Origin of the sequence: Streptomyces sp. NPDC002088 (assembly GCF_040296605.1) — a bacterium.
Taxonomy (GTDB): Bacteria; Actinomycetota; Actinomycetes; order Streptomycetales; family Streptomycetaceae; genus Streptomyces.
The window spans coordinates 1-115343 of record NZ_JBEOXO010000027.1 but is presented as its reverse complement, the minus strand read 5'-3'; the positions used below and the strand labels follow the sequence as shown (position 1 = coordinate 115343).

Genomic DNA, 115343 nt, shown 5'->3' with positions numbered 1-115343 from the left:
AGCAGTGTCATCTCGTAGGCGACCTGGCCGACGTCCGAGTCGGCGTCCGCGAGTACGGCGAGGCAGCTGCCGTCGCCGGCGGCCGTCACGAACAGGAAGGCGTCGTCGAGTTCGACGACCGTCTGGCGGACGTTGCCCGCTTCGAAGTGGCGGCCCACGCCTTTGGCGAGGCTGTGGAATCCCGAGGCGACGGCGGCGAGGTGCTCGCCGTCCTCGCGGGTCAGGTCGTTGGAAACCCCGGTGGCCAGGCCGTCGCCGGAGAGCACGACGGCCTTGCGGATGCTCGCGACGCGGTCCACCAGGTCGTCGAGGAGCCAGTTCAGCTCGCCCTTGCTGCTTGCGGTGTGGCCGGTCGGCTTCGGTGCGGTCATCGACCGTCCCCCTTTGTCGTTCCTTGTGGTGCTGTGCCGCTGTGGGCGTCGTCGCCCTCGGCGTTCTCCTCGCGGCCGCGTTGCCAGCCGCGCTGGAGCGAGGCCATGCGGTTGCGTACCTCGTCGGCGTCGCGCTCCGCGAGCTCCGTGCTTTCCTCGGCGCGCCGCACGGGACCCTGCTTCAACTGCGGAGCAAGGCTGGCCTGCCGTACGCGGCGGGGCAGCGGACCCGTGCCGGGGCCTGCCTCGTGAGGCGGGGTGCCGGGGGGCCGAGCCGTGTCGTCCGGGCCACTCGGCGGGACCGCGGGGCCCCGGCTGCGCCTGGGGAGTGCCAGGGCTTCCGGCGACTCGTCCTGGCCGAGGGTCTGAGGTGGTGCAGTGGAATCGGCGGGCTGGCCGGCCACGCCGGTCCCACGGCGCAGGGGCGTCGTCGCACCCCTGCGGCGGGTCGGCAGGGGCGCCGGGACATCCGTATCGGAGCGGCGCGGACCGGGGAGCGCGGAGGGCTCCTCGTCCGTCTCCTCGCGCCGGGAGCGCTGCTCGCTGACCGGGCGGCCGTGGGAGCTGACCAGCTTGGGCGTGCTCCGGCGGGGCAGCGGGACAGGAGCGCTCAGGTGCTCGGCGGGATCGCTACGGTCTCCGCCGTGTGGGCCGGGAAGCTGGTGATGTCGCTCGTCGCCGTGTCCGCCCGCCCCGTCCTCCATGGGGGCGACCGAGCGGCGCGGGCGGAACAGTCCGCCGCGTTCGCTGTCCTCACTGTCGAGCACGCCCGGGAAGTCGTCGAGGGCGTCGAGGTCGATGGGGGCCTCCAGTTCGACCGGCCCGTCCAGGAGCGAGGCGGGCAGGCCGGGAAGCTGCGCGGGCATCTGGGAGAGTGCGGTCCGTCGGCTCTCGGCAGGCGCCCCCTCCATCGGCGGCTGGGGCCGGTCGAGGCGGAAGCCGATGCCGTTGGTGTCCGGGACGTCGTCCGTCAGCAGGACGTCGGGGATGAACACGACGGCCGTGGTGCCGCCGTAGGGGGACGGCTGCAGGGAGACCCGGACGTTCTGCCGCTGGGCGAGCCGGCTGACGACGAACAGGCCGAGCCGGTCGGTGTCGGACAGCGCGAACTCCGGGGTCTCGGCGAGCCGGAGGTTGGCGTCCAGCAGCGCCTCGGCGGCCATGCCGAGACCGCGGTCGTGGATCTCCAGTGTGAAGCCGTTGGCGACCCGTTCGCCCAGGACCTGGACGGCGGTGTGTGGCGGCGAGAAGACCGTGGCGTTCTCGAGGAGCTCGGCGACGAGGTGGGTGAGGTCGGCGACCGCTGGGCCGGTGATGGCGGTGCGGGGCAGCCGGCGGACCTCGATGCGTTCGTAGTCCTCGACCTCGGCGACGGCGGCGCGCACGATGTCCATGAGCTGGATGGGCTTGCGCCACTGCCGCGAGGGGGCTGCTCCGGAGAGGATCACCAGGCCCTCGGCGTGGCGGCGCATGCGGGTCGTGAGGTGGTCGAGGCGGAACAGGTCGGCGAGTTCCTCGGTGTCGTCGGTCCGGCGTTCCATGGCGTCGAGCAGGGAGAGCTGCTTGTGCAGGAGCACCTGGCTGCGACGGGCGAGGTTGACGAAGACCTCGGAGACGCCGGCACGCAGCTCGGACTGTTTGACGGCGGCCTCGACAGCGGCGCGTTGCAGGGTGTTGAGCGCCTGGCCGACCTCACCGATCTCGTTCCTGTCGTACTCCAGGCGCGGCGCTTCGGTCTCCACGTCGACCTGTTCACCCGCGGACAGCCGGCGCATCACGCTGGGCAGGCGCACACCAGATGCCTCGTGGGCCTCCAGGCGCAGTTGACGCAGGTCGCGGATGAGCCTGCGGCCGACACGCACGGACAGGAAGAGCGAGAGCAGCAGTGCAATCAGGCCGAAGACACCCACGACGGCCGCCTGGACGATGACGCCGATCGCGACCGGGCGGACCCGGTCCTGGTAACGGTCGTTCGCCTGGTCGTCGAGGGTGCCGAGTTCGTCGAGGACGTTGCCCGCCGCGGTGTCCCAGTTCTTGGCGGTGACGCCGCTGGGCATGCTGTCCGCCGTGGCGGTGGTGACGGACTGCTCGGCCGTCCGCAGCGGGGCGGTGGTGGCGTTCTTCCAGAAGCGCTCGTAGCGGTCTCGCTCCGCGGTGGGCAGCTGCGCGAGGCTGATGTCGTACACAGCGTCCCTCTGGGCCTCGAGGTCGGAGACGTCGCGGATCTCGTCGCGCGTGACCCGGCCGACGACCAGGGCGGAGCCGAGCAGGGCGTCTTCCTGGGAGAGCAGTTCGCGGGCGCGGGCGACGTTGACGAGTGCCCGGTACTGCTTGTCCATTGTCACGCTGTCGACCACGTCCAGGGTGGCCAGCAGGGCATAGCAGGGGTCGATCACACGGTTGTAGAGGTCGAGGGCCTGGGCCCGGGTGACGGTGCCCTCCTCGACGGTGCGGCGGAGGGAGTCGATGCCGTCGAAGGCGTCCAGGACGGCGGTGACGGCCTCGGCGTCGTCCTGGTCCAGGACGTCACGGACGTCGGCGTTCCCGGCGTTGCCGCGGACCTCGGCGATGGCTCTGTCCGTCGCAGTCCGAGTTCGGTGGAGCGCGGAGAGAGAGTCGGAGGCGCGGGGGTCGGCGAGGTAGACGAGGGTCTGGCGGCGTTCCTGCTGAACGACGCGGACGGTGTCCTCGATGGGGTAGCCGATGTTCTCCACCACCGACGACACGTTGAACAGCCGGTTCGCCTCGCGACCGGTAAGTACCGTGGCGAAACCCCAGACGGCGGTCAGGGACACCAGCGGCACGAGAAGCAGCGCCACGATCTTCCGGCGGATCGACTTCCCGCGAAAGCGCATGGCCTCCCCCAGCTCGACCCCCGCGTGGAAGGGGGTACACATGTGCGTCAACAAACGGCGCGAGCCTACTACCGACCCACAGGTAACTCGAAGAGCCGTCCGGAACCTGAACCTCCGTACTGGCGAAGCGACATGGGGAGTTGTCCGGCCATTGCGGGAGATTGCCTCCCCGAAACCGACGGTGGCCCAGGAATGGGATCCGACCGGCCCGTAAGACCAGTTGGCCAGAATTCTTCGCTCGTTGGGAATCTTCGGGAGGCTTCGTTCGTCTTTCTCTATGGGAATTGGGGGCGGAATCGGCCACAGGAGCCGCATCCCGCACCTGGGCGGCGTAAAACAGCGCAAGCCGGGCAGCCACTGGGGAGTCGGGGTCTTCGGGCCGGGGCGAGGGGTCTGCTGGCGGTGGGGAGTGACACGGTGATGGGCACGGCTGAGCGGCACGACGCGCCTGAGGACGGCGCGGTGGTGCACAGGGTGGCGCAGCGGCACCCCGAGGCACCGGATCGCGACATTCCGGGGGACGGCCACGGGGCGGCGCACCGACGCGGCGTTCCAGCAGGCGTGAGTGCGGGGCCGGCCGCGCACGAGGGCACGGCACGATCAGGCGCGCCCGACGCGCCGAACTCGCCCGGCTCAGCACAGGACTTGATACAAGGCTCAGCACAAGATCTGATACAAGACCGGGCGCGGTACCGGCCGTTGTGGATCGAGGAGCCCGCCCGGCGACGCCGGATGCCCGATCCGGTGCGCACCGCGGCCGTGCGTGCGGTAATCATCATCGCCGTGACGCTGATCCAGGCGATGGTGGCGTTCCTGTGCACCATGGCCGGGTCCTGGCTGGCGTTCCCGATGGTTCTCAGCAGCGTGACCAGCACCGTGGTCGCCACGTGGGCCGTTCTCGATGTGTGGGTGACGCGCCAGGTCTGGAATCAGCGCAACGGCGTCGTGTCGGTTCCGAGCAGCACTGCCCGGTCACTGCGCCGCGAGCGCCGCCGGGCTCGGCGGCAGGCGCGGGCCACCGAGCGGGCGAACGAGCGAATACGCCGGGCCGGCGGCACGGGCACGGGACAGCTGTCACACTCCTGACAAGGCAATGTCGGACACCTGATCAGGCGAACCGGCCCGACGGGACGGAGCGCGTGATCAGGCCATCCGGACCGACGGGACGGGACGCGCCGAGACGGTATGACCAAGCAGGCCGGGCCGTTCCAGGGAGCGCTTCCTCGAGCATCCCCAACGCCCGAAGCGCGCTCCCCCTCGTCAGAGCGCGGCCGGCGCCCTCCGCCCCTGGCCCTTGCCCTGCCCCTGATCAGCCGACATCCCCCGGGCCTGTCCCCGCAGCAGTTCGCGGCGTGCGCGCATGAAGGGGCGTGGCCGGTCCACGGAGAGCACCGCGGTCGTACGGCCGTCCCGCTCATACAGTGCGAGGAAGCCGTCGTCGGCCGGTGAGCCGTCGGTGAGCGCGCCCTCGGCGATGCGGACGCTGTCGCCGTCCTGGCGCCGGCCGGCGAACTGGATGCGAGCGCCGTACTGGTCGGACCAGAAGTACGGCACCGACTGCACGGTCTCGACGGTCCGGCCGACGAGCAGGTTGGCCACGGCGGTGCGCGGCTGCTCCGTCGCGGAGGTCCAGTGCTCGACGCGGGTGCCGCCGATGCGGGCGACGTCGCCGACGGCGACCACCTGTGACAGCGCGGTCACACAGCCGTCGTCGCACAGGACACCGTTGTTCACGGCGAGCGTCGAGCCCGCCAGCCAACCGGTGTTGGGGGCGGCGCCGATGCCGACGATCACGACGTCGGCGGAGAGGGTGCGGCCGTCGGCGAGTTCCACTCCGGTGACGGCGACCGTGCCGCGCAGTCCCGCGACGCCGGTGCCCGTGACCAGTTCCACGCCGCCCCGGCGGTGCAGGGCGGCGCACACGGCGGCCATCTCGGCACCGAGTTGGGGCACAAGCGGGATCGGGGCGGCCTCGACGACTGTCACGCTGTGGCCGAGGGCGGCGCACGAGGACGCGGTCTCGGCGCCGATGAAGCCGCCACCGATCACGACGACCTGACGAGGGCCCCGGGCGAGTTCCTCGCGCAGGGCGCGGGCGTCGTCGAGGGTGCGAAGGGTGTGGACCCCGGCGAGGCCGTCGCCCGGCAGGCGGCGGGCGGAGGCGCCGGTGGCGATGACGACACCGTCGGTGGAGACGGTGCGGCCGTCGTCGAGCAGCACGGTACGGCCGCGGGCGTCGAGGCCCCGGGCGCGGATGCCGAGGACCCATTCGGCGTCGAGTGCGGCGATTTCCTCGCTGTCGGTGAGGGCGAGCTGGTCCTCGCTCGCGCGGCCGGTGAGGAAGTCCTTGGAGAGGGGAGGGCGGTCGTACGGGAGGTGGGGTTCGTCGCCGACGATGACAAGTCGTCCGTCGAAGCCCTGGGCACGCAGTTCCCGGGCGGCGTACAGGCCCGAGAGCGAGGCACCGACGACGGTCACGGTCCTCATGCGGCGCACCTCCGCCCGTCAGCGGCGAGGGCGTGGGCCGAAGGGATCGGCGCAGAGGAGGTTCGGGAGACGGGCACGGTGTTCACGCGGCGCTGCCCTCCTGCGCGACGAGGTGGACGTGGATGATGCCGTCGTCGACGGTGACGCGATGAGTGTGGACGGGACGACGGGCCGGCAGGCACGTCGGTTGTCCCGTGCGGAGATCGAATGAGGCGGCGTGCAGTGGGCATTCGACCAGGCAGCCCTCCAACCAGCCCTCGGAAAGGGAGGCGTCCTGGTGGGTGCAGGTGTCGTCGATGGCGTAGAGCTCGCCGTCGTCGGTGCGGAACACAGCGACGGGTGGGGTGGTCTCGACGCGGACGGACTCACCCTCGGGGAGGTCTTCAAGGCGGCAGACGGGAATCACGGGCCCCCCTCTCGGTCCCGGGACACTCGGTCCGGGACCTGCTCGGTCCAGGCAGTCAGGGAGCTCGGACCTTCTTCGGTCCGGGCGATGAAAGTGGAGCGGAGAAGCAGAAAGCAGAAGCGGTGCCGGCGACGCGGGAAGGAGTGACGGACCGTCATTGGTCCGGCTCGTCCGACCCCCTTCCGGGATCCGGACGCTTCGGTAACATGATGTTTCGTATGGCGCACGAACTCGCGCTATGCGCAACAGAATCCGGGCGGGGCGACCGTCGCGTCAAGGGTTTCCCGCAGATGCGGCCCAAACCGGGCTGTCAGGTGGTGAGAGTCGAGCTATGACCCGCACGCAGAAGCAGTCCGACCGCGGCGCGGAGAACGAGGCGAACCAGGAGCGGCCCACCGGCAGAGGCGCGGCGAGTGCCGTGCAGTCGGTGGACCGCGCCGTGAGCGTGCTGGAGATCCTCGCCCGGCACGGCGAGGCGGGCGTCACCGAGATCGCCGAGGAGCTGGACGTGCACAAGTCCACCGCGTTCCGGCTGCTCGGCGTTCTGGAGAACCGCGGCCTGGTGGCCCAGGCGAAGGACCGCGGGAAGTACTACCTGGGCGCCGGCGTACTACGCCTGGCGGGGGCGGCGGCAGTGCGGCTGGACATCTCCCAGGAGGGCGTCCCGGTGTGCCGGGAACTCGCCGACGAGCTGGGCGAGACGGTGAACATCGCCGTCCTGGACGACGACGCGGCCGTCAACATCATGCAGGCCCGCGGTACCGCGTCCGTGACGGCGCAGAACTGGCTCGGCAGACGCACCCCCCTGCACGCCACCTCCAGCGGAAAGGTGCTGCTGGCGCACATGCCGCCGACCCTGCGCGAGGGTCTGCTGGCGCGCCCCCTGCCGCGTTTCACCGAGCGCACGATCACCGGGGCGACGATGCTCCGCAACGAACTGGAGGCCGTCGTCCAGCAGGGCTATGGGATCACCATCGAGGAGCTCGAACTCGGCCTTACCGCCGCGGCCGCGCCGGTCCGGTCCCACGACGGCAAGGTGATCGCCGCGATCAGCGTCTCGGGGCCCGTGTACCGGCTGAACAGCGAACGACTGCCGGAGCTGGCGAAGCGGACGGTGGCGGCGGGGGCCGAGCTGTCCCGTCGCATGGGGTACGGCTTCTGACATAGGCCGAGTCGCGCCCGAAGCACAGCGCGGAGCCAGGGATCTCCTGGCCCCGCGCTGCTGTGTGTCCGGCAGGTTTCGTCGGCCCCGCTCGTTTTGCCAAGGGTTAACTCGCACCTCTTGACGGCCGCTTGATGGCGTTCTCACTATGTTCCTCATCGCGCAACCCATCGTGCATTGCGCAACAGCAGAGGAGCTTGGTCGTGCCATACGAGGTCCGTGCCGTAGTCGCTGTGAAGAAGGGTGCACCCGTCGAGGTGCAGACGATCGTCGTCCCCGACCCGGGGCCTGGAGAGGTCCTCGTCGACGTGCAGGCCTGCGGGGTCTGCCACACGGATCTGCACTACCGGGAGGGTGCGATCACGGACGACTTCCCGTTCCTGCTGGGCCATGAGGCGGCCGGCACGATCGAGGCGGTCGGCGAGGGCGTCACCGATCTCGCACCCGGCGACTACGTCGTGCTGGCCTGGCGTGCTCCCTGCGGTTCCTGTCGCTCGTGTCGCCGCGGTCGCCCCTGGTACTGCTTCGATTCCCGCAACGCCACCCAGCCGATGACGCTCCTGGACGGCACCCCGCTCTCCAACGCCCTCGGCATCGGTGCCTTCGCCGAGAAGACGCTGGTCGCCGCGGGCCAGGCGGTGAAGATCGACCCGGCCGCGCGCCCCGAGGCGGCCGGCCTCATCGGCTGCGGCGTCATGGCCGGTTACGGAGCCGCCGTCAACACCGGCAACGTCGGCCGCGGTGACACGGTCGCCGTCATCGGCTGCGGCGGCGTCGGCAACGCGGCCATCGCGGGCGCCTGCCTCAACGGCGCCATGAAGGTCATCGCCGTCGACATCGACGACAAGAAGCTCGACCAGGCGGAGAAGTTCGGCGCCACGCACACCGTCAACTCCCGGGGCACGGACCCGGTCGAAGCCGTACGAGCGCTCACCGACGGCTTCGGTGTGGACATCGCGATCGACGCCGTGGGCCGCCCGGAGACCTTCAAGCAGGCCTTCTACATGCGCGACCACGCGGGCCTGCTGGTCCAGGTCGGCGTCCCGTCCCCGGAGACGAAGGTCGAACTCCCGCTGATCGATGTGTTCTCGCGCGGCGGCGCGATCAAGTCCTCCTGGTACGGGGACTGTCTGCCGAGCCGCGACTTCCCGTTCCTCATCGACCAGTACCTGTACGGGCTGCTGGACCTCAACGCGTTCGTGACCGAGACGATCACCCTCGATCAGGTGGAGGAGGCGTTCGCCAAGATGCACCGCGGTGAGGTGCTGCGCTCGGTGGTGGTCCTGTGAGCCGTCGGGCACGCGTACAGCGCGTAGGGGCAGTTGTTCACTGCACGCCCCCGCCTTGAACGCGGTCTTCACCGGCGACACCCTCTTCCACGGCGGCCCGGGCGCCACTGGCCGCTCGTATTCGGACCGACCCACCATCGAGGCGTCCATCCGCAACCGGCTGCTCACGCTCCCCGGCGACACCACCGTCCACACCGGCCACGGCCAGGACACGACGATCGCCGCGGAACGGCCCTGCGTCCCCACCCCATAGCGGCCCCATCTCCCCCTTGAGTACCTCCCCAGCGCCTTCACCCCACCCCGGCAAGGAGGGGCATGTCCAGCACCCCCGAAAACCGCGCCCCAGCAACCCGCACCCCCGAAAGCCACGCCCACGAAAACCGCCCCCCGTCCCCGCGCGTGGTCGTCATCGGCGCCGGCATCGTCGGCTGCTCCCTCGCCGACGAGCTGACCGCCCGCGGCTGGACCGACGTCATCGTCCTCGAACAGGGCCCCCTCCCCGCCCCCGGAGGCTCCACCTCCCACGCGCCGGGTCTCGTCTTCCAGACCAGCCCGTCCAAGACGCTCGCGGAGTTCGCCAAGTACACCGTCGAGAAGTTCAGCGCCCTGGAAGTCGACGGCGTCTCCTGCTTCAACCAGGTCGGCGGCCTGGAACTGGCCACGACCCCCGAGCGCCTCGCCGAACTCCACCGCAGGGCCGGCTACGCCGCCGCCTGGGGCATCCGAGGCGAGGTCGTCAGCACCGCCCGCTGCAAGGAACTCTGGCCCCTCATCGACGAGTCGGTGGTCGTCGGCGGCTTCCACACCCCCGACGACGGCCTGGCCCGTGCGCTGCTCGCCTCCCGCGCCCAGATCGAACGGGCCACCGCCCGAGGCGCCCGCTTCCTCGACCGCCACACGGTCACCGGCATCGAGCAGGAGAACGGCAAGGTCACCGCCGTAGTCACCGACCAGGGCACCTTCCCGGCCGACCACGTGGTCTCCGCAGCCGGTTTCTGGGGCCCCGTGATCGGCCGCATGGCCGGTATCGACGTACCCCTGCAGCCGCTCGCACACCAGTACGCGAAGACAGCGAAGCTCCCCGACCTTGCCGACGCCATGGCCGAGGCCTCGAAGCCCATCCTCCGCTTCCAGGACCGGGACCTCTACTTCCGCGAGCACACCGACCGCATCGGCATCGGCTCGTACGCCCACAAACCCCTGCCCGTCGACCCGTTCGCGGTCCTGCCGTACGACGAGGCGCGGGCCCAGAACATGGACATGCCGTCCTCCTATCCCTTCACCACCGAGGACTGGGCCCCGAGCTGGGACGACTGCCGTCGGCTGATCCCGGCCCTGCGCGACACCGATATCGAGGAAGGCTTCAACGGAGTCTTCTCCTTCACCCCTGACGGCATGCCGGTCCTGGGCGAGTCGCGGCAGCTGCGCGGCTTCTGGCTGGCCGAGGCCGTCTGGGTGACCCACTCCGCCGGTGTGGCCAAGGCCGTCGCCGAGTGGATGGTCGACGGGCGCCCGTCCCTCGACCTGCACGAGTGCGACCTCACGCGTTTCGAGGAAGCGCAGCGCTCACCGTCGTATGTCCGTGAACGCGGCTCACAGCAGTTCGTGGAGGTGTACGACGTCCTCCATCCCCTCCAGCCGATGGAGCAGCCACGGCCCCTCCGCGTGAGCCCCTTCTACGCCCGCCAGCAACAGCTCGGCGCGTACTTCCTGGAGGGCGGCGGCTGGGAGCGCCCGCACTGGTACGAGGCGAACGCCCCGCTCGTCGACGCGCTCGGCCCGCTCCCCGAACGCGACGCCTGGTCCGCCCGCCACTGGTCCCCGATCGCGGCCGCCGAGGCCAGGGCGACGCGCGAAAAGGTCGCCCTGTACGACATGACCCCCCTGCGCCGCCTGGAAGTCACCGGCCCCGGAGCCCTCGGCTTCCTCAACCGCATGACCACCAACAACCTCCGCAAGAAGCCCGGCGCGGTCACCTACACCCTCCTCCTGGACGAGAAGGGCGGCGTCCGCTCCGACCTCACCGTGGCCCGCCTCGGCCCCGACCGCTTCCAGGTCGGCGCCAACTCCCCCACCGACCTCGACCGGCTGCTCCGGCACGCCCCCACGGACGTCCAGGTCCGGGACATCACCTCCGGCACCTGCTGCATCGGCGTCTGGGGCCCACTGGCCCGCGACCTCGTCCAGCCGTTGACCCGCGACGACTTCTCGCACGAGGGCTTCGGTTACTTCCGCGCGAAGGAGACGTACCTCGGGCACGTCCCGGTGACGGCGATGCGCCTGTCGTACGTCGGTGAGCTGGGCTGGGAGCTGTACACCAGCGCCGACCTGGGGCTCAGGCTCTGGGACACGCTCTGGGAGGCCGGTCAGGAGCACGGTGTGATCGCGGCCGGGCGCTCCGCCTTCAACTCCCTGCGCCTGGAGAAGGGTTACCGCTCCTGGGGCACCGACATGACCGACGAGCACAACCCGTTCGAGGCGGGCGTCGGCTTCGCGGTCCGCATGGACAAGGAGGACTTCGTCGGCAGGGCCGCCCTGGAAAGCGCCGGTGAGCCCACCCGTCGCCTCACTCCCCTCCTCCTCGACGACCCTGCCGCCGTGGTCCTCGGCAAGGAGCCCGTGTATGTCGACGGCGCCCCGGCCGGCTACGTGACCAGCGCCGGTCACGGCTACACCCTGGGCCGCTGCGTCGCGTACGCCTGGCTGCCGGTGCTGGCCACCGGCACGGGCGTGCACATCGAGTACTTCGGCGAGAAGGTTCCGGCCACCGTCGCCGACGAGCCGCTCTTCGACCCGAAGATGACCCGCATCCGCCGATAGGAGGCGCGCATGTCCCCCACGTATGACGTGATCGTGATCGGTCTCGGCGGCATGGGCAGCGCCGCCGCCCACCATCTGTCCGCGCGCGGCGTCCGCGTGCTCGGCCTGGAGAAGTTCGGCCCGGTCCACAACCGCGGCTCCAGCCATGGCGGTTCGCGGATCACCCGGCAGTCCTACTTCGAGGACCCGGCATACGTACCGCTGCTACTGCGCTCGTACGAGCTGTACGACGAGCTGGAGCGGGCGACGGGCCGGGAGATCGCCACTCTCTGCGGTGGCGTGATGGTCGGCCGGCCCGACTCGCGGACCGTCTCCGGTTCGCTGCTCTCCGCCCAGCAGTGGAACCTGCCCCACGAGATGCTGGACGCGAAGGAGATCCGCCGCCGCTTCCCGACACTGACGCCGAAGGACGACGAAGTGGCGCTCTTCGAGAAGAAGGCGGGGCTCGTCCGGCCCGAGAACACCGTCGCCGCCCACCTCCAGCTCGCCACCCGGCAGGGCGCCGACCTGCACTTCGAGGAGCCGATGACACGGTGGGAGCCGTACCGGGACGGCGTCCGGGTGCACACGGCCGAGAACACCTACACGGCGAGCCGGTTGGTGATCTGCCCGGGCGCGTGGGCGCCGCAGCTGCTCACCGACCTCGGGGTGCCGTTCACGATCGAGCGGCAGGTCATGTACTGGTTCCAGCCGGAGGGCGGCGTCGAGCGGTTCCTGCCCGAGAACCACCCGATCTACATCTGGGAGGCCGCGGACGGCGTCCAGGTGTACGGCTTCCCGTCCATCGACGGCCCCGACCTCGGCGCCAAGGTCGCGTTCTTCCGCAAGGGGCAGGTCACGACCCCGGAGACCATCGACCGGACGGTCCACGAGCACGAGATCCGGGCGATGGCCGACCACATGGCCGGCTGCATCCCGGACCTCCCCGGCGCCTTCCTCAAGGCCGCCACCTGCATGTACTCCAACACCCCGGACGAACACTTCGTCATCGCCCGCCATCCCGCGCACCCGGAGTCGGTCACCGTGGCCTGCGGATTCTCCGGGCACGGCTTCAAGTTCGTGCCCGTGGTCGGGGAGATCCTCGCCGACCTCGCACTGACCGGCACGACCGAGCACCCCATCGGTCTGTTCGACCCCGCCCGCCTCGCCGCCGCGCCCGCCTGAGGAGCACGCACGTGACGACGACCCCCGTCTCCCCCAGCCTGATCGCCACCCTCCCCGGGCACTACTACACCGACCCGGAGATCTTCCGGCAGGAGCAGGAACACCTCTTCGAGTCCATGTGGTTCTGCGCCGTCCGCAGCGCCGACCTGGCCAAACCGGGCGCCTTCCGCACCGTTCAGGTGGGCCGCGAGAACGTCATCATCACCCGTACCCGCACCGGTGAGCTGCGCGCCTTCCTCAACGTCTGCCGGCACCGCGGGGCCAGGCTGTGCACGGAGGAGTCCGGCGAGGTCCGCCGCACCCTCCAGTGTCCGTACCACGCGTGGACCTACGACCTCGACGGCAAGTTGGTCGCCGCGCCCAACCTGATCAAGATGCCGGACGTCGACCGCGTCGAGTACGGCCTGCTCAAGGTGGCCCTGCGCGAGTGGCTCGGCTACGCCTGGGTGTGCCTGGCCGCCGAACCGCCGTCCTTCGAGGAGACGGTGCTGCACGCGGCCGTCGAACGCCTCGGCGACGCGGCCGCGATCGACCACTACGGCACCGAGAACCTCGCGCTGGGAAAGCGCATCTCGTACGACGTGAAGGCGAACTGGAAGCTCATCGTCGAGAACTTCATGGAGTGCTACCACTGCGCGACGATCCACCCCGAACTCACCGACGTCCTGCCGGAGTTCGCGGACGGTTACGCCGCCCAGTACTACGTCGGCCACGGCGCCGAGTTCGGCGACGGGATCCGGGGCTTCACGGTCGACGGCAGCGAGGGCTTCGCCAAGCTGCCGGACGTCTCCGACGACCAGGACCGGCGCTACTACGCGATCACTGTGAAGCCGACGGTCTTCATCAACCTCGTGCCGGACCACGTCATACTGCACCGCATGTTCCCGCTCGCGGAGGACCGCACGGTCGTCGAGTGCGACTGGCTGTACGCGCCGGAGGTCGTCGCGTCGGGCGCCGACGTGTCGAAGTCGGTTGAGCTGTTCCACCGGGTGAACGCGCAGGACTTCGAAGCGTGCGAACGGACCCAGCCCGCCATGGCCTCGCGGGCGTACCGCAACGGTGGTGTGCTGGTGCCCAATGAGCATCACATCGGGATCTTCCACGAGTGGCTCATCGACAAGCTCGGAGGCAGCCATGCCGGACCTGTTCATTGACGGCGAGTGGCGGGGCGCGCTCGACGAGCGCACCCGCGAGATCCGCTGTCCCGCCGACGGTTCTCTGGTCGGGGTCGTGGACGAGGCGGGCGGCAAGGACACGGTGGAGGCGATCGCCGCCGCCCGCCGCGCCTTCGACACAGGCCCCTGGCCCCGCACATCCCCCGACGAGCGCGGTGCCCTGCTGCTGCGGGTCGCCGACCTCCTCGTGCGCGACAAGGCCGCGCTCGCCCGCGCCGAGTCCCTCGACACCGGCAAGCGGCTGGTGGAGAGCGAGTACGACATCGACGACATCGCGAACTGCTTCCACTACTTCGGGCGGCTGGTGGCAAGCGAGACCGGCCGGGTCATCGACACCGGCACGGAAGGCGTCGACAGCAGGGTCGTGTACGAGCCCGTCGGGGTCTGCGCGCTGATCACGCCCTGGAACTATCCGCTGCTCCAGACAGCCTGGAAGGTCGCCCCGGCGCTCGCGGCGGGCAACACCTTCGTACTGAAGCCGAGCGAGTTGACCCCGCACACCGCGATCCACCTCATGCGGCTCCTGAGCGAGGCCGGGCTGCCGCCAGGCGCGGGCAACCTCGTCCTGGGCGCCGGTCCGGAGGCGGGCGCTCCGCTCGGCGACCACCCCGACGTCGACCTGGTCTCCTTCACCGGCGGCCTGCAGACCGGGCGCCGGCTGATGGCGGCCGCCTCGGGGACGGTGAAGAAGGTCGCCCTCGAACTGGGCGGCAAGAACCCCAACATCGTCTTCGCGGACGCCGACTTCGACACGGCCGTCGACATGGCGCTGACCGCCGTGTTCCTGCACTCCGGGCAGGTCTGCTCGGCGGGGGCACGGCTGCTCGTCGAGGACACGCTGCACGACCGGTTCGTCGACGAGGTCGTACGGCGGGCCTCGGAGATCCGGCTCGGGGGACCGTTCGACGAACGGGCGCAGACCGGGCCGCTGATCTCCGCCGCGCACCGGTCGAAGGTCGAGGCCTACGTGGCCCAGGGACTGGCGGAGGGGGCCGTACTGCGGTGCGGTGGCGCGCGCCCGTCGGGGGACGGGTTCGAGGAGGGGTTCTACTACCTGCCCACCGTGCTGGACGAGTGCGCCGCCGGAATGTCCGTGGTCCAGGAGGAGTCCTTCGGCCCGGTCCTGACCGTCGAGCGCTTCACCGGCGAGGACCAGGCCGTCCGGCTCGCCAACGACACGATCTACGGACTCGCCGGCGCGGTCTGGACGAGCGACGAGGCGAAGGCGGCGCGCGTCGCGGGCCGGCTGCGGCTCGGCACGGTCTGGATCAACGACTACCACCCTTACGTCCCGCAGGCCGAGTGGGGCGGTTTCAAGCAGTCCGGCTTCGGGCGCGAACTCGGGCCCTCGGGGCTCGCCGAGTACCGCGAGACGAAGCACATCTGGCGCAACACCGCTCCCACGCCGCAGGGGTGGTTCGCATGACCCACCCGTAACAACCAGCTCATCACCACCGTGTACAACCCCCTCATTGATCCAGACACCCGCACGAGCCGCTCCATCCCTCCTCCCCAGGCCCACCAGGAGTCCGCTCATGACGACAACCGAGCAACCACCGTCCGGACAGCACGGCCACGACGACGCCGAACTCGCCGAGTTCGGCTACAAACCCGAACTCAAGCGCACGCTCGGCAACTTCCACACCTTCGCCGCCGGGATCAGCTACATCTCGATCCTGACCGGCACCTTCCAGCTGTTCTACTTCGGCTACGGCAGCGGCGGCCCCGCCTACTGGTGGTCGTGGCCGATGGTCTTCGTCGGCCAGTTCATGGTCGCCCTGTGCTTTGCGGAGCTGGCCGCCCGGTACCCCGTCGCGGGCTCGGTCTACAACTGGTCGAAGAAGATAGGCAATCCGCACCTGGGCTGGCTCGCCGGCTGGATGATGCTGATCGCGTCGATCGTGTCGATCTCGGCCGTGGCACTGGCGTACCAGCTGACGCTGCCGCAGATCTCCTCCGCCTTCCAGTTCGTGGGCGACGGCACCGGCAAGTACGACGTGGCGACGAACGCGGTCATCCTGGCGGCGGTGCTGATCCTGTTCACCACGCTGGTGAACGCCTTCGGCGTCAAGCTGATGGCGACCATCAACACGGCGGGCGTGTTCATCGAGCTGGTCGCCACGGTCGTACTGATCGTCCTGTTCGCGGTGCACATCACGCGCGGGCCGCAGGTGGTCATGGACACCCAGGGGACGGGGACCGGTTACTCGACCGGCTACCTCGGCGCCTTCCTGGTGGCCTCGCTGGCGTCCGCGTACGTCATGTACGGCTTCGACACGGCCGCCTCACTCGGCGAGGAGTCGCTCAACCCGTCCCGGAACGCGCCCCGCGCCATCATCCGCGCCATCGTCGCCTCCTTCATCCTCGGCGGTCTGGTGCTGCTGCTCGCGCTGATGAGCGTCTCCAGCCTGAAGGGCGACAAGCTGTCCACGGACGGCCTGCAGTACATCGTGCTGGACGTGCTCGGCCCGACGGCCGGCAAGGCGATGCTGTGGTGCGTGCTGATCGCGGTCACGGTGTGCGCCCTGGCCGTCCACACGGCGGCGATCCGGCTGGCGTTCGCGATGGCCCGGGACAACAACCTGCCCGCGTCCTCGCTGCTGGCCCGGGTCAGCCCGCGCTTCCGCACGCCGGTGCTCCCGGCCGTGATCATCGGGATCCTGGCGCTGGCGATCCTCGTGGTCAACATCCGCCAGCCGCAGATCTTCACCGTCGTCACCAGCATCGGCATCGTCATGATCTACCTCGCCTACCTCGGCGTCACCGGGCCGATGCTCGTGGCGCGGCTGCGCGGCAAGTGGCGGCCAGCGGGCGACGGCAAGTTCTCGCTGGGCCGCTGGGGGCTGCTGGTCAACATCATCGCAGTGGTGTGGGGCGGGGCGATGACCCTCAACCTGATCTGGCCGCGCGCCGCGGTCTACAACGCGGCCGCCCCCTTCCACTGGTACCTGAAGTGGGGCGCGGTCCTGTTCGTCGCGGTCATCGCGGGCGGCGGCTACGCCTACTACTGGTTCGTCCAGCGCCACCGCACCGGCGTGCTCGCCGAGCACCGGCTGGCGGACGCTCCCGCCCCGACCGCTCCCCTCGCCGCCCCGGCGGCCGACTGAAGGAGGTCAACCGCTCATGAACATCGATGAGTTCGACTATGTCGTGGTCGGCGGCGGCACCGCGGGCAATGTGGTGGCGGCCCGGCTCTCCGAGGATCCGTCGGTCACGGTGTGCGTCCTGGAGGCGGGCCCGAGCGACGTCGGCGACGAGGACGTCCTCAAGCTCGAACGCTGGATGGGGCTGCTGGAGTCCGGCTACGACTGGGACTACCCGGTCGAGCCGCAGGCCAGCGGCAACAGCTTCATGCGGCACGCGCGCGCGAAAGTGCTCGGCGGCTGTTCGTCCCACAATTCCTGTATCGCCTTCTGGGCCCCGGCCGAGGACCTCGACGACTGGGCGGCCAAGGGCTGTACGGGCTGGACCGCGGCCGACCTGTTCCCGCTGTACCGCCGGCTGGAGAACAACGACGCCCCCGGCGACCACCACGGCCGCACCGGACCGGTGAAGCTGCGCACGCTGAAGAGCGACGACCCCTGCGGAACCGCCCTGCTGGAGGCGTGCGCCCAGGCGGGTATTCCGACGGTCGGTTTCAACACGGGCACGACGGTGGTCCGCGGCGCCAACTGGTTCCAGATCAACTCCGACGAGAACAACATCCGCCAGTCGTCGTCCGTGGCGTACCTCCACCCGGTCCTGGGCAAGCGGCCCAACCTGGAGATACGTACGGGGGTGCGAGCCAAGAGGCTGGTGCTGGCGGGGCGGAGCTGCGTCGGTGCCGAATACCTGGACCCCGACCTGATCCACACCCGGACGGTACGGGCCAGGCGCGAGGTGATCGTGTCGTGCGGCGCGATCGACTCGCCCAAGCTGCTGATGCTGTCGGGCATCGGGCCGGCCGCACACCTGCGCGAGGCCGGCGTCGAGGTGGTCGTGGACTCGGCGGGCGTCGGCGAGAACCTCCAGGACCACCCCGAGGGCGTGATCATGTGGGAGGCCCGGCAGCCGATGACCACCACGTCCAGCCAGTGGTGGGAGGCGGGCATCTTCTACGACACCGAGCCGGGCCTGGACCGGCCGGACCTGATGTTCCACTACGGTTCCGTGCCGTTCGACATGAACACCGCCCGGCACGGCTATCCGACCTCTGAGAACGCGTTCTGCCTCACGCCCAACGTGACGCGCGCGAAGTCGCGGGGCACGGTCAGGCTCCGGACCCGGGACTACCGGGACAAGCCCAAGGTCGACCCGCGGTACTTCACGCACGAGCACGACGTACGGGTGATGACCTACGGGCTTCGTCTCGCCCGGCGGATCGCGGAGCAGTCCGCGCTGAGCGGCTGGGCGGGTGCCGAGCTGGCCCCCGGCCGGGACGTGCGGACCGACGACGAGCTGCTCGACTACATCCACAAGACCCACAACACCGTCTACCACCCGTCCTGCACCGTGAAGATGGGCGCTGACGACGACCCCTCGGCCCCGCTCGACGCGCGGCTGCGGGTCAAGGGGGTCGAGGGCCTCAGGGTCGCCGACGGGTCGGTGATGCCGGACCTCGTCACCGTCAATCCGTGCATCACCACGATGATGATCGGCGAGAAGTGCGCGGATCTGCTGAAGGAGGACGCGTAACGGCTATGCGGGCCGTTTGAACATCCGTGTCGCCGTGATCTCGCTGTGCACCGATTCACCGTCCCCGGCCGGGGCCTGCTGAGGCAGCCCCGGCCGGAGGTGTTCCTCCACGCTGATGTACTTCAGGCCCGCGCGCAGGTCGGCATCGTTGCGCAGTCGGATGACCAGCGGGAACTCGGCCAGCGCCGTCGTGTCGAACAGGCCGGTGGTGTAGAGGAGCTGGACGCCGAGCGCGTCGGACACCGCCCGCTGGAGCTCCAGCAGATAGGTGGCGTTGGCGCGCCCGATGGGGTTGTCGAGGAACAGCGTGCCCGCATGCCGGTGCTTGTCGCGGCCCCGGTCGTTGGAGCGCAGGGCGGCCATCGTGCAGTACAGGGCGATGGCGGCGGTGAGCAGCTGGCCGCCGGAGAACACGTCGCCCATCTGGCCGACGGGGACGCGCTCGGCGCGCAGTACGGCGTCGGGCTTGAGGATCTCGACGGCGACGCCCTTGGGCTGGAGGGCCGCGCCGACGCCTCGCAGCAGCAGGGACATGCCGTCACGGCGCAGGTCGGAGTTCTTCTTCACGGCGGCCCGGGTCGCCTCGTCGATGACCTCGCCGAGCCGTTCGGTGAGCGTGGCCTGGTCGGGCTCCTCGAAGCGGATGCGCAGGAACTCCTGCCCGGACCACTCGCCGAGCCCCTCGGGCAGGCGGGACAGCCGCTGGGCCGACCGCAGCGTGGCGAGGGCGGACTCCACAAGTCCCCTCAGCCGGTCGACGATCGAGTCCCGGTTCCGCTCCAGCTGCGCCAACTCGTCGGTGAGGACGCGCAGTCGGGGCGCGAACGCGTCCGCCCACTTCTGGGCGTGCTCGGGCAGCGCGGAGGCGGGCAGTTCGCGGATCTGCTGCCGGGCCGGGGTGCGGACCTGCTCGTAGCGTGTCGAGTTGGCGTGCCGGACGAGGATGTCGCTCGCCTCGCGTACGGAGGCCTCCGCGGCGGACAGGTCGGCGGCGCAGCCGCGCAGCGAACGGCGGGCCTCGGCGGCCGACTGGCGGGCCTCCTCCAGGCTGCCGGGGTACGGCTCGGGCTCCTCCTGCTCCTCCTCGGACGCGTGCTCGCGCAGCAGGTCGCGGAGCATCACGGCGGTCTCCTCGAAGCCGCCGACGGCGTCCTCGGCGGCCCGGTGCGCGTCCAGGAGTTCGGCGTGCGCCTCGCGGGCCTGGGCCAAAGCGTCCGTGCGGGAGGCGAGTTCCGCGGTGGCGGTACGCCGCAGGGCCTGCGCGTGCTCGGCGTCGCGCGGCTGGAGCTCCTCGGGCAGCTCGGTGTGCGCCTCGCCGTCCTCGGGGGCGTGCCGCTCGGCCTCGCCGCGCAGCCGCCCGAGCTGCTCACTCGCCTGGGACATACGGGTCTCCAGGAGCTGCACCAGCTCCTCGGCGCGCGCGGCGGCGGCCTGCCGGGACGGCCCGTCGGAGCCGTCCGGCGACTGGAGCAGCTGCTCCGCGCGCGTGCGGACCTTGTTGCTCAGCCGGTCGAGCTCGGCCCGGGCCGCGCTCTCGTCGCTCTCCGCGCGGGCCTGCTCGGCCCGCAGGTCGGCACCGACGCCGACCTTCTCGTAGAGCTGAGAGGCAGCCCGGTAGGCCTCGCGGAGGGCGGGCAGGGACGCCTTGGAAGCGTCCGCGTCGCCCTCCGGTACGTCGTCGGGGGCGCCGGCGATCTCGGCGCGCTCGGCACGCAGCGCACGGGCCGTGCGGCGGGCGTCGTCGGCGGCGCGCTGGGCGGCGCGGCGGTCCTCGTCGGCGGCCCGGGCGTGCTCCAGGCAGGTCTGGGCGCGGGCCTCCGACTCGGTGGCCTCGTCGGCGAGTTCACGCAGCTTGACCTGCCAGCCGGCGCGCTCGCGCAGCCGGAAGGCGAGCCCGGCGAGGGCGTCGGCGGCCCGCCGCGCCTTCTGCGCGGCCTCCTGCCGCTCGTCCCGCACCTGCGCCGCCTCGGCGGCGGCCTCCTCGGCCTCGGACCGCTCGGTCCGCGCCTCGGCCAGCTCGGCCTCGGACTCCTCGACGAACGCACGTGCGTCCCGGGCGGCCTGCTCCAGTTCCACGAGCCGCCCCGCGGGGCAGCCGGTACGCCACGAGGCGAGCCGGGCGGCCAGCTCCCGGTCCTTGCCGAGCCGCGCGGCGAGCGTGCGGATCTCCTCGTCGCGCTCCGTCGCCCGCGCCCGCAGCGCCTGCCGCTCCTCGTCGGCGGCGTGCTCGTCGTGCATGGCCGGGTTCGGCGGTACGAGGAACACGTCGCCGTCCGCCGAGTCGGCGGCCGGGGTGGGGGCGAGCAGGGCGGCCGCGGTGCCGACCGCCACGGCCGAACGCGGCAGCAGCGCGGCATTGCCGAGCGTCTCCCGGGCCCGGGTGTGCGAGTCCGGGTCGGTGATGATCACGCCGTCGACCAGTTCGGGGCGGGCAGCCAGCACGCGCGCGTGGTCGGCGGGGTCGACGGCCTGGGCGAGGTAGCGCCAGCCGGGCAGCGCGGGGATGCCGTGCTCACCGAGGAACTCCACGGTGGCCAGCACGTCCGGGCCGGGCGGCAGCAGCCCCCCGTCGCCGAGCGCACCGAGGATGCGGGCGTCGTCGGCGGCGGCGGTCCGCAGTTCGAAGAGCTGCCGTTCGGCGGAGGAGACGGCGTCGTCGAGGAGCTCGCGCAGTTCGTCGGCGAAGCGGTCGAGTTCCGCGGGGGTGAAAACGCCGTCGGGGGCGTCCGTGTCGGTGCCGTGCCGGGGCTGCGGGATCCGCGGACGCGCGCCGCCGGCGGTCAGACTCAGCAGCTCCGCCAGCCGCTCCTCGCCCGCCAGCGCCTCGGCGATACGGCGTTCGGCGTCGTACGTCCGCTCGGTCGCCGTCGCCGCGTCCGCCGCGCGGGCCGCGGTCAGTTCCGCGCGGGACTCGGCGGAGGCCGCCTCGCGCGCGTGCTCGGTGGCCTGGCGCGAGGCCTCACGCGCGGTGTCCCAGGCCGCGACGGCGGTCTTCTCGGCGTCGCTGGCGGCGAGCGCCGCGCGCGCGGGGTCGGCGTCGGGCGCGCTGTCGTCCAGCCAGCCCGCGCGCACCGCCTCGGCGGTCTCCTGCTCGACCTCGGTGAGGCGCTGGCGCAGGTGCCCGACCTCGCTGCGGGCGCGCTGGGCCTCGGTCGCGGCGGACGTGGAGTCCCGGTAGGCCGAGTCGCCGACCTCCTGGAGCGTGGCGGACCGCTCCTCGCCCTCGTTGGCGAGGGTCTCGGCGCTCTCCGCGGCCGCGTGCAGGGCCCGTACGAGGTCGACGGCGGCCTTGGCGCGTGCGGCGAGCGCGGGTGCTGCGTCCCGCTCGGCCTCCTGGATCGCGGCGGACACGCGCGTGACCCGGTCGGCGGCGGCGCGGTGGCGCAGTACGGCCTCGGCGGCCTGCCACGCGGAGTGCAGGGTGCGCGCCTCGGCGAGTTCGCGCTTCTGTGCGGCGGCGGACTTCTCGGCTGCGGCGAGCGCCAACGATGCGTGCCGGTAGGCGAGTTCGGCGGCGACGAGGGCGCTGCGCTCGCGCGCGCCCTCGGAGTAGGTGACGCCGTAGGCGGCGGCCGTGACCCGCTGGGCGAGGTCGGTGGCACGCGCGCGTTCCCGCACGGCGCGCGCGGACAGCCTGCGCGCCAGCGTGCGGGTACGGCGCTCGGCCGCCGTGTGGATGTCACGCGCGCGTGAGCGTGCCTCGGCGGCCTCGACGATCCGGCCGAGCAGGTCGACCGACCCGGCGGTGAAGTCCCGTTCGGCGATCAGCTCGGCGCGCCGCCCCAGCTTGTTGCCGAAGCCGCTGACAAGGTCGGCGAGCCCGTCGGTGTCGCGCGTGTCCGTGACGGCGCGCAGCAGCAGGTCGGTGAAGTCGGAGTCCTTCTTGACCGCGAACAGGCCGGCGGCCTCGCCCTCGTCGGCGTTCATCTCCCGCTGGTAGCGGAAGAGTTCGGGGTCGAGACCGAGGTCGCCGAGGTGCTCGATCCAGCGGTCGTGGATCTCCTCCCAGTGCACCTCCAGATGCGGATACGCCTTGCCGGCCTCGGTGATGGCGTCCCGGAAGCCTTTCATGGTGCGCCGGCGGCCCTGCGCGCCGGACTGGCCCTCGGCGGACGGCCGTACGGCGGTGGCCTCGGCGACCGGCAGGTTGTCCAGGCTCAGCCCGGGGCCGGGCCGGAAGGAGTACCAGGCCTCGGCGAACTTCCGCGGGTCGTTGGAGACCTGGCGCCCGCGCCACTCGCTCACCTTGCCGACGACGACGCACTCGCCGGTCAGCACGTGCTGCCACTCCAGCGCCACGTGCCCGCAGTCGTCGGCCAGCAGGAACTTGCGCAGCACGCCGGAACTGGCGCCGCCGAGCGTGTTGCGGTGGCCCGGCAGCATCACGGAGAAGATCAGCTTGAGCAGCACCGACTTGCCGCCGCCGTTCTCCAAGAAGAGCACGCCGGCGGGCGCGGGCCGGCGTGGCGGGCCGACGGGCTCCTCCTCGAAGAACTCCGCCTGGGTGGGCGCGGGGTCGGGCACGGGTTCGCCCACACCCCGCAGGTCAAGCACGGTGTCGGCGTACCGCGCACCGGCGGGCCCGATGGAGTAGAGACGGACCCGGGACAGCTCGTACATGGCGGACTCTCGTAAGTCTTCGGCAGATCGGGGGGTTCGGAGGCGTCGGATTCGGTGGCTTCAGGAGTGGAACGGGAGCCCGGCGTCGGCCACCAGGTCCAGGTCGTCGGTGTCCTCGGCGGGCAGCAGTGTCGGCGTACCGTCGGTGACCGGGACGACGCCCAGTTCGAGGAGCTCGGCCATGGCGGCACTGCCGGCCATGTCACGCACCTGGAGCTGGTAGCGGGCCGTCGTGCGGTACGTGCCGCCGTTGTCGTCGCCGGTGCGCTGAAGGAACCCGGAGTCGGTGAGGAAGGCGACGGCCTTGCCGACGATGCCGGTCGTCGACCCGGCCAGCCGACGAGCGTCCTTGGTGGCACCGGTCGCACTGCGTCTGGCCCAGATCCGCCAGGCGGCCTCGAGCCCAGGCGCGTCGGTGGCGGGGTCGGTGTTCTCGCCCTGGTCGTCGGCGCGCTCCTCCAGCCGGCGGCAGGCCTGGCGGACGAAGGCGTCGACCCCGTTCACACTGACCCGGCCGATGTACCCGTCGTCGGCGAGGTCCTCCGGCCGCGGGAACGCCATCGCGGCGACGGCGAGATGGGCCAGCCCGTGCAGGAAGCGGTCCCCGGAGTCGGCGGACGTCCGACGCGCGTAGTCGCCCATGCGAACGGCGAACACCGAGTCCTCGGCCGCGGTCACGGCCATCCCCGCGCGCGGGGACACCTCCAGCACCACGAGCCCGAGCCCAGCGGCCACGGCGTCGGCAAGCCGCGCGAACGGCGGATCCTCCCGGTACCGCCGCAGCAGCTCCGTGTACTCCTGGTCACGCGCGGGCTGCAGCTTGGGCTGCAACCCGAAGGCGACGAGCCGCGCCGCGTCGGCGGCGTCGGCGGGGGTGACGGCGGCGGTCGCCGGAGCGAGACCGGTGTCCGGCTCACTCCACTCGACGTGCTCGCTCACGACTGGAACTCCTTGGACTTGAAAACGAGGGTGCGGGCGGTGCCGCCAGGGGCGTGGGACTGTGTCATGGGCGGCTCCGCCGCGTGGGCGCGACCGGCCACGGACGGCCCGCAGCCGGAGTACGACATCACGCGGCCTCCTTCCGATCCGCCGCCATCCCCGCCGCATCCAGCAGAGCCGTCCCCACGATCAGATCGGCCCCGCCGAACTCCGGGTCGTCCAACTCCGTCCCGTCGTCCACGGCGAACAGCAGCTTCTCCTCGCCCTGGCGGTAAGCCGTACCCACCGGCGGGCTGGCCGCGTGAACGGCCAACAGCGCCACCAGATAAGGCAGTTCGGTGTCGCGGCGCCGCGCCTCCGCGAGGAGACCCGACAGCCGCCGCGGCGCGTCCGCCGGGAGATCGAGCAACTCCATCGCCGCCGCCAACTGCTCCTCGCTGAACCGGCTGTCGTCCGGCGTGGCGATGAGGTCGGGCTCGGGCATCTCCGCCCCGAGATGCTCCCGCTCCATCGGCGGCGTCAGCAGTATGTCGACGAGGTCCCCGACCCGGACCGACACCGGCGTACGCAGCCCGGTCCCGCGCGAGAAGAACACGTCGGTGACCCGGACCGCCTGCTCCAACGGCAACGGCAGAACCGGCGCGACCAGGTGCCCGTACAGGTCGATCCCCGATGTCGTCATCGGCGTGGCGAAGGCCTGCCGGTCCTGCTCCGCGCGGAACAGCGGTCCGGCCTCCAGCAGTCGCGACTGCAACTGCGTGTGGCGCCGGATGCAGTCCTTCACGATGTCGACGAGCTCGGCGGCACGCCTCTTCTGCTCGGGGTCCTCGGACTCGTCGCGGGCTTTGCGGATGTTCGTGAGGATCGCGTTCTCGTGGCGGTAGCGGTCGGCCACGTGGTCGAGGGCTTCGGCGATCATGTCGGGCACGGCGTTGAGCCAGTCCACTGCCCGTACGTTGCGCCGGGTCGCGTCCAGTGCCCTGCGCAGGGTCTCCGAGTACTGCACGGTCCGGTACCGGGCCTGCTCGGCGGCGAGCTGGGCGTCGGCGAGGCGGCCGCGGCTGATGAGCACCTCCAGCTTGACCTCGGCGGCGATCTGGGCGCTGGTGACGTCGGTGTCGAGGGCGCCCACGAGGACGTTCACGGCCTCGTCCGTGGTCCGCAGGTAGACGCTGCCGCCGGGGCCGGGCACCTCCTCGATCAGCTTGAAGTCGTAGTCGCGGCGCACATAGCTGCCGTCGGTGGTGAACGTGCCGTACATCGCCCGGAAGCCGCGGTCGACGCTGCCGACGTTGATCAGGTTCTCCAGGACCCAGCGGGCCACGCGCTCGTGCTCGGCGACGGGCCGCTGTGGGGCCTGCGCGGCGATGCGCGGAAGGAGCCTGGCCACTATCTGGTCGTGGTCGGCGCCCGTGTCGAAGTCCATGTTCAGGGTGACCAGGTCGATCGCGGCGAGGGCGATCTCCGCCATGCCGTACACCGAGTACTCACCGGCGAGGTTGGCCTTGCGCGCGTCGAGGTCGTGGATCGGCGCGGTGCAGGCGAGCGCGCGCAGCCGCCGCGCCAGCCCCTCGTCGGCGGCCGGGCCCGGTGCGGGGCGCGGCGCCGCGCTGAGCTGGGGCGGAACACTGTCCGTCGATGCAGGCGAAGTCACGGTGCACAGACTAGGTCCTCGGTCTGACAACCACCCAAACGACGCAGATGGGCCCCGGCGTCACGGTTGTCACACCGACACGGCGGCGGCGTGCCACCCGGACTACTCGCCCTCCCCGACCCGGCGCCGGTACACCTCGACGACCCGCTCCAGCGAGTCCGCGAGGTAGACCCCGAGCAGCTTTTCGGCCTCGTCCTTGTCCCGGGCCTGCAGGGCCTGGAGGATCTGGCGGTTGCGGGCGATGTAGGGCTCGTGCAGCTGCCGGGGGTCGTCCACGACGTGGAAGGCCAGCCGCAGCTCCGCGAAGACGCTGCGCATCAGCTCGTCGGTGCGCTCGCTGCCGGCCAGGGCGACGAGTTCCCGGTGGAAGTGGATGTTGGCCGTACCCACTCCTTTCCAGTCATTCTCGACCGCCGCCGTCTGTCCTGCCGTGACCGCGGCGGCCAGGCCCTCCAGTGCGTACGGCGGCTCACCGAGGCCGCGGACGACGGCGCACTCGACGAGGGCTCGGGTGCGGTAGATGTCCTCGACGTCCTCGACGGTCAGGACCCGTACGAAGACTCCCCGGTTGAGCTCGTGAACGAGCAGGCGTTCGTGGGTGAGCAGCCTGAACGCCTCGCGCAGCGTGTTGCGGGAGACCCCGAGCGCCCCGCCGATGCTGTCTTCCGACAGGCGGGTCCCCGGCGGGAAATAGCCCTCGGCGATACGGCTTCTGAGGATGTCGGAGACCCGTTCGGCGGTGCTGGTGCGCCCGAGGAGCGCGCGGTCGTCGGCCAGTCCCGTCAGCTGCTCTGCCATGCCCGGAATTCAATCGCAGATACGAGGACGAAACAACACGGGTATTGAAGGATCGTTGAACGATCCTCTACGGTGCTACGCACGGCACCGCCCCCGTCCCCACCGCGGCGCCCCTGCTCCCGCACGGCACGGCTCAGTCTCAGCACCCTCCGTCATCCCTCTGCGAGGTGCCCATGAGCACGACCCCTCCACCGCAGGCCCTGACCGCCGACGCCCGCCCCGCCGCAGGTGAACGCGCCGCCGACGACGGCGCGTTGGGCTGGCTGCACGCCCTCGGTCCGCGCGGCCGCCGCGCCTTCGCCGGCGCGTTCGGCGGCTATGCCCTGGACTCCTACGACTACTTCACGCTCCCGCTGAGCATGGTCGCGCTGGCTGCCTACTTCGGCCTGGACAGCGGTCAGACCGGTCTGTTCACCACCGTCACCCTCGTCGTCTCGGCGGTCGGCGGTGCCCTCGCGGGCGTCTTCGCGGACCGGGTCGGCAGGGTCAAGGCGCTGCTGATCACGGTGATCACGTACGCCGTGTTCACGGTCGCCTGCGGCTTCGCGCCCAACTACGAGACCCTGCTGGTCTTCCGGGCCCTGCAGGGCCTCGGTTTCGGCGGCGAGTGGGCCGTCGGCGCCATCCTGGTCGCCGAGTACGCGAGCGCGAAGCACCGCGGCCGCACGCTCGGCGCGATCCAGAGTGCGTGGGCCGTCGGCTGGGCGCTGGCCGCGGTCGTGTACACGCTGGTCTTCTCCTTCGTCGACGACGGCCTCGCCTGGCGCGTGATGTTCTGGACCGGCGCCCTGCCCGCACTGCTCGTGGTGTGGATGCGCCGCCGGGTGCAGGACGCCCCCGAGGCGGCCGCGGCACGCGAGAAGAGCCCGCGGACGGGATCGTTCGCCGCGATCTTCAAGCCGGCGACGGCCGGGGCACCGGGCCTGCTGCGGACGACGGTTTTCGCGGGGCTGCTCTCCACCGGCGTCCAGGGCGGCTACTACACCCTCGCCACCTGGGTGCCGACGTACCTGAAGTCGGAGCGCGGCCTGTCGGTCGTCGGCACCGGCAGCTATCTGACCTTCCTGATCTCGGGCGCCTTCATCGGCTATCTCACCGGCGGCTACCTCACCGACCGGCTGGGCCGCCGCCGCAACATCTGGCTCTTCGCCCTTCTGTCGGCGGTCTGCGTCCTGGCGTACGCGAACATCCCGGACGGCGCCAACACCCTGCTCCTGGTACTCGGATTTCCGCTCGGCTTCTGTATGTCGGCGATCTTCAGCGGCTTCGGGTCGTACCTGAGCGAGCTGTATCCGACGGCCGTGCGGGGCACCGGACAGGGCTTCACCTACAACACCGGCCGCGCGGTGGGCGCCGTCTTTCCGACCACGGTCGGCTTCCTGGCCGACAGCTGGGGTGTGGGCGGCGCGCTGGTCTTCGGCGCGATCGGCTACGGCCTCGCGGCACTCGCGCTGCTGGGGCTGCCGGAGACGCGTGGGAAGGAACTGGAGTGAACCGTACGGAGGATCGTCCCCTGGCTCTCACGGAGGATCGTCCCCTGATCCTCGTCGACGAGCACGCGCACGCGTGGAGCCCGAAATCCGCCCGGTCCCGCTTCCGCAAGGGCCTGTCCGGTCCGACGGCCGGGGTCGCGGCCGGCCACACCCAGGTCAACCTGATCTCGGTACCCGCCGACTGGGCCTACGACATGCTGCTGTTCTGCCAGCGCAATCCGAAGCCCTGCCCCGTCCTGGACGTCACGGACGCCGGTTCGTGGACCACCGTCCTCGCGGACGGCGCCGACCTGCGCACCGACCTGCCGCGCTACCGGGTGTGGCGGGACGGCGAGCTGGTGGACGAGCCGACGGACGTACGCGCGCACTGGCGCGAGGACCTGGTGTCGTTCCTCATCGGCTGCAGTTTCACCTTCGAGTGGGCGCTGGCCGGGGCGGGCGTGCCGGTCCGCCACATCGAGCAGGGGCGCAACGTGCCGATGTATGTGACGAGCCGCCAGTGCCGCCCGGCGGGGCGGTTGCACGGCCCCTTGGTGGTGTCCATGCGACCGGTGCCGCCGGAGCACCTGGCGGCCGCGATCCGGGAGAGCAGTCTGCTCCCAGCCGTGCACGGCAGCCCCGTCCACTGCGGCGATCCCTCGGGGCTCGGCATCGACGACGCCGGCCGCCCCGACTTCGGGGACCCGGTGGAAGCGGAGCCGGACGACATCCCGGTGTTCTGGGCCTGCGGAGTGACCCCGCAGGCCGCCGTGATGGCCTCGCGGCCGCCGTTCGCCATCACCCACGCCCCGGGACAGATGTTCCTCACCGACGCCCGCGACGAGCAGTACCGCGTGGCCTGACCAGGAGACACGAAGAATCCATGACCTCCATCGATCTGAACGCCGACCTCGGCGAGGGCTTCGGCCGCTGGCGGCTGACCGACGACGAGCAGCTGCTGTCCGTCGTCACCAGCGCCAATGTGGCGTGCGGCTTCCACGCCGGGGACGCGGCCACCATGCGGCGGGTGTGCGAGCTGGCGGCCGAACGCGGCGTGACGATCGGCGCGCAGGTCTCCTACCGGGACCTGGCCGGGTTCGGGCGGCGCGCGATGGACGTGCCGCCCGCCGAGCTGGCCGCCGAAGTGGCGTACCAGATCGGCGCTCTGGAGGTCTTCGCGCGTGCGGCGGGCGCACGCGTGGCGTACGTCAAGCCGCACGGCGCGCTCTACAACCGTGTCGTACACGACGAGAAGCAGGCCTGCGCGGTCGTCGACGGCGTGCTCCTCGCCGACGCCACGCTGCCGGTACTCGGCCTGCCCGGCTCACGCCTGCTGGAACTGGCCGGGAAGGCGGGGCTGCCGGCCGTCACGGAGGCGTTCGCGGACCGCGCGTACACCGACGAGGGCACGCTCGTGCCGCGCGGCCAGGACGACGCCGTGGTCACCGACCCGGAAGCCGTCGTGGAGCGCTCGCTGGGCCTCGCCCGATTCGGGGCGGTCACCGCTCGCTCCGGGGCGCGTATCGAGGTACGCGCGCGTTCCCTGTGCCTGCACGGCGACACGCCCGGCGCGGTGCAGCTGGCCCGACGGGTCCGGCGGCGCCTGGAGGAGTCGGGCGTCCGGGTGGAGGCCTTCGTATGAGGGTGCTGCCCGTCGGTGACGACGCCCTGCTCGTGGAGGTCTCCTCGGGCGAGGAGGCCCAGGCCCTGCATGCGGAGCTGCTGCGCCGCCGCGCGGAGGGCCTGCTCATCGTCCGCGAGATCGTCCCGGCGGCCCGTACGGTCCTCCTCGACGGCGTCGACTCCCCTGACCGTCTGTCATCCGAACTGACCTCCGCCAAGGTGCCGTCCGCTGCCCCGCGCGCTCAGGACGTCGTCGACATCCCGGTGTGCTACGACGGCCCCGACCTCGCCGACGTGGCCTCCCACTGGGGCGTCCGTGCACCGGAGGTGGCCCGTATCCACGCGGCCACCGAGTTCCGCGTCGCCTTCTGCGGCTTCGCCCCCGGCTTCGGCTATCTCACCGGCCTGCCCCCGCGCTACGACGTCCCGCGCCGGGCCACCCCGCGCACGGCGGTCCCGGCCGGCGCGGTGGCGCTGGCGGGCCCGTACACGGGCGTGTACCCGCGCTCGTCGCCCGGCGGCTGGCAGCTGATCGGCCGCACGGACACGGTGCTGTGGGACCACGCGCGCGTGCCGGCCGCGCTGCTGTCGCCCGGCACGCGTGTCCGCTTCGTCGCGGTGGGGGGCGCATGACGGACCGTGCGCTCGCCGTCGTACGGGCAGGAGCGCTGACGACCGTGCAGGACCGGGGGCGTCCCGGGCACGCCCACCTCGGCGTGCCCCGCTCCGGGGCGCTCGACTCGCCCGCGGCGGCGCTCGTCAACCGGCTGGTCGGCAATCCGCCGGAGGCGGCCGTCCTGGAGACCACCCTCAACGGCTGCGGATTGCGCCCTCGTTCAACGATCACCGTGGCGGTCGGGGGCGCGCCCTGCCCGGTCACGGTGGACGGACGGCCGGTCGCCTGGGGAGCTCCCGTTCGCGTACCCGCCGGGGCGCTCCTCGACGTGGGAACGGCCATGGCCGGCGTACGCAGCTACGTTGCCGTGTCCGGCGGCATCGCCGTCGAGCCGGTCCTCGGCAGCCGTTCCACGGACCTGTTGTCGGGTCTCGGCCCGCCGCCGCTCACGGACGGCTCGGTACTGCCCCTCGGCCCGGTCGTCGGCCCGCACGCACGCGTGGACACCGCCCCGCAGCCGAGGCCGCCGACGGAACTGGTGCTGCGTGTGACGCTGGGCCCGCGCCACGACTGGTTCACGCCGGAGGCCGTACGAGCCTTCACGTCGCGCGCCTACCGGGTCTCCTCCGCGAGCAACCGCATCGGCCTGCGCACGGAGGGCCCTGCCCTGGAGCGGGCCCGCCCCGGCGAACTCCCCAGCGAGGGCATGGTCCTGGGCGGGGTCCAGGTCCCACCGGACGGCCGTCCGGTGGTCTTCCTGGCCGATCACCCGACCACCGGGGGCTACCCGGTGATCGGCGTCGTCCGTTCCGCCGACCTCCCGTCAGCCGCGCAGGCCCTGCCGGGAACCCCGGTCCGCTTCGTGACCGTACGCCGCCGCTGAGCCGCGCCGCGGGGCCGGCCCGGTCACCCGGCCGATGCCGAGCCGCCGGGGCCGGGCCAGGCACGCGCCGCCGAGCCGTCCCGCCGACGCCGGGCCGCGCCGAGCGGGACCGGTCACATGCCACCGGAACCCTGCCCCCGGATCCCGGGCAGTCGGGCAGTCGGGCACCTCCGATGCCCTGCCGCTGCAGCAGTCAGCCAGCGCCTGAGCCCTGTCCCCGAGCCCGGGCAGGGGCACCGGCGAAGCCCGCCACCACAACCCGCTCGGCGCGGGCCACCCCAGCGGCCCTATACAACGTCCACCTGCTCCGCCGCCGACAGCGCGGCGAGTGCCGTGGAGACCGCCGCGGAGGCCCGCAGGTCGAGCCGGGCGCTCGTGCCTCGGGCCCGGTGGCGCATCTCGTCGGCTGCGAGGGTGAGCAGCTGAGGCAGGAGGTCGGTGCACCGCCGGGCCACCCAGCCGGTGCCCGCGGTGGCCATCCACCACAGGCTCGCCGACCTGGTCGGCGCGGGGAACTCGGGCTCCGGCGAGGGCGCGGCCCCCGTCGCGACGCCCGCCTCCGCCAGCAGCGCGTGGAAGCGCACAGCCAGCTGCCGGTGCCCTCGCTCGCCGGGATGCAGCCGGTCCGCGCTCCACATGGCGCGGTCGGTGAGCCACGCCTCCTCGGACGCGTGCAGGTGCACCGCCCCGTACCGCTCGGACAGCGCGTGCACCACGGCGTTGACCGCCCGTTGCCGCCGGGCGAGCGGCCGGGCCAGGGCGCCCGGGAGCCCGAGCATGGCCCCGGGGTCGGGCAGGCACGCCGTGAGCAGGACCGCGCCCTGTTCGGTGAAGGCCGCATACACCTTGTCGAGCCGTGCGGCGACGGCGTGGATGTCGAAGGTGCAGCGCAGGGTGTCGTTGACGCCGACGACGACGGACACCACGTCCGGGCTCAGCGCGAGCCCGTCCTGTGTCTGCCGTGCCAGCACGTCACGCGTCTGCGCCCCGCTGACCGCGAGGTTGGTGAACGCCACGGGCCCGGAGGCGAGCCCCTCGGCGAGCAGTGCGGCCCAGCCACGCCACCCCTCCCCCACGGGATCGCCCACCCCCTCGGTCAGCGAGTCCCCGAGTGCCACGAACCGGACGGGTCTCATGACGAGCCCTCCGGCACGACGGGACGCACCCGTACCGTCGGTACCGGCGCGTCGTGCGCGGCCAGGAACGCCTCGACCGCGGCACTCCATCCGAAACACTCCGCACGCGCGCGTGCCGCTTCCCGCCGCTGCGCCTCGGATCGCGCGAGGAGCATCTCCACCGCGTCCGCGAAGGCGTCGCCGTGATCGGCCGCGGTGGCGCCGGCCGGCCCGATCACCTCGGGCAGCGCGGACGAGGCGCTCGCCACGACCGGCGTGCCGCACGCCATCGCCTCGAGCGCGGCGAGCCCGAACGTCTCGGCGGGCCCGGGCGCCAGACACACGTCGGCGGACGCCTGGAGCGCGCCCAGCACAGAGCGGTCGGCGACGTGCCCGAGGAACGTGACCGGCAGTCCGCGCTCCCGCGCCCGCTGTTCGAGGCGGGACCGAAGGGGCCCGTCCCCCGCCACCACCAGCACCGCCCGCCGGCCGCGCCGCAGCAGCGCGTCCAGGGTGTCCAGCGCCGTGCCGGGCCGCTTCTCCACGGACAACCGGGAGCACATCACCAGCAGCGTCTCGTCCACGCGTGCGTGCCGGTCCCGCAACCCCGGGTCGCGCAGCGAGGGGTGCCGCTCCACCAGGTCGACGCCCAGCGGAGCCCGTACGACGTTGCGGGCTCCGATCCGTACGAACTCCCGCTCGGCGAACTCGGTGGTGCACACCACGCGCGCGTAGGTGTGCGCCGTACGCACGTTGAGAGCGTCGGCGGCGCGGCGCGCCGCTCCTTCCGGCAGTCCCCAGGTCCGCAGCACTCCGTCGGCGGTCTCGTGGGAGACCATCACGGCGGGGACCCGGGCGCGCCGGGCCCACCTGCCCGTCCACCGCAGGGTCGTACGGTCGGAGACCTCCAGCCGGTCGGGCCCGAGCTCGTCGAGGAGCCGGGCCACGCGCCGCTTGTCGGTGAGCACGCGGTAGCCGCCGGTGCCGGGCAGCAGCGGCCCGGGCAGGGTGATCACACGGCCCTGCTCGGTCTCGCGGTCGGTGTGCCGCTCGCCGGGGACGATCAGAACGGGCTCGTGTCCCGCGGCCTTGAAGCCCTTGCCCAGTTCGCGCAGCGCGGTGCGCAGTCCCCCGGAGGTGGGGGCGACGAAGTTGGCGAGCCTCACTATGCGCAACGAACTCATGCCGCCACCGCCGGCTTCCGCTTCCGCGCCGCGAGGACGTCCGCGTAGTGCCCGATGAGCCCGTCGCCGACCGCCGCCCAGGTGCGCCCCTCGACCATGGCGCGGGCGGCTGCCCCGTAGGTGGCGCGCAGGGCGGGATCGGCGGTCAGGGACCACACCGCGTCCCGTACGGCAGTGGCGTCGCGCGGCGGCACCAGGAACCCGGTGCGGCCGTGGGCCACCAGTTCCAGCGGACCGCCGGCGGCGGGCGCGACGACGGGCACGCCGCTCGCCATGGCCTCCTGCACGGTCTGGCAGAAGGTCTCGAAGGGGCCGGTGTGCACGAAGACGTCCAGAGAGGCGAAGATCCGGGCGAGGTCGTGGCCGGTGCGGCGCCCCAGGAAGACCGCGCCGGGCAGCGCCTGGGCGAGACTCGGCCGGCTGGGCCCGTCGCCGACCACCACGACCCGCACGCCCTTCAGGCCGCAGGCCTCGGCCAGGAGTTCGACCTGCTTCTCGGGCGCGAGCCGCCCGACGTAGCCGACGATCAGCTCGCCGTTCGGGGCGAGTTCGCGGCGCAGTGCCTCGTCGCGGTGCTCGGGGCGGAAGCGGACGGTGTCCACACCGCGCGGCCACAGTTTCACCCGGGGCACCCCATGGGCCTCGAGGTCGTTCAGGGCCGCGCTGGACGGGGCGAGGGTGAGGTCGGCGGCGGCGTGGACGGAGCGTATGCGCCGCCAGGCCGCGGCCTCGCCCGCGCCCATGTACGTACGGGCGTATCCGGCGAGATCGGTCTGGTAGACGGCCACGGCCGGGAGGCCGAGCCGGGCGGCGGCCGCCATGCCGCGGACGCCGAGGACGAAGGGGCTGGCCAGGTGGACGATGTCGGCGCGGTGCTCGGTGATGGCCGCGGCGACGCGTCGGCTGGGGAGGGCGACGCGGACCTGGGGGTAGCCGGGGAGCGGAAGGGAGGGGACTCGGACGACGGGGCACGGCGCGAGGGCGTCGGGCCCGCTGCCGGCAGCGGTGGCCGGGGCGACGACGACGGGGGTGTGACCGCGATCGACGAGGTGCCGGGCGGTCTGGAGCGCGCAGTGGGCCACGCCGTTCACATCGGGGGGAAAGGATTCGGTCACGATGACGACACGCATACGGGTGTTGTCGCCGTGCTGGACGTGGTCGCGTCAACGTGGATCTTTCCGAACGAGGAACGTCCCATGAGCGTTGCGCTGCACACCCGAGCAGGTCAGGCCGCGTCCATGCCCGCCTGACCCGTGGGTCATCCCGTGTTCACACTGTGGGGGCGTCCGGTCCGATCCGGCTGCGTACGGCCGTCTGGACCTCGTCCTCCTCGGCCGGGTCGGCGGCGAGCCGACGCAGGCGCTCCACCACGCGGGCGTCACCTGTCTCGGCGTGCCGGGCGGCGACCTCGCGGGTGGACTCCTCGCAGTCCCAGAGGCACTCGACGGCGAAGCCGGTGGCGTAGGAGGGGTCGGTGGCGGCCAGGGCCCGGGCGCAGCGTCCCCGTAGGTGGGACGAGGCCGTCTCGCGGTAGATGTGGCGCAGGACGGGGGCTGCGCAGGCGATGCCGAGCCGTCCGGTGCCGTCGACGAGGGTCCACAGGGTCGGCGCGTCGGGGCCTTCGCCACGTACGGCTTCGCGCAGGGCTCCGAGGACCAGGTCGCTGTCCTGGGCTCCGCCCCGGCAGGCGAGCACGCGTCCGGCGGCGGCGCCGAGCGGATCGGGCCGGCGGGCCCAGCCGCGTGCCCGGTCGACGGCGGCGATACTGCGCATGCGTTCGAAGGCGTCGACGGCGGCCTCCACGACGGTCGCCGAGCCGGTGGCCACGGCCCCCTCGATGAGGTCGAGGGCGTCGGTGTCGTTGCTGTCGGCGAGGTAGCGCAGGGCGGTGCAGCGGGCTCCGTCGTCGCCGTCCTTGGCGGCCTGGACGATCTCGGGGCGGTCCTCGGGACCTGCCACGGCGACGAGGCAGCGGGCGGCCGGCACATGCAGCGCGGCACCTCGCTCGATGCCCTGCTGGGCCCACTCGAAGACGGCCCGCACACTCCACCCCGGACGGGGTCCGCTGGGCCGCATCTGCCGTTGCCAGCGGTCGAAGCAGCCGGCCTCCTGGGCGGCACGCACGCGCGTGGAGATGTACTCGCGCGGATCCTCCGCCCACAGCCGCCAGGGCCGGGGCTCGAAGGCGTCGCGGACCACGACGGCCAGTTCGGCCTCGCCCTCGGCGTCGGTCGCGAACCGTGTCAGTACGGGGGCGGCCAGCGCGCGCAGACCCGCGTCGTCGTCGCGCAGCGCCAGTTCGTCCAGAGCCCAGGCCCAGTTGGAGCCGGAGGCGGCGTACCTGCGCAGCAGTTCGAGGGCGTCCCGCCTGCCGTAGGAGGCGAGATGTCCGAGTACGGCGAGGGCCAGCCCGGTACGTGACTCCTCGGTGTCGAAGACGTCCTCGACGTCGAAGAGATGGGCCTCGATCTCGTCCAGGTCGCCACCGAGATCAAGGTACAGGCGGGCGTAGTACAGGGAGCGGTTCTCCACCTGCCAGTCGTGGCGGGGGTCGCGCAGCACACAGTGGTTCAGGGCCGCGAGCGCTTCGGCGCGCGGGGCGGTGAGCGCGTGCAGTGTGCCATCGCCGCGGCCCCGCTGGAGCAGGCCGAGCAGCGTACCGCTGGGCGCTATGACCGGATCGAACATGGGAAACAGCCTCACATCAAGCGTCGACGCAACCGGGGACGTGCATTACCTGGCCGCGTGACAACACGTCGGGGCGCCCGCCGCTTCCTGCTTGCTGTAGACCATTTTCCTCTGCCTCTCGTCGGTGGCCCATGCGGACCGCATCACGGCCCGCGCGGTGCGGCAACACCTGCCCAGCCATCGCGTCCGTGAATCACGACGTCATGATGACTCGGCAGTTCAGTCTGCCGCGACCGAAATTTCCGGCGGCCCCGTTCCGCCTCCCCCGTGTTGGCTGTCGTACCTGATCAGGAAGTCTGTTCTGCCTGCTCAGAGGCCCGGCTCAGCTCGCGCCGAACAGCTCGAGCAGCTCGGCCTTGCCGAACATGCGTGCCGTGTCGATGGCCGAGGGGGTGCCGGCGGCCGGATCGGCGCCGCCCTCCAGGAGGGCCTTGATGACCCCCACCTCCCCCTTGAAGACGGCTCCGGCGAGCGGGGTCTGGCCTCGGTCGTTGACCCGGTCGGCCTCGGCCCCGCGGGCCAGCAGCGCGCGCACCGCCTCCGCGTGACCGTGGTACGCGGCGAGCATCACCAGGGAGTCACCACGGTCGTTGGTGAGGTTGACCGGAACGCCCGCGTCGACGTACGCCACGAGCGCCTCCGTCTGCCCCTGCCGAGCCAGATCGAAGATCTTGGTCGCCAGCTCCACGACCTCGGGGTCGGGGGCATCAGTCATCGGCCGGACCGCCTCTCGCTACGAACGCTTCGAACGTTGGGAACTGTGGGGACTGTGGGAAGCAAGCGTACGGCCGCGAGAAGTGCAGCCGTATGGGTGAATCGCCAGCGTACTGGCTCGGTGCGCACATGACGGGACCCGGCCGAGGCAAGGATCACCACGAGACCCGTTCGACGCAACACTCCTGCTCAGGCAGGCCACCAGACCTTCCGCCATACAGGGGGAATCAACCGGAATTCACCCAGTTGCACCTTTTATAGTATGGATACATCCTGTGATCCTGGAAGTACTCATGGTGACTGTCCCCACAAACCAGGAGAACCCAAATGATCCTGTCCATGTCAGGCGTGGTCCTGCTCGGCATCGTCGTCTTCCTCTTCTTCCGCAAGGACGGCCTCAAAGCGTCGCACTGCATGGTGTCGACCCTGTTCGGCTTCTACCTGGCGAGCACCGCCATCGCCCCGAGCATCACGGCGGGCGGCGAAAGCCTGGCGAGCCTCCTCGGCGGCATCAAGTTCTGACCCCGCCCCTGTCGTCCGCACGCACCTTCAGGAGACCGCAGTGGCCCGGCGCCCCCTCCCCCGCATTCTGAGCAACGGCAGCGCGCAGATCGCCCGGGGCCGGGAGCTGGCCCGGACGGCGGCCGACAGCGCCACCGACGTCCTCCACCCGCTGATCACGATCACCCGCGGTCTGCGCCGGCTGGCCTCGGCCGGGCGGCGCAAGGTGGCCGAGACCCCCAAGGACAAGCGGGGGCCGCTGCTGTTCCTGGTGGCCTCGCTGGTCATGGTCGTGGCACTCATGCCGTACGGCCCGCTGCTCGCCGTCATCACCCTGATGGCGGCGGCAGCCTGGCAGGGCCGGGACCGCAGTCCGTCGGAGCCCGAGGGCCCGAACGAGACCCAGGCGCAGCGCCTCCAGTCGCTGCACGAGGCCCTGGTCCCGTACTTCTCGACCGCCGAGGACCCCTCCCCCCTGTACGCCCACGGCGGCGACTGGGAGAAGACCTTCCCGTCGTTCGAGTTCGACGACACGGACCGCGTCACACATCTCGTGATCCGCTATCCGGCGTACTTCACGGACGGCGAGGCCGAGTCGCGCGCGCGGATCGAGCACCTGCTCACCGCGAAGTCGGGCCGCGGCCGTGAGTACCACTTCGCGTGGGACGAGGAGGGCAACCAGGTCACGGTCACGGTCCTCGCCCCGCTCCCCACCGACATCGCCGCCCAGCGCTTCGTCACGGCACCGGGCGAGACGGTCCTCGGCTTCACCGACCCCACCCAGGTCCAGCGCACGCTCCCCCTCGCCTACGGCGAGGAACAGCGTGACGTTCCTCCGGTGGTCTGGCGCACCGGCATCCGTTCCACCGAACCGCACCTGCTGGCGGTGGGCCAGCCCGGCAGCGGCACCTCCACCCTGCTGCGCTCCGTCGCGCTGCAGGCCCTCCAGTACGGCGACGTACTCATCGTCGAGGGCGGCAGCACCGGCGAGTACGCCTGCCTCACCGGCCGGGACGGCGTCCTGGCGGTCGAGTGCGGGCTGGCCGGGGCCCTGTCCAGCCTGGAGTGGGCCGCCCACGAGACGGAACGCCGTCTGATCTCCACCAACCGCGCCCGCCAGGAGGGCAACCCTCCGCCGGAGGACACCAAGCGGCCCCTGTGGATCATCCTCGACCGCCCGAGTGCGTTCACGCACCTAGCCGCCGCCGACGGCCGCAAGGACCCCCAGTCCCTGCTCCAGGTACCTCTGCGGCACGGCCGCGCGGCCAACGTGACGGTGGTCGTGGCCGAGCAGTTCGACAGCCTGGACACGCTCAGCGACGCGGTACGCCAGCACACACGCGCGCGTGCCGTCCTCGGTCCGGCGACGGCCCAGCAGTTGGAGGCCGTCCTGGGCGCTCCCCCGCACACGACCCCCGTCGCCCACGTCCCGCCCGGCCGCGGGTACGCCCGCCTGGGCGCGGGCCCGGTGCACCGCCTCCAGGTCCCGGCGACACCGGATCCCTACGACGACGCGACCTCCGACACCCACCGGCAGGCCGTGGTGGACCTCTTGCCGCCGCGCTCCGCGCCGGCGGAGGCGGAGCCCAAGGCGGTGCCGGTTCCGACGGAGCCGGTCGCGACGAAGGCGGTGGTGGAGCAGGCGTGACCGCGGGCGGCCGCCATTGCCTGCCCGCGCCGCCAGCGGTCACGCCTCCACAACGGCACTACGCCACGAACGTACGCGGCGCCTCCGTCCCCGCCGTCCCCCCGCTCTCCACCAGCCGCGCCGCAGCCGCCAGCCGCACGGCGGCCTCCTCCGCCACCGCTCCCCCCACGGTGAACGGCAGCCGCACATACCCCTCGAAGGCTCCGTCCACGCCGAAGCGCGGCCCCGACGGCACCCGCACCCCGACCCGCTCCCCCGCCTCGGCGAGCCGCGACCCGGACAGTCCGCCGGCCCGCACCCACAGCGTGAGCCCGCCCTTGGGCACCTCGAACTCCCACGTCGGCAGCTCCCGCCGTACCGCCGCCACCAGCGCATCTCGATTGTCCCGGGCCTGAGCCCGACGCAGCTCCACGGCCTGCGCCCAGCCACTCGTACTGAACAGCCAGTTCACGGCGAGCTGCTCCAGCACGGGGGTACCCAGGTCGGCGTACGCGCGCGCGGCGACCAGGCTGCGAATCACGTCCGGAGCCGCGCGGACCCATCCGATGCGCATCCCCGCCCAGAAGGCCTTGCTGGCGGACCCGACGGTGATCACCGTGGACCCGGCGGTGTCGAAGCCGCACACCGGCCGGGGCATCTCGACGTCGTCGTCCAGCCACAGCTCGGTCATCGTCTCGTCGGCGACGAGCACGGTGCCCGCCGAGCGGGCCGCCTCCACCAGCCGCCGCCGCTGGTCCTCGTCGGCGAGGGCGCCGGTCGGGTTGTGGAAGTCGGCGACGACGTAAGCGATGCGCGGCGCGGCCTCCCGCAGCACCTGACGCCAGCGGTCCACGTCCCACCCGGTAAGCCCCTCGGCCATCGCGACGGGCACCAGCCGGGCGCCCGCCTCCCGCATCAGCTGGAGGATGTTGGCGTACGACGGTGACTCGACCGCGATGCGTTCGCCGCGCCCCCCGAAGAGGTGACAGATCGCGTCGATGGCCCCCATGGCACCGGTCGTCACCATGATCTGCTCGGGCATGGTCGGGATCCCGCGCGCGGTGTAGCGCTCGGCGATCATCGCGCGCAGCGCGGGCAGTCCGGCCGGATAGTCGCCGTGCGTGTGGGCGTACGGCGGCAGCTCCTCCAGGGCGCCCTGCACGGCCCGCGTGAGCCACGGCTCAGGAGCGGGAAGCGCCGCGCAGCCGAGATCGATCACCGATCCCAACGCCTCGGGCGGCAGGGGCTCGAGGCCGCGCGCGGGAAGCGGGTTTCCGGCCGGTACGGCGGTCCAGCTGCCCGCGCCGCGCCGGGACTCCAGGAAGCCCTCGGCGCGCAGCGCCTCGTAGGCGGTGGCGACCGTGGTGCGGCTGACAGCCAGGGAAAGGGCCAGTTCCCGTTCGGCGGGCAGGCGAGCGGCGACCGGCACCCGGCCTTCCAGCACCAGCAGTCGGATGCCGTCGGCCAGCGCGCGATAGGCGGGCGGACGGCGCGTGCCGGGGCCCGCCGGGCGGTCCTGCTGCGACTTGAGCAGCCGGGCGAGCTGAGCCGCACCCACCGCAGAGGTCCACTGCGCCATAAATATCAGTCCACCTTCCCCGAATTGGCCATGGATGGCCCTTCTTTCCAAGCCACAGAGTGGCATGCGTCAGGCCACTACCACCACCCGGGGGGACCCCTTGTCCACATCACGGCGTCTCGGACGACGTCTGATCCAGCTGTACGCCGGTCTGGCGCTCTACGGCGCGAGCTCCGCGCTCCTCGTCCGGGCGGGCCTCGGTCTGGAGCCCTGGAACGTGCTCCACCAGGGTCTAGCGGAGCTCACGGGCCTGACGATCGGCGTCGTCTCGATCGTCGTGGGCGCGGCGGTGCTGCTCCTGTGGATCCCGCTGCGCCAGCGCCCCGGCCTCGGCACGGTCTCCAACGTGTTCGTGGTCGGCCTCGCCATGGACGGCACACTCGCACTCGTCCCCGAGGCGGACGGCCTGGCCGCAGGCGTCGCGCTGCTGCTGACCGGCATCCTGCTCAACGGCGCGGCCACCGGGCTCTACATCGCCGCACGGTTCGGACCGGGGCCACGCGACGGGCTGATGACAGGTCTGCACCGCCGTACGGGCCGATCGATCCGCGTGATGCGGACGGCCGTCGAAGTGGCCGTCGTCGTCAGCGGCTTCGCCCTGGGCGGGACCATCGGTGTCGGCACCGTCCTGTACGCGGTGTCGATCGGCCCTCTCGCCCAGCTCTTCCTGCGTGTGTTCGCCGTTCCGTCGGCATCCGACGGCAGCACGGTGGTTGCCGCCGGGACACCCCGCGGAGCGATACTGCGTCCGTGACCACGCCCATACGCCACCCGTACCTGGACCACCCCGGCCCGCTCGCCTTCGCGCACCGCGGCGGGGCCGCGGACGGGCTGGAGAACACCGTGGCGCAGTTCCGGCGCGCGGTCGCGACGGGCTACCGGTACATCGAGACCGACGTGCACGCCACGCGGGACGGCAAGCTCGTCGCCTTCCACGACGCGGCGCTGGACCGGGTGACCGACGGCGCGGGCCGGATAGCGGACCTGCGCTGGGAGGACGTACGGCACGCGCGCGTGGGCGGCAAGGAACCGGTGCCGCTGTTCGAGGAGCTCCTGGAGACTTTCCCCGAGGTGCGCTGGAACGTCGACATCAAGGCGGAGCCGGCGCTGCACCCCCTGCTGAACCTGATCGCCCGGACCGACTCCTGGGACCGGGTCTGCGTCGGCTCGTTCTCCGAGGCGCGCGTCGTGCGCGCCCAGCGGCTGGCCGGGCCCCGGCTGGCGACGTCGTACGGCACCCGGGGGGTGCTCAACCTGCGGCTGCGCTCGTGGGGCGTGCCGGCCGCGCTGCGCCGCTCCGCCATCGCCGCCCAGGTGCCCGAGTCGCAGTCGGGCATCCAGGTGGTGGACCACCGCTTCGTGCGCGCCGCCCACGCGCGCGGGCTGCAGGTGCACGTGTGGACGATCAACGAGGCGGATCGGATGCACCGGCTCCTTGACCTGGGAGTCGATGGCATCATGACCGATCACATCGACACATTGCGCAAGGTCATGGAGGACCGGGGCGTCTGGGTCTGAGCCCGGAACACCGGCCACACCCTTCGCACGCACCTTCAGCGGGGAAGCGGAGGCACGGATGGGCACCGACACCGTGCGGACGGCGGCTGCCGACGAGGCCGCCGACCGGCGGCGCGAGCAGCGTGGCTGGTATTTCTACGACTGGGCGTGCTCCGTCTACTCGACGAGCGTGCTCACCGTGTTCCTGGGCCCCTATCTGACGTCGGTCGCGAAGGCGGCCGCGGATGCCGACGGGTACGTCCATCCCCTGGGCGTCCCGGTGCGCGCGGGGTCGTTCTTCGCCTACTCGGTGTCCCTGTCGGTGATCGTGGCCGTCCTGGTGATGCCGCTGGTCGGTGCCGCCGCCGACCGCACGGGCCGCAAGAAGCCCCTGCTGGGCGCAGCCGCGTACGTGGGGGCCGCGGCGACGACGGGCATGTTCTTCCTCGGCGGCGACCGGTATCTGCTCGGCGGGGTCCTGCTGATCGTCGCCAATGCCGCGCAGTCCGTGGCGATGATGCTCTACAACTCCTACCTGCCGCAGATCGCCCCGCCCGAGGAGCGCGACGCGATCTCCTCCCGGGGGTGGGCCTTCGGGTACGCGGCGGGCTCCCTGGTCCTGATCGCGAACCTGGTGCTGTACCTGGCCCACGACTCCTTCGGTGTCTCGGAGACCACGGCAGTACGCATCTGTCTGGCATCGGCGGGCCTGTGGTGGGGCGCCTTCACGCTCGTACCGCTGCGACGGCTGCGCGACCGCCGTTCGGCACCACGGGAGGCCACCGCTCCCGGGCTGCGGCAGCTCGCGGCGACCGTCCGCGACATGCGTCGCCACCCGCTGACCCTGTCCTTCCTGCTCGCCTACCTCGTCTACAACGACGGCATCCAGACGGTGATCTCGCAGGCGTCGGTCTACGGCTCCGAGGAGCTGGGGCTCGGGCAGTCGACGCTCATCGGGGCCGTGCTGTTGGTCCAGGTACTGGCGGTGGCGGGTGCGCTGGCGATGGGGCGGCTGGCACGGACGTACGGAGCGAAGCGGACGATCCTGGGCTCACTGGTGGCCTGGACGGTCACCTTGGGAGCCGGGTACTTCCTGCCGGCCGGCGCGCCGGTGGGTTTCTTCGCACTGGCGGCCGCGATCGGACTGGTGCTCGGCGGCAGCCAGGCGCTGTCCCGCTCACTGTTCTCCCATCTCGTCCCGCCCGGCAAGGAGGCCGAGTACTTCTCGGCATACGAGATGAGCGACCGGGGCATGAGCTGGCTGGGCCCGCTTCTGTTCGGGATCACCTACCAGCTGACCGGAAGTTATCGGGACGCGATCATCTCGCTGGTGATCTTCTTCGTCATCGGGTTCGCGCTGCTCGCGCGGGTTCCGGTACGGCGGGCGATCGGCGACGCGGGCAATCCGGTACCCGAGAAGATTTAGCGCTCAACGCGAAAGGGCGGTAGTGTACGCGTTTGGCCTGCCAGGCGTACCGTTACTGCGCGTCAAAGATACCGAAACGCTGGGTGACATCTGCTAGCAGATGTGACAAACCGGGCGCTGGTGGGTACAACAAGGGGCGGCTACGACGGCGACGCATGACCCGGAACGAGACCCGGAACGGGAATCTTTACCGCCGACCGGACGTTGACCGGATGACGACGACAGCGACACCTGTCCTGTGGGCGACAAGCCCGGGAGGCACGATTCATGAGTGAGCGAGCTCTTCGCGGCACGCGCCTCGTGGTGACCAGCTACGAGACGGACCGCGGCATCGACCTGGCCCCGCGCCAGGCCGTGGAGTACGCATGCGAGAAGGGGCATCGTTTCGAGATGCCCTTCTCGGTCGAGGCGGAGATCCCGCCGGAGTGGGAGTGCAAGGTCTGCGGGGCCACTGCACTCCTGGTGGACGGCGACGGCCCTGAGGAAAAGAAGGCCAAGCCCGCGCGTACGCACTGGGACATGCTGATGGAGCGGCGCACCCGCGAGGAACTCGAAGAGGTCCTCGAGGAGCGTCTGGCCGTTCTGCGGTCCGGGGCGATGAACCTGGCGGTTCATCCCCGCGACAGCCGCAAGTCCGCGTAGTCCCTGCGGGGTCTGGGCGGGTTTACAGCACACGCAAACGACCGCGGGCGCCGTACGGGAAGTTTCCGTACGACGCCCGCGGTCGTTTCCGTGCCGGGGCTCGGCGGGTCACCCGCGCCCGCGCTCAGCCTGTCGCCCGTGCCCGTGCAATGCGGGACACCCTCGCTGAGCCCGTCACCCGCGCCCGTCACCGCGGGTCACCCCTGCCCGCGCCGCGCCCGTGCAATGCGGGTCGCCCCCCGCCCGTGCTCAGCTCGTCAGCGGCGGCCGCGGCTCCTGCGACGCGGTGCCCGGCTCGTCCCGGATGACCTCGCCCTGGACGACCTTGCCGTCGGGGCGGTGGATGCGGGCCTGCTGGAAGGCGTCGCCGAAGGTGCCCGGGGTGGCCCGGCGCAGGGTGCGGTCGAAGGTACGTTCCGCGTAGCGGCTGAGGGCCTTCTGGACCGGCGGGATCAGCAGGAGCAGACCCACCGCGTCCGAGATCAGGCCGGGGATCATGAGAAGCAGGCCGCCCAGCATCATCAGGCCGTTGCCGCTGCCCTTCGACGGGGAGCCGCCGCGCTGCAGTGCCTCGTTCAGGTTCTGGAAGGCGCGCCGACCCGCCCGCTTGATGACCACCGCACCGAGCACGAACCCGGCGAGCAGCAGCAGGAACACCGTGAAGCCGCTCGCCGCGCCCGCGACCACGGTCAGCAGCCAGATCTCCAGCACCAGCCACGCGGCGACGCCGAGCGGCAGGAAGGTCCGCAGCCGGGAGTGCGGAGGCCGGGCGGAGGAGGAAGGGGTCGGAGCGCCTGTCGTCATGCTTCCAGTGTGCCCGGGCCGGGCTCAGTGCGGGATAAGGGGTTGATCAACGGCGCCCGTGAGGTCGTACGGCGACTGCTGTGACCGCGTCCACGGCTACCGCCGTGCCCACGTGGCGCGGCTACCCGTGTGACCACGTGGCGCGGCTACCCCTGTGGCCGCTGCGCCGATCCGCCCCGGCCCGTGATCTTGTCGACCCGCTCCCCCACGCCCCACGCGGTGACCCGCCACAGCGCCTCGACAAGGATGTCGCGGCTCATCTTGGAGTCGCCGAGTTCACGCTCGACGAAGGTGATGGGGACCTCGACGACGTGGTAGCCGGCCTTGACCGCACGGCGGGCCAGGTCGACCTGGAAGCAGTAGCCCTGGGAGGAGACCTCGTCCAGGCCGAGACCCTCCAGGGTCTCGCGGCGGAAGGCCCGGTAGCCGCCGGTGATGTCGCGCAGCGGCAGGTCGAGGGCGAGGCGCGAGTAGAGGCTGCCGCCGCGGGAGATGAACTCGCGGGACTTGGGCCAGTTCACGACCCGGCCGCCCGGCACCCAGCGGGAACCGAGGACGAGGTCGGCGCCCTTGAGCGCGGTCAGCAGGCGGGGCAGCTCCTCGGGCTGGTGGGAGCCGTCGGCGTCCATCTCGATCAGGACGCCGTAGTCGTTGTCCAGACCCCAGCGGAAGCCCGCGAGGTAGGCGGCGCCCAGGCCCTCCTTGCCCTTGCGGTGCAGCACGTGGACGTGGCCGTCCTCGACCGCCAGCTCGTCCGCGAGTTTGCCCGTGCCGTCGGGGCTGTTGTCGTCGGCCACGAGCACGTGCGCCTCGGGGACCGCCTTTCGCACCCGGCCGACGATCGCTTTGATGTTCTCCGCCTCGTTGTAGGTCGGGATGATCACCAAGGCCGTGCCGAGCGGACCGAACTGCCTGCCCCGGGCCTGTCCCGCGAGGGTCCCGTCGCCGTCGTTCACTGCTGCCCCTTCATGTCCATACGCAGAGGTCCACCATAGTGGCCGCGGCCTGCGGTGACGTGACAGCACGTTCGTATGGTGGTGTCGATTCCACAAGAGTGGGGTAAGAAGGTCCCTTTGGGCTCGTATGTACGCGCGCGTGCGGCGGATGGGGGCCCGGCGCCCTTCGGGCCGACCTGGGACCCGCTGGCTGCGGGTCGACCGAAAGCCGTTGTCTACTGAGCACCGGGCCCCACCCCGGTCACACCTTGCCGACCGGCCGGAACGTTCCCTCGTCGGCGCGGACGCTGAGCCTGGCTCCCAGTGGCGGTGCCCCGGTGCGGCACACCGTCCCTGACCCAGCGGCGCTGCGGCGAGTGCGCGGACGTTCCCCGGTCGGGCGTCCGGTGGTGGACTCGGCCGAACCTACCGGCCCCCCGCCGTCGGCTGTCAACAGCCGTTCGACCTGCGGGTTCTCCCTGAACATGCTGGTCAGCGCGGAGGATGCGCAGGTCGCGCAACGGTCGGCGGCGGGCAGCCGGCGCCGGGCAACCCCGGGAGATCACTCGCCCGGCCGTACGAAAACCGTCCGCCCGCCCACCACGGTGCGCAGGCACACGGGAAGGTCGGCGCCCGGGGTGAGGTCGGGCAGGCCGGGGGTGCCGGAGCGGGGGTCGGTGGACCAGCGCGCGACCCGGTCGTCGGGGGCCTGGACGACGAGCGCGTCGGTGCGCCACACGGCGTAGTCCGCGGGCGCGCCCGGCACCAGGACGCCCGCGTCGTCCCGTCCGATCGCTCGCCAGCCACCGCGCGTATGCGCCGTGAACGCGGCGCGTACGGAGACGCGGTGCTCGGGGGTGCGGTGGAAGGCGGCGGCCCGCACCGTGCCCCACGGGTCCAGGGGCGTGACCGGGCTGTCGGAACCGAAAGCGAGCGGGACACCGGCGCGCAGCAGGGCCGCGAAAGGATTCAGCGTCCGGGCCCGCTCGGCGCCGAGGCGGTGGGCGTACATGCCGTCCTCGCCGCCCCACAGCGCGTCGAAGGCGGGCTGCACGGAGGCGGTCAGGCCCAGCTCGGCGAAGGCCGCGACGGTTTCCGGGGTGAGCATCTCGGCGTGCTCGACGCGGTGGCGGGCGGCTCGGACGCGGGCCAGGCCGACCTTCTCGGCGGCTGCGCGGACACCCTCGACGACCGCGGTCACCGCGGCGTCGCCGATCGCGTGGAAGCCCGCCTGGAGGCCCGCCTCGGTGCAGGCGGTGACGTGCGAAGCGACCGCGGCGGCGTCGAGGTAGGCGGCGCCGGTGTGGTCGGCGTCGGTGTAGGGCTGGTGCAGGCACGCGGTGTGCGAGCCGAGGGCGCCGTCGACGAACAGGTCCCCGGCGGCGCCGATCGCGCCCAGCTTCCGTGCCTTCTCGACATCCTGCTCGGCCCAGTACCCGACGACGCGCGGACCCGGCCCCTCGGCGGCGAGCCGCAGCAGGCCGGTGAAGTCGTCCTCGGAGGAGATCTCCGGGCCGCCGCACTCGTGGACGGAGCCGATGCCCAGGGAGACGGCGTGGGCGAGGGCGGCGCGCTGGGCCTCGGTGCGCTGTTGCGCCGTCACGGCTGCGAACGCGGCGGCGCGGACGACGTGGTGGGCGTCGCGGGTGAGGGGTTCCATGTCCCTGAATCCCGCCTTGGACCGTGTGTCCGGTGCCAGTTCCAGCAGGGCGGTGGTGACGACGGCCGAGTGGACGTCGATCCGGCTGAGGTAGAACGGTCGGCCGCCGGCGACCGCGTCGAGTTCGTCCCGCCGGGGAGCGCGCCGCTCGGGCCAGCGGGCGGCGTCCCAGCCGTGACCGAGCAGGACCCGGTCGTGAGGCCGGGCGGCGGCGAAGTCCCGTACCAGGTCGAGTGCCGCCGCCAGGGAGGGAGCGCAGGACAGGTCGAGGCCCGTCAGCGCGAGCCCGGTGGAGGTGCTGTGCACATGCGCGTCGGTGAACGCCGGAGTGACCAGGGCGCCGTCCAGGTCGATCACCTCGTCGACACCGTCCGCGAAGGCGTCGGCCGCGCCCTCGGAGCCGACCCAGGCGACCTGGCCACGCTCCACGACCATCGCGGTCGCGAACGGATCGGCGGGGCTGTGGACCTCTCCGCGGCGGAGGAGGACGGTCTTCGGTTCGGCGGTGCGCTCACTCATGGGGACAGTCTCGCGCCTCACCTCGGCGGCCCCGCACGCAGGTGGGTCAGATGCGCGGCGGCCGCGCCTCGTACGGCGTCGAGAGCACCACCGTCGTCCGCGTCGACACCCCCGCCAGCGACCGCAGCCGCGCCAGCAGCTCCTCCAGTTCGTGCGGGGTCGCCACCCGCACCTTGAGGATGTAGTTCTCGTCGCCCGCGACACTGTGGCAGGCCTCGATCTCGGGGACGCCGGCGAGGCGGTCGGCGATGTCGTCGGGGGCGCTGGGGTCGAACGGTTTCACCGAGATGAAGGCGGTCATGGGCAGCCCCACGGCCTCGGGGTCGACGACGGCGGCGTAGCCGCGGATGACGCCGCGCTGCTCCAGCCGGCGTACGCGCTGGTGCACGGCCGACGTGGACAGGCCCGTGGCCTTGCCGAGGTCTGTGTAGCTCATCCGCCCGTCCTTGACGAGCAGCTGCACGATCTGACGGTCGAGCTCCTCCATGGCGCAAGAACCTACAGGGCGCTTGATCTCCTCCGATACCTGAGCGGCCCAGGTCATACCCGGTTCGTGATGTGGCCGAGAGCCGCCCGTGAGCCACCTGGGGGACAAATCCACCGCGCGGGGCACCTGCGGGCGGCATGTGACGAACGCCACAGCACGTGAGCCGTCTCCGTGATGTTCTCGTGATTACCGCCGAGACCGGGCGGGAAGTGCTTGCTGTGGTCGAGGCCGCAGTGCCTTCACGGCCCAGCCCGAGGGGGAGAATCCCATGCAGAGTCTTAAGCGCCCTGGTCGTACCGTGCCCAAGCGGCAGCATCCGGTTGTCGAGCCCACGCCGGAGGGCGTCGAACCCGACGACTTCGACGCCGACGAGCTCGACGCGTACGACACCTTCGAGATGTACCGGGTGATCTGCCCGGACTGCGCGCAGCCCATCGCCCTGCTGGCGGACGAGGAGGTACTGCCGGAGCACGCGCTGTGTGCCTCGCCGTGGAACCCGTTCGGGCTCACGGTGTGCGCCGGTACGGGCCGCGAGGCCGCCGCGGCGCAGCCCGCGGACGAGTCCGTCGAGCCCCAGGAGCAGGACACCGCCCTGCTGTTGACGCTCCCTCAGGGACTCGACTGGCGGACGCAGCCCTTCTCGCACGTCGGCGGCCCTGGCTCGCGCCCGATGCGCGTGCCGGCGATGCGCCGGGCCGCCTGAGCCGCCTCGCTCAATCCCAGTAGCTGCCCTGCACCATGGCACGCAGGCTGCCGTGGTGCAGGATCAGTGTGTCCGGATTCGCCGGGACGGCGACCTCGCCGAAGTACGCCTGGCGGTAGGCGACCCGCAGCATGACGATCGCGTGTCTGAGCGCCGCGTACAGGGTGTGGAAGTCCATGTCGCGCGGTGTGTGGCCGGTGAGTTCGGCGTACCGCTCCTCCACCCGGTCGCGCCGCAGGAAGTCCGGCAGCCCGCGCTGCCCGGACGCGACCGTGAGGTCCTGGAAGAAGCGGTGCAGGTAGATCGTCCAGCCGAGGTCCACCTCGCGCGGGGCGAGCGCCGCCATCTCCCAGTCGAGCACGGCCGCGGGTTCGAAGCCGTCGTAGACGACGTTTCCGATGCGGGCGTCGCCCCAGTTCAGCACGGGTGTGCCCGGATCGCGGGGCCAGAGCTCCTCGATCCGGTCGAAGGCGTCCTCGATGAGCGGTGAGCGGGCGAGACCGTCGACGACCCAGTCGTAGTAGGCGCGTTGTGCGGTCACATGGCGGCGCAGCACGTCGCCCTGCCCCGGCGACGCAAGGAACTCCGCCTGCGCCAAGGGGATTTGGTCGTGCAGCCGGGCGAGCAGCCCGACCGTCGCGGCCTCCAGGCGCGCTCGCTCCATGTCGCTCGCCGCGTGCAGCCAGTTCCCCTCGTACGTGTACGGCATGACGTCGGGCGGCACGCGGCCCTCGACGCGCTCCATGACGAAGAAGGGCGCACCGAGCGGGCCCGGATCCTCCTCCAGCCACAGCACCCGGGGAACCGGGAGGTCCGTGCGGTCGGCGACCAGGCGCATCGTGCGGTACTGGCGGGTCATGTCGTACACCGGGAACACCGTGTACGCGGCCGGGTCCGCAGCAAGCCGCAACGCGCAGGCTCGGAAGGGTCGTTCGGGGTGGTCGATGTCGAAGAGCAGGGTCTCGCTGGACATGCCGTTGGACGCGGGGGCGGTGACTCCGGTGGCCTTGGCGCCGGGCAGGCGGGTGCCGAGCCAGGCGGTGAGGCGGCGGGCGAGATCCTCCGGGTCGCGGGTGGTCCTGCGAAGGCGGGGTCTGGTGGCCATGTGGTCGCCCCCTACGGTGCTACCGAGTCGAATCCGGTGAAGCCGCTCGGATCGTGGCGGCCGAAGGAGCCGTGCTCGAAGATGCCGTACCCGACCTTGCCGTCCAGCCGGAAGCGGGCCGCGTGGTCGGTGACGCCGTAGGCGGCGAGGGGGTACGCGGAGGGGTCCGAGAGGTCGTAGGTACGGCTGTCGGTCCAGCCGGGCCCTCGCCAGGTGCCGTGCTGCCAGTCGTCGGCGGGCGGGTAGCCCGCGCCGACCGCGAGCGGGGAGGAGGTCAGGATCTCCGCCTCCAGCTCCAGTGGCTTGCGCGGGTCGCCGAGGTGGATGAGGGCGCGCTCGGGGTGGCGGGTGCCGGAGCGGTAGGTGATCTCGGACTGGGGCCAGCCGAGCTGGCGGTCGCGGTGGCCGGGACGGACGAGGGTGGCGTCGTTCAGGGAGCGGTAGCCGTCGGCGTCCTCCTGGGTGATGACCATCAGGAAGCGGTCCTCGAAGCGGACCGGGCACCAGATCCAGTGGAAGCCCTCGGTCGCGTGGTCCTGCGCGAGCCGCCCGCCGTCCTCACCGGGGACGGGCCGCACGCCCCAGCTGCGGTCGCGGGTGCCGGTCCACTCCGCGGCGGTCACCCGGAACTCCTCGCCGCCGGCCCGGACCACGCCCTCGACGCCGCCCGCCTGCACGAAGCGGCGGCCTTCGAGCGTGAGCCGGTCGCCGCGCCGCTGGACGTGGTGGGGTTCCCACAGGGCGGGGAAGCCGGCGGTCCAGGTGAGGTCGTACGACAGTGAGTCGTCGCACGTGAGGCGCAGCCGGCGCAGCGGCTCCTCGACCTCGATGCGCAGCGGTCCGACCGCGAGCCGCATGCGGTCGTCGCCGAGGGCGTCGGAGGCCCGTACCGCGTGCAGCACGTCACCGGTCCGCAGTGTCGCGTAGGCGTCGATCACCCCGAGGTTCGGGTAGACCCCGAGTCCCAGGATCAGCAGGGCGCGCCCCTGATGGTCGAAGACGTGGAAGATGCAGCGGTCGTAGGCGTTCCGGTCCCCGGTCGCGACGTGCTTCATCGACAGGGGCACCTGGTGGACGGGGTACTCATCGAGCGGCACCGGACGGTCGTCGGCCATGACACACCTCTCTGGACGCAACGAATTGACGGTACGTCAGGTGTGCATCGGCGACCAGACCGCGTGACGGCCCGGAACCCCGGGGGGCACAGCGCGAACTCACGGTCGATTACGCGGGCAGGTGACCTGTCAACCCGTCGCCGCGTTGCCCGGGTATGACCCCCACTCAGTCGGCGCCCGGCCGTCTGCGGCGCGTATTCGTCCCGGCGCCCGCGGAATCGGTTCCGCTCGCGCCCCCACAGCCCGTGGACCCGCCCATCTACCGCACTCTGATGCGTACCTGGGCGGACCGGGGCCGCACCCTGCCGGGCCGCCACGACCCGGAGTGGGTCAGGCTGGCGGCCCCGCAGGTGCGGACGGGACAGTTCAGCGGGTCTCCGGACCCGCGAGGTGACGTGCGATGACCATCCGCTGGATCTGGTTGGTGCCCTCGACGATCTGGAGGACCTTGGCCTCGCGCATGTAGCGCTCGACCGGGAAGTCCGCGGTGTAGCCGTACCCGCCGAGGACCTGGACGGCGTCGGTGGTGACCTTCATCGCGGTGTCGGTGCAGTGCAGCTTGGCCATGGCCGCCTGCTTGGCGAACGGCCGCCCGGCGTCCCGCAGCCGCGCCGCCGCCAGGTACAGGGCCCGGCCCGCCTCGATCTGCGTCGCCATGTCGGCCAGCATGAAGCGAAGCCCCTGGAAGTCGGCGATCGGCCGCCCGAACTGCTGCCGTCCGGTGGCGTACACGACCGCCTCGTCGAGCGCCGCCTGGGCCACGCCGATCGCGCAGGCCGCGATGCCGAGCCGTCCGGAGTCGAGCGCGGACAGGGCGATGGCGAAGCCCTGGCCCTCCTCGCCGATGCGCCGGGCGTCGGGGACGCGTACGCCGTCGAAGTGGACCTGCGCGGTGGGCGAGCCCTTCATACCCATCTTCTTCTCCGGCACCGCGGCGCTGAGGCCCTCGGCGTCGGCGGGCACCAGGAACGCGGTGATCCCTCGCGGACCCTCCTCGCCGGTGCGCGCCATGACCGTATAGAAGTCGGCGACCCCGCCGTGGGTGATCCACGCCTTGGTGCCGGTGATCACCCAGTCGTCGCCGTCCCGCACCGCCTTGGTGCGCAGGGACGCGGCGTCGGAGCCCGACGACGGCTCGGAGAGGCAGTAGGCGCCCAGCAGGCCGCCGCCGAGCATCGCGGGCAGGTGCTCTACCTGCTGCTCCTTGGTGCCGTAGGCCGCGAGGGCGTAGGAGGCCAGGGTGTGCACGCTGACGCCGAGGCCGACGGTCAGACGGGCCGCGCCGAGCTCCTCGAGGACTTGGAGGTAGACCTCGTAGGGCTGGTCGCCGCCGCCGTACTCGGCGTCGTAGGGCAGGCCGAGCAGGCCCGACTCGGAGAGCAGGGTGAAAACCTCGCGCGGGAAACGTCCCGCGTCCTCCTCCTCGGCCGCCTTGGGTGCGATCTCGCGTTGCGCGATGTCGCGGACGAGCGAGATCAGATCGCGGGCCTCATCCGTGGGCAGTTGCCGTTCCACCGGCTGCGGGGCGCGGTCGGGCATGGCGACGCTCTCCTCCCTGTCGGGCACATCGGCGGACGTGCGCCTTGGGTGTGGGCAGCTCCGCCAGGTCTTTCCAGAGTCCGGCCGATGCTCGCACTCCCGGGTCACGGAAGCTGCTGACCAGCGGCTGTGCGCTGTGAGTATGCCCGATCGGAGGCGCCCAGTCACCAGTTAACGACCGCTTACTTCAAGAAATTCCAACCTTGATCGAATGTCCCGAAATTCGGTCCGCCCCATTGACCTCACCGGTCTAGTCCTCCTCCCCTCCAGAACCAAGCATCTTTGTCGCAGTCATGTCAAAAATGCGCGATTGCTACGGCGCCCACAACCACGATGACGTACAGTCAGCCGTCCCGGCGGGCGGGTGCCGGGGCCCGGTAGGAGGGGTCGAGCTCCTCGATGGCGCGCAGGGTGCCGCCGAGGGTCTTGACCAGCAGTTCACCCATGGTCTCGCGGGACAGTTCGGCGCGGTCGATCCAGTCGAGGGTGGCGCCCTCGACGCTGCACACCCAGGCGACCAGGCCCATGCGAGCCAGCGGCTCGATGTCGCTGCGGCCGTACGCGCCGTCGGCGATGGTGGCCACGATCGCCTCGCGCACCCCGTCCCGGATGGCGTGCACCTCGGTGTCGAAGCCGACGCCGCCGCTGACGATCGTGCGGTAGGCGGCCTGGTTGTGCTCGGCGTAGCGCAGATAGCTGTCGATGGTGCGGTTGACCCGGTCGACCTGGGCCAGTTCGAGACCGCTCGCCGCGTAGGAGACCAGATCGGCGACGGAGTCCTGGATGATCGCCAGGTAGTAGCCGCGCTTGGACTGGAAGTAGTAGTAGATCAGTCCCTTGGCGACATGCGCCTGCCGGGCGATGTCGTCCATCGAGAGGGCGTCGTACGACGTGTCGGCGAACAGTCTCCGCCCGATGGCGATGAGTTCGGCGCGGCGCGCCAGCGAGCGCTCGGTACCGCGCACCCGGGGACGGGCGGCGGCATCGCGCTGTTGACTGATATTCAATTTCGACCCTGGTCTCCTACGGGCGGCGGGACATCCGCAGTATGACAGGTCGGGTATGTCTCAGGTCACAGCAATCCGAGTTGGGTGACGAGCATCGCGATCACCACGACGAGGGTCCAGCCCATGATGTGCTCAAGGACCTTCGGGCCGTCTTCCTGGGGGCCGCCGGTACGGGCGCGGGCGGCGGTGGCTGAATGTGCGGTCATGGCTTCTCACTGCTGTCGGACGTACGGAACGGGCTCCCCCACCGGTCCGAATCGCTCCCCGACCGGTCTGTCCACTTTGCCACCGGAAGTGGCATGCGCGGCAGAGATGTCGGTCACAGCTCCGACGGCCCCCGGGGTCGCCGGGGGCCGTCGGAGCCGGGTCGAGCCCGGGTTCAGTCAGGATTCAGCCAGGGTTCAACGGACGCCGACCGCTGCGAGCGCCTTGCGCTGGCGCGACGTCGGATGTGCCGGGAAGTAGAGGTAACAGACGCCGCCGGTGCCGGAGACGACCTTGCCGCTGGCGTTGTACCGCTTGGTCCTGAGCCAGATGTTCTCCCACTCGGACCGCTTGTAGACGCGCCGCACCGCCTCGTCGCCCGGCGAGGCCGGGTCATTGGCGATCACGTCGCCGTCGGCGGTGAAGCCGATCACCGTCATCAGGTGCCCGGAGGTGCCGTAACCGGCCCCGGTCAGCTCGGTCTTGAGGAACGACTGGGACGTTATGGCCGGGATGCCCGCCGCGATCAGCGTCTCCAGGTCGGTGAGGGAGCCGAGCCGGGTGACCACGCCCTGCATGCCCTTGAAGGTGGCCGCGTAGGCGGCGTTGAACGGCCAGTTGCCGCAGCCGGCGTACTGGTAGTCGTACGTGTACCGGGCCGCGTGGCACACCTGGGGGTCGGTGTACGACGGATCGACCCACGCCAACTGCTCCGAGGTGAGCCGGCCGCCCCAGTACTCGATGATCATCTGTGAGGAGGTGGGGCTGCACCAGGCCTCGCCGCCGTTGTCGTACTCGGGGTACTGGCCCGCGTGGATCTCCTGCGAGTAGCGCGGGACGATCAGCTCCTTGGCAAGGCCGGGCGTGGAGGCGGGGACCGTGAAGCGGTCGGGAATGTCGGAGCCCATCGCGCCGAGCCGCCACACGGTGGGCGTGAGCTTGGTGCCGGGCTTGCGGTAGAGGGTCAGCCGCAGCCGGTACGACACCAGGCGCAGGCCCGACGCCGAGTCGTCGATGGAGAAGGTGTCCGTCCAGATGGTGCTCTTGCCGTCGGTCTGGTCGTCGACGGAGGTCCGCCTGATGTCCTGGTCGCCGGCGGCCCAGCGGCCCATCACGTACCAGGGGGTGTCCGTCCCGTCGGAGTACGTGCCCTGGAGCTCGACCTGGAGCCAGGTGCCGGCCGGGGTGCGGGCGTTCCAGGAGGCGATGACCTCGGTGGCGGGGACGGTGAGCCAGTGGACCGGGGAGGTCCAGGTCGCGTACTCCCAGGCGGCGGTGGTGCCGGTGTGCGGGTCCGTGTAGTCGGTGGTGCCGGTGGCGGTGCCGATCACGAGGCCCGGGCGGACGCCCGCGACGGCCCGCGTGCCCTTGGCGGCTCCGCCGCGCCATTCGTTGTGCGTGGTCCAGGCGCGGTTGTCGACCAAACGGGCCGGGGCTCCTTCGGCGGCGGCATCGGCGGGGGCGGTGTCGGCGATCGCCGGTCCCGCGCCGCCCACCACGGCGGCGGCGACCGCTGCGGCCAGGACGGTTCTCCGGGACGGCTGTTCGGCTCTGCTCATGGACGGAAGACTCCCAGGTATCCGAGTCGGGGCGGATCAATGCACGGCTGTGCGCCCACTATGGCCGCAGGCGGCATGCTCCTGCCAGCACTTCGGGCCATGCCACGCTCACGAATATTGGTCTCAACCACTGGCATGACCTGCGGCGGGGGCGACCGGCAGGGGCGACCGGCAGGGCGGGGGACGGTAACCGGCAGGGCGGGGACGGTAACTAGAATGCTTGGGCGAAACCCGCTCCCCCACACCCCAGGAACGGCCATCCAGCACCTCGCCTCCCGGCTCCGCCGCCTCGCCCCGTCCTGCGGCCCGGTCCGTCTGATCGGGGTCGACGGGCACGCCGGTTCCGGTAAGTCCACGTTCGCCGGGCAGTTGGCCGACGCCTGCGGCGGGGCGCCGGTGCTGCACCTCGACGACATCGCCAGCCACGCCGAGCTGTTCGCCTGGACCGGGCGACTGCTGAGCCAGGTGATCGAGCCGCTCGGCCGCGGCGAGACCGCGCACTACGCCCCCTACGACTGGCGCACCCTGAGCTTCGGACCGCCGCGCGCCCTGCCGCCCGCCCCCGTGATCCTCATCGAGGGGGTCGGCGCGGGCCGCCGCGCGCTGCGCCCGCATCTGGCGCACCTGCTGTGGATGGAGTTGCCGCGGGAGGAGTCCTGGGTGCGTGGGCGGTCGCGGGACGGGGAGGAGCAGCGGGACTTCTGGGACGGGTGGGTCGAGGCGGAGCGCCGGCACTTCGCCGATGATCCGTCTCGGCCGTTCGCGAATCTTCTGGTGCGACAGGGGCAGGACGGGTACGAGGTGCTGCCGGGGCCTGCCGAAACGATTGGACCGGACCAGAGAATCACACACGGTGACGGACCACCCGCAGTGTGCTGAATTCGTGAAGACCCTTGCGTGCGAACTTCCGAGAGTGTTTCAACTCGGCTTGACCGGGGGCCCGTACAGGACTTACGTTCTCAATGTGCGGCATTCGAAGCCGCCCTACAGACGCGAAGCCCCCGGTTGTTCCCCCGTGATCGGGGGCTTCGTTCTGCCCTCACGGCGTTTCCCGGGCCCCTCCCGGCTGCCGCGAGGCGTGATTCGCTCACCCTCGGTCACCACCCTCGGCGCGCCCCATCTGCTCCCACCTCACCAAACGGCCGGTACCGCACCCTTCGGCAGGCGATACCCCCGCAGGTACGATGCCTTCGGTGCGACCTACGGACGGCTGCTTCGCGCACCTGGCAACTCCGTTCCGCGGCGCAGCGGTTCGACCAGGGCAACCGCGGGGCGACGGCTCGGCGGCATACCGACGGGGGCACGGTTTGTGGGGGACGTGACGTGATGGACTTCGGCACGCAGGGCCCGGAGGCCCCGGCCGACCTCGCCTGGTTGCGAGGCGTGGACGCCTACACGATGGGGGCCTATCCGCAGGCGGAGGAGGAGTTCCGGGCCGCGGTGCGGATCGATCCCGGGATGGCCGACGGGTGGCTCGGCCTGCACGCGCTGCGCGTCGACACGACGACCGCGCTGCTCAGGATGTTCCGCCACCGGGAGCGCTTCGGCGAACAGCGTGCCCGGCACCGGCGCACGCTCAACTCCTGGTACTGGCTGGGCTGGTGGGTGCAGCCGGTGCTGGAGAGTCCGCGCGACCTGCTGCTCGCGCACGCCTCCCACTGGCTCGACGGCCGCCATGTCCCGGAGCTGGACCGGGCGCTCGCCGGACTCCCGCCCGTCGATGCCGATCCCCAGGTCCGCTTCCTGCACGCCTGCCGCGCCTACCTGGTCAAGGACTGGGAGCAGCTGGTCCGGCACACCGAGCAGCTGATCGACGACCCCATGCTCGGCATCGAGGCCGGCCTGTTCGGCGGCATGGCCCGGGTCCGCCTGGAGATGTACGGGCAGGCCGAACCACTGCTGTCGTCGGCCCTGATGCGCTGCCGCAGCGAGCAGCCGCAGCGCAAGGAGCTGCGGTACTGGCTGGCACGGGCCCACGAGGGCACCGGCCGGTCGGCGGCCGCGCTCCCCCTCTACCGGGCCGTGCACCGCGTCGACCCGGCCTTCATGGACACGTCGGCCCGGCTCGCGGCGATCGCCGAGGGCGACGGCTACGACGACCACACCGACCTCGCGGCGATCACGCTCACCGGGGCCGGGCAGGACACCGTGGACGGCCCGGACGTCCTCGACCCGCTCTTCGGCACCGAGGGCCGGGACCTGAAGTTCCCCGGGTCCGACCTGCCGCCGACCGGTCCCCTGCCGTCGGCGACCGACCCGGCGGTGCGCGAGAAGACCGTCGTCCCCTCGTCGCCGCTGCCCGCCGGGCCCACCGACCCCGGGTTACTGGAGGAGGCGCTCGCCGAGCTCGAGCGCATGGTGGGCCTGGAACCGGTCAAGCGCCAGGTCAAGGCGCTGTCGGCGCAGTTGAACATGGCCCGGCTGCGGGCCGGGCAGGGCCTGCCGGTGCAGCCGCCCAAACGTCACTTCGTCTTCTCGGGCCCTTCCGGTACCGGCAAGACCACGGTGGCCCGCATCCTCGGCCGCGTCTTCTACGCCCTTGGTCTGCTCGGTGGCGACCACCTGGTGGAGGCTCAGCGGGCCGACCTCGTCGGCGAGTACCTCGGTCAGACGGCCGTGAAGGCCAACGAACTGATCGACTCGGCCCTCGGCGGGGTCCTCTTCGTCGACGAGGCCTACTCCCTCTCCAACTCCGGTTACGGCAAGGGCGACGCGTACGGCGACGAGGCGTTGCAGGTCCTGCTCAAGCGGGCGGAGGACAACCGGGACCACCTGGTGGTGATCCTGGCCGGCTATCCCGAGGGCATGGACCGCCTGCTCGCCGCCAATCCCGGGCTGTCGTCCCGCTTCACCACCCGGGTCGACTTTCCTTCGTACCGCCCTCTCGAACTCACCTCCATCGGCGAGGTCCTGGCCACCGAGAACGGTGACGTGTGGGACGAGGAGGCGCTCGACGAGCTGCGCTCCATCGCCGGGCACGTGGTCGACCAGGGGTGGATCGACGAGCTGGGCAACGGGCGGTTCCTGCGGACGCTGTACGAGAAGAGCTGTGCGTACCGGGATCTGCGGCTGTCGATGTATCCGGGGATGCTGACGAGGGACGACCTGTCGACGTTGCGGTTGCCTGATCTGATGCAGGCGTACGGGGAGGTGCTGTCGGGGAGAGGGCCGCAGGATCCGTCAGCCATGTGACGGATCCCGCGGCCCCGCCGCCGGGTCAGCCCGCCAGCGCCCCCTCCGGCTCGTCGCTCACCCGCGGCTCCGTCACCTTGAGCTCCGGGACCTCACGGTGCGCCGGATCCCGTACCTCGCCGACCAACAGCTCCAGTACGTCCTCCAGCGCGACCAGGCCGAGCACCTTCCCGGAAGCGTCGGCGACCTGCGCCAGGTGTGTCGCCGCCCGCCGCATGACCGTCAGCGCGTCGTCGAGCGGGAGTTCGGACCGCAGGGTCGTCATGGGCCGCCAGATGTGCTGCGGCACGGCCCGCTGGGATTCCTCCAGGTCGAGTACGTCCTTGACATGCAGGTAGCCCATGAAGGCGCCGCTCTCGGCCGCGATCGGAAAGCGGGAGTAGCCGGTGCGGCCGGTGAGCTCGACGATCTGCCCCGGAGTGACCGACGGGCTGACCGTCACCAGGGACTCGCGCGGCAGGAGCACGTCCATGACCGGGCGGGAGCCCAGTTCGAGGGCGTCCTCCAGGCGCTCCTGCTCCTCGGGGTCGAGGAGGCCGGCCTGGCCGGAGTCCTCCACCAGCCGGTTGAGCTGCTCGCTGGTGAAGACGGCCTCGACCTCATCCTTGGGCTCGACGCGGAAGAGCTTGAGGATGCCCTGGGCGCAGGCGCCCAGGGACACCGTGATCGGCCGGCAGACGCGGGCGAAGGCGACCAGGCCGGGGCTGAGCCACAGCGCGGCCTTTTCGGGGGCCGCCATCGCGAGGTTCTTCGGGACCATCTCGCCGATGACGAGATGGAAGAAGACGACGGCCGCGAGCGCGAAGACATAACCCAGCGGGTGGATCATGCCGTGCGGCAGGTGGATCGCCTCGAAGACCGGTTCCAGCAGGTGGGCGACCGTCGGCTCGGCGACCGCGCCCAGGGTCAGCGAACAGACGGTGATGCCGAACTGGGCGGCGGCCATCATCTGCGGAAGCCGCTCCAGGCCGTAGAGCACCTGGCGGGCCCGGGCGGTGCCGAGCGGTTCGATCTGGCTGCGGCGGACGGACACGAGCGCGAACTCGGCACCGACGAAGAAGCCGTTGGCGAGCACGAGCAGCGTGGCGAAGACGAGTTGGAGCACGCTCACCGGGCCGCCTCCATCACAGCAGCGGTCCTGACCAGGCGGACCCGTTCGGCACGGTAGTGACCGACCTGGCGCACGGACAGCCGCCAGCCCGGCAGTTCCGCCCGGTCGCCCGGGGCCGGGATACGGCCCAGGAGGTCGGCAACGAGGCCGGCGACGGTCTCGTACGGGCCCTCGGGCACGTCGAGGCCTATGCGCTGCAGGATGTCGACGCGGCAGCTGCCGTCGACGTCCCAGGCGGGCTTGCCGTCCTCCGGCGGAGCGGCGGCGAGTTCGGGCACGTCCTGGCCGTCGTGCTCGTCGCGGACCTCGCCGACGAGTTCCTCGACGATGTCCTCCAGGGTGACCACGCCGGCCGTGCCGCCGTATTCGTCGACGATGACCGCGATGGGCTGCTCGCTGCGCAGGCGCGCGAGGAGCGGCTGTACGGGCAGCGTCTCGGGGACGAGCAGCGCCGGGCGGGAGATGCGGCCGACGGGGGTGCGCAGTCGGTCGTGCGCGGGGATGGCCAGGGCGTCCTTGAGGTGGGCCATGCCGACGATCTCGTCGATCTTCTCCCGGTAGACGGGGAAGCGGGACAGGCCGGTGGCCCGGGTGAGATTGACCACGTCCTCGGCGGTCGCCGACGACTGCAGCGCGCTCACCCTGACGCGTGGGGTCATGACGTGCTGTGCGGTCAGCTCGCCCAACGACAGCGTTCGTACGAAGAGGTCGGCCGTGTCCTGTTCCAGGGCGCCGGCCTGGGCGGAGTGCCGGGCCAGGGAGACGAGTTCGCCGGGGGTGCGGGCGGAGGCCAGCTCCTCGGCGGGCTCGATGCCCAGGGCGCGGACGAGCCGGTTGGCGACGGCGTTGAGAGCGGCGATCACCGGCCGGAACAGACGTGCGAAGACGTGCTGCGGGCCCGCGACGAAGCGCGCGACCTGCATCGGCTTGGAGACCGCCCAGTTCTTGGGCACGAGTTCGCCGATCACCATCTGTACCGCCGCTGCCAGCAGCATGCCGACGACCACGGCGACGCCGGACGCCGCGCCTTCGGGAATGCCGATCGCGGTGAACGGGCCGTGCAGCAGCTCCGCGAGCGCCGGTTCGGCGAGCATGCCGACCACGAGGGAGGTGATGGTGATGCCGAGCTGGGTGCCGGAGAGCTGGAAGGACAGCTCCTTGAGCGACTCGACGACCGTGACGGCCCGTCTGTCGCCCTCGGCGGCGGCCTTCTCGGCCTCCGGGCGCTCGACCGTCACCAGGCCGAACTCGGCCGCCACGAAGAAGCCGTTGGCGAGAATGAGCAGGAACGCGGCTCCGAGGAGCAGCAGGGGGGTGGTCATGATGCCGCCGCCTCCGCATTTACGCGGACCAGGTCGTGGTCCGCGCTATGTCGGGAGGGGGCGGCGCAGGTACTGCAGGACGATCCGTCCATCGCCGGAGAGGGTCACTCCTCGGGTAGCAGGAACCCCTGTGCGCCGGGGCGGCACGACAGGGGCGGCGGCGCAGCGAAAAACGCCTCCGCCAACAGATTAATCAAGACACCGGCTTCTGCGGCAGGGTGGACGGCCCCGAGTCAGCCCTGATGTTGCTCGGGGTCGCGTATGGCACGGGCCTCGACGAGCGTCCGCAGGATGCGCGCGTCGGCTATGGCACGCTCCTTGGCGATGCCGGGCTGGATGCCGAGCGCGGGCAGGCTGGTGCCGTCGCTGAGGTCGAGGAACACCCAGGGGTCGCCGGGGCGCAGGTTCACCTGGAGGATCTCCGCCCAGTCCAGGCGCCGCCTGCTCGCGATGTTGACAACGGTGACGCCGGACTCGTCGGCGACGACCTTCACCCGGGCAAGCAGGGCCAGCACCCAGAAGACGAGGGCCCCGGTGACGATGAAGCTGAGCCGCTCCCCCGGACCGAGCTGCTCCAGCAGCAGCGCGACAGCGGATATCACCACGAAGATCGCGACACCGGCGGTGAGCAGGACCGCGCGGGTGCGTCCTGGCCGGAAGGTGACGGGAAGGCTGGGCTGGTCGGACATCGCTGTGCGGCTTCCTCGGACTCAGAGGCGGCAGGCGTGGATGGCCGTGGTCAGGATGGCCCGGGCGCCGATGTCGTAAAGGTCGTCCATGATCCGCTGGGCTTCCTTGGCGGGGACCATCGCGCGGACGGCGACCCAGCCCTCGTTGTGCAGCGGGGAGACGGTCGGGGACTCCAGACCCGGAGTCAGCGCGACGGCCTTCTCCAGCTGCTCGACGCGGCAGTCGTAGTCCATCATCACGTACGTCCGGGCCACCAGGACGCCCTGGAGGCGGCGCAGGAACTGCTGGACCTTGGGGTCCTCCGTGTCCGCGCCGGTGCGGCGGACCACGACGGCCTCGGACTTCATGATCGGTTCGCCGAAGACCTCCAGGCCCGCGTTGCGCAGCGAGGTGCCGGTCTCGACGACGTCCGCGATGACCTCGGCGACACCGAGCTCGATGGCGGTCTCGACGGCGCCGTCCAGGTGGACGACGGAGGCCTCGATGCCGCTGTCGGCGAGGTGCCCGGCGACGATGCCCTCGTAGGAGGTGGCGACCGTCTTGCCCTTGAGGTCCTCGATGCCGTTCGCGGTGCCGGGCTTGGCGGCAAAGCGGAACGTGGAGCGTGCGAAGCCGAGCGGGAGGATCTCCTCGGCCTTGGCGCCGGAGTCGACCAGCAGGTCGCGGCCGGTGATGCCGATGTCGAGGCGGCCGGAGGAGACATAGATCGCGATGTCGCGGGGGCGGAGGTAGAAGAACTCGACCTCGTTGACCGGGTCGACGATCCGCAGCTCCTTGGACTCGCGGCGCTGCTGGTAGCCGGCCTCATGCAGCATGTCCGCCGCAGGGCCGGACAGGGAACCCTTGTTGGGGACGGCGATGCGCAGCATGAGGTCGGCTTCCTTTGCTTGTTCGTACGGAAAATAGGGGTGCGGGTACGGCTCAGAGGTGGGCGTAGACGTCGTCCAGGGAGATCCCGCGGGCGACCATCATCACCTGGACGTGGTACAGCAGCTGCGAGATCTCCTCAGCTGCTGCCTCCTTGCCCTCGTACTCGGCGGCCATCCAGACCTCGGCGGCCTCCTCGACGACCTTCTTGCCGATGGCATGGACGCCCTTGCCGACCAGCTCTGCGGTGCGGGAGGTGGCGGGGTCGCCGTTGGCGGCCTTGTGCTGGAGCTCGGTGAAGAGCTCCTCGAAAGTCTTCTTGGACATGGTGGTCTCACCCTACGCGGTCCGGGCGGTACCTCAGCGCCAGGGTTCAGATACTGAGCGGAGGGTGGCCGCGGTAGCCACCGCCGCGGTCACCGCCTCGTGCCCCTTGTCCTCGTTGGAGCCCTCGATACCTGCCCGGTCCAGGGCCTGCTCCTCGGTGTCGCAGGTCAGCAAGCCGAAGCCGACGGGGACGCCGGTCTCGACGGAAACCTGGGTGAGGCCCTGGGTGACGCCCTGGCACACGTACTCGAAGTGCGGGGTGCCGCCGCGGATGACGACGCCGAGCGCGACGATCGCGTCGTAGCCGCGGCCCGCGAGGACCTTGGCGACGACCGGGAGCTCCCAGCTGCCGGGGACCCTGAGCAGGGTCGGCTCGTCGATGCCCAGGTCGTGCAGGGCGCGCAGTGCGCCGTCCACCAGGCCGTCCATCACCTTCTCGTGCCACTGCGCCGCGATGACGGCGACCCGCAGGTCACCCACATTGCGTACGGACAGTTCCGGTGCACCCTTGCCGCTCACGTCTCTCCTCAGTGCTCTCTCTTACTGGTTGCCGCAGGTGGACGCGGTGGGCGCGTCCAGCCAGGGCAGATCGTGCCCCATCCGGTCCCGCTTGGTGCGCAGGTAGCGGAGGTTGTGCTCGCCCGCCTGTACGGGCATCGGCTCGCGGCCGGTGACCTTGAGGCCGTGGCGCAGCAGCGCGTCGGTCTTGTCGGGGTTGTTGGTCATCAGGCGCACGCTGCGGACGCCGAGGTCCTCGAGGATCTGCGCGCCGGCGCCGTAGTCGCGGGCGTCGGCGGGCAGGCCGAGTTCGAGGTTGGCGTCGAGGGTGTCGTGGCCGCGCTCCTGGAGCTCGTACGCGCGCAGCTTGGACAGCAGGCCGATGCCGCGGCCCTCGTGTCCGCGCAGGTAGACCACCACGCCCCGGCCCTCGCTCTGGATGCGCTCCAGGGAGGCGTCCAGCTGGGGGCCGCAGTCGCAGCGCTGGGAGCCGAAGACGTCGCCGGTGAGGCACTCGGAGTGGACGCGGACCAGGACGTCGTCGCCGTCGCCGATCTCGCCGTGGACCAGGGCGACGTGTTCGACGCCGTCGGCGGTGGAGCGGTAGCCGTACGCCGTGAACGTGCCGTGCGCGGTGGGCAGCTGGACCTCGGCCTCGCGGCGGACGGTGGGCTCCGAGGTACGGCGGTAGGTGATCAGGTCCTCGATGGAGATGATCGTCAGGCCGTGTTTGCGGGCGAACGGGATCAGTTCGGGCAGGCGCAGCATGCGGCCGTCCTCGCCGGCGATCTCGACGATCGCGCCGGCCGGGCGCAGGCCCGCGAGGCGGGCGAGGTCGACGGCGGCCTCGGTGTGGCCGTTGCGGACCAGGACGCCGCCGGTCCTGGCGCGCAGCGGGAAGATGTGGCCGGGGCGGACGAGGTCGGTCGGCTCCGCCGTACCGCTCGCGAGGAGTTGGAGCGTGGTGGCGCGGTCGGAGGCCGAGATGCCGGTGCTCACGCCGTGGGCGGCCGAGGCGTCCACGGAGACGGTGAACGCGGTCTTCATGGACTCGGTGTTGTCCTCGACCATCTGCGGGAGCTGGAGCCGGTCCAGTTCGTCGCCCTCCATGGGGGCGCAGATCAGGCCGCGGCACTCGCTCATCATGAAGGCGACGATCTCGGGGGTGGCCTTCTCCGCGGCGATGACGAGGTCGCCCTCGTTCTCGCGGTCCTCGTCGTCGACGACCACGATCGGTCGGCCGGCCGCGATGTCGGCGATGGCCTGCTCGATCGGGTCGAGCGCGAAGTCCTCGAAGCCGTCGGTGCTGTACAGGATCGGTGCCGCACTCATGCAGGCGCTCCTTCCAGGGCGGGCTGCGGGCCCTTGCGGGAGCGCAGCCACCAGTCGCGCATGCCCCACAGGACGAGCGCGCCGTAGATGACGTAGACGAAGCCGGAGAAGGCGAAGCCGTTGGCGAAGTTCAGGGGCACGCCGACGACGTCGACGAGCAGCCAGGCGAACCAGAACTCGACCATGCCGCGCGCCTGGGCGTACATGGCGACGATGGTGCCGACGAAGATGTAGGCGTCCGGCCAGGGGTCCCAGGACAGGGACGGGTACGCCTTGAACAGGAGGGCGACCGCGACCGTACCGACGGCGGCGGCCGCGACCAGCACCGCGCGCTCGTTCCAGGTGGCGAAGCGTACGGCGATGTGGCCGTCCTCGCCCTGGTCCTTGCCGCGGTTCCACTGCCACCAGCCGTACCCGGCGACGACCATCACGACGATCTGTTTGCCCGCGCTGCCGGAGAGGTGGGCGGTGGTGAAGGCCGCGAAGAGGATGAGGCCGGAGACGAACTGGGTGGGCCAGCTCCAGATGGAGCGCCGCCAGCCGAAGGCCAGGGCGATCAGACCGATCACGTTGCCGATCATGTCCGACCACTTGATGTGCTGGTCGAACAGGACGAAGGCCTCGGAGTTCAGCCAGTTCACCGGCCTGCCCCCTGACCGGCCGCGAGCAGGCGCTCGACGTACTTGGCGACGACGTCCACCTCGAGGTTGACCGGGTCGCCGGGCTGCTTGAGGCCGAGCGTGGTGAGGGCGAGGGTGGTGGGGATGAGGCTGACGGTGAAGTAGTCGGGGCCGGCGTCGACGACGGTGAGGCTGATGCCGTCGACCGTGATGGAGCCCTTCTCGACGACGTAGCGCGCGAGGTCCGCGGGGAGGGAGACCTTCACGATCTCCCAGTTCTCGGACGGCTTGCGCTCCAGGACCCGGCCGGTGCCGTCGACGTGGCCCTGCACGATGTGCCCGCCGAGGCGTGCGCCGACGGCTGTGGGGCGTTCGAGGTTGACGCGGGAGCCGACGCTCAGGGCGCCGAGGCTGGAGCGGTCGAGTGTCTCGGCCATGACGTCGGCGGTGAACTCGTCGCCCTCGTGCTCGACGACGGTGAGACAGACTCCGTTCACGGCGATGGAGTCGCCGTGCTTCGCGCCCTCGGTCACGACGGGGCCGCGCAGCCGGAAGCGGGAGGCGTCGCCGAGATTCTCGACGGCGGTGACCTCACCCAGCTCTTCGACGATTCCGGTGAACACTTCCCGGGTCCTCCTGCCACGTTGGGGCACGGACTCCGGGGCCTGTCGATGACGACAGAAATCACGGGCTACGACACCGGGGGCGACGCCGGACAGACTCGTCCATACGGACGAGCGCATACGGCGGCGCGCACGAATGCCCGCCCGCCGCGCACTGCCTCCCATCCGGACTTTAACCGTCGGTCCAGGAATTTCACCTGGTCAACCGGTCGCTGGAAGCGACCGGGTCGCGGACTATAACCGCCGGTTCGGACTTTCACCGACCCCGGAGTGCGCTGCTTTAGGTACAGAGCCAGTGTGCCACGCCTGATCGGCGTCCATACGGACGAACGGTGTGGGGTGGCTCACAGACCGTGTCGCTGGACTTCTCGGACGGACCGCACCGCTGGGATCAACTCCTGCACGCCCGCGTCCACTTGGGATTGATCCATACCTGTTGACGCATTGGTCTAGTCCTATCTAGGGTCGCACGCAGACATGGATCTACGCCCGGCCTGCGGAGAGGACAGACCGGCCCGGCGGCGGTGACGACGGCCCTTGCCCGCCGCCGGGCCTCCCATTCACCTCGGCACCCCTTCTGGGAGGGTGAACGCATGACGACCGCGATCGCCGAGGAGTTCGAGAGTCACCGACCCCGACTGTTCGGCCTGGCATATCGCATGCTGGGCTCCGCCGACGAGGCCGAGGACACGGTCCAGGATGCCTATCTGCGCTTCAGCGGCGCCGACCGCGCTCAGATCGAGCACCCCGGGGCCTGGCTCGCCAAGGCCGTGACCAACCTCTGCCTCAACCGGCTGACCTCCGCCAGGGCCCGGCGCGAGCAGTACGTCGGGACCTGGCTGCCGGAGCCCGTGGTCACCTCCGACGGCACGCTCGGCCCGCTGGAGTCGGTCGAGCAGCGGGACGCCGTGTCCATGGCACTGCTGGTGCTGCTGGAGCGACTCACTCCGGCCGAGCGGGCCGTGTACGTGCTGCGGGAGGCGTTCGGGTACGGACACCGGGAGATCGCCGAGGTACTGGAACTGAGCGACGTCAACTGCCGTCAGCTGTACCGGCGGGCGGTGCAGCGCGTGACGGCACCACAGGGGCGTTTCGAGCCCGCACCCGAGCGGCAGGCGGAGCTGGTCGCGTCGTTCATCACGGCGGCCCGGGAAGGCGATCTGGCCGGCCTGGAGAAGCTGCTCGCCGCCGATGTGACCTGGTGGAGTGACGGCGGCGGCAAGGTCTCGGCGGCACGGCGGCCGGTGGAGGGGCGCGAAAAAGTCGTCCGGTTCCTGGTCGGCGGGGCCCGGAAGTTCACCGCGGACCTCGACTTCACGGTGGCCGAGGTCAACGGCGCGAGCGCACTGGCGGCATGGGCGGGCGACAGCCTGGTCGGCGTGGTCACGTTCGAGCTGCGCTACGGGCTGATCACCCAGGCGCGAGCCGTGATGAACCCGGACAAGCTTGACTTCGTACGGCGCCAGCTCGGGCAGCCTTAGCGCCCTGTCACTTTTCGCGCGGCTGCTCGGTCTCAGCTGACGAAGGGCGCTCCGGCCGGGAGCGCCCCGTGTCCGAAGGGGCTGAACAGCATGACCACGATCCTGGTGACCGGCGGCACCGGAACCCTCGGCCGACTCGTCACCGAGCGGCTGCGGGAGGACGGGCACGAGGTACGGGTGCTCAGCCGGCACACCCAGCCGTACGCCGTCGATCTGCGCGAGGGCGGTCCCGGACTGGACGCGGCCGTCGCGGGCGTGGACACGATCGTCCACTGCGCGAGCAGCCCGCGCGGCGGTGACGAACAGGCGGCCGCGCACCTGATCGCGGCGGCGCGGCAGGCCGGCGTGGGCCACCTGGTCTACATCTCGATCGTCGGCGTCGACCGGGTGCCGTTCGGCTACTACAAGTCGAAGCTCGCCGTGGAGAAGCTGGTCGAGGAGTCGGGGCTCAGCTGGACCGTGCTGCGCACGACCCAGTTCCACGACCTGCTGGTGCAGCTGTTCCAAGCGCTGTCGAAGTCGCCGGTCGTACCGCTTCCGGCCGGCGTGCGGGATCAGCCGATCGAGGTGACCGAAGTCGCGGGCCGGCTGGCCGAGTTGGCCGTGGGTGCGCCCGCGGGGCGGGTCGAGGACATGGGCGGGCCCGAGGCACGGTCGCTCGAGTCGCTGGCCCGCGCGTATCTGAAGGCGACCGGCCGGCGGCGTGCGATGGTCAACGTGCCACTGTGGGGCAAGGCGTACGGCGCCTTCCGCGGGGGCGGCCACCTCACGCCGGAACGGGCCGTGGGCAAGGGGACGTTCGAGGAGTACCTGGCGGGGCGGTTCGGTCGAGGCGGACACGACTGACACGTTTGGACCGAGGATCGTTCTACGATCCCAGCGGAGGATTGTAGAACGATCCCCTGCTGAGATCGCTGTCGATGTCCTCGGAGGATCGTAGAACGATCCTCCGGGCGCATCGCCGTCCATTTCCGCAGGGATCGCCCTACGATTCCCCGGGCCCGAACAGCTCCCCCTGAGCCGACTCCCGGGCTGTCAGCAGCGCCCCCCGCAGCACCGCCCCGCCGCCCAGCGTGCTGCTCCGTACCTCCGTGGGCAGCGGTGACATCCGGCGGATCCGTTCCTCGACCCGGGCGGCGAGCACCTCGCCTCCGGCCTGCCCCACCTCGCCTCCGAGGACCACACAGCCAGGGTCCAGGACGGCGGCGACGGAGGCGACGCCGACGGCGATGCGGTCGGCGAGGGCGTCGAGGAAGCGGGCGGCGGCGGTGTCGGGTGAAGTCACGGCCTCGCGGACGACGACGGCGGCCCGCGGTTCGTGACCCGTCGGCGGTGCCGGGATGCCGTGTTCACGCGCGAGGTCGGCGATCGCCGCCGACCCCGCCAGGGAGTGGAAGCCGCCCTCGCATCCCGTGGCCGAGGGGAGCCTGTCCGTGCCCGGGACAGGCAGGAAGCCGATCTCACCGGTGCCGCCGGAGGCGCCGCGGCGCAGGGCTCCGTCGAGGATCACGGCCGCGCCGGTGCCGTGACCGAGCCAGAGCAGGACGAAGGTGTCGCGGTCGTGGGCCGCGCCGTCGCGTTGCTCGGCCAGTGCCGCAAGATTGGTCTCGTTCTCGACGATGACGCGGGCGTCCGGGAGCCGCTCCTGGAGGGCGGCCACCAGCCGGCGGTGCCATTCGGGCAGGCCCGTGGAGTCGCGCAGCTCGCCGGTGGCCGGGGCGATGAGGCCGGGTGCGCCGATGCCGACGGTGTGCAGCCGGTCGGCTCCTGCCTCCTTCGCCGCTCGTTCGACCAGCGCGACCGCCTGCTCCAGTGCCGGTCCCGTGCCCGTGTCGCCGCCGATCGGCACCGACGCCTCGGCGAGTACCTCACCGAGGAGGTCGGAGACGACCACGGCGACGCCCTCCGTGCGGACGTCCAGGGCCGCGAGATGGGCGAGGTCGGCGACGATGCCGTACAACCGCGCGTTCGGGCCGCGCCGCTGCTCCCCCGACTCCCCCACCACCGCGATCAGGCCGGACGCCGTGAGGCGTTCGACGAGGTCGGCGACGGTCGGCCGGGACAGGCCGGTGAGCTGCTTCAACTGCCCTGCCGTCAACGGGCCTTCCTGCAACAGCCGCAGGGCGAGTCGGTCGTTGATGGCCCGGGCGGTGCTCGGGGATGCGGGCATGCCGGGAATCCTCCCAGATCGGCGGGACCGCACGGCGGGCGACCTGTGCCGTGTGGGCCTCTGATCCCCTATCTATCAGGCAGGGTTCCTGATAGTTTACGGCAGCGTTGCGGGGAACACACGTCCGGGAGGGGCGGGACAATGAGCGAAGTGGTCTACGAGGCGTCGGAGGTGCGGCGCGCCCGGTACGCCGTGGCGGCCGTGTTCGCCGTGCATGGCGCCGTCACGGGGTCGTTCGCGACCCGGGTGCCGTGGATCCAGGACCATGCCTCGCTCAGCACCGGCCAACTCGGGTTCGCCCTGGCCTTCACGGCGTTCGGCGCCTCCTGCTCCATGCCGCTGGCCGGCTGGATCAGTCACCGCTTCGGCAGCCGCACGGCCCTGCGCGGCCTGATCTCGCTGTGGACGCTGTCCCTGATCCTGCCGTCACTGGCGCCGAACCTGTACACGCTGTGCCTGGCGATGTTCGTCTACGGCGCCAGCGCGGGTATGGCGGATGTCGCGATGAACGCGCTGGGGGTCGAGGTCGAGCGCCTGCTCGACAAGTCGATCATGTCCGGTCTGCACGGAATGTGGAGCACGGGGGCCCTGATCGGCTCGGCGGCCGGCACGCTCGCCGCGCACCTGGGATCGGACGCGCGTCTGCACTTCGCCCTGGCGGCCGTGGCTCTCACTCTGCTCGGCGTGCTCGCCTGCCGTTGGGTGCTCGACCTGCAACCGGCGGAGGACGAGGAACCGCCGCCACGGTTCGCCCTGCCGCCGCGGTCGGCGTTGCTGATCGGCGCGGTCGGCTTCTGTGCGGTGTTCGCGGAGGGGGCCAGCCTGGACTGGTCGGCGGTGTATCTGCGCGACCGCCTTGAGGCGTCGGCGGGTCTCGCGGCGGCCTCGACGACCGGCTTCATGCTGACCATGGCGGTGGCCCGGATCGTCGGGGACGCTGCGGTGAACCGCTTCGGCGCGGTGCGCACGGTCCGCGCGGGCGGTGTCCTCGCGGCGCTCGGCGGCCTGCTCGTAGTGGTCGCGGGTCACCCGGCGGTGGCGATGGGCGGCTTCGCGCTGATGGGCCTCGGCATCGCCGTCGTCGTACCCCTGTGCTTCGCCGCGGCGGGCCGCAGTGGCCCGAACCCCAGCCAGGCCATCGCGGGCGTCGCCACGATCACGTACACCTCGGGCCTGATCGCACCGAGCCTGATCGGCGGGGTGGCGCAGGCGACCAGCCTGATGGTGTCGTTCTGTCTGGTGACCATGCTGGCGTGCGGGCTCGCGGTGTTCGCGGGCGTGCTGCGCGCCGGTGACCGCGACCGGCCGAAGGTCAGCCCGCAGGCCGCAGCAGTTCCCGACCCGCGGCCCTGAAGACCTCGCTCCACGGCGCGGGCCGCAGCGTCGCCGCGTCGAGCCGGACCAGCACCCGGGTGCCCTGCGCGTACGTCACCGCCCCGTCGGCCGAGCAGAACCGGAAGCCGTACGTCAGCCCGGTGTTGCCGAGCCGCTCGAGCCAGAGGTGGACGGCATAGGTGCCGGTCCGGGTGACGGGGGCCTCGTAGGTGATGCGGAGTTCCTTGACCGCGTTGCAGGCGTCGCCGGCCGCCGCCCAGTCGCCGTCGAAGCGGATGCCGTACTCCTGCCACAGCTCGGTCCAGGCCCGCTCGACCAGCAGGGGGTAGCGGGCGTTGTGCAGAAGTCCGAGCGCGTCCAGGTCGTCGAAGTGGACGGCGACGGGGATGAGCCGGCCGTACGACAGGGCGGGGGCGATCGGGGCTTCGGCGGTCACGGGTGGTGCTCCTGACACTGATGAGATGCTTACGTCCATTCTAAGCGGACGCTCAGGCGCCTCGGCCGGGACGGTGCTGGTCGACCCCGACCCGGGAAGGCCCTGCTCAGCCGCGTCCCCGACAATGGTGCCTACATCCGCACGTACGACGAAAGTGAAACCGAACCATGGATCTTGGCGTCCGCTGGAAACTGCACGGCGACGGACGCACCCCGGCGCCCGGAGCGGTGGTTCGGCCCGATGAACGGCTCTCGTGGCCCCGCACGTTCGGGCTCGGCGCCCAGCACGTGGTGGCCATGTTCGGGGCCTCCTTCGTGGCCCCCGTCCTGATGGGCCTGGACCCGAACCTCGCGATCATGATGTCCGGGGTCGCCACCGTGATCTTCCTGCTCGCGACCCGCGGCCGGGTACCCAGCTATCTCGGCTGCTCGCTCTCCTTCGTGGGTGTCGCCGCGGTCATCCGCGCGCAGGGCGGTACGAGCGCCACCGTGACCGGCGCGGTCTTCGTCGTCGGCGTCGTGCTGTTCCTGGTGGGTCTCGCCGTGCAGCGCTTCGGGGCACGGATCATCCACGCGGCGATGCCGCCGATCGTGACCGGCGCGGTCGTGATGCTGATCGGCTTCAACCTCGCCCCGGTGACCGCGTCGACCTACTGGCCGCAGGACCAGTGGACGGCCCTGCTGGTCATGCTCTTCACCGGTCTGGCCGTCGTCTGTCTGCGTGGTTTCTGGTCACGCATCGCGATCTTCCTGGGCCTGGTCTTCGGGTACGCCATCTCCTGGGCCTTCGACCGGATCTTCGGCAAGATCCACTCGGTGGACGCGAGCGGCAAGGTCACCGACCACTGGCGGCTCGACCTCTCCGGCGTCGGCAAGGCCGACTGGATCGGGCTGCCGTCCTTCCACGGCCCGTCCTTCCAGTGGTCGGCGATCCTGGTCGCGCTGCCCGTCGTCATCGCGCTGGTCGCGGAGAACGCCGGGCACGTCAAGGCGGTCGGCGAGATGACCGGGGACTCGCTGGACGACAAGCTCGGCACGGCGATCTCGGCGGACGGTGTCGCCTCCATGCTGTCGACAGCGGTCGGTGGCCCGCCCAACACCACGTACTCCGAGAACATCGGCGTGATGGCGGCAACCCGCATCTACTCGACGGCCGCCTACTGGGCCGCCGCCTGCTTCGCGCTCCTGTTCGGCATCTGCCCCAAGTTCGGCGCGGTCGTGGCCGCGATCCCGGGCGGTGTGCTCGGCGGCATCACCGTCATCCTCTACGGCATGATCGGACTGCTCGGCGCCCAGATCTGGCTGCACGCCAAGGTGGACCTGCGCAACCCGTTGAACCTGGTGCCGGCCGCGGCGGGCATCATCATCGGCGTCGGCGGCGTCTCCATGAAGTTCACCGACAACTTCTCCCTGAGCGGCATCGCGCTCGGCACGCTCGTCGTCATCACCGGCTACCACGCGCTGCGCGCCTTCGCGCCCGCGCACCTCAAGCAGCAGGGGCCCCTGCTCGACGAGGGCGTGTCGGCCTACGACGAGGAGTTCCCGCCCGCCAAGTCGTAGGCGTACGACGCCGTGAACGTCCCCGGCTCCCCCTTGCAGCCGTCCGACTCCCCCGGCAGCTTCACCCACAGGTAGGCGTCGATGCGTGCCTCTCCGGTGTTCAGTGTGGGCGCCCGGCCGATCTTCCGTCCGTCCGGGTCGCACCACTCCCCGTCGGCCGGGGCGCCGTTGCCGTTGCGGCTGGTGTCTATCACCGCGCCGAGACCCGCGGGGCCGCCGAGGGCGTCGAGGACCTCCCGGTCGTAGGTGATCTCGTCGGCCGTGCGGTGGAAGTTGGACACGTTGCTGAAGATGCCGTCGGAGGACGCGGCCGAGGCGGCGCCCGCCTGTTTCAGCAGGGCCGCCTGCTGCGCGGGCGGGTTCCAGGCGGAGTGCCCGGCGTCGTAGTACACACGCGCCTTCGGGTTGGCGGCCTTCAGGACGCGGCCCGCGCGGGCCAGCGAGGCGAAGCGGGCGGCGCGGTCCGCGGCGGACAGGCAGTCGGCCTGCGCGATCGAGTCGGGCTCCAGGATCACCATGACCTCGCCGGAGCCCAGCCCGGCCGCGAAGCCGTCGATCCAGCGGTCGTAGGCGTCGAGGTCGGACGCCCCGCCCTCGGAGGCCCCGCCGCAGTCGCGGTCCGGGATCGCGTACACCACGACGGCCGGCACCCGGCCCTGCGCGGCGGCCGAGGACGTGACCGCGCGGACCCGGGGCACGATGGTCGCCGAGTCTGCGTCGGTGAACCACACCGCCGCCGGCTGGTCGGCGATGCGGGACTCGATCACGGTGGCGCGGGGATCCTCCGGGTGGTCGCGAACCCAGTCGACCACCTGGGAGTCGGAATAGTGGTAAAGGCGGGGGGACACGGCGGCTGTCGCCTGGCTTCTCCCGTTCCTGGCCGCTGAGGCGGTGGGGCTCGCCTTCTCCTTCGGGGAGGGCGAAGGGGACGCCTTCGTCGCCGAGGGCGAGACCGAGGGCACGACCGGCAGCGACTCCAGGCGCGGCGAACCGGTCACGTCGGGCCGGGCCTCGTCGGAGCCCCGGCCGTCGTCGAGCGCGGACATCATCCCGGTCGCGGTGCCGACGGCGACCACCACGGACGCGGCCGCGACCATGGCGCCGCGCCCGAGGGCGCGCCTGTGCCGGGCCCTGCGTGCGGCCAGGCGCTGGGCACGTAAGCCTGCCACAGTGCTGTTCCCCCTCTCCCGTGCGACGGGATCGTTCCCCCGTTCTGGGGAAGCGTCGGGCCCGTCGGCACTCCGAAGACCTTAGGACTGGGACCCTGCCCCCATGGCGCAGTTGGAACAGTTCACCACTCCCGTGGACGCGGTGGTCTCCCGCATGCACGCCCTGGCCGCGCAACTGCCCGCGTGGGACGGGATCGCGGTCTTCAACCGCGTCTACCTCGCGGTGACCGAGGAGGTCGACCGGCACATCGACGCCGGGGAGTTCACGGACGCGCGGGCGGCGATCACGCTGGACGTGCGGTTCGCGGAGCGCTATCTCGCGGCGGTCGACGCGGTGGCAGACGAGCGGCGCCCACCGGCCTGCTGGCGGCCGCTGTTCCAGTTCCGCCGCCATCCCGGCGTACGACCGCTGCAGTTCGCGCTCGCGGGCATCAACGCGCACATCGGGCACGACCTCGCGCTCGCCGTCGTGGACGCCTGTCGTACGCTCGGCTGCGAACCCCTCGAGCTGGAGGACGAGTTCGACCGGGTGGGCGATCTACTCGTCGCGCTGGAGGAGCGCATCCGCGAGGATCTGATGCCGGGCCCCGACCTCCTCCAGATCGCCGACCCGCTCACGCACCTGCTCGGCTCCTGGAGCCTGGAGCGCGCCCGGGACGCCACCTGGTCGGCGGCCCGGGCATTGTGGGCGCTGCGCCGACTGCCGGACCTGGCGGAGGAATTCACCGAACGCCTCGACGCGGCGGTCGGTTTCGCGGGCCGCATGCTGCTCACGCCGCTGCCGGACTGATCCGCCACGCCGGTGGCCGGTTCCCACCGCTGCTCTCCTGAACATCTCTGTGAACGTTGTACGTTCGACAGGACCGCACCACCTGTCAAAGGAGCAGTGGGCATGGCGACAAGGCTCGGACTCGGCCTTCCCCAGAACAAGCGGTACAACCTCGGCCGGGACGTGCCCGACGTGGCCCGCACCGCCGAGGAGATCGGCTACGAAAGCCTCTGGGTGTACGAGCGACTCCTCGTCCCCGACCCCGCCACCCAAGGCCTGTACGGCATCGAGGGCCTCCCCTGGCCGGACTCGTACCGCGGAGTCGCCGAGCCGCTGGTCACCCTCACACTCGCCGCCGCGGCCACCGAGCGGGCCCGGCTGGGCAGCAGCGTGCTGGTCGCGCCGCTGCACGTGCCGTTCCAGCTCGCCAAGGCCCTCGCCACGCTGGACGCGGCGAGCGGTGGCCGCGTGCTCGCGGGCTTCGGCACGGGCTGGTCGCACGACGAGTACGCGGCCGCGTCGGTGCGCCCGTTCGAGGAGCGCGGCGCGGCCCTGGACGAGTTGATCGGCGTGTGCCGCGCGGTCTGGGGCCCGGACCCGGTGTCGTACGACGGACAGGTCACGAAGCTCGCCCCGGCCGTCGTCGGACCCAAGCCGGCCCGGCCGATCCCCATCCTGCTGGCGGCGGGCCCCGGCAAGGCCCAGCGCCGCCTGGTCGACCACGCCGACGGCTGGCTGCCGGTGGGCATGGGGGCCGAGGCGCTCGCCGCGCAGTGGCGCGGGCTCCAGGAACTGGCCGCCGAGCGCGGGCGCACGGAACCGATCCAGACGGTGCTGCGTACCAACGCCCAGTACCTGGCGCAGGGTTACGCCGGTGCCGACCGCGCACCCTTCCAGGGCAGCGTCGACCAGATCGTCGAGGACCTGGCCGCGCACGCCGAGGTCGGTCTCGACGAGATCCTCGTCGACCTCCAGGCCGGCACGCGTGACGCGCAGGAGCTCAAGGAGGTCGCCGCCGAGGTGTACGAGAAGGCGCGCGCGGCCGGGGTCTGAGCCGTGCTCTAGTCCTCCGGGAGCTCGACGGGGGCGATCTCGTCGTAGACGTCGCCCGGGCCCGGGTTGGTCGCGTCGGTCGTTCCGCCGAAGTGGTGCATGACGCCCCAGACCGCGTTCAACGCGGTCTGGATCGCGCCCTCGGCCCAGCCGGCCGTCCAGGAGATGTCGTCGCCGGCGAGGAAGATGCCGCGCTTGTCCGCGGGCAGCCGGTCCTGCATGAAGTGCGTGAACAGGCGCCGCTGGTAGCGGTAGTGGCCGGGCAGGTTCGCCTTGAACGCGCCCATGAAGTAGGGCTCGTTCTCCCAGGAGACCGTCACCGGGTTGCCGATGATGTGGTTCCTGATGTCGACCTTCGGGTAGATCTCGCCGAGCGACTTCAGCATGACTTCCATCCGCTCGTTCGCGGACAGCGGCAGCCACTTCAGGCTGTCGTCGCACCAGGTGTAGGAGAGGCAGATGACGGCGGGCTTGTCCGGGCCGTCGTCGAGGAGGTAGGTGCCGCGCGTCATCCGGTCGGTGAGCGTCATCGACATGACGTCACGGCCGGTCTCCTCGTCCTTGTCGAGCCAGAACGGCCGGTCGACGGGGACGAAGAGCTTCGAGGACTCCATGTAATGAGTCCGCTCGATCGCGGTCCAGTGGTCGATCGGGAAGAGCGAGTCGTCGCAGGCGATCTTCGACAGCAGCATCCAGGACTGGGCGGTGAAGATCGCCGCCTGGTAGGTGCGGATGTCGCCGTTCGCGTCCGTCACGGTGATCTGATTGCCGGCGGTGCGGTGCAGCCGGGTCACGGCCGGGCGCGGCTCGCCGTTCACGTGCAGGGACGTCAGCGAGGTCCCGTACGGCCAGTGGACGATCTTCTCCGGCTCGCGCTCCCACAGCCGCAGCGGCAGCTGCTGGGAGCCGCCGACGATGCCGCGGTGGTGGTCGTCGGCCTCGGTGTAGACGACCCGCAGGATCTCCAGGATGGAGTTGGGGAAGTCGGTGTCCCAGCCGCCCGTCCCGAAGCCGACCTGGCCGAAGATCTCGCGGTGCCGGAAGGACTTGAAGGACTCGGAGTCGCAGAGGAAGCCGTAGAAGGTCTGGTTGTCGAGCTTCTCGACGAGCTCGGACCAGATCTCACGGATGCGCGGTACGTCGCGCTCACGCATCGCCTGGTTCATGTCGGAGAAGTCGGCACCTTCTTCGAGGCAGGCGTTCCAGGCGTTCATCACGTCGCGGTAGACCTGCGGCAGGTCGTCGACGCTGGTCGCGTAGTGCGACTCGCCCTTGAGGTCGACGACCGTCGAAGGCGTCGCCTCGGCCAGGGGGTTGGGGAAGGGCTGGGTCTCCAGTCCCACCAGGTCGATGTAGTGCTGGAGCGCCGTGGACGACGGCGGGAAGCGCATCGCACCCATCTCGGCGGTGAGGGAGGGGTCGCAGCCGTCGAAACCGACGGTGCGCAGCCGGCCGCCGATCTGGTCGGCCTCGTACACGACCGGCTTGAGGCCCATCTTCATCAGCTCGTACGCCGCCACGATGCCGGACAGGCCGCCGCCGATGACCGCGACCTCGGTGCCGTGCTCGGTCGCCGGTATCTGGCCGAGGCCCGCCGGGTGGGCCAGGAAGTCGTCGTACGCGTACGGGAAGTCCGGGCCGAACATGGTGATCGGCGGTTGCTGCTCGTCTGCGTGCTCGACGGCGTTGGGCACGGTGGACGTCATGGGGTACGGACTCCTTGCGCGAAAAGACTGGCGAAAAGACTGGGGGAGGGCAGGGAGGGGTTCAGACGAGGGAGCCGTAGAGGCCGGGGCGGCGGTCCTTCAGATACGGGTTCGCCTCGCGGGAGGCGGCGAGGAAGACGGGGTCGACGTCGGCTAGGAGGAGCTCGTCGGCGCGGCCGGCGCGGGTGCGGGCGACTCCGTCGGGGCCGGCGAGGGTCGAGAGCCCGACGAACTCGAACTCCCCTTCCTGGCCGACCCGGTTGACGTAGGCGACGTACATCTGGTTCTCGAAGGCACGCACCGGCACGACGGACTCGGCGACGAAGTGGAACGGGTGCATCTGCGCCGTCGGCACCACCAGGAGGTCCGTGCCGGCCAGGGCGTGGGCGCGGACGTTCTCCGGGAACTCGACGTCGTAGCAGATCATGATCCCGACGCGGAGGCCGTTCAGCTCGGCCTGGACGACCGGCGACCCGCCCGGTGTGAAGTGGTCGCGCTCGAAGCAGCCGAAGAGGTGGGTCTTGCGGTAGTTGGCGAGGCGGGTGCCCTCGGCGGAGATCAGCTGGGCGGAGTTGAAGACGGCCTCGCCGGCCCGCTCGGGGTATCCGTAGACGATCGCGAGGCCGTGCCGCGCGGCGGTCTCGGCGACCGCGTCCGCGGAGTCGCCGTCGGCGGGCTCCGCGAGGCGGGCGATGTCGTCGCCGATGGCGTACCCGGTCAGGAACATCTCCGGCGCGGCCAGCAGCGCGGCGCCCGCGGCGGCGGCCCGGCCCGCAGCCTCGTCGAGGACCTTGAGGTTCTCGACGACGGAGCCGGGGCGGCCGGAGCTCTGGAGCAGGGCGGTGCGCATGCGTGTTCCTCACCGGTACGGAGGGCGTTGGGGGGGGCCACGTAGACCGTACGGGCGGCCGACGGGCCGGACAAGGAGGAGCCGTTGCGCGCCGGTGAGTGGATCGTTGCGTCGAATGTGGGGCGGGCGGCGATTCGTTGCGCGCGCCCGGTCGTGCCCCCGATCGTGCCGCCGGTCGTGCCCAAGATCGTTCCTCGGGTCGTGCCGCCGGTCATGCCTCCGCTACAGCTCGCGAAGGCGCTCCACGATCTCCCGCAGCAGCTCAGGGTCGGTGGCCGGGACCGGTAGAACCGGCCGCGCCTCGTCCACGCGCACCAGACCGGCCTCGGCCAGGTCGCCGAGCAGCACGCGTAGGACGGTCAGGGGCAGGTCGGCGTCGGCGGCGAGCTCGACGACCGGGCGTGGTCCCCGGCGCACCAGGTCGAGCAGGGAGGTCCGGGCGTGGTCGAGGACGGGCCCGCCGTCGTCCGGCCACAGGGCCGTGACCTGCGACATCAGATCGATGGCGGGTCCGCCGGAGGGCCGGGTCCGACCGCGCGTCACCGCGTACGGGCGAACCATGGGCCCCGTCTCGTCCTCGTACCAGTGGTCGTCGGCCACCGGCGGATCAGGCGCCGGTCGGACCGGCGGGGGCGGCGGCCTCGCGCACGGCGGCGTCCAGATGCCGGCCGACGCGGCGGACGAGCAGTTCCATCTCGTGGGCGAGCTGGCCGACATCGGTCTCCGCCTCGCTGAGCACGGCGAGGCGGCTGCCGTTGCCCGCCGGGGTGATGAAGAGGTAGGCGTCGTCTAGCATGACCATGGTCTGCCGCACCTTCCCCGCGTCGAACCGCTCCCCCGCCGAGCGGGCCAGGCTGTGGAATCCGGAACAGACGGCGGCCAGGTGCTCGATGTCCCGTCTTCGGATCCCCTCCGAGCAGCAGAGCGGGAGCCCGTCCGCGGTGAGCAGTACGGCCTGACGGACGTGGTCGGTCCTGGCGACGAGGTCGTCGAGGAGCCAGCCGAGGTCCGTGCCGGGCTGTTCGGAGATCTTGTCAGGGCGCATCGTCGGCGTCCCTCCCTTCCTCGGTGCCGGTTCGCTCACTGCGGGTGTGGGGGTGCTCGGGCCCGAGCTCGACGCCCCTGCGCCCCCGGTCCAGGCCGCGCTGGAAGGCACCGAAGATGGCCCGCATGTCCTCGGCGCTCACTTCACGCTCCGGGGGCCCGCCGGCGGCCGCCGGGGCTTCGCTGCGCAACTCGGCGGCGAGGGCCGCCTGACGGACGCGCGTGGGCAGGGCGGAGGCGGGGGACGCGGCTTGCGCGGGGGCGGGCTCGGGGCTGCCGGGCTCGGTGCGGGCCGGCTCCGCGGGGACAATCCCCGTGGATGGGGGCTCACCCCCTGCCGACTCCGCACGCGCAGCCGCATGCGCAGCCTCCGCGGGAGCGGCCTCCGTCGAAGCGGCCTCACTCACGGTGGGCTCACCACACCCGGGCGCCATGGGAGCAAGCTCACCACGAACGGGCTCCGCAAGGGCAGCCCCCGCCGAAGTGGGCTCGCCCGGAGTGGGCACACCCTCCGCCAACACCGCCCCCGGCAGCAACACCACTGCCGTGGTCCCTCCGTACGGCGACCGGCACAGCGTGACCTCGATGCCCTGGCGGGCGGCGAGGCGGCTCACCACGTACAGGCCGAGGCGGTCGTGGCGGGTCGGGTCGAAGTCGTCGGGGCGGGTGAGGGTGCGGTGGGCCTCCTCGAGCTGGTCCGGGGCGAGGCCGAGGCCGCGGTCGTCGATCTCGAGGACGAAGCCGCCGCGGGCCCGCCCGGTGCGCAGGGTCACCTGAGTGTGGGGCGGCGAGAAGACCGTCGCGTTCTCGAGGAGTTCGGCGATCAGGTGGACCACATCCGGTACGGCGTCCGAGGCGACGCCGATGAGTTCCATCGGCGGGACGACCACGCGCGCGTAGTCCTCGATCTCACTCACCGCGGACGAGACCACGTCTGCGACCGGCACCGGACGCCTCCATCTGCGGCCGGGCGCCGCGCCGGAGAGGATGATCAGGCTCTCCGCGTGGCGCCGCATCCGGGTGGTGAGGTGGTCGATGCGGAACAGCTCCTGGAGGACGTCCGGATCCTCCGTCCGCCGTTCCAGCGTGTCGACGAGTTTCAACTGGCGGTGCACCAGCGCCTGGTTGCGGCGGGCGATGTTGAGCAGCACCGCGAACAGTCCACGCCGCAGGGTGGCCTGCTGCACGGCCGCCTCGACGGCCGCGAGCCGCGCGGTGTTGAAGGACCGGCCGACGTCTCCGATCTCGTCGGCGCCCACCTCCCCGTCCGCCAGCGGCGGCGCCTCGGCGACCGCGTCCACGTCCTCGCCCGCGCTCAACCGCTCCATGACGGAGGGAAGTTGGCGGGTGGTCAGCAGGTCGGCCGCGTCCCGCAGCGTCTCCAGTCGGCGCGAGACACGGCGCGCGCCACGCACCGCGAACCACAGCGACAGGGCGACGGCGGCGAGCCCCAGCACGGCCACGACGGCGGCCTTGGCCAGCTCGCGGTAGGCGAACTTCCGCCCGCGCGCGGCCGAGTTCTCCGCCGACCGCGTGCACAACTGCATGTAACGCTTGACGGCCCGGTCGGTGGTGGTGCGCCAGGAGTCGGCCGCGACGGCCTTGCCCGCCCCACCGGCCCCGGCCCGCAGCAGGGCGTCCTCGCTCTGTGTCAGCTGCCGGTGCAGGTCCCCGCGCTGGAACTCCTCGAACAGCGTCCGCGAGTCGGACGGCAGGTCGGGCACGTACGTCCGCTCGAAGACCCGGCGGTCCTCGATCGTCGCCGTCAGCGTGTCGTACTGGGTGTCGGTGAGCGTGCCCGCGGCCCGCGCCCCGGCGACCAGCGCGTCCTCGCGCGAGACGAACTCCCGTACCCGTACGAGCTCGATGACGACCTGGGCCTCTCGCGCCAGCTGCCCCGCCTGGAGCGCGGTGAGCGTGGACTCGACGTCGAAGCCGGGTTCCACGAGGGCGCTGTACGCGGTCACCGCCCGGTCCCAGGAGATGTCCCGGGACAGCACACGCTCCCGCAGCCGGTCCAGCCCGCCGACAGAGGCAGCCATGGCGTCCAGGACCTGCCGCTGCCGGTCGGAGAGCCGGTCACGGTCCCCGTTCCTGATCGCTTCGCGCATCGCGTCGACGGCGCGGTCGGTGCGCCGTTGCTGCGCCATCAGGTCCAGGGCGGCCGCCGTACGGTGGTCCGCGCCCAGATACGCGGCTGACAGCCGACGCTCGATCTGAATCTGCCCGACCGCCGTGTCGACCGGCGTGCCGAAGTCCTCGTACACCCCCTGGAGCCGGATCAGGGCGCGCAGTTCGCCGGTGACCGACACCATGGCGAAAGTCCACAGGGTCATCAGGGCGAGCACCGGAGCGAGCGCGAGGGCCACGATGCGCGCGCGTACGGTGGTGGGACGGCCGAAGGGCCAGCGCATGGACTCCCCAGAGCGGCAGGACGGTCGGGCGGCCGGGCGACGGTGGTTACCCCTCGGTGTTACCCGCGGGTAGCGGGCGGCGCTCAACTTACGGGATGTCCCACCCTGACCGCAATGGTTGCCCGAGGTAACTCTAGGTCACGTCACGCGCGGGCACGGCGAAGTCGGGGCCGTACGGCGTCGGTCGCGGCGGGCGGTCCACACGTCGACGTGTCTGCCCGCCCGTCACCCAGCGCCTCTACGATGACACCGACCTGTGCCCGCCTACGGCGAGTACGTCATGGCTGAGGGGAGCCGCATGGTGATCGACGGGCTGCCGTACCTGGACGAGCACGCGACCGTCGTCGCGGCGGAGCCCGGCGCCGTCTGGTGCGCGCTCGGCGAGTCCCTGGACGGCGCGTTCGCGGGCCGCGGCGCGGTGGGCTACGCCCGCCTGGTCGGTTGCGCCGACCGCACGGCGGCCGGGCCCCGGCCGGTGACCGCGAGGTCGGTCTACCCCGGTTTCCGGGTGGTCTCGGCCGAACCCGGACGGGAGCTGGTCCTCGTCGGGCGCCACCGCTTCTCGACGTACGCCCTGGTCTTCCGCCTCGAAGCGGCCGGGCCCGGGCGCACCCGGCTGCGCGCCGAGAGCCGGGCGTCCTTCCCGGGCCCGCTGGGCGGCCTGTACCGGTGGCTCGTCATCGGCACGGGCGGGCATGTGGTCGGCATGCGGCGCCTGCTGTCGGCGGTCCGCCGCCGCTCGGCACAGGACCCGTCAGGTCGGCGACCCCGACGAGAACCGCCGCAGTAGCGGCGACAGCACGAGCACGGACTTCGTCCGCTCCACGAACGGCTCCCCCGCGATCCGCTCCAGCACGCGCTCGAAGTGGCGCATGTCGGAGGCGAAGACCTGGACGACGGCGTCCGCGTCCCCCGTCACGGTGGACGCGGCCACGACCTCCTGGTAGCGCTCCAGGCCCCGCTGGATGGTCTCCGGCGAGGTGTTGCGCCGGCAGTAGATCTCGACGAACCCCTCGGTCTCCCAGCCGAGCGCCGCCGGGTCCACCCGTACGGTGAAGCCGGTGATGGCGCCGGTGGCGCGCAGCCTGTCCACGCGCCGCTTCACCGCGGGCGCGGACAGGCCGACCAGCTGGCCGATGTCCGCGTAGGAGCGGCGGGCGTCCTCGGCGAGGGCGTGCACGATGCGTTCGTCGAGATCGTTCAGCACTGCGGGTGGATCACTTCTCTGGGGTCGCGAGTCGGGAGCGGCGATGGCCGTACACGAAGTAGAACACGAGCCCGACCGCCATCCAGACTCCGAAGACCACCCAGGTGACGGCCGAGAGGCTGCCCATCATCCAGACGCAGAAGCCGAAGCCCAGGGCCGGCATGAGGGGCGACAGCGGCACCCGGAAGGTGCGGGGCATGTCCGGGCGGGTCCGGCGGAGTATCACGACGGCGACGTTGACCAGAGCGAAGGCGAAGAGTGTGCCGATGCTGGTCGCGTCGGCCAGCTGACCCAGCGGGATGGCCGCGGCGAGGACGCCGCAGAACAGGGACACGATCACCGTGTTGGCGCGGGGCGTGCCGGTCTTCGGGTGGACCCGGCCGAACACCTTGGGCGCGAGGCCGTCCCGGGACATGGCGAAGAGGATGCGGGTCTGTCCGTAGAGCACGGTCAGGACGACACTCGCGATGGCGATGACGGCGCACGCCGCGAGCAGGGTGCCCCAGAAGCTCTGGCCGGTCACGTCCCGCATGATCTGGGCGAGCGCGGCCTCCGAGTCGTTGAACCGCTGCCAGGGCTTCGCACCGACCGCCACGGCGGCGACGAGGACGTACAGCGCCGTCACGATGACGAGCGAGAGCATGATGGCCCGCGGCAGGTCGCGCTGGGCGTTCTTGGCCTCCTCACCGGCCGTGGAGGCGGCGTCGAAGCCGATGTAGGAGAAGAAGAGCGTCGCTCCCGCCGCGCTGACCCCCGCCATCCCCAGCGGCATGAAGTGCTCGTAGTTGCCGGAGCGGAAGCCCTGGATGCCGATGGCGCAGAACAGCACCAGCGCGGCGATCTTCACGGCGACCATGATCGTGTTGGCGCGGGCGGACTCGCGGGCGCCACCGAGCAGGAAGGCCATGGCGAGCAGGACGACGATCAGCGCCGGCAGGTTGAAGATGCCGCCGTCGCCGGGCGGGGCGGACAGGGCGTCCGGGATGGTGACGCCGATCGTGCCGTCGAGCAGTTCGTTGAGGTACTCGCCCCAGCCGACGGCCACGGCGGCGACCGACACGCCGTATTCGAGGACCAGACACCAGCCGCAGATCCAGGCGATCAGTTCGCCCATCGTTGCGTACGCGTACGAGTACGAGGAGCCGGCGACCGGGATGGTGCCGGCCAGCTCGGCGTAGGAGAGGGCCGAGAAGAGCGCCGTGAGGCCGGCGATCACGAAGGACAGGGTGACCGCCGGACCGGCCTTGGGGACGGCCTCGCCCAGGACGACGAAGATGCCGGTACCCAGGGTGGCACCGATACTGATCATGGTGAGCTGCCACAGCCCGAGGGACCGGCGGAGGGCCCCTCCGTCACCCTGGCCGCCCGCGGCGACCAGGCGTTCCACGGGCTTACGACGCATGAGGCGCGCACCGAGGCCCGGGGATGCGGGGACTGTCCGGGTGCGGTCGTGCGGGGGTGCGCCTTGGTCGAGCACGCGCTGACTCCTTCGTCGCTGCGGTGAGGGCGACGGGGACCGGCGGCACCCTGCGCGAGCAGGAACCCACCGAGCGGGGTCCCCGCCACGCCACGTACAGCGCTCGACCCTACGAGCCAGGGCATCACGGACGTAATGCAGCAACCTTGCGCGTCTCCGCAAGAACGTTGCGTTGATCCCGGCCGGGCGTCCGTTCGTTGCACGGAGGCAGTCGACCCGTTGCAGCGGAGACTGTCGACCGTTGCAAACGGGCCTGGTCAACGCCCTCGAACGGGAGCAGGAACGCCGACGGCCCCCGTTCTCCCGCCGACGGGAGAACGGGGGCCGCGGCAAGAGGGGAGTTGCCTCAGCTCCAGCTGGCGTGCAGCGGCTTGCCCTCCGCGTAGCCCGCGGCGCTCTGGATGCCGACGACGGACTTCTCGGCGAACTCCTCCAGGGAGCCCGCACCGGCGTAGGTGCAGGAGGAGCGGACGCCGGCGATGATCGAGTCGATCAGGTCCTCGACGCCCGGGCGGGCCGGGTCGAGGAACATGTGGGAGGTGGAGATGCCCTCCTCGAACAGGGCCTTGCGGGCGCGGTCGTACGCCGAGTCGTCCGACGTGCGGTTGCGCACGGCACGCGCGGACGCCATGCCGAACGACTCCTTGTAGAAGCGGCCGCTCGCGTCCTGCTGGAGGTCGCCCGGGGACTCGTACGTGCCCGCGAACCACGAGCCGACCATCACGTTGGACGCACCGGCCGCGAGCGCCATCGCCACGTCGCGCGGGTGGCGGACACCGCCGTCGGCCCACACGTGCTTGCCGTACTTCTTCGCCTCAGCAGCGCACTCGAGGACGGCGGAGAACTGCGGCCGGCCGACTCCGGTCATCATCCGGGTGGTGCACATGGCGCCGGGGCCGACACCGACCTTGATGATGTCCGCGCCGGCCTCGATGAGGTCGCGCACGCCCTCGGCGGCGACGACGTTGCCGGCGGCGATGGGAACCTGCGGGTCGAGCGCGCGGACCGTCCTGATCGCGCTGATCATCGACTCCTGGTGGCCGTGCGCGGTATCGATGACGAGCGTGTCGACACCCGCGTCCAGCAGCTGCTTGGCCTTGGCCGCGAAGTCGCCGTTGATGCCGACGGCGGCGGCTATGCGCAGCCGGCCCTGCGCGTCGGTGGCGGGCGTGTAGAGGGTGGCGCGCAGGGCGCCCTTGCGGGTGAGGATGCCGGCGAGCTTGCCGTCCTTGTCGACGGCGGGGGCGTAGCGCCGGTTGGCCGCGTCGAGGCGGTTGAAGGCCTCGCGGGGGTCGATGTCCGCGTCGAGCAGCAGCAGGTCCTTGGACATGACCTCGCAGAGCTGCGTGAAGCGGTCCACACCGGTGAGGTCCGCGTCGGTGACGACGCCGAGCGGGCAGCCCTCCTCGTCCACGACGACGCCCGCGTTGTGCGCCCGCTTGGGCAGCAGGGCGAGCGCGTCGGCGACGGTCTGGTGCGGGGCCAGCACGATCGGGGTGTCCAGGACCAGGTGGCGGCTCTTCACCCAGGAGACGACCTCGGTGACGACGTCGATCGGGATGTCCTGCGGAATGACCACGAGTCCGCCGCGCCGGGCCACCGTCTCGGCCATGCGACGGCCGGCGATGGCGGTCATGTTGGCGACGACCAGCGGGATCGTGGTGCCCGAGCCGTCCGGGGAGCTGAGGTCCACATCCTGTCGCGAGCCGACGGCGCTGCGGCTCGGCACCATGAAGACGTCGTCGTACGTCAGGTCGTACGAGGGCTGGATGTCGTTGAGGAAACGCACGTGCTGCACATCCCAGTCGATCAGAGGTGGCCCCCGGACAGGTCAGCCAGGGGGAAAGAGCACGTACTTCAGTCTCCCATGGCGACCGGGATGTCGTACCCCGCAGATCATCCAGGCTGGTCGGAGGACCCTTGAGAGGAACCTCCAAGGCCCAGCGCCACGGCGAGCGCCGGAGTGCGCTCCGCCGCCTGCGCGAACACCTCCCGCGCGGTCTCCCACTCCTCGGGCCGCGCCTCGGCGTACGCCTCCCAGCCCCGTACGACGACCAGCAGCCCCTTCTCCACGGCGTCCTCGGGCCAGACGGAGTGGTCGCAGAGGCTGTCGGCGAGCGCGTCCCAGTTGCGGCCGAACCACGCGGGCAGTCGCAGGGCGCGGGCGACGCGGTCCATCAGGCCCGCCTTGTCCGTGACCCCGTCGAGGTCCAGCGGGACGACGAGGCGACTCGTCAGGTCATCGGTCATCTCAGTACCGCCCGGAACGAGTTGTAGTGATCATCGGTGTAGTAGAACTCGCCGCCCTGCCCGGTGACAATGCGCCGGGCCCCGCGGTCGGTCGAGCCCGGCGTCCTGACGGTGTACTCGTGGTAGTAGCCCCGCTTGTGCTGGGGCAGCAGGTGCTCGAAGTTCCCGAAGACCACGCCGTCCCTGGCGTACGGGAAGGGGCCGCCCTTGTCGATGAGGGCGAGGGTCTGCCTGGCCTCGGCCGGGAGCCGCGACTCCTGGACGGTGGCCATGGAGCCGACCCACGAAGGGGTGGCGGCACTCGCCCGGGTCTCCGTCGGCGAGCAGCCGGTCAGCAGGACGGCGAGACAGACCAGTACCCCCGCAAGCACGCGGGGGACGAACCGCAGCAGCATGCCGACGATGCTGTCACGGCCGTCCCCTCATGACCTGTTGTCGGGGCCTGTCAGGGGCCATCGGGGTCCGCCCGGTTGAGGGCGGGCCTCGGCGTCGTCCCCGCCGCCATCAGGTAGTCCGCCGCGGACGTGTCCGTCACCAGGCTGGTGACGAGGCCGGACCGCAGCACCGCGTCGATCGCGGCCGCCTTGCGCTGCCCGCCCGCGATCGCGACGACCTCGGGGATACGGCGGAGCTGGTCCGCCTTGACGGTGATGCACCGCTCGCCCAGGTCCCGGCCGACCCGGCGGCCCTCGGCGTCGAAGAGGTGCGCGGACATCTCGGCGGCGACACCGAGCGAGGCGTAGTGCGCCCGCTCCTCGTCGCTGAGCATGTCGTGCACCGTCGAGATGCCAGGCTCCCAGGAGCCGATGGAGACGCAGGCGACCGTGACCTTGTCGAAGTACTCGAAGGCCCGGGCGATCCCGGTCTGGTTGCGCAGCGCGGCCGCGGTGGCCGCGTCCGGCAGCAGCATCGGCGCGTAGATCGGGTGGGCGTCGCCGCCCGACACCTGCGCGGCGCGCCGTACCGCCTCCACCGAGCCGCGCTCGGCGGTCCCGGCGTCGTACACACCCGTCAGCTGCACCACGGTGCAGGGCGGCAGCCGGTCGAGGGCCGCCGCCATGTGGATCGTGGACCGGCCCCAGGCCAGCCCCAGCACGTCCCCTTCGTTGACGAGCTCGCCGAGCAGGTCGGCAGCCACTTCTCCCAGGTTCTCGGGGTCGGGCGTCTCCTCGGCTTCCGCCGGGGACTCGACCACGACGGCGTGCCTGAGGCCGTACCGGGCACGGAGCGCGTCGGAGCGCTCGGCGTCCAGTTCGGCCGGCACGCGGATCTCGATGCGTACGAGATCCCGTTCGAGGGCCGTTTCCAGGACCCGGGCCACCTTGAAGCGGCTGACGCCGAACTCCTCCGCGATCTGGATCTTGGACTTGCCCTCGAGGTAGAAGCGGCGGGCCATGGCCGCCGCCTGCACCAGCTCAGCGGGTCCCATCCGCACTGCTGACCGGCCCGCCGACATACCCGACACGGCGATCTCCTCACTGCTGTTCACACTCTGGATTCGCCGTTCATCCTTGCAGATGCGGCGCACTTGATCAGCCCTGCCGGCCGCCGTTCACGTTCCCGTCGTTCAGTGGCTGCACGCCCATGACGCCTTGGCGGTGGCCGTCTCCGCCTGGGTGCGTAGTGCACGTACCGCCTCGGCCGGGTCGGATGCCCCGTACACCGCCGAGCCGGCGACGAAGACGTCCGCGCCGGCGTCGGCGCATCGCTCGATCGTCGAGGCCGACACGCCGCCGTCGACCTGGAGCCAGAGCTCAAGTCCGTGCTTGCTGATCAACTCGCGGGTGCGGCGGATCTTCGGAAGCATGATGTCCAGGAACGCCTGGCCACCGAAGCCCGGCTCCACCGTCATGATCAGCAGCATGTCGAGCTCGGGCAGCAGGTCCTCGTACGGCTCGATGGGCGTCGCGGGCTTGAGCGCCATGGAGGCGCGGGCGCCCTTGGCGCGGATCTCGCGGGCGAGTCGCACCGGCGCGGCGGCCGCCTCGACGTGGAAGGTGACGGAGGAGGCACCCGCTTCCACGTACTGGGGCGCCCACCGATCGGGGGCCTCGATCATCAGATGACAGTCCAGCGGAGTGTCCGTCGCCCGGGCCAGCGACTCCACGACCGGCACGCCGAGCGTGAGGTTCGGGACGAAATGGTTGTCCATGACGTCGACGTGGAGCCAGTCGGCTCCTTCGACCGCCTTCGCCTCGTCCGCGAGGCGGGCGAAGTCGGCGGAGAGGATGCTGGGGTTGATCTGTGCGGCCATGACCCAAGCCTGCCATGCCCGGGCACCGGTTGTTCGCGCCGGTACAGACCTGGGACGTTCATCGGATGTTCCGCCAGGACCTCGCGTGCCGTGGAAACGAGGCATCGCGCACCTGGTCCGAGGGCGGGGCGCCAGGTGGGTGGGGCTGAGGCCGGTGCCGTGGACGACGAAGGGCCGGGGCCCGGTCGCAGCCATCGGCGCCACGGTCACCCTCCCGGCGACGATGCCCCTTTTCCCCTGCACGGCAGGTGATCTCCGGCGACTGGATCTTCCGGCCGGCGATCCCGACGGTCCCGTACTTCGCCGGCGCCGACCGACCGCCCGCCGCCCGCGTTTGTCGTACGGCCCTTGCCGGTCGACCGGTCCGTCGCGCGGCCGTCCGCGCCTCACCGCCTCGGTTTCCTCTCCTTCAACGCCTTGACGCACTGGCCCGTATACAGCGTGTCCTCATGGGTCAGGCCCAGGACTCGGATCTGGTCCGTGAGCACGTCGGAGAAGAGCTTGAGGCCCTTGCCCCTGTCGCGCCTGGCCGTGAGGCCGGCTATGGCGACGCGGACGCTGAGTGTGTTGCGGTGGTCGGAGCCCAGGACGCGTTCGAGATCCGGCTGAAGTGCGGTGAGCTGCCGCAGCGCAGGTCCGGGCTCCGACTCCAGAGCGAGGCAGATGCGGCTGTGGAGGGTGTGGGGGTGATCCGGACCCAGGACACGGCCATTGTCCTTGCTGACGGCGGCCCACAGTTCCACGGCACGCCTCGCCCTGCCGAGCTTCCCGGTCGCCTGCGCGATGGACGCTCGGGTGGTCAGTGTTTGCGGGTGATCCCGGCCCAGGACGCGCTCCATGTCCGGCAACAGGCTCGTGAGGAGGACCAGTTCCTGTTCCGCCCCGTCCACCTCACCCGTCATGGCCGCCTCGTCGAAGCGGTTCTTCAACGTTTCGGGGTGGTCGGGCCCGAGAACCCGTCGGCGGACGGTCAGCAACTCCCTGCAGAGCTCCAGCGCACCCTTCACGTCACCCAGGTAGGCGATGCAGTGGGAGAGGTTGCTGCGGGCGATCAGGGTGTCCGGATGCTCCGGGCCGAGGACCCGGACGCGGTCCTCCAGCAGTGCGGAGAACAGCTCGTGCGCCTTCTCGAGATCGCCCTCCCGGGTCAGCAGGGCGATGTTGTTGCGAACGGCCAGCGTGTCCGGGTGGTCGCGCCCGAGGACACGTACGCGGTCGGGCAACAGCTCGGTGAAGAGCGCGAGCGCGGAGCGTTCGTCGCCGGATTCCGCGGTCCAGAGAGCGATGTTGTGGCGCGTGGTGAGGGTGCTGGGGTGGTCCCGTCCGAGGACGCGGACACGGTCGGCCAGCAGGGCAACGCTCACCTCGAGGGCGCGTCTCGCGTTCCCTGCCTGACCGCTCCACAGGCCGATGTTGCTGCGGACCGTGAGAGTGAAAGGGTGCTCAGGGCCCAGGGCACGCTCGGCCTCCGGCAGCAGAGCGACACACTGCTCGAGAGCTCGCTCGGCGTCCCCGGCGGCTCCTGTCGCGGCGGCCAGGTTGGCGCGGGTCATCAGGCCCAGGGCACTGTCGTCCTCCTTGGAGTGCCGGGAGGCATACAGTTCCACGGCTTGCTGGAGGTCACCGGCCAAACCGGTGTGAGCAGCCACGTTGTGGTGGGCGATGGAAGCCAGGATGTGCTCCGATCCGTACGCCTCCTGGACGACGCCCTGCCAGTGCCGCCACTGCCGCACGTTGTCCGCGGGCACGGGCGAAGGACGTGCGGCAAGACGCTCCAGCGCCTCCAGGTGCGCCCCGGACTGCCACAGGTGTTCGGGCTCGGCCCGCCGGGCGTAGTCCTGCAGGGGCTCGTTCGCCATGGCCGGGGTGTAGTCCTCGGCCGGAGTCAGACGGCCGAGCGCGGCGGCGAGAACCCTGTGCCCCTCGGCGAGGTCCACCGAGTAGACCGCCTCGGCACCGCCGGTGAGGTGGTCGACGAGCGACTGGTGGAACAACCCGAAGAGCCTGGTCACGGTGGCGCCGTCCCCGGCGGGCGCCTGGACCACATAGCGGCGCAGCGGCGTCGGCATACCGTCGCGCACGTACTCCGGGGTACCGACGGCTCCGAGCTCGGCACAGGCGGCGAAGAGGAGTTCCTCGGGCACGACAGCGCCGGGTCCCGCCGCGGCCAGCACGGTGAAAAGCGCACGGACCGGCGCGCCGGGCGTATCCCAGGTGCCGCCGCCGTCCAGAGCCCGGTCCAGAACATGGTCGTAGACCGACCCCAGGCCCTGCGGGATCTCGCCCGCGTCCATGTCCGGGTTCTCCTGGATCTGGTCGGCGAGGAGGGAGGCGACCAGCCAGCTGCCCTCGGCTGCCGCGACGACCGCGTCCACCAGGTGACCGGGCACCTCCTGCGCTTGGAGCGTCGCGCGCAGCTCGGCGTCCGGTACGGCATCGAGCTCGACGGTGACGTCCGGCGCTCCGGGGGTGGAGCCGGGGCGCGTCGAGAGGATCACGCGAACGTCCGCCCCCTCGTCGGGCAGCGCCCTCAGTTCCTCCACCAGATCACCGATCTCGGCGGCGGCGTTGTCAGCGAGCTGATCGAAGCCGTCCAGGACGATGCGCACCACCCGGCGCGGCAACGCCAGCAGGGGGCCGAGAAGGAGCCGTTGGGCCAGCGTCATGCCTTCCCAGTCCGCGGGCGGGACGGAGGCCTCGTACCGAGTGGCGGCCATGCTGAATTCCGGTACGGTGACGGCCAGTTGGGCGGCGAGATCGCGAGCCACCCGGTCGCTCGTCTCCTGTCGCCTGAGCAGGCGCAGCGCGTGGACGAATCCCTCCGGCACGCGGCCGGGCGCCACTTCCGGACGGGTGAGAGCGGCCAGCAAGGTGGTCTTGCCGTGTCCGGCGGGCCCGGTCACCACGACACATCGGTGCTCACCGGAGGCGTCCACGACGTCGGCGAGGGCACTGGTGGGGCGGAAGTGACGGAGAGCTCCGCGCAGTGCGGGAAGGTCGGCGCGGCACATCGCGAGGAGGGAACCGGCCCGGGCGATCAGGGCGGCGTTGCGCGCCACCCAGAGCGCGGAGTCCGACTTGACGCCGTTCAGGGACAGGAGTGCAGGCTGCTGCCGACGCTCGAAGCGCTCGGCGGCCCACTTGAGATCTTCGGCCACCAGCCGCTCGCCGCGGGCGATGTGGCCATGCCGGAGCAGCGCCCCGGTGCTCCGGCTGAAGCTGCAGTCGTAGGCCGGTTCCTCCAGGTTCGCCGCCGACAGTATCTGGACCCGCCGCCTGAGGTCGGCGTTCACCCCCGCCCACCCCACTGCGGCCTCGGTGACCCCGGCGCCGGACATGCACGCGTCCAGCAGGAGGACCAGTTCCAGGTCCGGGTGACCGGCCAGCAGCTCTCTGAGGTGCTGCACCAGCGCATACGGGCCCTCCGGATGCCCGGGAACCGGTGTGCATCCCTCCGGGAGGGCGTAGAAGTCACCGTTGAGCGCGATGCCGTGGCCGAGCCACGCCAGCAGCAACAGGCCCCCGGCCTTTCCGGCGGACGCCGCAGCCTCGGCCACGGCTTCGTAGGTCGCCGTCCGGCCGTGGTTCAGCAGGAGCGTCCGACCGTCGGTGAGGGCCGGACCGCAGCCACCGCGCAACGGGTCCCGCAGCACCGCGTCGAGGTCCGTCGCCGCCTCGCTCAGCTCTTGCAGCGTGCGTCGCTCGCCCAGGGCCGTGCACTGCGATGCGACCACCAGTGAGAAGCGCTGTCCCCCGTTGCTCATGGCCACAGCATCGACACATCTGGCGCCGTGTCAAATGGATCCGCAGACCGGCCGGGTGCACGGCCGTGGCCAAGCACGCCACAGACCGTGCGCGTGCCGACGAGCCGCTAAGCTGCGGGCGCTGTCAGCACTTGGGGGGCGACATGAGCCGGATCGTGCTCGTGCACGGAATCGGTCAGGAGCAGGAATCCGCGGACGCCCTGGAGTCCAGGTGGATACCTGCGTTGGCGGGCGGTCTACGCGTCGCGGAGCACCCCGAACTCGCCGATCGCCTGTGGCGGGATCATCGTCCCGGCGTCGAGGACTGCCGGATGGCGTTCTACGGGGATCTGTTCCTGTCCAAGGGGCGGATGGGAGACGGCCAGACGTTCGAGGACCTGCGCCCCGAGCAGCAGGAGCTGGCCATGGACCTGGCGGTGGAGTGGCTTCGGCGGGCCGAGGAACGCGCCTCGTCCAAAGCGGACCGCGACGAGGCCTATCGGCAGCTCAACGCCCTGGACCCCGAAGCCTCCGGACGTCAGGGACTGCGCGCGGCGGGCCGGCCGGCACTGAACGGGCTCGCACGACTGCGCTGGTTCGCGCCCACGGGCATGGCCTTCGCCCAGACGTTCGTCAAGCGGGCTCTCGCCCAGGTCAGCCGCTACCTCACCGAGGAGGCCCTCCGTACGGAGGTCCAGCGGCGCATCGCCACGCACATCGGCCCCGAGACGGTGGCGGTCATCGGCCACTCCCTGGGGTCGGTGGCCGCCTTCCAGGCCGCACACAGCGTGCGGCACGAACTGCCCCTGCTGCTGACCCTGGGCTCCCCCCTCGGTCTGCGGACCGTGGTGTACGACAGGCTTCCCGAGGCCAAGACCATCCCGCCGCGCGTCAGCCGGTGGACGAACCTCGCCGACCGCGACGACCTGGTCGCCGCGGTGCCCGACCTGGCGAAGCTCTTCGCCGATCCCTACGGCGCCCTCGCATCGGACTGGACCCTCGACAACGGCTCCGAGCCTCATCGCGCGGAGTCCTACCTGGGCAAGCGCCAGACCGGTGCGGCACTGGGCACCGTCCTCACCTGAGGATCAGCCGGTGCGCCGCAGCAGCGCCAGGTACATCGCGTCGGTCCCGTGCACATGCGGCCACAGCTGTACGTCGGGACCGTCGCCCAGCGCCGGTACGCCGGGCAGCAGGGGCCGGGCGTCGATCAGCTCGGTCTCCGGGAACTGCTTGAGCACGTCGGCGACCACGGCCCGGGTCTCGGCGAGGTGCGGCGAGCAGGTGGCGTAGCCGACGACACCGCCGACCCGCACCGACTCCAGGGCCGTACGCAGCAGACCCCGCTGGAGCGGCGCGAAGCCGTCCAGGTCCTCCGGCCGGCGCCGCCAGCGTGCCTCGGGCCGCCGCCGCAGGGCGCCCAGCCCCGTGCACGGCACGTCCATCAGCACCCGGTCGAAGGAGCCGGGCCGCCACGGCGGCCGGGTCCCGTCGCCGGCGATGACCTGGTAGGGCCCGGGATTGCCGGCCAGGGCCTTCGCCACGAGCCCGGCCCGGTGCGGCTGCTTCTCGGAGGCGAGCAGCATCGCACCGCGCTCCGCGGCGAGGGCGGCGAGCAGCGCGGCCTTGCCGCCGGGCCCGGCACACCCGTCGAGCCACTTCTCGTCCGTCCCCTCGACCGGCGCGTTGGCGAGCGCGAGCGCGACCAGCTGACTGCCCTCGTCCTGCACACCCGCCCGGCCGTCCTTCACGGCCTCGATGGCGCCGGGCTCGCCGCCCTCGGTAAGGCGCACGGCGTACGGCGACCAGCGCCCCGGCACGGCGGCCTCCTCCCGCAGCAGCTCGTCCGTGGTGCCACGCCCGGGCCGGGCGACCAGGGTCACCTCGGGCCGCTCGTTGTCGGCCTCCAGCAGGTCCTCGATACCGGCGCGCCCGCCGCCCAGCGAGTCCCACAGCGCGGAGACGACCCAGCGCGGATGCGAGTGCACGACGGCGAGATGGTCCTCGGGATCCTCGTCGTACGGCGGCGCGATCTGCTCCAGCCACGCGTCGAGATCGTGCTGCGCGACCTTCCGGAGCACGGCGTTGACGAACTTGGCCCGCCCGTCACCGAGCACGACCCGGGCGAGCTCGACGGAGGCGGAGACGGCGGCGTGGGTCGGGATCCGTGTCCCGAGAAGCTGATGCGCGCCGAGGCTCAGCACATCCAGCACCGGCGGATCGACTTCCCGCAACGGCCGGTCGACGCAGGCGGCGATGACGGCGTCGTACGTCCCCTGCCGCCGCAGCGTCCCGTACACCAGCTCGGTGGCGAGGGCGGCGTCCCGCCCGTCGAAGTCGCCCTTCTCCCGCGCCTTGCGCAGCAGCGGCGGCAGAACGAGATTGGCATACGCGTCCCGCTCGTCCACGGCTCGCAGCGCCTCGAAGGCGAGGATGCGGACGGGGTCCTTCTGGGGCCGTCGATAGGGCTTGCCGGGCTTGCTGGGCCGACGGGAGGTGTCGCTCACGAAAAAGGTGCTCCGGATGTCAGATGGGATACGCCCCAAGCGTACGTCCCACCCGTCCTGACGCTCCTCCCCGGACTCCTCCCCGGGGCTCCTGCCGGACTCCGGCCCCGTGGTCCCCGGACTCCTCCCGTGCTCCTCGCCACTACTCCCCGAGGGTCTCCCCGTCCCCGATCCGCACACCCCGCGCCCAGTCCGCCGCCCGCATCGGCTTCTTGCCCTGGGCCTGTACCCACAGCAGCTCGACGGCGTACGAGCCGGTGCCGACGTAGACGTTGTTCTTGCCGACGTCCAGGGCGCCCGGGGCGAGGTCGGTCCGCTCCGGCAGGGGCGTGACATGGATGAGCTTCAGCCGCTCGCCGCGGAAGACGGTCCAGGCACCGGGAGCGGGGGTGCAGCCGCGGACGACCCGGTCGACCCGCAGCGCCGGGGTGGCCCAGTCGACCTGGGCGTCCTCGACGGTGATCTTCGGCGCGACGGTGATGCCCTCGCTCGGCTGCGGTACGGCCTTCAGGCTGCCGTCCTCGATCCCGTCCATGGTCGCGGCGAGCAGCCCGGAGCCCGCGAACGCGAGCCGGGTCAGCAGGTCACCGCTGGTGTCGGCGGGCCGGACCACCTCGGTGACGGTGCCGTAGACGGGCCCGGAGTCGAGCCCCTCCTCGATGAGGAAGGTGGAGGCCCCCGTGATCTCGTCCCCCGCCATGATGGAGTGCTGCACGGGCGCGGCCCCGCGCCAGGCGGGCAGCAGCGAGAAATGCAGGTTGACCCAGCCGTGGGCGGGGATGTCCAGGGCCACCCTGGGCAGCAGGGCGCCGTAGGCGACGACGGGGCAGCAGTCGGGCGCGATCTCCCGCAGCCGCTCCAGGAACTCCGGGTCGCGCGGCTTCCCGGGCTTCAGCACCTCGATCCCGGCCTCCTCGGCCCGCTGGGCCACGGGCGACGCGACCAGCCTGCGCCCACGCCCGGCCGGCGCGTCCGGCCGTGTGACGACGGCGGCCACCTCGTGCCGCCCGGAGGCGATCAGGGCGTCCAGAGCGGGAACGGCGACCTCGGGGGTACCGGCGAAGACGAGCTTCATGGGTGGGATCGGGCCTCTCGGGCGGGATGGGCAAGGGGCAGCGCACCAGTCTATGACCCCGGAGGAACGGCCGCCGACGGCGCTGCGCTCCCACAGGAGAGCCCGGCCTCCTTGGCCAACTGGAAACGGGTGGTGCGCGGGTGCGAGAGAAGAGCGCCCGGCCGAAGGCCGAGGCGCACAGCGCACCCTCACGCCGGGGGCGTACGCATATGCCCCTACGCCCCCACACCGTGACCAGCGGAGCGCATGCGCGTTGGTCAAGTAAGAGTTGACCACAACGGGCCGCCTGAGCGGCCCAATTCCTTTCAACGCCGGTTCGAGAGGCTTGTTCATGGCCGACCACGCAACCCACGACGCCCAGGCCCGGGCCAGCCTGCACCTGCTGGTGCGGGACATCGAGCGGGTCCGCCGCCAGGTGGACGCACTCCGTACGCTCACCGCGCAGCTGGGCAACGTCTACCGTCCGCGCCGCTCCGGCCCCTCCACGGGCTTCGTCGTGTACGGACGCGCCCCCGCCCCGACGGTCCGTCTCGCCCAGGAACTGCGGGACAGTGTCGAGACCCTGGTCACGGCCGCGGTCGACTTCGACCGCTCGCTCGGCTTCTCGTGGGACGCGGTGGGCTCCGCACTCGGTGTCACCAAGCAGGCGGTCCACCGCCGTTACGGCGCCCGTCGCGCCGCGGCCCAGGCGGCCGCCGAGGCCGAGCGGACCGCGGACCCGTCGGCCGCCCGCCCGGTCAACGTGGGCACCGGGATCGCCGCGGTGCCGACGGTCCCCGCGGCCCGCTCGATGCCGACCCAGCCGACGGCGGGCAGCCCCGCACTGCGCGACGAGGTCAGACCGACGGCCTTCCCCGCGCCCCGCAACGGCTGACGCACCTTCACCCTGCCCTCCCGGCGAGCCCCGGGAGGGCAGCCGCATGCTGCGCCCTCCTCCGGCGGATCCCGCTACGGCAGACCACCGCGCCTCACCCGATGTCGGGCGGATCGATCCTCAGCCACACGGGTTCACTCGTGCCTCCCCCGCGGCCGCCCGTCCCCCGCGCCATCCGCGCCGCCTGCGCTGCCTTCAGCGCGGATGCCAGCGCGGCGCCGCTCCCCGGCGGCACCCGGACCAACGCACGCTCCCAGTGCTCTCCCGGAGGCGGCGCCCCCGGCCGCCGCGGGCGCCCCGCCACCGTGCCGGGCACCGGCACGGGCCCCAGTACCTCGGCCTCCCGAGGCAGCTCCGCCGAACCGAGGAACGCGGCGACCGCCTCCGCCGGGCCCGACACGGCCGCCATCCGCGACACCGGGGGAAAGCCCAGCTCGGCCCGCTCGGCGAGCTCGCGCACCGCATGGCCGACGGGATCCCACCGCACCAGCGCCTGCACGGGCCGTAGGGTCGGCTCGGCGACGACGGCCACGGTCCCGCCGACGCCCTGCGGCCGCACGAGCGCGGCCGCGGCGATCCACCGGCGCAGGGCGTCCTCGCCGGCCCGCAGATCAGGTCGCCCGAGCATGGCCCAGCCGTCGAGCAGCAGGGCCGCCGCGTAGCCTCCCTCGGCGACGGGCTCGGCCCCCGGTGTGCTCACGATCAGCGCGGGCGTCCCCGGCACGGTGTCCAGCACATGCTCGCGCCCGGAGGTCCGCACCGGCACCGCCGGAAACGCCCGCCCCAGCTCCTCGGCGGTGCGCCGCGCCCCCACGACCTGGGCCCGCCATCGGTACGACCCGCACTCCGGGCAGTGCCAGGCACCTTCCTCGCGCCCGCACCACCCGCACCACAGCGCCCCGCCGTCCCGCGCCTCCAACGGCCCGGCACAGTGCCGGCACCGCGCAGGCGCCCGGCACTGCGCACAGGCCATCCGCGGCACGTACCCGCGCCGGGGCACCTGCACGAGCACCGGTCCGTGCCGCAGCCCGTCGCGGGCCACCTGCCAGGCCAGGGTCGGCAGCCGGGCAGCCCGCGCGGCCTCGTCCCGGGCCAGATCCACGTCCCCGACGGTCCGTACGAGCGGAGCGACGCGCCGCACCTGCTCGCGCCCGGCGACAAGCGGCCGCGCCCATCCGCTCTCGACGAGCTGCGCGGCCTCCACGGTGCAGCCCCAGCTCCCCAACAGGAAGCCGCACTTGTCCTGGGCTGCCCGCAGCAACAGCACCTCACGCGCATGCGGTTGGGGGGCATGCTGCTCGCTGTGGCTGTCGTCCCCGTCGTCCCAGAGGGCGACCAGCCCGAGCTCCCGCACCGGGGCGAACATGGCGGCCCGCGTCCCCACCACGGCCCGTACGGACCCCCGTCGCACCGCGAGCCACTCCCGGTACCGCTTCTCGGGCCCGGCGTCGGCGGTGAGCAGCGCATGCCGCCCCTCACCCAGCAGCGCGGTCAACGCGGCATCGACACGCGAGGCGGCCCGCCCGTCCGGCACGACGACGAGCGCCCCACGCCCGGAGGCGAGCGTCGCGGCGACGGCCCGCGCCAGCTCCTCGCTCCACTCGGGCCCTGGCAGGGCGTTCCACACGGCACGCGGCGACTCTCCCGAGGCCAGGGCCTCCAGAAACGCGGCCCCCCGCTCATACCGGGCCCAGGACCCCGCCTCAGGCGCACCGGGCGGCGGCAACGGCGCCGGCGAGGGCCGCTGCTCGGCCCGCGCGCTGCGGGGCGGCACGGCGAGCTGGAGCACATCGGCGAGGCTCCCGGCGTACCGGTCGGCAACGGCCCGCGCCAGCCCCAGCAACTCCTCGCTCAGAACGGGCTCGGGCGAAACGACCTGGGCAAGCGCGGCCAACGGCCCGGAGTAGTCGGACTCGGCCCGCCGCTCCACGAGAAACCCGCCGATGAGGCCCCCGCCCTCGCGCCGCCCTTCCCGCACCCGGTGCCGTCCGGCCCCGAACCGCACCCGGACCCGTACCCCGGGCTGTGCATCCGCGTCCAGCTCTTCGGGAACGGCGTAGTCGAAGTACCGGTCGAGATGCAGGACACCCTTGTCGACGAGCACCCGCGCAACGGGCAGCTCCTTCGCCAACGCGGCCCCCCGCCACGTCCGCGGCTTGGCCCGCGGCACCTTGGCGTTGCGCACACTCTCCCGAATGAACGCGAGCTGCTCGGGCGGCGCCCCCTCGGCTCCGCCCGTCCCCGTCTCGTTCTCGCTGCTCACGCTTGCATTCTTACCAAACGGGACTGACAACACGGGACTGACGAACGACGGCGCCCGCGCTCCCCAGGGCCTCCCGAGATCCACCTGGCAGCGGCAACACAATTCCAGATTCACCGCGCGCCCATGGGCGCACTCCACCGAAGGAACCGCGGCCTTCGCACCGGGAGGTCGCCAGCGTACGGACCCGCTCTCCCGCGCCGCCAGTCATTTCCGTTCCCGGCACTGCGCCAGGTCCGGCCGCCGCGCACGACACGGGCCCGGCGCTCCTCGGAAAGGAGCGCCGGGCCCGGACGCACAGCCGGAGGCCGGATTACAGCCCAGCAGCCTGCCGCAGCGCCTCCACGCGGTCCGTGCGCTCCCACGTGAAGTCGGGGAGCTCGCGGCCGAAGTGGCCGTACGCCGCGGTCTGGGCGTAGATCGGACGGAGCAGGTCGAGGTCGCGGATGATGGCGGCCGGACGGAGGTCGAAGACCTCGTCGATCGCCTTCTCGATCTTCTCGGCGTCGATCTTGGCGGTGCCGAAGGTCTCGACGAAGAGGCCGACGGGCTCGGCCTTGCCGATCGCGTAGGCGACCTGGACCTCGCAGCGGGAGGCAAGGCCCGCGGCGACGACGTTCTTGGCGACCCAGCGCATGGCGTACGCGGCCGAGCGGTCGACCTTGGACGGGTCCTTGCCGGAGAAGGCGCCGCCGCCGTGGCGGGCGAAGCCGCCGTACGTGTCGATGATGATCTTGCGGCCGGTGAGGCCGGCGTCGCCCATCGGGCCGCCGATCTCGAAGCGGCCGGTGGGGTTGACCAGCAGGCGGTAGCCCTCGGTGTCCAGCTTGATGCCGTCGTCGAGAAGCGCCTTCAGCTCCGGCTCCACGACGAACTCGCGGATGTCGGGGGCGAGCAGCGACTCCAGGTCGATGTCGCTGGCGTGCTGGGAGGAGACGACGACGGTGTCCAGGCGGACCGCCTTGTCGCCGTCGTACTCGATGGTGACCTGCGTCTTGCCGTCGGGGCGCAGGTAGGGGATGGTGCCGTTCTTGCGGACGTCCGACAGGCGCTTCGACAGACGGTGCGCCAGGAAGATCGGCAGCGGCATCAGGGTCGGCGTCTCGTCGCTCGCGTAGCCGAACATCAGGCCCTGGTCGCCCGCGCCCTGCTTGTCCAGTTCGTCGTCGTCACCCTCGACCCGGGACTCGTACGCCGTGTCGACGCCCTGCGCGATGTCCGGGGACTGCGAACCGATCGACACCGAGACGCCACAGGAGGCGCCGTCGAAGCCCTTCTTCGAGGAGTCGTAACCGATCTCGAGGATCTTCTCGCGCACGAGCTGCGGGATCGGCGCGTAGGCCTTGGTGGTGACCTCTCCGGCCACGTGCACCAGACCGGTGGTGATCAGGGTCTCGACGGCGACCCGAGAGGTCGGGTCCTCGCGCAGGAGCGCGTCGAGAATGGTGTCGCTGATCTGGTCAGCGATCTTGTCGGGGTGACCCTCGGTCACAGACTCCGAAGTGAACAGGCGACGGGACACAACGCTCCCTGGGGTTGCAGCGGCTGCTGGCTGATCATTGGCGGACGGGACAGGGCTGCGCCTGGCGTCGTCCGAGAAACAGTTTATCGGTCGTGCTAGGCCACAGGCCCACCTGTCTCGCCTCTCGGAAGCGCTGTGACCTGCGGCACGGGCATTCTGCCCAATGCCGAGCGGGCTTGACCAGGGCCGCCACGCCCGAATGTGCGGGGTGGCAGCGATCCTTGTGCTGAAGGAAACATTCACCCCAGGCGTTGCGCCACAAGGTCCCACACGGTCTCGGCCAGGGCCTCCTTCGGGCCGTGCGGTACCGGCGTCTCAGTGCCGTCGGCGCCCAGCACCACGGCCTCGTTCTCCTCGGAACCGAAGGTCTTGCGCTCCCCCACTTCGTTCACCACGAGCAGGTCGCAGCCCTTGCGCCGCAGCTTGGTGCGGCCATTGGCGAGGACGTCGTCGGTCTCGGCGGCGAAGCCGACGACCACCTGGCCGGGGTGCGCCCGATCGGTGGATATCTCCGCCAGGATGTCCGGATTCCGTACGAGAACGATGGGGTCCGGGTCCTGCCCGTCCTTCTTCTTGATCTTTCCGGCCGCGTACGCCGCCGGGCGGAAGTCGGCGACCGCGGCCGCCATCACGACCGCGTCCGCGTCCGCGGCCGCCTTGAGTACGGCCTCGCGCAGCTGGACGGCCGTGCCGACCTGGACGACGTCCACGCCCGCCGGGTCGGGCAGGCCGGTGTTCGCGGCGATCAGCGTGACCCGGGCACCCCGCGCCGCGGCCGTCCGGGCGAGGGCGTAGCCCTGCTTGCCCGAGGAGCGGTTGCCGAGGAAGCGCACCGGGTCGAGGGGCTCGCGCGTGCCGCCGGCACTGACGACGACATGGCGGCCGGCGAGGTCCGGCTCCGCCACGCCCCGTGCGAGCACCCGGCGGCAGACCTCGAAGATCTCGCCCGGGTCGGGCAGTCGGCCCTTGCCCGTGTCGACGCCGGTGAGACGACCCACGGCCGGCTCGATGACGACCGTGCCCCGGCGGCGCAGCGTGGCCACGTTCTCCTGGGTGGCCGGGTGCTCCCACATCTCCGTGTGCATCGCGGGAGCGAAGACGACGGGACAGCGGGCGGTGAGGAGCGTGTTCGTGAGCAGGTCGTCCGCCAGGCCGTGGGCAGCCTTGGCGAGCATGTCGGCCGTGGCCGGGGCGACGACCACCAGGTCGGCGTGCTGGCCGATGCGGACGTGTGGGACCTCATGGACGTCGTCCCAGACCTCGGTCGAGACGGGGTTGCCGGAGAGGGCGGACCACGTGGCGGCTCCGACGAAGTGCAGCGCGGAGGCGGTGGGGACGACGCGAACGTCGTGGCCCGACTCCGTCAGTCTGCGCAGCAGCTCACAGGCCTTGTACGCGGCGATGCCGCCACTGACCCCCAGAACGACCTTCGGCTTGTCCACCGTCTCTCCCCGGACTCGGCTCGCGTGCGCTGACGCACGACTCCATCACACACCACAGGCCCGGCAGTCGCGCTGCCGGGCCTGTGGAAAAGCCAACCGCAAACTGAAAATATTACTGCGCCGGGCCCTCGACGGCCTCGGACGTCAGCAGCCCCGCGTTGATCTCGCGCAGGGAGATCGAGAGCGGCTTCTCGTGGACGTGGGTGTCGACGAGCGGACCGACGTACTCGAGGAGGCCCTCGCCGAGCTGCGAGTAGTACGCGTTGATCTGGCGGGCCCGCTTGGCCGCGTAGATCACGAGGCTGTACTTCGAGTCGGTGGCCTCGAGGAGCTCGTCGATCGGCGGGTTGATGATGCCCTCGGGCGCGGAGATGGAAGAGGACACGCTCTACCTTCCGATGGATGGGAAAAGATCGGTCATGATCACATGCTCGTGATCACACAACATCCATCAAGGCTAGCAGCTCGCGCGCCACGTCCTCGACGGAGGTATTGACCAGGGTCACGTCGAACTCCGACTCGGCCGCCAGTTCGATCTTCGCCGCCTCCAGGCGGCGCTCGATCACCTCGGGCGGCTCGGTACCCCGGCCGGTGAGCCTGCGCACCAGCTCCTCCCAGGAGGGAGGAGCCAGGAACACCAGCTGGGCCTCGGACATGGACTCGCGGACCTGCCGGGCGCCCTGGAGGTCGATCTCCAGGAGGACCGGCACCCCGGCCTCCAGGTGCTCCAGGACGGCCTGGCGGGGCGTGCCGTAGCGGTTGCCGGCGAATTCGGCCCACTCCAGCAGCTCGCCGTTGGCGATCAGTTTGTCCATCTCCTCGTCCGTGACGAAGAAGTAGTGGACTCCGTGCTTCTCGCCGGGGCGGGGCTTGCGGGTCGTCGCCGACACCGAGAGCCACACCTCGGGGTATTCCTTGCGCATATGGGCGACGACCGTGCTCTTGCCGACCCCTGAGGGGCCGGAGAGCACGGTCAGCCGCGGACGTACGTCCGGGGGTACGGGGGTCGTCCCCCGGGGTGTTGCAGCCATGCAGCGATTATTCCAGCAATCCCGGTATGCCCGGGACGCCAGTCCCGGGCATACCGGGATTCAGGAGCCGGTGCTGCCGAACTCGCGCTCCAGGGAGGCGATCTGGTTGGAACCGAGACCACGCACGCGGCGGCTCTCGGAGATACCGAGTCGCTCCATGATCTGCTTGGCGCGGACCTTGCCCACGCCCGGCAGGGACTCCAGCAGGGCGGAAACCTTCATCTTGCCGATGACGTCGTTTTCCTGGCCCTGCTTGATGACCTCGTGAAGGGAGGCGCCGGAGTGCTTGAGTCGATTCTTGACCTCGGCCCGCTCCCGGCGAGCCGCGGCGGCCTTTTCGAGCGCGGCTGCGCGCTGTTCGGGGGTAAGGGGCGGAAGAGCCACGCCTACGTCACCTCGGATGTCGAACTGTCGGATACGGACCGGTGAGGAACCTAGTCGCCCCACACCTGGGGAGCTACGAGCAACACGCTTGCCCGTTCGCTCTCGTCGGAGACTAGCGGCCAAGTCCGCCAGAGTCAGCGAGAACAGAGGAAAAGTCCTGGTCAGCCTCTGTCAGGACTGGATATTTCAGACATACTGCCCCGGATTTGAGGATGTATCCAGCCTCACACCGGCCCGGAGGCACTCGCCGGAGGTCCCCGAAGGGCCTCAGGCGGCCGCCACAGCCGCCCGGATCTCCTCCGCGAAACGGTCCGCGGCGGCACGCAGCGCGCCGGCGTCGGGGCCGTGACGCAGCACACCCCGGCTGACGTTCGGCACGACGTTGCGGACCGCGGTACCGAAGACCCCCGGAAGGTCGGCCGGGGTTGCCCCCTGGGCGCCGATGCCGGGCGCGAGGAGCGGACCGTTGATGTCGAGGTCGTACGACGACAGGTCGCCCAGCGTGGCGCCGACCACCGCCCCGAAGGAGCCCAGGGGCTCCTCCCCCGCGTTCTCGGCCGCCAGGTGGGCCAGCATCGTCGCGCCCACGTTCCGCCCGTCCGCGCGCACCGCGTGCTGGACCTCGCCGCCCTCCGGGTTGGAGGTCAGGGCGAGCACGAACAGGCCCGCACCGCTCTCCCGCGCCAGCGCGACGGCCGGGCTCAGCGACCCGTAGCCGAGGTACGGCGAGACGGTCAGCGCGTCCGAGAACAGCGGGGCGTCCTTGTGGAGGAAGGACTCGGCGTACGCGGCCATGGTCGAGCCGATGTCGCCACGCTTGGCGTCCATCACGACCAGCGCGCCGGCCGCCCGGGCCTCCTCGACCGCCTTCTCCAGGACGGCGAGACCGCGCGAGCCGAAGCGCTCGAAGAAGGCGCTCTGCGGCTTCAGGACGGCGACACGGTCCGCCATCGCCTCGACGACCGTGCGGCTGAACCGCTCCAGGCCGGCCACGTCGTCGTTCAGGCCCCACTCGGAGAGCAGGGAGGCATGCGGGTCGATGCCCACGCACAGCGGGCCGCGCTCGTCCATCGCGCGGCGCAGCCGGGCACCGAAGGGTTCCAGGGAGCTCATGCGGCCTTCCTTACGTCGGCGCCGACCGCGTCGGCGAGGGTGGCGTACGGGCTCGTGCGCAGGCGTGCGGCGAGCCCCTTGTGGATGGCGCGGCTCCAGAAGGGTCCCTCGTAGATGAAGGCGCTGTAGCCCTGGACCAGCGTGGCGCCCGCCAGGATGCGCTGCCAGGCGTCCTCGGCGTTCTCGATGCCGCCGACGCCCACGAGGGTGATCCGGTCGCCCACGCGCGCGTAGAGGCGGCGCAGGACCTCCAGGGAGCGTGTCTTCAGGGGGGCGCCGGACAGACCGCCGGCCTCCTTGACCAGTGAGGGTTCGGATTTCAAACCGAGCCCCTCGCGCGCGATGGTGGTGTTCGTGGCGATGATCCCGTCCAGGCCGAGCTCGACGGCCAGGTCGGCGACGGCGTCGACGTCCTCGCCGGCGAGGTCCGGGGCGATCTTCACCAGCAGCGGGACACGGCGGTCGGTCACCGTACGGTCGGCGGCCTCGCGCACGGCGCTCAGCAGGGGGCGCAGCGCCTCGGTGGCCTGGAGGTTGCGCAGACCCGGGGTGTTCGGGGAGGAGACGTTGACCACCAGGTAGTCGGCGTACGGCGCCAGCCGCTCGGTCGACTTCACGTAGTCGCCGACGGCCTCCGCCTCCGGGACGACCTTCGTCTTGCCGATGTTCACGCCCACGACGGTCCTGAAGACCGCCTCACGGGCGGCCAGACGGGCCGCCACGGCCGCCGAGCCCTCGTTGTTGAAGCCCATGCGGTTGATCAGCGCCCGGTCCGCCACGAGACGGTACAGCCGCTTCTTGGGGTTACCCGGCTGCGGCTCGCCCGTGACCGTGCCGATCTCCACATGGTCGAAGCCCAGCATCGACATTCCGTCGACGGCGACGGCGTTCTTGTCGAAGCCGGCCGCGAGCCCGAACGGGCCGTGCATCCGCAGCCCGAAGGCCTCGGTGCGCAGTTCCTTGTAGCGGGGTGCGAGGGCGGCCGCGACGAAGGTGCGCAGTACGGGGATGCGGACGGCGAGCCGGATCCAGCGGAAGGCCAGGTGGTGGGCCTGCTCCGGGTCCATCCGTTTGAAGACGAGCTGGAAGAAAAGCTTGTACATGATCAGTGTCCTCACGAAGAGGGGGACACCGTTTCCGGTGTCCCCCTCAGGGCTGCTAGTCGCGGGCCGCGGTCAGGTGTTCCGCGTGTTCCTGGAGCGAACGGACACCCACGTCACCGTGGTTGAGGGCGTCGATGCCCTGGACGGCGGCGGCGAGCGCCTGGACCGTCGTCAGGCACGGCACGGACCGCGCCACGGCCGCCGTACGGATGTCGTAGCCGTCGAGGCGGCCGCCGGTGCCGTACGGGGTGTTGACGATGAGGTCGACCTCGCCGTCGTGGATCAGCTGGACGATGGTCTTCTCGCCGTTCGGGCCGGTGCCCTCGGACTGCTTGCGCACGACCGTGGCGTTGATGCCGTTGCGCTTGAGGACCTCGGCGGTGCCGGACGTGGCGAGCAGCTCGAAGCCGTGGGCGACCAGCTCACGGGCCGGGAAGATCATCGAGCGCTTGTCCCGGTTCGCCACCGAGATGAACGCGCGGCCCTTGGTCGGCAGCGGACCGTACGCGCCCGCCTGCGACTTGGCGTACGCCGTGCCGAAGACGGAGTCGATGCCCATGACTTCACCGGTGGAGCGCATCTCCGGGCCGAGGACCGTGTCGACGCCGCGTCCGTGGATGTCGCGGAAGCGCGACCACGGCATGACGGCCTCCTTGACGGAGATCGGCGCGTCGAGCGGGAGCTCGCCGCCGTCGCCGTTCGCCGGAAGCAGTCCCTCCGCACGCAGTTCGGCGATGGTCGCGCCCAGGGAGATCCGGGCGGCGGCCTTCGCCAGCGGCACCGCGGTCGCCTTCGAGGTGAAGGGGACGGTGCGCGAGGCGCGCGGGTTGGCCTCGAGGACGTACAGGATGTCGCCCGCCATCGCGAACTGGATGTTGATCAGGCCGCGGACGCCCACCCCGCGCGCGATGGCCTCGGTCGAGACCCGCAGGCGCTTGATGTCGAAGCCGCCCAGCGTGATCGGCGGCAGGGCGCACGCCGAGTCGCCGGAGTGGATGCCGGCCTCCTCGATGTGCTCCATGACGCCGCCGAGGTACAGCTCGTGACCGTCGTAGAGGGCGTCGACGTCGATCTCGATCGCGTCGTCGAGGAAGCGGTCGACCAGGACCGGCCGGGTGGGGCTGATCTCGGTCGACTCGGCGATGTAGGACGACAGCCGGGTCTCGTCGTAGACGATCTCCATGCCGCGCCCGCCGAGGACGTAGGAGGGCCGTACGAGGACCGGGTAGCCGATCTCGTCCGCGATGGCCTTGGCCTCGTCGAAGGTGGTGGCGGTGCCGTGCTTCGGGGCCGGCAGGCCGGCCTCCGCGAGCACGCGCCCGAAGGCGCCCCGGTCCTCGGCCGCGTGGATGGCCTCGGGGGGAGTGCCCACGACCGGCACGCCGTTGTCCTTCAGCGCCTGCGCCAGGCCCAGCGGGGTCTGGCCGCCGAGCTGGACCACGACACCGGCGATCGGACCGGCCAGCGACTCGGCGTGGACGATCTCCAGCACGTCTTCCAGCGTCAGCGGCTCGAAGTACAGGCGGTCGGAGGTGTCGTAGTCCGTGGAGACGGTCTCCGGGTTGCAGTTGACCATCACGGTCTCGTAGCCGGCGTCGCTCAGTGCGAAGGAGGCGTGGACGCAGGAGTAGTCGAACTCGATGCCCTGGCCGATGCGGTTCGGACCGGAGCCCAGGATGATCACGGCGGGCTTCTCGCGGCGCGCGACCTCGGTCTCCTCGTCGTAGGAGGAGTAGAAGTACGGCGTCTTCGCGGCGAACTCGGCGGCGCAGGTGTCGACCGTCTTGTACACCGGGCGGATGCCCAGCGCGTGCCGCACCTCGCGCACGACGTCCTCGCGCAGCCCGCGGATCTCGGCGATCTGCTGGTCGGAGAAGCCGTGCCGCTTGGCCTCGGCCAGCAGGTCGACGTCCAGGCGCTCGGCCGCGGCCAGTTCGTCCGCGGTCTCCTTGATGAGGAAGAGCTGGTCGACGAACCAGGGGTCGATCTTCGTGAACTCGAAGACCTCCTCGGGCGTGGCGCCCGCGCGGATGGCCTGCATGACCGTGTTGATGCGGCCGTCGGTCGGCCGGACGGCCTCTTCCAGGAGCAGCGCCTTGTCGCCGGGCTCGCCGACGAACGTGAACTGGCTGCCCTTCTTCTCCAGCGAGCGCAGCGCCTTCTGGAGCGCCTCGGTGAAGTTGCGGCCGATGGCCATGGCCTCGCCGACCGACTTCATGGTGGTCGTGAGGGTCGAGTCCGCCGACGGGAACTTCTCGAAGGCGAAGCGCGGGGCCTTCACGACCACGTAGTCGAGCGTCGGCTCGAAGGAGGCCGGGGTCTCCTGGGTGATGTCGTTCGGGATCTCGTCCAGGGTGTAGCCGACGGCGAGCTTAGCCGCGATCTTGGCGATCGGGAAGCCGGTCGCCTTGGAGGCGAGCGCCGAGGACCGCGACACGCGCGGGTTCATCTCGATGACGATGACGCGGCCGTCGACCGGGTTCACCGCGAACTGGATGTTGCAGCCGCCGGTGTCGACGCCGACCTCGCGGATCACGGCGATGCCGATGTCGCGCAGGATCTGGTACTCGCGGTCGGTGAGCGTCATCGAGGGCGCCACGGTGATCGAGTCACCGGTGTGCACGCCCATGGGGTCGAAGTTCTCGATGGAGCAGACGACCACGACGTTGTCGTGCTTGTCGCGCATCAGCTCCAGCTCGTACTCCTTCCAGCCGAGGATGGACTCCTCCAGGAGCACCTCGGTGGTCGGGGAGAGCGTGAGGCCCTGGCCGGCGATGCGGCGCAGCTCCTCCTCGTCATGGGCGAAGCCGGAGCCGGCGCCGCCCATGGTGAAGGAGGGGCGGACGACGACCGGGTAGCCGCCGAGCTCGTCGACGCCGGCGAGCACCTCGTCCATGGTGTGGCAGATCACGGAGCGGGCGGACTCGCCGTGCCCGATCTTGCGGTTGACCTCTTCGACGACCGCCTTGAACTGCTCGCGGTCCTCGCCCTTGTGGATCGCCTCGACGTTGGCGCCGATCAGCTCGACGCCGTACTTCTCGAGGACGCCGTTCTCGTGCAGCGAGATCGCCGTGTTGAGGGCCGTCTGGCCGCCCAGGGTGGGCAGCAGCGCGTCCGGCTGCTCCTTGGCGATGATCTTCTCGACGAACTCCGGGGTGATCGGCTCGACGTACGTCGCGTCGGCGATCTCCGGGTCGGTCATGATCGTCGCCGGGTTGGAGTTGACCAGGATGACCCGCAGGCCCTCGGCGCGCAGGATGCGGCACGCCTGGGTGCCGGAGTAGTCGAACTCGGCGGCCTGGCCGATGACGATCGGGCCGGAGCCGATGACCAGGACGGACTGGATATCGGTGCGCTTAGGCACGCTGGCCCTCCATCAGGGATACGAAGCGGTCGAACAGGTAGGCGGCGTCGTGCGGTCCCGCTGCCGCTTCGGGGTGGTACTGGACGGAGAAGGCCGGCTGGTCGAGCAGCTGCAGCCCCTCCACGACGTCGTCGTTCAGGCAGACGTGGGACACCTCGGCGCGGCCGAAGGGCGTCTCGCTGACCTTGTCGAGCGGCGCGTCCACGGCGAAGCCGTGGTTGTGCGCGGTGACCTCGACCTTGCCGGTCGTACGGTCCTGGACCGGCTGGTTGATGCCGCGGTGGCCGTACTTCAGCTTGTAGGTGCCGAAGCCGAGGGCGCGCCCGAGGATCTGGTTGCCGAAGCAGATGCCGAACAGCGGCGTCTTCCGCTTCAGGACGGCGGTCATCAGCGCTACGGGGCCGTCGGCGGTCGCCGGGTCACCAGGTCCGTTGGAGAAGAACACCCCGTCGGGGGCGACTGCGTAGACGTCCTCCTCGGTCGCCGTCGCGGGCAGCACGTGCACCTCGATGCCACGCTCGGCCATGCGGTGCGGGGTCATGCCCTTGATGCCGAGGTCGATGGCGGCGACGGTGAACTTCTTCTCGCCGACCGCCGGGACGACGTAGGCCTCCGGAGTGGCGACCTCCTCGTACAGGCTCGCGCCCTTCATGTGCGGCTGGGCCTGCACGCGCGTGAGGAGCTCGGCTTCCGGCGCGATGGCGGCACCGGAGAAGATGCCGGCCCGCATGGAGCCGCCCTCGCGCAGGTGGCGGGTGAGGGCGCGGGTGTCGATGCCGGAGATGCCGACCACGCCCTGCTCGACGAGCTCGTCGTCGAGGGAGCGCTTGGCGCGCCAGTTGGAGGGCACGCGCGCGGGGTCGCGGACGACGTAGCCGGACACCCAGATGCGGCTGGACTCGTCGTCCTCGTCGTTCCAGCCGGTGTTGCCGATCTGCGGGGCGGTCGCGACGACGATCTGCCGGTCGTACGACGGGTCGGTGAGGGTCTCCTGGTAGCCGGTCATGCCGGTGGAGAAGACCGCTTCGCCGAAGGTCTCCCCCACGGCCCCGTAGGCACGGCCGCGGAAGACCCGGCCGTCCTCCAGGACGAGTACCGCGGGAACCTTGCCGGTTCCCCTTGTGGAGGTCGTCATCGTGCGCCTTCCGTTTCCGTCTTCTTGTTGATCATGGAGTTAATGACATCGACCCACTCGTTGTGCTCCGCCGCGCGGTCGGAGCGGAACCCGGAGTCGATCAGCTTGTCGCCGTGCGCCCAGGTCACGACGAGCAGGCCGCCCTCGGTGAGGACCTTCCCGGCGATGCCCTTGCCGAGCAGTGCCTCGCGCAGCGCCTCGGCCGGGACGAAGAAGTCGGTCGCCCCGGGGCGTACGACGTCCAGGCCCGCGTCGGTCAGCGTGAGCTCGACCCGGCTGCGGGTGCCCAGGCCGTGCGCCACGATACGGTCCAGCCACTGCCCGGCGGTGGTGGAGCCGTGGTAGCGGCCGCTCATGCTCAGTTTCACCGGGCCGGGGGCCTCCGGCGCGCTGGGCAGCTCGGGCAGGTCGCTCTGGAGCGTGCCGCGCCACTTCCAGCCCTCGCGCATCAGCCAGTAGACGAGCGCGACGAAGAGCGCGAGTCCGACGAGCCAGCCGAGGCGGGCGGCCCAGTCGGTGACCTCGGCCGATTTCTTCTCGGCGGCCAGCAGGATTACAGGTGTCACGTGAGCTTCCCGTCGACGAGGGTGGCCTTGCCCCGGAGCCACGTGTGGGTGACACGGCCCGGCAGCTCGCGGCCCTCGTAGGGGGTGTTGCGGCTGCGCGAGGCGAAGCCCGCGGGGTCCACCTGCCCACGGTATTCCGTGTCCACGAGGACGAGGTTCGCGGGCTCACCTGCCGAGACGGGCCGTCCATGGCCCTGGGCCCGCCCGATCCGTGCCGGCTTGACGGACATGCGGTCGGCGACGCCCGCCCAGTCGAGCAGTCCGGTGTCGACCATCGTCTCCTGGACCACCGACAGCGCGGTCTCCAGGCCGACCATGCCCATGGCGGCCGCGGCCCACTCGCAGTCCTTGTCCTCGTGCGGGTGCGGGGCGTGGTCGGTGGCGACGATGTCGATCGTGCCGTCGGCGAGTGCCTCGCGCAGGGCGAGCACGTCCCGCTCGGTGCGCAGCGGCGGGTTGACCTTGTAGACCGGGTTGTACGAGCGCACCAGCTCGTCCGTGAGGAGCAGGTGGTGCGGGGTGACCTCGGCGGTGACGTCGATGCCGCGGGACTTGGCCCAGCGGACGATCTCGACGGATCCGGCGGTCGACAGGTGGCAGATGTGGACCCGGGAGCCGACATGCTCGGCGAGCAGGACATCCCGGGCGATGATCGATTCTTCGGCCACCGCCGGCCAGCCGCCGAGACCCAGCTCCGCGGAGACGACGCCCTCGTTCATCTGGGCGCCCTCGGTCAGCCGCGGCTCCTGCGCGTGCTGGGCGACGACACCGCCGAAGGCCTTCACGTACTCCAGTGCCCGGCGCATGATCACGGCGTCGTCGACGCACTTGCCGTCGTCGGAGAAGACGGTGACCCCGGCGGCCGACTCGTGCATGGCGCCCAGTTCGGCGAGCTTCCTGCCCTCCAGGCCGACGGTGACGGCGCCGATGGGCTGCACGTCGCAGTAGCCGTGCTCCTGGCCGAGCCGGTAGACCTGCTCGACGACACCGGCGGTGTCGGCGACCGGGAAGGTGTTGGCCATGGCGAACACGGCGGTGTAACCGCCGGAGGCGGCGGCCCGCGTGCCGGTCAGGACGGTCTCGGAGTCCTCGCGGCCCGGCTCGCGCAGATGGGTGTGCAGGTCGACCAGGCCCGGCAGCAGCACCTTGCCGCCGGCTTCGACGACCTCGGCGCCGTCGGCGCTGAGACCGACGCCCACCTCGGCGATCGTCCCGCCGTCGATCAGCACGTCCTGCGGCTCGCCGCCGAGCACCTTCGCACCACGGATCAGGATCTTGCTCATCGTTCTTACTTCTCCTCGGTGGTGCGGGCGTGGTTGAGGGCGGGCTCGTTGCCGCCGAGCAGCAGGTAGAGGACGGCCATGCGGATGGAGACGCCGTTGGCGACCTGCTCGACGACGGTGCAGCGCTCGGAGTCGGCCACCTCGGCGGTGATCTCCATGCCGCGGACCATCGGGCCGGGGTGCATCACGATGGCGTGCTCGGGCATCTTCGCCATGCGGTCGCCGTCGAGACCGTAGCGCCGCGAGTACTCGCGCTCGGTCGGGAAGAAGGCGGCGTTCATGCGCTCGCGCTGGACGCGCAGCATCATCACGGCGTCGGACTTGGGGAGCGTGCTGTCGAGGTCGTACGACACCTCGCAGGGCCAGCTCTCGATGCCGACCGGCACGAGGGTGGGCGGGGCGACGAGGGTGACCTCGGCGCCGAGCGTGTGCAGCAGGTCGACGTTGGAGCGGGCGACCCGGCTGTGCAGGACGTCGCCGACGATGGTGATCCGCTTGCCCGCGAGGTCCTGGCCGATCCCCGCGTCGCGGCCGACGAGCCTGCGGCGCATGGTGAAGGCGTCCAGCAGGGCCTGGGTGGGGTGCTGGTGGGTGCCGTCGCCTGCGTTGACCACGGCGGCGTCGATCCAGCCGGAGGTGGCCAGGCGGTACGGGGCGCCCGAGGCGCCGTGCCGGATGACCACGGCGTCGACGCCCATGGCCTCCAGGGTCTGGGCGGTGTCCTTCAGGGACTCGCCCTTGGACACGCTCGACCCCTTGGCGGAGAAGTTGATGACGTCCGCGGACAGTCGCTTCTCGGCGGCTTCGAAGGAGATCCGGGTACGGGTCGAGTCCTCGAAGAAGAGGTTGACGATCGTGCGGCCGCGCAGGGTCGGCAGTTTCTTGATCGGTCGGTCGGCCACCCGGGCCATCTCCTCGGCGGTGTCGAGGATCAGGACGGCGTCGTCGCGGGTGAGGTCGGCGGCCGAGATGAGATGACGCTGCATCTTTCAGGCTCCGTAAGGCAGTTCAAGTATCGGGAGATTCCGGGCAGGCGGCGGCGTGCCGAGAGGGCGTACGCCGGAGAGGTACGCCGTCGTGTGGCTACTGCTCGCCCGGGGCGGTCTGCTTCGCGCCGAGCAGCACGGTGTCGCGACCGTCCTCCTCGGCGAGCTGGACCCTGACCGCCTCCCGCAGCGACGTGGGGAGGTTCTTGCCGACGTAGTCGGCGCGGATGGGCAGTTCGCGGTGGCCGCGGTCGACGAGGACCGCGAGCTGCACCGCGCGCGGACGCCCGATGTCGTTCAGGGCGTCGAGGGCGGCACGGATGGTGCGGCCGGAGAAGAGCACGTCGTCGACGAGGACGACGAGGCGGCCGTCGATGCCGTCACCGGGGATCTCGGTGCGGGCCAGCGCACGCGGCGGGTGCATGCGCAGGTCGTCGCGGTACATGGTGATGTCGAGGGAGCCGACCGGGATCTTTCGGCCGGTGATCTCCTCGAGCTTGACGGCGAGCCGCTGGGCGAGGAAGACGCCCCGGGTCGGAATGCCGAGGAGCACCACGTCGTCAGCGCCCTTGGCGCGCTCGACGATCTCGTGGGCGATGCGGGTCAGTACCCGCGCGATGTCGGGGCCTTCGAGAACGGGCCGGGCATCGGAGCCTTGCGTGTCCATATGAAACGGACCTCCTTCTCCGCCTCACGGGACGGACCTTAAAGGACGTCGGGATTGCGCCATCCACGTTAGCAGGCCGGGACGACACCCCTGATCACCCCCTTGGCGTAACCGATCGTGGATACCACGGAAGCGTCGGTGTGGACCATTCGGCTTGACGCAGAAGAATCACGCTGCGTAACCTCACAGTGAGTTACCAACTGCGTGGCATGGAATCAAAGCCAGCCGCGTCGACCCAGTGCCGGGGAGCTATATGTCCAGCGAATACGCCAAACAGCTCGGGGCCAAGCTCCGGGCCATCCGCACCCAGCAGGGCCTTTCCCTCCACGGTGTCGAGGAGAAGTCCCAGGGACGCTGGAAGGCGGTCGTGGTCGGTTCGTACGAGCGCGGTGACCGTGCCGTGACCGTACAGCGCCTTGCCGAGCTGGCGGATTTCTACGGCGTTCCCGTACAGGAGTTGCTGCCGGGCACCACCCCTGGCGGCGCCGCCGAACCGCCGCCGAAGCTGGTGCTCGACCTGGAGCGCCTCGCCCATGTGCCGGTCGAGAAGGCGGGCCCCCTGCAGCGCTATGCGGCCACGATCCAGTCGCAGCGCGGTGACTACAACGGCAAGGTGCTCTCGATCCGCCAGGACGACCTGCGCACCCTCGCCGTCATCTACGACCAGTCGCCCTCGGTGCTCACCGAGCAGCTGATCAGCTGGGGCGTCCTCGACGCGGACGCGCGCCGCGCGGTCTCCCACGAGGAGAGCTGAGCGGGGCCCAGCCTCAGCAGAAACGTGCCGCCGGGGTGGCCGGAACCGTGAAGTTCCGGCCCCCCCCCCCGGCCCGTGGAGCGGGGGGGGGGGCCCCCGCCCCGCGACCCGGGGGGGGCCCCCCCGGGCCCGGCCCCCGGCGGGGAGCCCCCCCCGGGGA

At 71.5% G+C, this 115343-nt stretch carries 99 protein-coding genes, 1 pseudogene and 1 riboswitch (1 of these 101 running past the window's edge); of the genes and pseudogenes, 34 read left to right on the top strand and 66 right to left on the bottom strand.

Going from position 1 to position 115343, the window contains the following annotated elements; all coding sequences use genetic code 11:
• A protein-coding gene (locus ABT114_RS40120; protein ID WP_351149174.1) for a roadblock/LC7 domain-containing protein crosses the window boundary here: on the bottom strand, nt 1-371 show its 5' portion. It extends 64 nt beyond the left edge of the window; the window shows 371 of its 435 coding nt (coding positions 1-371); it begins with the start codon at nt 369-371; the stop codon falls past the left edge of the window.
• Nucleotides 368-3226: a sensor histidine kinase gene (locus ABT114_RS40115; RefSeq protein ID WP_351149219.1), complete on the bottom strand. Its 2859-nt coding sequence runs from the start codon at nt 3224-3226 to the stop codon at nt 368-370. Before ABT114_RS40115 ends, ABT114_RS40120 begins: the two co-directional genes overlap by 4 nt.
• 420 nt (nt 3227-3646) lie before the next feature.
• Between ABT114_RS40115 and ABT114_RS40110 the strand changes: the two genes are divergently transcribed.
• Nucleotides 3647-4312 carry a hypothetical protein gene (locus ABT114_RS40110; RefSeq protein ID WP_351149172.1) on the top strand — a complete coding sequence of 222 codons (666 nt, stop codon included), beginning with the start codon at nt 3647-3649 and terminating at the stop codon, nt 4310-4312.
• Nucleotides 4313-4486: 174 nt separating this feature from the next.
• Here ABT114_RS40110 and ABT114_RS40105 read toward each other — a convergent pair whose 3' ends face one another.
• Nucleotides 4487-5713, bottom strand: a complete 1227-nt coding sequence (locus ABT114_RS40105; RefSeq protein ID WP_351149169.1) for an NAD(P)/FAD-dependent oxidoreductase — start codon at nt 5711-5713, stop codon at nt 4487-4489.
• 82 nt (nt 5714-5795) lie between these two features.
• On the bottom strand, nt 5796-6119 hold the full coding sequence (locus ABT114_RS40100) for a bifunctional 3-phenylpropionate/cinnamic acid dioxygenase ferredoxin subunit (RefSeq protein WP_351149166.1): 324 nt from the start codon (nt 6117-6119) through the stop codon (nt 5796-5798).
• A gap of 331 nt (nt 6120-6450) precedes the next feature.
• Between ABT114_RS40100 and ABT114_RS40095 the strand changes: the two genes are divergently transcribed.
• The 9 genes and pseudogenes from ABT114_RS40095 (at nt 6451) to ABT114_RS40055 (ending at nt 18403) form a co-directional block, all read left to right on the top strand.
• Nucleotides 6451-7281 carry an IclR family transcriptional regulator gene (locus ABT114_RS40095; protein WP_351149164.1) on the top strand — a complete coding sequence of 277 codons (831 nt, stop codon included), beginning with the start codon at nt 6451-6453 and terminating at the stop codon, nt 7279-7281.
• Between the two features lie 203 nt (nt 7282-7484).
• On the top strand, nt 7485-8570 hold the full coding sequence (locus tag ABT114_RS40090) for an S-(hydroxymethyl)mycothiol dehydrogenase (protein ID WP_351149161.1): 1086 nt from the start codon (nt 7485-7487) through the stop codon (nt 8568-8570).
• A gap of 28 nt (nt 8571-8598) precedes the next feature.
• Nucleotides 8599-8823, top strand: a pseudogene (locus ABT114_RS40085) (MBL fold metallo-hydrolase); the annotation flags it as partial.
• A gap of 62 nt (nt 8824-8885) precedes the next feature.
• Complete coding sequence (locus ABT114_RS40080; RefSeq protein WP_351149158.1) at nt 8886-11390, top strand: GcvT family protein; 2505 nt, start codon at nt 8886-8888, stop codon at nt 11388-11390.
• Nucleotides 11391-11399: 9 nt separating this feature from the next.
• The gene (gene solA / locus ABT114_RS40075; RefSeq protein WP_351149155.1) at nt 11400-12554 is read left to right on the top strand and encodes an N-methyl-L-tryptophan oxidase; all 1155 of its coding nucleotides are present in this window, start codon (nt 11400-11402) and stop codon (nt 12552-12554) included.
• A gap of 11 nt (nt 12555-12565) precedes the next feature.
• Entirely contained in the window at nt 12566-13708 is a 1143-nt protein-coding gene (locus tag ABT114_RS40070) for an aromatic ring-hydroxylating oxygenase subunit alpha (protein ID WP_351149153.1), read from the top strand.
• On the top strand, nt 13689-15155 hold the full coding sequence (locus ABT114_RS40065; RefSeq protein ID WP_351149150.1) for an aldehyde dehydrogenase family protein: 1467 nt from the start codon (nt 13689-13691) through the stop codon (nt 15153-15155). The genes ABT114_RS40070 and ABT114_RS40065 overlap by 20 nt, the downstream gene beginning before the upstream one ends.
• A 109-nt stretch (nt 15156-15264) precedes the next feature.
• Nucleotides 15265-16836 (top strand): APC family permease, encoded by a 1572-nt coding sequence (locus tag ABT114_RS40060; protein WP_351149148.1) that lies wholly within the window; start codon nt 15265-15267, stop codon nt 16834-16836.
• A 16-nt stretch (nt 16837-16852) separates the two neighbouring features.
• Nucleotides 16853-18403 carry a GMC family oxidoreductase gene (locus ABT114_RS40055; protein ID WP_351149145.1) on the top strand — a complete coding sequence of 517 codons (1551 nt, stop codon included), beginning with the start codon at nt 16853-16855 and terminating at the stop codon, nt 18401-18403.
• Nucleotides 18404-18406: 3 nt separating this feature from the next.
• Here ABT114_RS40055 and ABT114_RS40050 read toward each other — a convergent pair whose 3' ends face one another.
• The 5 genes from ABT114_RS40050 to ABT114_RS40030 form a co-directional block, all read right to left on the bottom strand.
• Entirely contained in the window at nt 18407-23023 is a 4617-nt protein-coding gene (locus ABT114_RS40050; RefSeq protein ID WP_351149142.1) for a coiled-coil domain-containing protein, read from the bottom strand.
• Nucleotides 23024-23083: 60 nt separating this feature from the next.
• The gene (locus tag ABT114_RS40045; protein ID WP_351149139.1) at nt 23084-23962 is read right to left on the bottom strand and encodes a hypothetical protein; all 879 of its coding nucleotides are present in this window, start codon (nt 23960-23962) and stop codon (nt 23084-23086) included.
• A complete protein-coding gene (locus tag ABT114_RS40040; protein WP_351149136.1) occupies nt 23959-24090 on the bottom strand; it encodes a hypothetical protein in 132 nt (43 codons plus the stop codon). The genes ABT114_RS40045 and ABT114_RS40040 overlap by 4 nt, the downstream gene beginning before the upstream one ends.
• The gene (locus tag ABT114_RS40035) at nt 24090-25616 is read right to left on the bottom strand and encodes a hypothetical protein (RefSeq protein ID WP_351149133.1); all 1527 of its coding nucleotides are present in this window, start codon (nt 25614-25616) and stop codon (nt 24090-24092) included. The genes ABT114_RS40040 and ABT114_RS40035 overlap by 1 nt, the downstream gene beginning before the upstream one ends.
• A gap of 102 nt (nt 25617-25718) precedes the next feature.
• A complete protein-coding gene (locus tag ABT114_RS40030) occupies nt 25719-26414 on the bottom strand; it encodes a GntR family transcriptional regulator (RefSeq protein ID WP_351149130.1) in 696 nt (231 codons plus the stop codon).
• Between the two features lie 173 nt (nt 26415-26587).
• On the opposite strand from ABT114_RS40030, the gene ABT114_RS40025 reads away from it, so the two are divergent.
• Genes ABT114_RS40025 through ABT114_RS40005 form a run of 5 tightly spaced genes read left to right on the top strand, consistent with a single transcriptional unit; the run spans nt 26588 to nt 31008 of the window.
• On the top strand, nt 26588-27907 hold the full coding sequence (locus ABT114_RS40025) for an MFS transporter (RefSeq protein ID WP_351149127.1): 1320 nt from the start codon (nt 26588-26590) through the stop codon (nt 27905-27907).
• Entirely contained in the window at nt 27904-28749 is an 846-nt protein-coding gene (locus ABT114_RS40020; RefSeq protein WP_351149124.1) for a putative hydro-lyase, read from the top strand. Before ABT114_RS40025 ends, ABT114_RS40020 begins: the two co-directional genes overlap by 4 nt.
• Before the next feature lie 20 nt (nt 28750-28769).
• A complete protein-coding gene (locus ABT114_RS40015; RefSeq protein ID WP_351149121.1) occupies nt 28770-29528 on the top strand; it encodes a LamB/YcsF family protein in 759 nt (252 codons plus the stop codon).
• A complete protein-coding gene (locus tag ABT114_RS40010; protein WP_351149118.1) occupies nt 29525-30142 on the top strand; it encodes a 5-oxoprolinase subunit B family protein in 618 nt (205 codons plus the stop codon). The genes ABT114_RS40015 and ABT114_RS40010 overlap by 4 nt, the downstream gene beginning before the upstream one ends.
• Nucleotides 30139-31008, top strand: a complete 870-nt coding sequence (locus ABT114_RS40005; protein WP_351149116.1) for a 5-oxoprolinase subunit C family protein — start codon at nt 30139-30141, stop codon at nt 31006-31008. The genes ABT114_RS40010 and ABT114_RS40005 overlap by 4 nt, the downstream gene beginning before the upstream one ends.
• A gap of 287 nt (nt 31009-31295) precedes the next feature.
• On the opposite strand, the gene ABT114_RS40000 is transcribed toward ABT114_RS40005, so the two are convergent.
• The 5 genes from ABT114_RS40000 to ABT114_RS39980 form a co-directional block, all read right to left on the bottom strand.
• Nucleotides 31296-32144 carry an SGNH/GDSL hydrolase family protein gene (locus ABT114_RS40000; protein WP_351149113.1) on the bottom strand — a complete coding sequence of 283 codons (849 nt, stop codon included), beginning with the start codon at nt 32142-32144 and terminating at the stop codon, nt 31296-31298.
• Nucleotides 32141-33307 (bottom strand): glycosyltransferase, encoded by a 1167-nt coding sequence (locus tag ABT114_RS39995; protein WP_351149110.1) that lies wholly within the window; start codon nt 33305-33307, stop codon nt 32141-32143. Before ABT114_RS39995 ends, ABT114_RS40000 begins: the two co-directional genes overlap by 4 nt.
• Nucleotides 33304-34437, bottom strand: coding sequence for a glycosyltransferase family 4 protein (locus ABT114_RS39990; RefSeq protein ID WP_351149108.1), 1134 nt, complete (start codon nt 34435-34437; stop codon nt 33304-33306). Before ABT114_RS39990 ends, ABT114_RS39995 begins: the two co-directional genes overlap by 4 nt.
• Nucleotides 34438-34576: 139 nt before the next feature.
• Complete coding sequence (locus tag ABT114_RS39985; protein WP_351149105.1) at nt 34577-35995, bottom strand: HEAT repeat domain-containing protein; 1419 nt, start codon at nt 35993-35995, stop codon at nt 34577-34579.
• A gap of 322 nt (nt 35996-36317) precedes the next feature.
• Nucleotides 36318-36710 (bottom strand): ankyrin repeat domain-containing protein, encoded by a 393-nt coding sequence (locus ABT114_RS39980; protein ID WP_351149102.1) that lies wholly within the window; start codon nt 36708-36710, stop codon nt 36318-36320.
• Between the two features lie 326 nt (nt 36711-37036).
• On the opposite strand from ABT114_RS39980, the gene ABT114_RS39975 reads away from it, so the two are divergent.
• Both ABT114_RS39975 and ABT114_RS39970 read left to right on the top strand, forming a co-directional pair.
• Nucleotides 37037-37231, top strand: a complete 195-nt coding sequence (locus ABT114_RS39975) for a hypothetical protein (protein WP_351149100.1) — start codon at nt 37037-37039, stop codon at nt 37229-37231.
• Nucleotides 37232-37271: 40 nt separating this feature from the next.
• A complete protein-coding gene (locus ABT114_RS39970) occupies nt 37272-38858 on the top strand; it encodes a hypothetical protein (protein WP_351149097.1) in 1587 nt (528 codons plus the stop codon).
• Between the two features lie 58 nt (nt 38859-38916).
• On the opposite strand, the gene ABT114_RS39965 is transcribed toward ABT114_RS39970, so the two are convergent.
• Nucleotides 38917-40416 (bottom strand): SCO1417 family PLP biosynthesis transcription factor, encoded by a 1500-nt coding sequence (locus tag ABT114_RS39965; protein WP_351149094.1) that lies wholly within the window; start codon nt 40414-40416, stop codon nt 38917-38919.
• A gap of 64 nt (nt 40417-40480) precedes the next feature.
• Here ABT114_RS39965 and yczE point away from each other — a divergent pair, with 64 nt between their 5' ends.
• The 4 genes from yczE to ABT114_RS39945 all read left to right on the top strand — a co-directional run bounded on the left by yczE (nt 40481) and on the right by ABT114_RS39945 (nt 43981).
• Entirely contained in the window at nt 40481-41170 is a 690-nt protein-coding gene (yczE, locus tag ABT114_RS39960; protein WP_351149092.1) for a membrane protein YczE, read from the top strand.
• Nucleotides 41167-41934 (top strand): glycerophosphodiester phosphodiesterase family protein, encoded by a 768-nt coding sequence (locus ABT114_RS39955; protein WP_351149090.1) that lies wholly within the window; start codon nt 41167-41169, stop codon nt 41932-41934. Before yczE ends, ABT114_RS39955 begins: the two co-directional genes overlap by 4 nt.
• Nucleotides 41935-41992: 58 nt before the next feature.
• Nucleotides 41993-43339 carry an MFS transporter gene (locus tag ABT114_RS39950; protein ID WP_351149087.1) on the top strand — a complete coding sequence of 449 codons (1347 nt, stop codon included), beginning with the start codon at nt 41993-41995 and terminating at the stop codon, nt 43337-43339.
• 267 nt (nt 43340-43606) lie between these two features.
• Nucleotides 43607-43981: an RNA polymerase-binding protein RbpA gene (locus ABT114_RS39945; protein ID WP_055637205.1), complete on the top strand. Its 375-nt coding sequence runs from the start codon at nt 43607-43609 to the stop codon at nt 43979-43981.
• A gap of 249 nt (nt 43982-44230) precedes the next feature.
• Here ABT114_RS39945 and fxsA read toward each other — a convergent pair whose 3' ends face one another.
• The 4 genes from fxsA to ABT114_RS39925 form a co-directional block, all read right to left on the bottom strand.
• Complete coding sequence (gene fxsA / locus ABT114_RS39940; protein ID WP_351149084.1) at nt 44231-44785, bottom strand: FxsA family membrane protein; 555 nt, start codon at nt 44783-44785, stop codon at nt 44231-44233.
• A 146-nt stretch (nt 44786-44931) separates the two neighbouring features.
• Nucleotides 44932-45741 (bottom strand): polyprenol monophosphomannose synthase, encoded by an 810-nt coding sequence (locus ABT114_RS39935; protein ID WP_351149081.1) that lies wholly within the window; start codon nt 45739-45741, stop codon nt 44932-44934.
• 541 nt (nt 45742-46282) lie between these two features.
• A complete protein-coding gene (locus ABT114_RS39930; RefSeq protein ID WP_351149078.1) occupies nt 46283-47899 on the bottom strand; it encodes an amidohydrolase in 1617 nt (538 codons plus the stop codon).
• A 46-nt stretch (nt 47900-47945) separates the two neighbouring features.
• A complete protein-coding gene (locus ABT114_RS39925; RefSeq protein WP_004002750.1) occupies nt 47946-48386 on the bottom strand; it encodes an Lrp/AsnC family transcriptional regulator in 441 nt (146 codons plus the stop codon).
• A 268-nt stretch (nt 48387-48654) separates the two neighbouring features.
• Between ABT114_RS39925 and ABT114_RS39920 the strand changes: the two genes are divergently transcribed.
• Complete coding sequence (locus ABT114_RS39920; protein ID WP_351149074.1) at nt 48655-49089, top strand: uroporphyrinogen-III synthase; 435 nt, start codon at nt 48655-48657, stop codon at nt 49087-49089.
• Nucleotides 49090-49099: 10 nt separating this feature from the next.
• On the opposite strand, the gene ABT114_RS39915 is transcribed toward ABT114_RS39920, so the two are convergent.
• From ABT114_RS39915 to ABT114_RS39890, 6 genes are all read right to left on the bottom strand, one after another.
• Nucleotides 49100-50194: a phosphotransferase family protein gene (locus tag ABT114_RS39915; RefSeq protein ID WP_351149071.1), complete on the bottom strand. Its 1095-nt coding sequence runs from the start codon at nt 50192-50194 to the stop codon at nt 49100-49102.
• Between the two features lie 11 nt (nt 50195-50205).
• Entirely contained in the window at nt 50206-51309 is a 1104-nt protein-coding gene (locus ABT114_RS39910) for an Rv3169 family protein (protein WP_351149069.1), read from the bottom strand.
• Between the two features lie 366 nt (nt 51310-51675).
• A complete protein-coding gene (locus ABT114_RS39905; protein ID WP_351149066.1) occupies nt 51676-52848 on the bottom strand; it encodes an acyl-CoA dehydrogenase family protein in 1173 nt (390 codons plus the stop codon).
• Nucleotides 52849-53192: 344 nt separating this feature from the next.
• Nucleotides 53193-53855, bottom strand: a complete 663-nt coding sequence (locus ABT114_RS39900; RefSeq protein WP_351149063.1) for a TetR/AcrR family transcriptional regulator — start codon at nt 53853-53855, stop codon at nt 53193-53195.
• A gap of 65 nt (nt 53856-53920) precedes the next feature.
• Nucleotides 53921-54061, bottom strand: a complete 141-nt coding sequence (locus ABT114_RS39895) for an SCO1431 family membrane protein (protein WP_351149060.1) — start codon at nt 54059-54061, stop codon at nt 53921-53923.
• Between the two features lie 195 nt (nt 54062-54256).
• Complete coding sequence (locus ABT114_RS39890) at nt 54257-55618, bottom strand: C39 family peptidase (protein WP_351149057.1); 1362 nt, start codon at nt 55616-55618, stop codon at nt 54257-54259.
• Nucleotides 55619-55834: 216 nt separating this feature from the next.
• Here ABT114_RS39890 and ABT114_RS39885 point away from each other — a divergent pair, with 216 nt between their 5' ends.
• Both ABT114_RS39885 and ABT114_RS39880 read left to right on the top strand, forming a co-directional pair.
• A complete protein-coding gene (locus tag ABT114_RS39885; RefSeq protein WP_351149055.1) occupies nt 55835-56497 on the top strand; it encodes a uridine kinase family protein in 663 nt (220 codons plus the stop codon).
• Nucleotides 56498-56944: 447 nt separating this feature from the next.
• Nucleotides 56945-58810: an AAA family ATPase gene (locus ABT114_RS39880; protein WP_351149052.1), complete on the top strand. Its 1866-nt coding sequence runs from the start codon at nt 56945-56947 to the stop codon at nt 58808-58810.
• 25 nt (nt 58811-58835) lie between these two features.
• Here ABT114_RS39880 and ABT114_RS39875 read toward each other — a convergent pair whose 3' ends face one another.
• The 9 genes from ABT114_RS39875 to ABT114_RS39835 form a co-directional block, all read right to left on the bottom strand.
• On the bottom strand, nt 58836-59921 hold the full coding sequence (locus tag ABT114_RS39875; RefSeq protein ID WP_351149049.1) for a hemolysin family protein: 1086 nt from the start codon (nt 59919-59921) through the stop codon (nt 58836-58838).
• Nucleotides 59918-61243 carry a hemolysin family protein gene (locus ABT114_RS39870; protein ID WP_351149046.1) on the bottom strand — a complete coding sequence of 442 codons (1326 nt, stop codon included), beginning with the start codon at nt 61241-61243 and terminating at the stop codon, nt 59918-59920. Before ABT114_RS39870 ends, ABT114_RS39875 begins: the two co-directional genes overlap by 4 nt.
• Nucleotides 61244-61476: 233 nt before the next feature.
• Nucleotides 61477-61932: a PH domain-containing protein gene (locus ABT114_RS39865; protein WP_351149043.1), complete on the bottom strand. Its 456-nt coding sequence runs from the start codon at nt 61930-61932 to the stop codon at nt 61477-61479.
• A 21-nt stretch (nt 61933-61953) separates the two neighbouring features.
• Nucleotides 61954-62802 carry an ATP phosphoribosyltransferase gene (hisG, locus tag ABT114_RS39860; protein ID WP_351149041.1) on the bottom strand — a complete coding sequence of 283 codons (849 nt, stop codon included), beginning with the start codon at nt 62800-62802 and terminating at the stop codon, nt 61954-61956.
• A 52-nt stretch (nt 62803-62854) separates the two neighbouring features.
• Complete coding sequence (locus ABT114_RS39855; protein ID WP_031486114.1) at nt 62855-63127, bottom strand: phosphoribosyl-ATP diphosphatase; 273 nt, start codon at nt 63125-63127, stop codon at nt 62855-62857.
• Between the two features lie 33 nt (nt 63128-63160).
• Complete coding sequence (gene ribH, locus ABT114_RS39850) at nt 63161-63646, bottom strand: 6,7-dimethyl-8-ribityllumazine synthase (protein WP_351149038.1); 486 nt, start codon at nt 63644-63646, stop codon at nt 63161-63163.
• A 21-nt stretch (nt 63647-63667) separates the two neighbouring features.
• Entirely contained in the window at nt 63668-64957 is a 1290-nt protein-coding gene (locus ABT114_RS39845; RefSeq protein WP_351149036.1) for a bifunctional 3,4-dihydroxy-2-butanone-4-phosphate synthase/GTP cyclohydrolase II, read from the bottom strand.
• On the bottom strand, nt 64954-65598 hold the full coding sequence (pnuC, locus tag ABT114_RS39840) for a nicotinamide riboside transporter PnuC (RefSeq protein ID WP_351149033.1): 645 nt from the start codon (nt 65596-65598) through the stop codon (nt 64954-64956). Before pnuC ends, ABT114_RS39845 begins: the two co-directional genes overlap by 4 nt.
• A complete protein-coding gene (locus ABT114_RS39835; RefSeq protein ID WP_351149030.1) occupies nt 65595-66200 on the bottom strand; it encodes a riboflavin synthase in 606 nt (201 codons plus the stop codon). Before ABT114_RS39835 ends, pnuC begins: the two co-directional genes overlap by 4 nt.
• A 147-nt stretch (nt 66201-66347) precedes the next feature.
• Nucleotides 66348-66478: riboswitch (FMN riboswitch) on the bottom strand.
• Nucleotides 66479-66793: 315 nt separating this feature from the next.
• On the opposite strand from ABT114_RS39835, the gene ABT114_RS39830 reads away from it, so the two are divergent.
• Nucleotides 66794-67681 (top strand): RNA polymerase sigma-70 factor, encoded by an 888-nt coding sequence (locus ABT114_RS39830; RefSeq protein ID WP_351149027.1) that lies wholly within the window; start codon nt 66794-66796, stop codon nt 67679-67681.
• Nucleotides 67682-67771: 90 nt separating this feature from the next.
• On the top strand, nt 67772-68527 hold the full coding sequence (locus tag ABT114_RS39825) for an SDR family oxidoreductase (protein WP_351149025.1): 756 nt from the start codon (nt 67772-67774) through the stop codon (nt 68525-68527).
• A 139-nt stretch (nt 68528-68666) separates the two neighbouring features.
• On the opposite strand, the gene ABT114_RS39820 is transcribed toward ABT114_RS39825, so the two are convergent.
• The gene (locus tag ABT114_RS39820) at nt 68667-69851 is read right to left on the bottom strand and encodes an ROK family transcriptional regulator (protein ID WP_351149022.1); all 1185 of its coding nucleotides are present in this window, start codon (nt 69849-69851) and stop codon (nt 68667-68669) included.
• Nucleotides 69852-69992: 141 nt separating this feature from the next.
• Between ABT114_RS39820 and ABT114_RS39815 the strand changes: the two genes are divergently transcribed.
• Entirely contained in the window at nt 69993-71204 is a 1212-nt protein-coding gene (locus ABT114_RS39815) for an MFS transporter (protein ID WP_351149019.1), read from the top strand.
• Here the strand turns inward: ABT114_RS39815 and ABT114_RS39810 are convergent.
• Nucleotides 71164-71622, bottom strand: coding sequence for an acyl-CoA thioesterase (locus ABT114_RS39810; RefSeq protein WP_351149017.1), 459 nt, complete (start codon nt 71620-71622; stop codon nt 71164-71166). The two genes, ABT114_RS39815 and ABT114_RS39810, sit on opposite strands and share 41 nt — an antisense overlap.
• A gap of 167 nt (nt 71623-71789) precedes the next feature.
• Here ABT114_RS39810 and ABT114_RS39805 point away from each other — a divergent pair, with 167 nt between their 5' ends.
• On the top strand, nt 71790-73181 hold the full coding sequence (locus tag ABT114_RS39805) for a uracil-xanthine permease family protein (protein ID WP_351149014.1): 1392 nt from the start codon (nt 71790-71792) through the stop codon (nt 73179-73181).
• On the opposite strand, the gene ABT114_RS39800 is transcribed toward ABT114_RS39805, so the two are convergent.
• A complete protein-coding gene (locus ABT114_RS39800) occupies nt 73148-74278 on the bottom strand; it encodes a glycoside hydrolase family 6 protein (protein ID WP_351149217.1) in 1131 nt (376 codons plus the stop codon). The genes ABT114_RS39805 and ABT114_RS39800 overlap by 34 nt on opposite strands.
• 175 nt (nt 74279-74453) lie before the next feature.
• Between ABT114_RS39800 and ABT114_RS39795 the strand changes: the two genes are divergently transcribed.
• Nucleotides 74454-75140: a DUF5995 family protein gene (locus tag ABT114_RS39795; protein ID WP_351149012.1), complete on the top strand. Its 687-nt coding sequence runs from the start codon at nt 74454-74456 to the stop codon at nt 75138-75140.
• Nucleotides 75141-75242: 102 nt separating this feature from the next.
• Complete coding sequence (locus ABT114_RS39790; protein ID WP_351149009.1) at nt 75243-76172, top strand: LLM class F420-dependent oxidoreductase; 930 nt, start codon at nt 75243-75245, stop codon at nt 76170-76172.
• An 8-nt stretch (nt 76173-76180) separates the two neighbouring features.
• Here ABT114_RS39790 and ABT114_RS39785 read toward each other — a convergent pair whose 3' ends face one another.
• The 5 genes from ABT114_RS39785 to ABT114_RS39765 all read right to left on the bottom strand — a co-directional run bounded on the left by ABT114_RS39785 (nt 76181) and on the right by ABT114_RS39765 (nt 82186).
• A complete protein-coding gene (locus ABT114_RS39785; protein ID WP_351149007.1) occupies nt 76181-77878 on the bottom strand; it encodes a flavin monoamine oxidase family protein in 1698 nt (565 codons plus the stop codon).
• Nucleotides 77879-77939: 61 nt separating this feature from the next.
• On the bottom strand, nt 77940-78728 hold the full coding sequence (locus ABT114_RS39780) for a carbon-nitrogen hydrolase family protein (RefSeq protein ID WP_351149005.1): 789 nt from the start codon (nt 78726-78728) through the stop codon (nt 77940-77942).
• Nucleotides 78729-78950: 222 nt separating this feature from the next.
• A complete protein-coding gene (locus tag ABT114_RS39775) occupies nt 78951-79328 on the bottom strand; it encodes a DUF742 domain-containing protein (protein WP_351149002.1) in 378 nt (125 codons plus the stop codon).
• Between the two features lie 7 nt (nt 79329-79335).
• The gene (locus tag ABT114_RS39770; RefSeq protein ID WP_351149000.1) at nt 79336-79773 is read right to left on the bottom strand and encodes a roadblock/LC7 domain-containing protein; all 438 of its coding nucleotides are present in this window, start codon (nt 79771-79773) and stop codon (nt 79336-79338) included.
• The gene (locus tag ABT114_RS39765) at nt 79763-82186 is read right to left on the bottom strand and encodes a sensor histidine kinase (RefSeq protein ID WP_351148998.1); all 2424 of its coding nucleotides are present in this window, start codon (nt 82184-82186) and stop codon (nt 79763-79765) included. Before ABT114_RS39765 ends, ABT114_RS39770 begins: the two co-directional genes overlap by 11 nt.
• 280 nt (nt 82187-82466) lie before the next feature.
• On the opposite strand from ABT114_RS39765, the gene ABT114_RS39760 reads away from it, so the two are divergent.
• Nucleotides 82467-82976, top strand: a complete 510-nt coding sequence (locus ABT114_RS39760) for an SRPBCC family protein (RefSeq protein WP_351148995.1) — start codon at nt 82467-82469, stop codon at nt 82974-82976.
• Here the strand turns inward: ABT114_RS39760 and ABT114_RS39755 are convergent.
• The 8 genes from ABT114_RS39755 to ABT114_RS39720 form a co-directional block, all read right to left on the bottom strand.
• Complete coding sequence (locus tag ABT114_RS39755; RefSeq protein WP_351148992.1) at nt 82941-83393, bottom strand: Lrp/AsnC family transcriptional regulator; 453 nt, start codon at nt 83391-83393, stop codon at nt 82941-82943. The genes ABT114_RS39760 and ABT114_RS39755 overlap by 36 nt on opposite strands.
• Before the next feature lie 10 nt (nt 83394-83403).
• A complete protein-coding gene (locus ABT114_RS39750) occupies nt 83404-84870 on the bottom strand; it encodes an amino acid permease (RefSeq protein ID WP_351148989.1) in 1467 nt (488 codons plus the stop codon).
• A gap of 346 nt (nt 84871-85216) precedes the next feature.
• Nucleotides 85217-86659, bottom strand: coding sequence for a GuaB1 family IMP dehydrogenase-related protein (locus tag ABT114_RS39745; protein WP_351149215.1), 1443 nt, complete (start codon nt 86657-86659; stop codon nt 85217-85219).
• Between the two features lie 107 nt (nt 86660-86766).
• Complete coding sequence (locus ABT114_RS39740) at nt 86767-87120, bottom strand: barstar family protein (RefSeq protein WP_351148986.1); 354 nt, start codon at nt 87118-87120, stop codon at nt 86767-86769.
• Nucleotides 87117-87515, bottom strand: a complete 399-nt coding sequence (locus ABT114_RS39735; RefSeq protein WP_351148984.1) for a guanyl-specific ribonuclease — start codon at nt 87513-87515, stop codon at nt 87117-87119. The genes ABT114_RS39740 and ABT114_RS39735 overlap by 4 nt, the downstream gene beginning before the upstream one ends.
• 50 nt (nt 87516-87565) lie before the next feature.
• Entirely contained in the window at nt 87566-88609 is a 1044-nt protein-coding gene (locus ABT114_RS39730) for a sugar-binding transcriptional regulator (RefSeq protein WP_351148982.1), read from the bottom strand.
• A gap of 78 nt (nt 88610-88687) precedes the next feature.
• Nucleotides 88688-89374, bottom strand: coding sequence for a ribulose-phosphate 3-epimerase (rpe, locus tag ABT114_RS39725; protein WP_351148979.1), 687 nt, complete (start codon nt 89372-89374; stop codon nt 88688-88690).
• 386 nt (nt 89375-89760) lie between these two features.
• Nucleotides 89761-93138 carry a tetratricopeptide repeat protein gene (locus ABT114_RS39720; protein WP_351148976.1) on the bottom strand — a complete coding sequence of 1126 codons (3378 nt, stop codon included), beginning with the start codon at nt 93136-93138 and terminating at the stop codon, nt 89761-89763.
• Between the two features lie 143 nt (nt 93139-93281).
• Between ABT114_RS39720 and ABT114_RS39715 the strand changes: the two genes are divergently transcribed.
• On the top strand, nt 93282-94202 hold the full coding sequence (locus tag ABT114_RS39715; protein ID WP_351148974.1) for a hypothetical protein: 921 nt from the start codon (nt 93282-93284) through the stop codon (nt 94200-94202).
• A gap of 3 nt (nt 94203-94205) precedes the next feature.
• Here ABT114_RS39715 and ABT114_RS39710 read toward each other — a convergent pair whose 3' ends face one another.
• Both ABT114_RS39710 and fmt read right to left on the bottom strand, forming a co-directional pair.
• Complete coding sequence (locus tag ABT114_RS39710; RefSeq protein ID WP_351148971.1) at nt 94206-95624, bottom strand: RsmB/NOP family class I SAM-dependent RNA methyltransferase; 1419 nt, start codon at nt 95622-95624, stop codon at nt 94206-94208.
• A 142-nt stretch (nt 95625-95766) separates the two neighbouring features.
• A complete protein-coding gene (gene fmt, locus ABT114_RS39705) occupies nt 95767-96699 on the bottom strand; it encodes a methionyl-tRNA formyltransferase (RefSeq protein ID WP_351148968.1) in 933 nt (310 codons plus the stop codon).
• Between the two features lie 331 nt (nt 96700-97030).
• Between fmt and ABT114_RS39700 the strand changes: the two genes are divergently transcribed.
• Nucleotides 97031-97573: a hypothetical protein gene (locus ABT114_RS39700; RefSeq protein ID WP_351148965.1), complete on the top strand. Its 543-nt coding sequence runs from the start codon at nt 97031-97033 to the stop codon at nt 97571-97573.
• 94 nt (nt 97574-97667) lie between these two features.
• Here ABT114_RS39700 and ABT114_RS39695 read toward each other — a convergent pair whose 3' ends face one another.
• The 14 genes from ABT114_RS39695 to pyrR all read right to left on the bottom strand — a co-directional run bounded on the left by ABT114_RS39695 (nt 97668) and on the right by pyrR (nt 114429).
• Nucleotides 97668-99836 (bottom strand): primosomal protein N', encoded by a 2169-nt coding sequence (locus ABT114_RS39695; protein WP_351148963.1) that lies wholly within the window; start codon nt 99834-99836, stop codon nt 97668-97670.
• Between the two features lie 310 nt (nt 99837-100146).
• Complete coding sequence (gene metK, locus ABT114_RS39690) at nt 100147-101355, bottom strand: methionine adenosyltransferase (RefSeq protein WP_351148960.1); 1209 nt, start codon at nt 101353-101355, stop codon at nt 100147-100149.
• Nucleotides 101356-101594: 239 nt separating this feature from the next.
• Nucleotides 101595-102797, bottom strand: coding sequence for a bifunctional phosphopantothenoylcysteine decarboxylase/phosphopantothenate--cysteine ligase CoaBC (gene coaBC, locus ABT114_RS39685; RefSeq protein WP_351148957.1), 1203 nt, complete (start codon nt 102795-102797; stop codon nt 101595-101597).
• Nucleotides 102798-102909: 112 nt separating this feature from the next.
• Nucleotides 102910-103182: a DNA-directed RNA polymerase subunit omega gene (gene rpoZ / locus ABT114_RS39680; RefSeq protein ID WP_030247008.1), complete on the bottom strand. Its 273-nt coding sequence runs from the start codon at nt 103180-103182 to the stop codon at nt 102910-102912.
• Between the two features lie 52 nt (nt 103183-103234).
• Complete coding sequence (gmk, locus tag ABT114_RS39675; protein WP_351148954.1) at nt 103235-103828, bottom strand: guanylate kinase; 594 nt, start codon at nt 103826-103828, stop codon at nt 103235-103237.
• A 60-nt stretch (nt 103829-103888) separates the two neighbouring features.
• Nucleotides 103889-104212, bottom strand: a complete 324-nt coding sequence (locus ABT114_RS39670; protein WP_003977346.1) for an integration host factor — start codon at nt 104210-104212, stop codon at nt 103889-103891.
• 267 nt (nt 104213-104479) lie between these two features.
• On the bottom strand, nt 104480-105325 hold the full coding sequence (gene pyrF, locus ABT114_RS39665; protein ID WP_351148951.1) for an orotidine-5'-phosphate decarboxylase: 846 nt from the start codon (nt 105323-105325) through the stop codon (nt 104480-104482).
• Complete coding sequence (locus tag ABT114_RS39660; protein WP_351148949.1) at nt 105322-106428, bottom strand: quinone-dependent dihydroorotate dehydrogenase; 1107 nt, start codon at nt 106426-106428, stop codon at nt 105322-105324. The genes pyrF and ABT114_RS39660 overlap by 4 nt, the downstream gene beginning before the upstream one ends.
• A gap of 55 nt (nt 106429-106483) precedes the next feature.
• Nucleotides 106484-109792, bottom strand: coding sequence for a carbamoyl-phosphate synthase large subunit (gene carB, locus ABT114_RS39655; RefSeq protein WP_351148946.1), 3309 nt, complete (start codon nt 109790-109792; stop codon nt 106484-106486).
• The gene (gene carA, locus ABT114_RS39650; protein ID WP_351148944.1) at nt 109785-110927 is read right to left on the bottom strand and encodes a glutamine-hydrolyzing carbamoyl-phosphate synthase small subunit; all 1143 of its coding nucleotides are present in this window, start codon (nt 110925-110927) and stop codon (nt 109785-109787) included. The genes carB and carA overlap by 8 nt, the downstream gene beginning before the upstream one ends.
• Complete coding sequence (locus ABT114_RS39645; RefSeq protein ID WP_351148941.1) at nt 110924-111493, bottom strand: PH-like domain-containing protein; 570 nt, start codon at nt 111491-111493, stop codon at nt 110924-110926. Before ABT114_RS39645 ends, carA begins: the two co-directional genes overlap by 4 nt.
• A complete protein-coding gene (locus ABT114_RS39640) occupies nt 111490-112776 on the bottom strand; it encodes a dihydroorotase (protein WP_351148938.1) in 1287 nt (428 codons plus the stop codon). Before ABT114_RS39640 ends, ABT114_RS39645 begins: the two co-directional genes overlap by 4 nt.
• A 5-nt stretch (nt 112777-112781) precedes the next feature.
• Complete coding sequence (locus ABT114_RS39635; protein WP_351148935.1) at nt 112782-113762, bottom strand: aspartate carbamoyltransferase catalytic subunit; 981 nt, start codon at nt 113760-113762, stop codon at nt 112782-112784.
• A gap of 97 nt (nt 113763-113859) precedes the next feature.
• Nucleotides 113860-114429 carry a bifunctional pyr operon transcriptional regulator/uracil phosphoribosyltransferase PyrR gene (gene pyrR / locus ABT114_RS39630; RefSeq protein WP_351148932.1) on the bottom strand — a complete coding sequence of 190 codons (570 nt, stop codon included), beginning with the start codon at nt 114427-114429 and terminating at the stop codon, nt 113860-113862.
• A 253-nt stretch (nt 114430-114682) separates the two neighbouring features.
• Here pyrR and bldD point away from each other — a divergent pair, with 253 nt between their 5' ends.
• The gene (gene bldD, locus ABT114_RS39625) at nt 114683-115183 is read left to right on the top strand and encodes a transcriptional regulator BldD (protein WP_009313753.1); all 501 of its coding nucleotides are present in this window, start codon (nt 114683-114685) and stop codon (nt 115181-115183) included.
• Nucleotides 115184-115343 lie beyond the last annotated feature (160 nt).

Bases quoted from the DNA above. Each gene is read 5' to 3' on its own strand.
- ABT114_RS40115 (WP_351149219.1), bottom strand. From the start codon at position 3,226: ATGCGCTTTCGCGGGAAGTCGATCCGCCGGAAGATCGTGGCGCTGCTT.
- ABT114_RS40110 (WP_351149172.1), top strand. From the start codon at position 3,647: ATGGGCACGGCTGAGCGGCACGACGCGCCTGAGGACGGCGCGGTGGTG.
- ABT114_RS40105 (WP_351149169.1), bottom strand. From the start codon at position 5,713: ATGAGGACCGTGACCGTCGTCGGTGCCTCGCTCTCGGGCCTGTACGCC.
- ABT114_RS40095 (WP_351149164.1), top strand. From the start codon at position 6,451: ATGACCCGCACGCAGAAGCAGTCCGACCGCGGCGCGGAGAACGAGGCG.
- ABT114_RS40080 (WP_351149158.1), top strand. From the start codon at position 8,886: ATGTCCAGCACCCCCGAAAACCGCGCCCCAGCAACCCGCACCCCCGAA.
- solA (WP_351149155.1), top strand. From the start codon at position 11,400: ATGTCCCCCACGTATGACGTGATCGTGATCGGTCTCGGCGGCATGGGC.
- ABT114_RS40065 (WP_351149150.1), top strand. From the start codon at position 13,689: ATGCCGGACCTGTTCATTGACGGCGAGTGGCGGGGCGCGCTCGACGAG.
- ABT114_RS40060 (WP_351149148.1), top strand. From the start codon at position 15,265: ATGACGACAACCGAGCAACCACCGTCCGGACAGCACGGCCACGACGAC.
- ABT114_RS40055 (WP_351149145.1), top strand. From the start codon at position 16,853: ATGAACATCGATGAGTTCGACTATGTCGTGGTCGGCGGCGGCACCGCG.
- ABT114_RS40050 (WP_351149142.1), bottom strand. From the start codon at position 23,023: ATGTACGAGCTGTCCCGGGTCCGTCTCTACTCCATCGGGCCCGCCGGT.
- ABT114_RS40040 (WP_351149136.1), bottom strand. From the start codon at position 24,090: ATGTCGTACTCCGGCTGCGGGCCGTCCGTGGCCGGTCGCGCCCACGCG.
- ABT114_RS40030 (WP_351149130.1), bottom strand. From the start codon at position 26,414: ATGGCAGAGCAGCTGACGGGACTGGCCGACGACCGCGCGCTCCTCGGG.
- ABT114_RS40025 (WP_351149127.1), top strand. From the start codon at position 26,588: ATGAGCACGACCCCTCCACCGCAGGCCCTGACCGCCGACGCCCGCCCC.
- ABT114_RS40015 (WP_351149121.1), top strand. From the start codon at position 28,770: ATGACCTCCATCGATCTGAACGCCGACCTCGGCGAGGGCTTCGGCCGC.
- ABT114_RS40010 (WP_351149118.1), top strand. From the start codon at position 29,525: ATGAGGGTGCTGCCCGTCGGTGACGACGCCCTGCTCGTGGAGGTCTCC.
- ABT114_RS40005 (WP_351149116.1), top strand. From the start codon at position 30,139: ATGACGGACCGTGCGCTCGCCGTCGTACGGGCAGGAGCGCTGACGACC.
- ABT114_RS40000 (WP_351149113.1), bottom strand. From the start codon at position 32,144: ATGAGACCCGTCCGGTTCGTGGCACTCGGGGACTCGCTGACCGAGGGG.
- ABT114_RS39995 (WP_351149110.1), bottom strand. From the start codon at position 33,307: ATGAGTTCGTTGCGCATAGTGAGGCTCGCCAACTTCGTCGCCCCCACC.
- ABT114_RS39990 (WP_351149108.1), bottom strand. From the start codon at position 34,437: ATGCGTGTCGTCATCGTGACCGAATCCTTTCCCCCCGATGTGAACGGC.
- ABT114_RS39985 (WP_351149105.1), bottom strand. From the start codon at position 35,995: ATGTTCGATCCGGTCATAGCGCCCAGCGGTACGCTGCTCGGCCTGCTC.
- ABT114_RS39980 (WP_351149102.1), bottom strand. From the start codon at position 36,710: ATGACTGATGCCCCCGACCCCGAGGTCGTGGAGCTGGCGACCAAGATC.
- ABT114_RS39975 (WP_351149100.1), top strand. From the start codon at position 37,037: ATGATCCTGTCCATGTCAGGCGTGGTCCTGCTCGGCATCGTCGTCTTC.
- ABT114_RS39965 (WP_351149094.1), bottom strand. From the start codon at position 40,416: ATGGCGCAGTGGACCTCTGCGGTGGGTGCGGCTCAGCTCGCCCGGCTG.
- yczE (WP_351149092.1), top strand. From the start codon at position 40,481: ATGCGTCAGGCCACTACCACCACCCGGGGGGACCCCTTGTCCACATCA.
- ABT114_RS39950 (WP_351149087.1), top strand. From the start codon at position 41,993: ATGGGCACCGACACCGTGCGGACGGCGGCTGCCGACGAGGCCGCCGAC.
- ABT114_RS39945 (WP_055637205.1), top strand. From the start codon at position 43,607: ATGAGTGAGCGAGCTCTTCGCGGCACGCGCCTCGTGGTGACCAGCTAC.
- fxsA (WP_351149084.1), bottom strand. From the start codon at position 44,785: ATGACGACAGGCGCTCCGACCCCTTCCTCCTCCGCCCGGCCTCCGCAC.
- ABT114_RS39930 (WP_351149078.1), bottom strand. From the start codon at position 47,899: ATGAGTGAGCGCACCGCCGAACCGAAGACCGTCCTCCTCCGCCGCGGA.
- ABT114_RS39925 (WP_004002750.1), bottom strand. From the start codon at position 48,386: ATGGAGGAGCTCGACCGTCAGATCGTGCAGCTGCTCGTCAAGGACGGG.
- ABT114_RS39920 (WP_351149074.1), top strand. From the start codon at position 48,655: ATGCAGAGTCTTAAGCGCCCTGGTCGTACCGTGCCCAAGCGGCAGCAT.
- ABT114_RS39915 (WP_351149071.1), bottom strand. From the start codon at position 50,194: ATGGCCACCAGACCCCGCCTTCGCAGGACCACCCGCGACCCGGAGGAT.
- ABT114_RS39910 (WP_351149069.1), bottom strand. From the start codon at position 51,309: ATGGCCGACGACCGTCCGGTGCCGCTCGATGAGTACCCCGTCCACCAG.
- ABT114_RS39905 (WP_351149066.1), bottom strand. From the start codon at position 52,848: ATGCCCGACCGCGCCCCGCAGCCGGTGGAACGGCAACTGCCCACGGAT.
- ABT114_RS39895 (WP_351149060.1), bottom strand. From the start codon at position 54,061: ATGACCGCACATTCAGCCACCGCCGCCCGCGCCCGTACCGGCGGCCCC.
- ABT114_RS39890 (WP_351149057.1), bottom strand. From the start codon at position 55,618: ATGAGCAGAGCCGAACAGCCGTCCCGGAGAACCGTCCTGGCCGCAGCG.
- ABT114_RS39885 (WP_351149055.1), top strand. From the start codon at position 55,835: ATGCTTGGGCGAAACCCGCTCCCCCACACCCCAGGAACGGCCATCCAG.
- ABT114_RS39880 (WP_351149052.1), top strand. From the start codon at position 56,945: ATGGACTTCGGCACGCAGGGCCCGGAGGCCCCGGCCGACCTCGCCTGG.
- ABT114_RS39870 (WP_351149046.1), bottom strand. From the start codon at position 61,243: ATGACCACCCCCCTGCTGCTCCTCGGAGCCGCGTTCCTGCTCATTCTC.
- ABT114_RS39865 (WP_351149043.1), bottom strand. From the start codon at position 61,932: ATGTCCGACCAGCCCAGCCTTCCCGTCACCTTCCGGCCAGGACGCACC.
- hisG (WP_351149041.1), bottom strand. From the start codon at position 62,802: ATGCTGCGCATCGCCGTCCCCAACAAGGGTTCCCTGTCCGGCCCTGCG.
- ABT114_RS39855 (WP_031486114.1), bottom strand. From the start codon at position 63,127: ATGTCCAAGAAGACTTTCGAGGAGCTCTTCACCGAGCTCCAGCACAAG.
- ABT114_RS39845 (WP_351149036.1), bottom strand. From the start codon at position 64,957: ATGAGTGCGGCACCGATCCTGTACAGCACCGACGGCTTCGAGGACTTC.
- ABT114_RS39830 (WP_351149027.1), top strand. From the start codon at position 66,794: ATGACGACCGCGATCGCCGAGGAGTTCGAGAGTCACCGACCCCGACTG.
- ABT114_RS39825 (WP_351149025.1), top strand. From the start codon at position 67,772: ATGACCACGATCCTGGTGACCGGCGGCACCGGAACCCTCGGCCGACTC.
- ABT114_RS39820 (WP_351149022.1), bottom strand. From the start codon at position 69,851: ATGCCCGCATCCCCGAGCACCGCCCGGGCCATCAACGACCGACTCGCC.
- ABT114_RS39815 (WP_351149019.1), top strand. From the start codon at position 69,993: ATGAGCGAAGTGGTCTACGAGGCGTCGGAGGTGCGGCGCGCCCGGTAC.
- ABT114_RS39805 (WP_351149014.1), top strand. From the start codon at position 71,790: ATGGATCTTGGCGTCCGCTGGAAACTGCACGGCGACGGACGCACCCCG.
- ABT114_RS39800 (WP_351149217.1), bottom strand. From the start codon at position 74,278: ATGGTCGCGGCCGCGTCCGTGGTGGTCGCCGTCGGCACCGCGACCGGG.
- ABT114_RS39795 (WP_351149012.1), top strand. From the start codon at position 74,454: ATGGCGCAGTTGGAACAGTTCACCACTCCCGTGGACGCGGTGGTCTCC.
- ABT114_RS39790 (WP_351149009.1), top strand. From the start codon at position 75,243: ATGGCGACAAGGCTCGGACTCGGCCTTCCCCAGAACAAGCGGTACAAC.
- ABT114_RS39785 (WP_351149007.1), bottom strand. From the start codon at position 77,878: ATGACGTCCACCGTGCCCAACGCCGTCGAGCACGCAGACGAGCAGCAA.
- ABT114_RS39780 (WP_351149005.1), bottom strand. From the start codon at position 78,728: ATGCGCACCGCCCTGCTCCAGAGCTCCGGCCGCCCCGGCTCCGTCGTC.
- ABT114_RS39770 (WP_351149000.1), bottom strand. From the start codon at position 79,773: ATGCGCCCTGACAAGATCTCCGAACAGCCCGGCACGGACCTCGGCTGG.
- ABT114_RS39765 (WP_351148998.1), bottom strand. From the start codon at position 82,186: ATGCGCTGGCCCTTCGGCCGTCCCACCACCGTACGCGCGCGCATCGTG.
- ABT114_RS39760 (WP_351148995.1), top strand. From the start codon at position 82,467: ATGGCTGAGGGGAGCCGCATGGTGATCGACGGGCTGCCGTACCTGGAC.
- ABT114_RS39740 (WP_351148986.1), bottom strand. From the start codon at position 87,120: ATGACCGATGACCTGACGAGTCGCCTCGTCGTCCCGCTGGACCTCGAC.
- ABT114_RS39735 (WP_351148984.1), bottom strand. From the start codon at position 87,515: ATGCTGCTGCGGTTCGTCCCCCGCGTGCTTGCGGGGGTACTGGTCTGT.
- rpe (WP_351148979.1), bottom strand. From the start codon at position 89,374: ATGGCCGCACAGATCAACCCCAGCATCCTCTCCGCCGACTTCGCCCGC.
- ABT114_RS39720 (WP_351148976.1), bottom strand. From the start codon at position 93,138: ATGAGCAACGGGGGACAGCGCTTCTCACTGGTGGTCGCATCGCAGTGC.
- ABT114_RS39715 (WP_351148974.1), top strand. From the start codon at position 93,282: ATGAGCCGGATCGTGCTCGTGCACGGAATCGGTCAGGAGCAGGAATCC.
- fmt (WP_351148968.1), bottom strand. From the start codon at position 96,699: ATGAAGCTCGTCTTCGCCGGTACCCCCGAGGTCGCCGTTCCCGCTCTG.
- ABT114_RS39700 (WP_351148965.1), top strand. From the start codon at position 97,031: ATGGCCGACCACGCAACCCACGACGCCCAGGCCCGGGCCAGCCTGCAC.
- gmk (WP_351148954.1), bottom strand. From the start codon at position 103,828: ATGGCTGCAACACCCCGGGGGACGACCCCCGTACCCCCGGACGTACGT.
- pyrF (WP_351148951.1), bottom strand. From the start codon at position 105,325: ATGAGCTCCCTGGAACCCTTCGGTGCCCGGCTGCGCCGCGCGATGGAC.
- ABT114_RS39660 (WP_351148949.1), bottom strand. From the start codon at position 106,428: ATGTACAAGCTTTTCTTCCAGCTCGTCTTCAAACGGATGGACCCGGAG.
- carA (WP_351148944.1), bottom strand. From the start codon at position 110,927: ATGACGACCTCCACAAGGGGAACCGGCAAGGTTCCCGCGGTACTCGTC.
- ABT114_RS39640 (WP_351148938.1), bottom strand. From the start codon at position 112,776: ATGAGCAAGATCCTGATCCGTGGTGCGAAGGTGCTCGGCGGCGAGCCG.
- ABT114_RS39635 (WP_351148935.1), bottom strand. From the start codon at position 113,762: ATGCAGCGTCATCTCATCTCGGCCGCCGACCTCACCCGCGACGACGCC.
- pyrR (WP_351148932.1), bottom strand. From the start codon at position 114,429: ATGGACACGCAAGGCTCCGATGCCCGGCCCGTTCTCGAAGGCCCCGAC.
- bldD (WP_009313753.1), top strand. From the start codon at position 114,683: ATGTCCAGCGAATACGCCAAACAGCTCGGGGCCAAGCTCCGGGCCATC.